Annotated in this window: 95 protein-coding genes, 1 tRNA gene and 9 pseudogenes (2 of these 105 cut by a window edge); 30 read left to right on the forward strand and 75 right to left on the reverse strand. The window is 69.3% G+C overall.

Annotated elements, in window-relative coordinates:
- From nadC to nadA, 3 genes are all read right to left on the reverse strand, one after another.
- A protein-coding gene (gene nadC, locus BJF85_RS11505; protein ID WP_083666246.1) for a carboxylating nicotinate-nucleotide diphosphorylase crosses the window boundary here: on the reverse strand, positions 1-672 show its 5' portion. 237 nt of this gene lie to the left of the window's left edge; 672 of the gene's 909 nt are visible here — the first part of the coding sequence; its start codon is at positions 670-672; its stop codon lies beyond the left edge, outside the window.
- Positions 669-2375 carry an L-aspartate oxidase gene (gene nadB / locus BJF85_RS11510; protein ID WP_255375570.1) on the reverse strand — a complete coding sequence of 569 codons (1707 nt, stop codon included), beginning with the start codon at positions 2373-2375 and terminating at the stop codon, positions 669-671. Before nadB ends, nadC begins: the two co-directional genes overlap by 4 nt.
- 83 nt (positions 2376-2458) lie before the next feature.
- Complete coding sequence (gene nadA, locus BJF85_RS11515) at positions 2459-3508, reverse strand: quinolinate synthase NadA (protein WP_083666248.1); 1050 nt, start codon at positions 3506-3508, stop codon at positions 2459-2461.
- Between the two features lie 107 nt (positions 3509-3615).
- Here nadA and BJF85_RS11520 point away from each other — a divergent pair, with 107 nt between their 5' ends.
- On the forward strand, positions 3616-4296 hold the full coding sequence (locus BJF85_RS11520; protein WP_075847249.1) for an NUDIX domain-containing protein: 681 nt from the start codon (positions 3616-3618) through the stop codon (positions 4294-4296).
- Positions 4297-4333: 37 nt separating this feature from the next.
- Positions 4334-5056 carry an LON peptidase substrate-binding domain-containing protein gene (locus BJF85_RS11525; RefSeq protein ID WP_255375571.1) on the forward strand — a complete coding sequence of 241 codons (723 nt, stop codon included), beginning with the start codon at positions 4334-4336 and terminating at the stop codon, positions 5054-5056.
- Between the two features lie 56 nt (positions 5057-5112).
- Here BJF85_RS11525 and BJF85_RS30035 read toward each other — a convergent pair whose 3' ends face one another.
- From BJF85_RS30035 to BJF85_RS11575, 9 genes are all read right to left on the reverse strand, one after another.
- A complete protein-coding gene (locus tag BJF85_RS30035) occupies positions 5113-5703 on the reverse strand; it encodes a DUF2567 domain-containing protein (RefSeq protein ID WP_075847253.1) in 591 nt (196 codons plus the stop codon).
- A 302-nt stretch (positions 5704-6005) separates the two neighbouring features.
- Positions 6006-8639, reverse strand: coding sequence for a SulP family inorganic anion transporter (locus BJF85_RS30040; RefSeq protein ID WP_255375572.1), 2634 nt, complete (start codon positions 8637-8639; stop codon positions 6006-6008).
- A 432-nt stretch (positions 8640-9071) separates the two neighbouring features.
- Positions 9072-10226 (reverse strand): glycosyltransferase family 4 protein, encoded by a 1155-nt coding sequence (locus BJF85_RS11545; protein WP_075847255.1) that lies wholly within the window; start codon positions 10224-10226, stop codon positions 9072-9074.
- Positions 10227-10268: 42 nt separating this feature from the next.
- Complete coding sequence (locus BJF85_RS11550) at positions 10269-11333, reverse strand: NlpC/P60 family protein (protein WP_139320602.1); 1065 nt, start codon at positions 11331-11333, stop codon at positions 10269-10271.
- Positions 11334-11852: 519 nt separating this feature from the next.
- Complete coding sequence (locus BJF85_RS28440) at positions 11853-12053, reverse strand: hypothetical protein (protein ID WP_075847259.1); 201 nt, start codon at positions 12051-12053, stop codon at positions 11853-11855.
- Positions 12054-12243: 190 nt separating this feature from the next.
- A complete protein-coding gene (locus tag BJF85_RS11560) occupies positions 12244-13662 on the reverse strand; it encodes an NAD(P)/FAD-dependent oxidoreductase (RefSeq protein WP_075847261.1) in 1419 nt (472 codons plus the stop codon).
- A gap of 125 nt (positions 13663-13787) precedes the next feature.
- Entirely contained in the window at positions 13788-15119 is a 1332-nt protein-coding gene (locus BJF85_RS11565) for an NAD(P)(+) transhydrogenase (Re/Si-specific) subunit beta (RefSeq protein WP_369822152.1), read from the reverse strand.
- 56 nt (positions 15120-15175) lie between these two features.
- Positions 15176-15514, reverse strand: coding sequence for an NAD(P) transhydrogenase subunit alpha (locus BJF85_RS11570; RefSeq protein ID WP_075847265.1), 339 nt, complete (start codon positions 15512-15514; stop codon positions 15176-15178).
- Entirely contained in the window at positions 15515-16642 is a 1128-nt protein-coding gene (locus tag BJF85_RS11575) for an NAD(P) transhydrogenase subunit alpha (RefSeq protein WP_075847267.1), read from the reverse strand. It abuts the gene before it with no gap.
- A gap of 145 nt (positions 16643-16787) precedes the next feature.
- Here BJF85_RS11575 and BJF85_RS11580 point away from each other — a divergent pair, with 145 nt between their 5' ends.
- On the forward strand, positions 16788-17204 hold the full coding sequence (locus tag BJF85_RS11580) for a secondary thiamine-phosphate synthase enzyme YjbQ (RefSeq protein ID WP_075847269.1): 417 nt from the start codon (positions 16788-16790) through the stop codon (positions 17202-17204).
- 1260 nt (positions 17205-18464) lie between these two features.
- Here the strand turns inward: BJF85_RS11580 and BJF85_RS11590 are convergent.
- Together BJF85_RS11590 and BJF85_RS11595 are read right to left on the reverse strand one after the other, a co-directional pair.
- Positions 18465-19526 (reverse strand): hypothetical protein, encoded by a 1062-nt coding sequence (locus BJF85_RS11590; protein ID WP_075847273.1) that lies wholly within the window; start codon positions 19524-19526, stop codon positions 18465-18467.
- A gap of 16 nt (positions 19527-19542) precedes the next feature.
- Positions 19543-21291 carry a proline--tRNA ligase gene (locus tag BJF85_RS11595; protein WP_075847275.1) on the reverse strand — a complete coding sequence of 583 codons (1749 nt, stop codon included), beginning with the start codon at positions 21289-21291 and terminating at the stop codon, positions 19543-19545.
- Positions 21292-21405: 114 nt separating this feature from the next.
- Between BJF85_RS11595 and yaaA the strand changes: the two genes are divergently transcribed.
- Positions 21406-22146: a peroxide stress protein YaaA gene (gene yaaA, locus BJF85_RS11600; protein ID WP_075847277.1), complete on the forward strand. Its 741-nt coding sequence runs from the start codon at positions 21406-21408 to the stop codon at positions 22144-22146.
- 57 nt (positions 22147-22203) lie between these two features.
- On the opposite strand, the gene BJF85_RS11605 is transcribed toward yaaA, so the two are convergent.
- Positions 22204-23355, reverse strand: a complete 1152-nt coding sequence (locus BJF85_RS11605) for an FAD-binding oxidoreductase (RefSeq protein WP_075847279.1) — start codon at positions 23353-23355, stop codon at positions 22204-22206.
- Positions 23356-23642: 287 nt separating this feature from the next.
- On the opposite strand from BJF85_RS11605, the pseudogene BJF85_RS11610 reads away from it, so the two are divergent.
- Positions 23643-25060 (forward strand): annotated as a pseudogene (locus tag BJF85_RS11610) (DEAD/DEAH box helicase).
- Between the two features lie 74 nt (positions 25061-25134).
- On the opposite strand, the gene BJF85_RS11615 reads toward BJF85_RS11610, so the two are convergent.
- A complete protein-coding gene (locus BJF85_RS11615; RefSeq protein WP_075847539.1) occupies positions 25135-25842 on the reverse strand; it encodes a PIG-L deacetylase family protein in 708 nt (235 codons plus the stop codon).
- An 84-nt stretch (positions 25843-25926) separates the two neighbouring features.
- On the opposite strand from BJF85_RS11615, the pseudogene BJF85_RS11620 reads away from it, so the two are divergent.
- Positions 25927-27104: pseudogene (locus tag BJF85_RS11620) on the forward strand (aminotransferase class I/II-fold pyridoxal phosphate-dependent enzyme).
- 33 nt (positions 27105-27137) lie between these two features.
- Here BJF85_RS11620 and BJF85_RS11625 read toward each other — a convergent pair.
- Complete coding sequence (locus BJF85_RS11625; protein WP_139320586.1) at positions 27138-28247, reverse strand: alkaline phosphatase family protein; 1110 nt, start codon at positions 28245-28247, stop codon at positions 27138-27140.
- A gap of 20 nt (positions 28248-28267) precedes the next feature.
- Positions 28268-28840 (reverse strand): TetR/AcrR family transcriptional regulator, encoded by a 573-nt coding sequence (locus BJF85_RS11630; protein WP_075847543.1) that lies wholly within the window; start codon positions 28838-28840, stop codon positions 28268-28270.
- 143 nt (positions 28841-28983) lie between these two features.
- On the opposite strand from BJF85_RS11630, the gene BJF85_RS11635 reads away from it, so the two are divergent.
- On the forward strand, positions 28984-29919 hold the full coding sequence (locus BJF85_RS11635; RefSeq protein WP_369822147.1) for an alpha/beta fold hydrolase: 936 nt from the start codon (positions 28984-28986) through the stop codon (positions 29917-29919).
- Positions 29916-30563, forward strand: coding sequence for a VC0807 family protein (locus tag BJF85_RS11640; RefSeq protein ID WP_075847283.1), 648 nt, complete (start codon positions 29916-29918; stop codon positions 30561-30563). The genes BJF85_RS11635 and BJF85_RS11640 overlap by 4 nt, the downstream gene beginning before the upstream one ends.
- 4 nt (positions 30564-30567) lie before the next feature.
- Here the strand turns inward: BJF85_RS11640 and dhaM are convergent.
- The 6 genes and pseudogenes from dhaM to nucS all read right to left on the reverse strand — a co-directional run bounded on the left by dhaM (position 30568) and on the right by nucS (position 36186).
- Positions 30568-31268 (reverse strand): annotated as a pseudogene (dhaM, locus tag BJF85_RS11645) (dihydroxyacetone kinase phosphoryl donor subunit DhaM).
- Positions 31269-31279: 11 nt separating this feature from the next.
- Positions 31280-31909 carry a dihydroxyacetone kinase subunit DhaL gene (dhaL, locus tag BJF85_RS11650; RefSeq protein ID WP_075847285.1) on the reverse strand — a complete coding sequence of 210 codons (630 nt, stop codon included), beginning with the start codon at positions 31907-31909 and terminating at the stop codon, positions 31280-31282.
- Entirely contained in the window at positions 31909-32910 is a 1002-nt protein-coding gene (gene dhaK, locus BJF85_RS11655) for a dihydroxyacetone kinase subunit DhaK (RefSeq protein WP_075847287.1), read from the reverse strand. The genes dhaL and dhaK overlap by 1 nt, the downstream gene beginning before the upstream one ends.
- 166 nt (positions 32911-33076) lie before the next feature.
- Positions 33077-33355, reverse strand: a complete 279-nt coding sequence (locus BJF85_RS11660) for a hypothetical protein (RefSeq protein WP_075847289.1) — start codon at positions 33353-33355, stop codon at positions 33077-33079.
- A gap of 9 nt (positions 33356-33364) precedes the next feature.
- Positions 33365-35062, reverse strand: a complete 1698-nt coding sequence (locus tag BJF85_RS11665; protein WP_075847291.1) for a sodium:solute symporter family protein — start codon at positions 35060-35062, stop codon at positions 33365-33367.
- Between the two features lie 464 nt (positions 35063-35526).
- Entirely contained in the window at positions 35527-36186 is a 660-nt protein-coding gene (gene nucS / locus BJF85_RS11670) for an endonuclease NucS (RefSeq protein ID WP_075847293.1), read from the reverse strand.
- Positions 36187-36221: 35 nt separating this feature from the next.
- Between nucS and BJF85_RS11675 the strand changes: the two genes are divergently transcribed.
- On the forward strand, positions 36222-36761 hold the full coding sequence (locus BJF85_RS11675; protein WP_075847296.1) for an NUDIX hydrolase: 540 nt from the start codon (positions 36222-36224) through the stop codon (positions 36759-36761).
- A gap of 24 nt (positions 36762-36785) precedes the next feature.
- Here the strand turns inward: BJF85_RS11675 and BJF85_RS11680 are convergent, their stop codons facing one another.
- The 5 genes from BJF85_RS11680 to ehuB are packed head-to-tail and all read right to left on the reverse strand — an operon-like array spanning position 36786 to position 40721.
- Positions 36786-37589: an enoyl-CoA hydratase-related protein gene (locus tag BJF85_RS11680; RefSeq protein ID WP_075847298.1), complete on the reverse strand. Its 804-nt coding sequence runs from the start codon at positions 37587-37589 to the stop codon at positions 36786-36788.
- 51 nt (positions 37590-37640) lie between these two features.
- Positions 37641-38420, reverse strand: a complete 780-nt coding sequence (gene ehuA / locus BJF85_RS11685) for an ectoine/hydroxyectoine ABC transporter ATP-binding protein EhuA (protein ID WP_075847300.1) — start codon at positions 38418-38420, stop codon at positions 37641-37643.
- A gap of 15 nt (positions 38421-38435) precedes the next feature.
- Positions 38436-39104: an ectoine/hydroxyectoine ABC transporter permease subunit EhuD gene (gene ehuD / locus BJF85_RS11690; protein ID WP_255375573.1), complete on the reverse strand. Its 669-nt coding sequence runs from the start codon at positions 39102-39104 to the stop codon at positions 38436-38438.
- Positions 39101-39793 carry an ectoine/hydroxyectoine ABC transporter permease subunit EhuC gene (gene ehuC / locus BJF85_RS11695; RefSeq protein ID WP_075847302.1) on the reverse strand — a complete coding sequence of 231 codons (693 nt, stop codon included), beginning with the start codon at positions 39791-39793 and terminating at the stop codon, positions 39101-39103. The genes ehuD and ehuC overlap by 4 nt, the downstream gene beginning before the upstream one ends.
- Before the next feature lie 10 nt (positions 39794-39803).
- A complete protein-coding gene (gene ehuB, locus BJF85_RS11700; RefSeq protein ID WP_075847547.1) occupies positions 39804-40721 on the reverse strand; it encodes an ectoine/hydroxyectoine ABC transporter substrate-binding protein EhuB in 918 nt (305 codons plus the stop codon).
- 376 nt (positions 40722-41097) lie between these two features.
- Here ehuB and BJF85_RS11705 point away from each other — a divergent pair, with 376 nt between their 5' ends.
- Positions 41098-41721 carry a LysE family translocator gene (locus tag BJF85_RS11705; protein WP_075847549.1) on the forward strand — a complete coding sequence of 208 codons (624 nt, stop codon included), beginning with the start codon at positions 41098-41100 and terminating at the stop codon, positions 41719-41721.
- Between the two features lie 31 nt (positions 41722-41752).
- Here BJF85_RS11705 and murA read toward each other — a convergent pair whose 3' ends face one another.
- Positions 41753-43024: a UDP-N-acetylglucosamine 1-carboxyvinyltransferase gene (gene murA / locus BJF85_RS11710; RefSeq protein ID WP_075847550.1), complete on the reverse strand. Its 1272-nt coding sequence runs from the start codon at positions 43022-43024 to the stop codon at positions 41753-41755.
- Between the two features lie 147 nt (positions 43025-43171).
- Here murA and BJF85_RS11715 point away from each other — a divergent pair.
- Positions 43172-43635, forward strand: a pseudogene (locus BJF85_RS11715) (cob(I)yrinic acid a,c-diamide adenosyltransferase); the annotation flags it as partial.
- A 224-nt stretch (positions 43636-43859) separates the two neighbouring features.
- On the opposite strand, the gene BJF85_RS11720 reads toward BJF85_RS11715, so the two are convergent.
- From BJF85_RS11720 to BJF85_RS11775, 12 genes are all read right to left on the reverse strand, one after another.
- Positions 43860-44294, reverse strand: a complete 435-nt coding sequence (locus BJF85_RS11720; RefSeq protein WP_075847304.1) for a DUF2550 domain-containing protein — start codon at positions 44292-44294, stop codon at positions 43860-43862.
- Positions 44295-44320: 26 nt separating this feature from the next.
- Complete coding sequence (locus BJF85_RS11725) at positions 44321-44686, reverse strand: F0F1 ATP synthase subunit epsilon (RefSeq protein WP_075847306.1); 366 nt, start codon at positions 44684-44686, stop codon at positions 44321-44323.
- A gap of 153 nt (positions 44687-44839) precedes the next feature.
- Positions 44840-46264, reverse strand: a complete 1425-nt coding sequence (atpD, locus tag BJF85_RS11730; RefSeq protein WP_075847308.1) for a F0F1 ATP synthase subunit beta — start codon at positions 46262-46264, stop codon at positions 44840-44842.
- A 3-nt stretch (positions 46265-46267) separates the two neighbouring features.
- Positions 46268-47215: a F0F1 ATP synthase subunit gamma gene (locus tag BJF85_RS11735; RefSeq protein ID WP_075847310.1), complete on the reverse strand. Its 948-nt coding sequence runs from the start codon at positions 47213-47215 to the stop codon at positions 46268-46270.
- A 12-nt stretch (positions 47216-47227) separates the two neighbouring features.
- Positions 47228-48868, reverse strand: a complete 1641-nt coding sequence (gene atpA, locus BJF85_RS11740; protein ID WP_075847312.1) for a F0F1 ATP synthase subunit alpha — start codon at positions 48866-48868, stop codon at positions 47228-47230.
- Between the two features lie 62 nt (positions 48869-48930).
- A complete protein-coding gene (locus tag BJF85_RS11745; protein ID WP_075847314.1) occupies positions 48931-49752 on the reverse strand; it encodes a F0F1 ATP synthase subunit delta in 822 nt (273 codons plus the stop codon).
- An 11-nt stretch (positions 49753-49763) separates the two neighbouring features.
- Entirely contained in the window at positions 49764-50300 is a 537-nt protein-coding gene (locus tag BJF85_RS11750; protein WP_075847552.1) for a F0F1 ATP synthase subunit B, read from the reverse strand.
- Between the two features lie 60 nt (positions 50301-50360).
- Positions 50361-50600 carry an ATP F0F1 synthase subunit C gene (locus BJF85_RS11755; RefSeq protein ID WP_075847554.1) on the reverse strand — a complete coding sequence of 80 codons (240 nt, stop codon included), beginning with the start codon at positions 50598-50600 and terminating at the stop codon, positions 50361-50363.
- Between the two features lie 120 nt (positions 50601-50720).
- A complete protein-coding gene (gene atpB, locus BJF85_RS11760) occupies positions 50721-51503 on the reverse strand; it encodes a F0F1 ATP synthase subunit A (RefSeq protein ID WP_075847316.1) in 783 nt (260 codons plus the stop codon).
- Positions 51504-51739: 236 nt separating this feature from the next.
- Positions 51740-52474 (reverse strand): hypothetical protein, encoded by a 735-nt coding sequence (locus tag BJF85_RS11765; RefSeq protein ID WP_075847318.1) that lies wholly within the window; start codon positions 52472-52474, stop codon positions 51740-51742.
- 50 nt (positions 52475-52524) lie between these two features.
- Positions 52525-53688: a glycosyltransferase family 4 protein gene (locus BJF85_RS11770; protein ID WP_075847320.1), complete on the reverse strand. Its 1164-nt coding sequence runs from the start codon at positions 53686-53688 to the stop codon at positions 52525-52527.
- 66 nt (positions 53689-53754) lie between these two features.
- Positions 53755-54405 (reverse strand): L-threonylcarbamoyladenylate synthase, encoded by a 651-nt coding sequence (locus BJF85_RS11775; RefSeq protein ID WP_075847322.1) that lies wholly within the window; start codon positions 54403-54405, stop codon positions 53755-53757.
- Between the two features lie 124 nt (positions 54406-54529).
- Between BJF85_RS11775 and BJF85_RS11780 the strand changes: the two genes are divergently transcribed.
- Complete coding sequence (locus BJF85_RS11780; RefSeq protein ID WP_075847324.1) at positions 54530-54895, forward strand: hypothetical protein; 366 nt, start codon at positions 54530-54532, stop codon at positions 54893-54895.
- Between the two features lie 16 nt (positions 54896-54911).
- Here BJF85_RS11780 and prmC read toward each other — a convergent pair whose 3' ends face one another.
- The 6 genes from prmC to BJF85_RS11805 form a co-directional block, all read right to left on the reverse strand.
- Positions 54912-55775 carry a peptide chain release factor N(5)-glutamine methyltransferase gene (gene prmC, locus BJF85_RS11785; protein ID WP_075847326.1) on the reverse strand — a complete coding sequence of 288 codons (864 nt, stop codon included), beginning with the start codon at positions 55773-55775 and terminating at the stop codon, positions 54912-54914.
- Between the two features lie 71 nt (positions 55776-55846).
- Complete coding sequence (gene prfA, locus BJF85_RS11790) at positions 55847-56917, reverse strand: peptide chain release factor 1 (RefSeq protein ID WP_075847328.1); 1071 nt, start codon at positions 56915-56917, stop codon at positions 55847-55849.
- An 89-nt stretch (positions 56918-57006) separates the two neighbouring features.
- Positions 57007-57234, reverse strand: coding sequence for a 50S ribosomal protein L31 (gene rpmE / locus BJF85_RS11795; protein WP_075847330.1), 228 nt, complete (start codon positions 57232-57234; stop codon positions 57007-57009).
- A gap of 188 nt (positions 57235-57422) precedes the next feature.
- Entirely contained in the window at positions 57423-58604 is a 1182-nt protein-coding gene (locus BJF85_RS11800; RefSeq protein WP_222844532.1) for a GntP family permease, read from the reverse strand.
- An 11-nt stretch (positions 58605-58615) separates the two neighbouring features.
- Positions 58616-58777 carry a hypothetical protein gene (locus BJF85_RS28925; protein WP_222844533.1) on the reverse strand — a complete coding sequence of 54 codons (162 nt, stop codon included), beginning with the start codon at positions 58775-58777 and terminating at the stop codon, positions 58616-58618.
- A gap of 68 nt (positions 58778-58845) precedes the next feature.
- The gene (locus tag BJF85_RS11805; protein ID WP_187346907.1) at positions 58846-60555 is read right to left on the reverse strand and encodes an IlvD/Edd family dehydratase; all 1710 of its coding nucleotides are present in this window, start codon (positions 60553-60555) and stop codon (positions 58846-58848) included.
- Between the two features lie 169 nt (positions 60556-60724).
- Between BJF85_RS11805 and BJF85_RS11810 the strand changes: the two genes are divergently transcribed.
- Positions 60725-61348 (forward strand): GntR family transcriptional regulator, encoded by a 624-nt coding sequence (locus BJF85_RS11810; protein ID WP_075847334.1) that lies wholly within the window; start codon positions 60725-60727, stop codon positions 61346-61348.
- 106 nt (positions 61349-61454) lie between these two features.
- Here BJF85_RS11810 and rho read toward each other — a convergent pair.
- The 6 genes and pseudogenes from rho to argS all read right to left on the reverse strand — a co-directional run bounded on the left by rho (position 61455) and on the right by argS (position 70372).
- Positions 61455-63501, reverse strand: a pseudogene (gene rho, locus BJF85_RS11815) (transcription termination factor Rho).
- Between the two features lie 372 nt (positions 63502-63873).
- Positions 63874-64812 (reverse strand): homoserine kinase, encoded by a 939-nt coding sequence (gene thrB, locus BJF85_RS11820; RefSeq protein ID WP_075847336.1) that lies wholly within the window; start codon positions 64810-64812, stop codon positions 63874-63876.
- Complete coding sequence (thrC, locus tag BJF85_RS11825) at positions 64809-65912, reverse strand: threonine synthase (protein WP_255375574.1); 1104 nt, start codon at positions 65910-65912, stop codon at positions 64809-64811. The genes thrB and thrC overlap by 4 nt, the downstream gene beginning before the upstream one ends.
- Positions 65909-67203 (reverse strand): annotated as a pseudogene (locus tag BJF85_RS11830) (homoserine dehydrogenase). Before BJF85_RS11830 ends, thrC begins: the two are co-directional and overlap by 4 nt.
- A 70-nt stretch (positions 67204-67273) precedes the next feature.
- A complete protein-coding gene (lysA, locus tag BJF85_RS11835) occupies positions 67274-68713 on the reverse strand; it encodes a diaminopimelate decarboxylase (RefSeq protein WP_075847338.1) in 1440 nt (479 codons plus the stop codon).
- Positions 68714-68716: 3 nt separating this feature from the next.
- A complete protein-coding gene (gene argS, locus BJF85_RS11840; RefSeq protein ID WP_075847340.1) occupies positions 68717-70372 on the reverse strand; it encodes an arginine--tRNA ligase in 1656 nt (551 codons plus the stop codon).
- A 188-nt stretch (positions 70373-70560) separates the two neighbouring features.
- On the opposite strand from argS, the gene BJF85_RS11845 reads away from it, so the two are divergent.
- On the forward strand, positions 70561-71370 hold the full coding sequence (locus BJF85_RS11845) for a DUF3105 domain-containing protein (protein WP_075847342.1): 810 nt from the start codon (positions 70561-70563) through the stop codon (positions 71368-71370).
- Positions 71371-71424: 54 nt separating this feature from the next.
- A complete protein-coding gene (locus BJF85_RS11850; RefSeq protein ID WP_075847344.1) occupies positions 71425-72306 on the forward strand; it encodes a DUF305 domain-containing protein in 882 nt (293 codons plus the stop codon).
- A gap of 9 nt (positions 72307-72315) precedes the next feature.
- Here BJF85_RS11850 and BJF85_RS11855 read toward each other — a convergent pair whose 3' ends face one another.
- Complete coding sequence (locus tag BJF85_RS11855) at positions 72316-73242, reverse strand: cation diffusion facilitator family transporter (RefSeq protein ID WP_075847346.1); 927 nt, start codon at positions 73240-73242, stop codon at positions 72316-72318.
- Between the two features lie 178 nt (positions 73243-73420).
- Between BJF85_RS11855 and BJF85_RS11860 the strand changes: the two genes are divergently transcribed.
- Positions 73421-73497 (forward strand) — tRNA-Arg (locus tag BJF85_RS11860).
- 8 nt (positions 73498-73505) lie between these two features.
- Here the strand turns inward: BJF85_RS11860 and BJF85_RS30045 are convergent.
- Complete coding sequence (locus BJF85_RS30045; protein WP_255375575.1) at positions 73506-74297, reverse strand: helix-turn-helix domain-containing protein; 792 nt, start codon at positions 74295-74297, stop codon at positions 73506-73508.
- Between the two features lie 84 nt (positions 74298-74381).
- Between BJF85_RS30045 and BJF85_RS11870 the strand changes: the two genes are divergently transcribed.
- Positions 74382-74924 carry a pyridoxamine 5'-phosphate oxidase family protein gene (locus BJF85_RS11870; RefSeq protein ID WP_075847348.1) on the forward strand — a complete coding sequence of 181 codons (543 nt, stop codon included), beginning with the start codon at positions 74382-74384 and terminating at the stop codon, positions 74922-74924.
- A 35-nt stretch (positions 74925-74959) separates the two neighbouring features.
- Here BJF85_RS11870 and BJF85_RS11875 read toward each other — a convergent pair whose 3' ends face one another.
- The 3 genes from BJF85_RS11875 to BJF85_RS11885 all read right to left on the reverse strand — a co-directional run bounded on the left by BJF85_RS11875 (position 74960) and on the right by BJF85_RS11885 (position 78165).
- Positions 74960-76231, reverse strand: coding sequence for a glycosyltransferase family 2 protein (locus BJF85_RS11875; RefSeq protein WP_158056903.1), 1272 nt, complete (start codon positions 76229-76231; stop codon positions 74960-74962).
- 2 nt (positions 76232-76233) lie between these two features.
- On the reverse strand, positions 76234-76566 hold the full coding sequence (locus BJF85_RS11880; protein ID WP_075847352.1) for a magnesium transporter: 333 nt from the start codon (positions 76564-76566) through the stop codon (positions 76234-76236).
- An 87-nt stretch (positions 76567-76653) separates the two neighbouring features.
- Positions 76654-78165 (reverse strand): acetyl-CoA hydrolase/transferase family protein, encoded by a 1512-nt coding sequence (locus BJF85_RS11885; protein WP_075847354.1) that lies wholly within the window; start codon positions 78163-78165, stop codon positions 76654-76656.
- Positions 78166-78704: 539 nt separating this feature from the next.
- On the opposite strand from BJF85_RS11885, the gene BJF85_RS11890 reads away from it, so the two are divergent.
- Entirely contained in the window at positions 78705-79559 is an 855-nt protein-coding gene (locus tag BJF85_RS11890) for a class I SAM-dependent methyltransferase (protein WP_075847356.1), read from the forward strand.
- 58 nt (positions 79560-79617) lie between these two features.
- Here the strand turns inward: BJF85_RS11890 and BJF85_RS11895 are convergent, their stop codons facing one another.
- Entirely contained in the window at positions 79618-80373 is a 756-nt protein-coding gene (locus BJF85_RS11895; RefSeq protein WP_139320588.1) for an IclR family transcriptional regulator C-terminal domain-containing protein, read from the reverse strand.
- 183 nt (positions 80374-80556) lie between these two features.
- Here BJF85_RS11895 and BJF85_RS28445 point away from each other — a divergent pair, with 183 nt between their 5' ends.
- Positions 80557-80715 carry a hypothetical protein gene (locus BJF85_RS28445; protein WP_187346903.1) on the forward strand — a complete coding sequence of 53 codons (159 nt, stop codon included), beginning with the start codon at positions 80557-80559 and terminating at the stop codon, positions 80713-80715.
- A gap of 15 nt (positions 80716-80730) precedes the next feature.
- Here the strand turns inward: BJF85_RS28445 and BJF85_RS11900 are convergent, their stop codons facing one another.
- The gene (locus BJF85_RS11900) at positions 80731-81870 is read right to left on the reverse strand and encodes an HNH endonuclease signature motif containing protein (RefSeq protein WP_139320590.1); all 1140 of its coding nucleotides are present in this window, start codon (positions 81868-81870) and stop codon (positions 80731-80733) included.
- A gap of 616 nt (positions 81871-82486) precedes the next feature.
- Between BJF85_RS11900 and BJF85_RS11905 the strand changes: the two genes are divergently transcribed.
- On the forward strand, positions 82487-82732 hold the full coding sequence (locus tag BJF85_RS11905; protein WP_139320591.1) for a hypothetical protein: 246 nt from the start codon (positions 82487-82489) through the stop codon (positions 82730-82732).
- A gap of 16 nt (positions 82733-82748) precedes the next feature.
- Here the strand turns inward: BJF85_RS11905 and BJF85_RS11910 are convergent, their stop codons facing one another.
- A complete protein-coding gene (locus BJF85_RS11910; RefSeq protein ID WP_075847364.1) occupies positions 82749-83087 on the reverse strand; it encodes a hypothetical protein in 339 nt (112 codons plus the stop codon).
- Positions 83088-83095: 8 nt separating this feature from the next.
- Positions 83096-84193 (reverse strand): WXG100 family type VII secretion target, encoded by a 1098-nt coding sequence (locus BJF85_RS11915; RefSeq protein ID WP_075847366.1) that lies wholly within the window; start codon positions 84191-84193, stop codon positions 83096-83098.
- 557 nt (positions 84194-84750) lie between these two features.
- Here BJF85_RS11915 and BJF85_RS27965 point away from each other — a divergent pair.
- On the forward strand, positions 84751-85161 hold the full coding sequence (locus tag BJF85_RS27965) for a CPBP family intramembrane glutamic endopeptidase (RefSeq protein ID WP_158056907.1): 411 nt from the start codon (positions 84751-84753) through the stop codon (positions 85159-85161).
- A 15-nt stretch (positions 85162-85176) separates the two neighbouring features.
- Here the strand turns inward: BJF85_RS27965 and BJF85_RS11925 are convergent, their stop codons facing one another.
- Complete coding sequence (locus tag BJF85_RS11925) at positions 85177-85923, reverse strand: LysR substrate-binding domain-containing protein (protein WP_083666308.1); 747 nt, start codon at positions 85921-85923, stop codon at positions 85177-85179.
- 140 nt (positions 85924-86063) lie between these two features.
- On the opposite strand from BJF85_RS11925, the gene BJF85_RS11930 reads away from it, so the two are divergent.
- Positions 86064-86459: a DUF5997 family protein gene (locus BJF85_RS11930; RefSeq protein ID WP_075847370.1), complete on the forward strand. Its 396-nt coding sequence runs from the start codon at positions 86064-86066 to the stop codon at positions 86457-86459.
- Between the two features lie 6 nt (positions 86460-86465).
- Here BJF85_RS11930 and BJF85_RS11935 read toward each other — a convergent pair.
- From BJF85_RS11935 to BJF85_RS11955, 4 genes and pseudogenes are all read right to left on the reverse strand, one after another.
- Positions 86466-86692: pseudogene (locus BJF85_RS11935) on the reverse strand (DUF6480 family protein).
- Between the two features lie 768 nt (positions 86693-87460).
- A pseudogene (locus tag BJF85_RS11945) lies at positions 87461-89770 on the reverse strand (molybdopterin oxidoreductase family protein); the annotation flags it as partial.
- Between the two features lie 174 nt (positions 89771-89944).
- Entirely contained in the window at positions 89945-90571 is a 627-nt protein-coding gene (locus BJF85_RS11950) for an MBL fold metallo-hydrolase (RefSeq protein WP_075847372.1), read from the reverse strand.
- Positions 90568-91652 (reverse strand): annotated as a pseudogene (locus tag BJF85_RS11955) (S-(hydroxymethyl)mycothiol dehydrogenase). The gene BJF85_RS11950 and the pseudogene BJF85_RS11955 overlap by 4 nt, the downstream one beginning before the upstream one ends.
- Positions 91653-91789: 137 nt before the next feature.
- On the opposite strand from BJF85_RS11955, the gene BJF85_RS11960 reads away from it, so the two are divergent.
- Positions 91790-93034 (forward strand): helix-turn-helix transcriptional regulator, encoded by a 1245-nt coding sequence (locus BJF85_RS11960; RefSeq protein WP_075847374.1) that lies wholly within the window; start codon positions 91790-91792, stop codon positions 93032-93034.
- Positions 93035-93138: 104 nt separating this feature from the next.
- On the opposite strand, the gene BJF85_RS11965 is transcribed toward BJF85_RS11960, so the two are convergent.
- Positions 93139-94719: an MFS transporter gene (locus BJF85_RS11965; protein ID WP_075847376.1), complete on the reverse strand. Its 1581-nt coding sequence runs from the start codon at positions 94717-94719 to the stop codon at positions 93139-93141.
- Between the two features lie 304 nt (positions 94720-95023).
- Between BJF85_RS11965 and BJF85_RS11970 the strand changes: the two genes are divergently transcribed.
- The 7 genes from BJF85_RS11970 to BJF85_RS11995 all read left to right on the forward strand — a co-directional run bounded on the left by BJF85_RS11970 (position 95024) and on the right by BJF85_RS11995 (position 102837).
- On the forward strand, positions 95024-95506 hold the full coding sequence (locus tag BJF85_RS11970; protein ID WP_222844534.1) for a TetR-like C-terminal domain-containing protein: 483 nt from the start codon (positions 95024-95026) through the stop codon (positions 95504-95506).
- Between the two features lie 274 nt (positions 95507-95780).
- Positions 95781-96458: an extracellular solute-binding protein gene (locus BJF85_RS11975; protein WP_158056909.1), complete on the forward strand. Its 678-nt coding sequence runs from the start codon at positions 95781-95783 to the stop codon at positions 96456-96458.
- 61 nt (positions 96459-96519) lie between these two features.
- Positions 96520-96789: a hypothetical protein gene (locus tag BJF85_RS27310; protein WP_139320595.1), complete on the forward strand. Its 270-nt coding sequence runs from the start codon at positions 96520-96522 to the stop codon at positions 96787-96789.
- Between the two features lie 74 nt (positions 96790-96863).
- On the forward strand, positions 96864-98405 hold the full coding sequence (locus BJF85_RS11980; RefSeq protein ID WP_083666267.1) for an iron ABC transporter permease: 1542 nt from the start codon (positions 96864-96866) through the stop codon (positions 98403-98405).
- Between the two features lie 24 nt (positions 98406-98429).
- Positions 98430-99545: an ABC transporter ATP-binding protein gene (locus BJF85_RS11985; protein WP_255375576.1), complete on the forward strand. Its 1116-nt coding sequence runs from the start codon at positions 98430-98432 to the stop codon at positions 99543-99545.
- 70 nt (positions 99546-99615) lie between these two features.
- Complete coding sequence (locus tag BJF85_RS11990; RefSeq protein ID WP_075847380.1) at positions 99616-101574, forward strand: aconitate hydratase; 1959 nt, start codon at positions 99616-99618, stop codon at positions 101572-101574.
- Between the two features lie 87 nt (positions 101575-101661).
- Positions 101662-102837: an AAA family ATPase gene (locus BJF85_RS11995; protein ID WP_075847382.1), complete on the forward strand. Its 1176-nt coding sequence runs from the start codon at positions 101662-101664 to the stop codon at positions 102835-102837.
- A 43-nt stretch (positions 102838-102880) separates the two neighbouring features.
- On the opposite strand, the gene BJF85_RS12000 is transcribed toward BJF85_RS11995, so the two are convergent.
- From BJF85_RS12000 to BJF85_RS12035, 6 genes are all read right to left on the reverse strand, one after another.
- Positions 102881-104011, reverse strand: a complete 1131-nt coding sequence (locus tag BJF85_RS12000; RefSeq protein ID WP_075847384.1) for a DNA cytosine methyltransferase — start codon at positions 104009-104011, stop codon at positions 102881-102883.
- 308 nt (positions 104012-104319) lie between these two features.
- Positions 104320-107052, reverse strand: a complete 2733-nt coding sequence (drmB, locus tag BJF85_RS12015) for a DrmB family protein (protein ID WP_222844535.1) — start codon at positions 107050-107052, stop codon at positions 104320-104322.
- A 40-nt stretch (positions 107053-107092) separates the two neighbouring features.
- Entirely contained in the window at positions 107093-110746 is a 3654-nt protein-coding gene (gene drmA / locus BJF85_RS12020) for a DISARM system helicase DrmA (RefSeq protein WP_075847390.1), read from the reverse strand.
- 143 nt (positions 110747-110889) lie between these two features.
- Positions 110890-111396 carry a TIGR02391 family protein gene (locus BJF85_RS12025; protein ID WP_222844537.1) on the reverse strand — a complete coding sequence of 169 codons (507 nt, stop codon included), beginning with the start codon at positions 111394-111396 and terminating at the stop codon, positions 110890-110892.
- The gene (locus tag BJF85_RS12030) at positions 111393-112091 is read right to left on the reverse strand and encodes a DUF5343 domain-containing protein (protein WP_139320596.1); all 699 of its coding nucleotides are present in this window, start codon (positions 112089-112091) and stop codon (positions 111393-111395) included. The genes BJF85_RS12025 and BJF85_RS12030 overlap by 4 nt, the downstream gene beginning before the upstream one ends.
- Positions 112092-112140: 49 nt before the next feature.
- Positions 112141-115343, reverse strand: partial view of a DNA methyltransferase gene (locus tag BJF85_RS12035; RefSeq protein ID WP_075847394.1) — the 3' portion only. Its footprint extends 829 nt past the window's final position; only the last 3203 of its 4032 coding nucleotides appear in the window; its start codon lies off the right edge, out of view — the gene reads right to left on this strand; its stop codon occupies positions 112141-112143.

Below are 115343 nucleotides of genomic sequence, written 5' to 3' on the forward strand. Positions count from 1 at the left end.
GGCGAGCTGGTCGAGGTCGTCGACCTCGACCTCACAGGGCAAACCTGCCGCATGCTTTCGCGCCAGGCGCAACGCCTCACCGACCGAACCGGCTGCCACCACGTGGTTGTCCTTGATCAGGACAGCGTCGCCGAGTCCCATCCGGTGGTTCACGCCCCCACCACAACGCACGGCGTACTTCTCCAGCAGCCGCAGACCCGGCAATGTCTTGCGGGAGTCCCGAATCCGGCAGCCCGTGCCGCTGACCGCGGCGACCCACGCTGCTGTGGCAGTGGCGATGCCAGACAGATGACACAGCAGGTTCAACGCCGTGCGTTCGGCGGTGAGCAGTCCGCGCACCGGTCCGCGCACGACCAACGCGGGCCGGTCCGCAACCAACCGCGCACCGTCGGCCGCGCGGTCGATGACGACGTACTCGTCCCCAAGAACCTCGTCGAAGACCGCCAACGCTGCAGGCACGCCCGCCAGCACACCCGCGCTCCGCGGAGTCAACGCGCCCGTCGCCGTAGCGTCTGCCCCGACGGTGGCCGCCGTCGTCGCGTCCGGGCCGTACCGCAAGTCCTCGGCGAGTGCGGTCGCGACGACTCTCCGCACGTCGTCGATGTCCGGACCATCGATGGAGTTGCTCTCGGCGAGTCCCTTGTCGCCCTTGTCGCCCTTGTCGCCGCTCATGCGACAGCTACCGCCTTTCGCCGGTCCTGCACGACAACCGGCTGGCCCGACGGGCTCAGCCGAATCGTCTGGCTGCGCCGCCACGACGTGTCATCGCGGTCGGGGAAATCGGAACGAACATGACAACCGCGGGACTCGGTCCGCGACGCGGCGGCGGCCAGCAGCGCGCGTGCGACCAATGTCAATGCCGCGTCCTCCACGCACCGGCGGGTCCAGGCTGCTGCGCACCCGGCGGCGCTGTCGTGCGCCAGGTCCAGCACCGAGCCCGCGACGGCGAGGCCCTCAGCATCTCGGCCGATACCGGCGTAGCGGCTCATCGCGCGCTGCAGGTCGTCGCGTCGGGCGACGAGCGGGACGCCCGCCGGCCCCCAAGCATCGACGGGAGCCACGCCTCGACCGTCCGCGCCCGTCGTAGTGCCCGCGGTGAGGTTCGAGGCAACATCCGAGGCGATGGCTTCAGCCGCTCGACGACCGACGACCATGCCCTCGAGCAGACTGTTGGAAGCCAACCGATTGGCCCCATGCAGGCCGGTCCGAGCGACCTCGCCCGCGGCGTACAAGCCGGTGACGGGTGTCCGGCCGTCGGTGTCCGCGACGACGCCGCCACAGGCGAAGTGGGCCGCAGGTGCCACCGGAATCGGGTCACGCGCGGGGTCCACACCGATGGCATCGCACGCCGCGTGCACCGTCGGGAACCGCTCGGCGAACCGGTCGATCGCGCTCGCGTCGAGGAACACATGGTCGTCGACGCCTCCAGGCGCGGCCGACAGATGGCGGGTGATCGCCGCCGAGACGACATCGCGGGGAGCCAGGTCCGCCATGGGGTGGACACCTGCCATCACGCGCGCGCCGGTCGCGTCCACGAGGACTGCACCCTCGCCGCGGACGGCTTCGGTGACAAGCGGACACCGACCGCGCGCACCCGGCGTGTACAACACCGTCGGGTGAAACTGCACGAACTCGATGTCGGCCACCGGAGCACCTGCACGCAACGCCAGGGCCAAGCCGTCGCCCGTGGCCAGCTCGGGGTTCGACGTTGCTCGATACAGCTGCCCGAGACCACCGGTCGCCAGAAGCACCGCCGAAGCCCGAATGATGCCCGGAACGCCCCCGTCGTCGAGGACTGTCACCCCGGTGACCCGGCCGGACGGACTGCGCACGGCATCGACGGCGACGTGTCCTTCGAGGACGGGAACGCGCTGGCCGGCTGCGGCATCGACGAGCGCGCGCTGGACCTCGGCGCCGGTGGCATCGCCGCCGGCGTGGATCACCCGGAACGCGCTGTGGCCGCCTTCGCGGGTGCGGGCCAGTCCGTGTGTGCCGAGGTCGAAGGACGCTCCCCGGCGTCGCAGGTCCGCGATGGCGGCCGCTCCCCCGGCAACCACCTCGGCTACCGCGGCCGGATCGCACAGTCCGGCTCCGGCGGCCTCCGTGTCGGCGGCGTGAGCTGCGACGCTGTCCGCGACAGCGGGGGCGGCGGGGGCGCCACCTGTCCCTGCGCTGCCGGTCGGGACTCCGGTGCCGGAGCTTTGATCGTCGAGCACGGCGTCGTCGAAGACGGCGGCGACGCCGCCCTGCGCCCACCGGGTGTTCCCGTCGCCGATCGCCGCTTTGGTGACGACGAGAACGCGCACGCCCAACTCACGCAGCCGCAGTGCCGCGGTCAGGCCGGCAGCACCACTGCCGAGGACGACCGCGTCCACGGCCGATTCCCAACGCGGCTGCAACCCAGATCCGGACCCGGTTTTCGCCTCATAGACGTTAACCGAATCCGGGGCACGCCGAGTCATTCGCCGCCGCCGGGCTGGCCGATCTCGATCATCCGCTGCACAGATGCCCTGCCCCGCTCGGCAGTGTCGGGGTCGACATGAACCTCGTCGGCACCCTCACGCAGGGAACGCAGCAGCGCGGCCGGGGTGATCATCTTCATGTACCGGCAGGATGCCCGGTCGTTGACCGCCCGGAAGTCGATGTCGGGTGCAGCCTTGCGCAGCTGGTGCAGCATGCCGACCTCGGTCGCCACGAGCACCGACTCGGCCTTGGTCTCGCGGGCGGCCGTGAGCATGTCGCCGGTGGAGAGGATCTTCACGCGCTCGGCCTCGACGGCGCCCTCGCCCGCCAGGTAGAGAGCCGATGTCGCGCAACCGCACTCCGGGTGGATGAACAGATCCGCACCCGGGTCGGCGGCGGCACGCTCCGCGAGCTCCGGACCGTTGATACCGGCGTGCACGTGGCATTCACCGGCCCAGATGTGCAGGTTCTCGCGACCGGTGACGCGCTTGACGTGGGCACCGAGGAACTGGTCGGGACAGAACAGCACCTCGCGGTCGGCGGGGATCGACGCCACGACGTCGACGGCGTTCGACGAGGTGCAGCAGATGTCGGTCTCGGCCTTCACCTCGGCGGTGGTGTTGACGTACGAGACGACCACGGCGTCGGGATGCTCGGCCTTCCACTCGCGCAGCTGCTCGCCGGTGACCGAGTCGGCGAGAGAGCAGCCGGCGCGCGCGTCCGGGATGAGGACGGTCTTGTCCGGGGACAGAATCTTCGCGGTCTCGGCCATGAAGTGGACGCCGCAGAAGACGATCGTCGACGCCTCGCTGGCTGCGGCGATGCGGCTGAGGGCGAGGGAGTCGCCGGTGTGATCGGCGATCTCCTGGATCTCGGGGAGCTGGTAGTTGTGCGCGAGGATGACGGCGTCGCGGGCGGCGGCGAGGCGGCGCACCTCCTCGACCCAGGCCTCGTCAGCTGCCACACCCCCGTACGGAACGTCGCCTTCGGGCGTGTCGATGACGCCGTGAGCGCCGTCGTGGACCACCGTGTCGAGCCTCGGCATGTCGGGCCTCCGATACGTGCCTTCAAGAGGTTTTCGTCTTACAATCGAAAACTGTGCGATCTCATATTAACAGCACGAGTCCACTGGCACACGAGGTTCTAGCCGCCGTGCTCCAGGTACGCCCCGGTGCGGACCGCAAGGAACCGCCGTCGCTGCAGGTCCTGCTGTGGAGACGTGCGCTCGATCCGCACATCGGACGTTGGTCACTCCCCGGCGGCAGACTCCGCGCCGACGAGGACGTGGCGACGTCGATCCGCCGCCAACTGGCCGAGAAGGTCGACATCCGGCAGCTCACGCACGTCGAGCAGCTGGCCGTGTTCAGTGACCCCCGGCGGGTGCCGGGTCCGCGCGTGGTCGCCACGGCGTTCCTCGGCCTGGTGCCCTCGGACGTCGATCCGGAGGTGCCGGAGGACACGGCATGGCATCCCGTCGCCGACCTGCCCCGGACGGCATTCGATCACGAGTCGATCGTGCTCGGCGCCCGCGACCGGCTGCGCGCCAAGCTCAGTTACACGAACATCGGGTTCGCGCTGGTCCCCCGTGATTTCACGATCTCGCTGCTGCGGGACCACTACTCGGCGACACTCGGGTACCGCGTGGCGGCGACGAATCTGCAGCGGGTGCTGTCGCGGCGCGGTGTGCTGGTCGACACGGGCCGAACGGCCCCGTCGGGGCGTTCCGGGGGCCGGCCTGCGGCGCTGTACTCGTTCGCGCAGCACGACGTGCAGATCACCGACCCGTTCGCCGCGTTCAAACCGCCCGGACAGCGGACTGCGGCGGGTTCGTGAACGGGCGGAGCGGCGCGCCCCGTCGTAACGTGAGGTGGTGGCCGACACGAGACCCGGGACCGAGCGGGAGACCTTGCCGTTGTTCCCGTTGCAGACGGTTCTCCTGCCGGGCACGCCCATACCCCTGCACATCTTCGAGCCGCGGTATCGGCAGCTCACGGTGGACCTCATCACGGGGTCGGTGCCGCACCGACTCTTCGGCATCGTGGCCATGCGCAGCCCCGCCGTGCAGGAGGTGGACGAGCTCGAGCACGTCCACCCGGTCGGCTGTGCGGCACGGTTGCGGGAGGCGAAACGTCTGCCTGACGGCCGCTACGACCTCGTGGCCAGCGGCACGCGCCGGTTCCGGCTGCACGATGTGGACGCGACGGCGGCGCCGTATCTCATGGGCACCGTGACGTGGCTAGACGACCGGCCGATTCCGGAGGAGGCCGACGACGTGGCCGCGCGACTGGCCGACCTGGCGCGGGCGGCGCATCGGCGGTACTGCGGCGCGGCGTGGCCCGACGACGGGTGGCGGTCGCCGCCGGACGACACCGACCCGGCCGAGCTGTCGTACCGGTTGGCCTCGGATTGCGTCCTGCCGCTGCACGACCAGCAGGCGTTGTTGGAGGAGCGGTTGCCGTTGCGGCGGTTGCGTACCGTGTGCCGCCTGCTCAACCGCGAGTCCGGGTTCCTGTCCCAGTTGCGGGCGATTCCGGCGTCGTTGTCCGAGATGGACGGGGGCGACGGTTCGGCGACGAAACCGAGCCTGAACTGACCGGACGAAGCGAGAGCACGAGCCGCCGGCCGCGCAGCCGCGGCGAGGTCGAGCGGTCAGCCGAGCCGGCGGCCGAGGTCGTCGCGGCTGTTCCAGATGGCCAGCATGCCGTAGGTGAGGGCGGTCGTGAACGGTTGCGCCAGGATGACCCAGCCGGTCTCGAGCACGGGCGCGGCTTCGACGACCTCGCCCACCGACGGTGCATCGGTGATGGCGTAGCTGCTGCCGGCGAACGACAGGCCCATCTGCATCGCGAGCCATGCGGACAGCGCCGAGCCGAGAACGGCGGCGATCAGCACCACGGGTCCGCGGCGTTCGCGCATGAGCCACACGACGATGCCGACGCCGATTCCGGCGGCGAGGCCGAGCAGCATGAACACGGCGAGCGCGTCGAAGCGGTGCCAGCTCTCCATCTGCAGGGGCAGCTCGCCGGTCTGGCCGCCGACGATCCGCATGCGTTGCGGCGGGGCCAGCCACGACCAGAGCAGGCCGAGGGGAATGCCGACGAGGGCGACGAAGGACACGACGCTGATGGCGGGGAGCAGGTCGGCCTTGACGACCACCTTGGGCCGCTCGACGCGGACCCCGGTGAACGCCAGCGCGGACCACTCGGGCTGTGCGGATTGCTCCGTCCGCTGCTGTGACAACCGACGTCCTCCTCGCCTACCACGTGCTGACGGTGACGAGCCTAGTCCGTCCGCTCCGGCGTCTGCTGCAGGCCGTCCGTCACCGGGTCGTGTGCGTGGGATGGTCGACGACCGTGCGCGGGCGGCACGTGCGGCCTCCGCCGGGGTCACCGGCAGGAGGCCGCCACGATGGCCGCGGCCGCGGCGGCGGGCTCGATCATCGTCTCCGCCACCGCCCGTCGCGCGGGCCGAGCCGTAGGCAGAGCCACGCGTCGGCCTCGCCGACGGCATGCTCGACCCTAGCCCGCCCGCGCCGACGGCCGTCACGGGGTCTCGACCACGTCGTGCGCGCCGGCCGGTTCGAAATGTCCGGTGTCCGGGTCCAGCAGGTAGACGCGCGCGTGACCGAGGTCGAAGTACATGCCGGTCAGGGTCAGTTCTCCGCGGTCGATCGCGTCGGCCACCAGCGGCGATTCGCGCAGGTGCTCGAGCTGCTGCAGGACGTTGTGCAGGGCCAGCGCGTCGCCCGGGTGGTCGGGTTCGGCTCCGCCGAGCAGCACCGGTTCACTCTCCCTGCTGCGCTGCAGACCGGCCCGACCGTGTTCGAGCCAGTCGGCCAGCGCGGTCAGTCCGTCGGGCGCCTTGCCCACGACCGCGCGCATCGCGCCGCACGAGGAGTGGCCGCACACGACGATCTCGTTGACCCCGAGCACGCTCACCGCGAACTCGACCGACGACCACACCGAGGCCCCACCGCCGGCGTCGGCGCTGTGCGGGGGCACGAGGTTGCCGACGTTGCGGACGGTGAACATGTCGCCGGGCCCACTGGTGGTGATCATGTTCGGCACGATGCGCGCGTCGGCGCACGTGATGAACAGTGTGTGCGGGTGCTGACCGGCGGCCAGTTTGCTCATCGTGCCGCGCACGAGCGGCGCCGTGCGGTTCTGGAACTCGGATGTGCCGCGGCGCAGCGGGGCCCGCTGGTCCGGGATCGCCACGTCGGCCGCCGGAACGTCGACGCGACCGTTCCCGTCCGCACCGTCGTTCGCCGAGCCCGAACCGGCACCGGAACCGTTGTCGGGGCCGTTGCGAGAACCGTTGCGAGAACCGTTGCCCGTGCCGTTGCGTTGTCCGATCCGGAATCGCTTGCTGGCCCGGATGCGCTTGACGGTGCGAAGTCGTCGCGCCGGGTTCTCACTCCGGGTGCCGCCACTGTCCGACGTGGAGCTCGTCGCCGGGCGTCCCGGCGACCCCACAGACTCCGACTCCGCAGACTCCGAGCCCACAGAACTCTCCGGGGACTCCGGAGTCCCCGACGCCGGCCCGGAGTTCGACTCCGCCGCTGCCGACTCGGAAAGGTAGCCGTCGCGGGCCATCCACTCCGACCACGGGGCGAGGAACCTCGGGACGGCGACGCCCGCACGGTCCTTGCGCACGATGGGGCTGCCGTTCTTGCCGCGGGCGAACCAGGGGTGTCCGACCTCGTCGACGATGACGGTGCCGCCGCTGCGTTCGTAGGACTGTTGCCAGGCGTGCAGGCAGTCGAACGAGGCATGATCGAGGTAGTCGACCACGAGCTCGAGCCGCACCGTGTGGCCGGCCGGAAGTCCATTGAGGACAGCCGAGAGTCGCGGCACGGACAGGAACGTGAGCGCACCCTCGACGACGATGTGGTAGCCGTCGCCGTCGTGTTCGGTGTGCACGCCCGACCACATGGTGCGGCTGAGCATGAGCACGAGCGACAGACCGATACCGATGAGCACGCCCGTCAGCAGGTCGATCGTGACGACACCGGCGACGGTGACGACGTACAGCGGCAGGTCGCCGTGCTTGCGCACCTCGCGGATGTGCGCGACGTTCACGAGTTTGGCGCCGACGTGCACGAGCAGGCCGGCCAGCGCGGCCAGCGGGATGCTCTCGATCAGCACCGCGAGCAGGGCGGTGAACAGCAGCACCCACACGCCGTGCAGGATCGCCGAGCCCCGGGTCTTCGCACCGGCGTTCACGTTGGTGGTGCTGCGCACGATCACGCCGGTGATGGGCAGGCCGCCGAGAGCACCGCTGGTCATGTTGCCGACACCCTGGCCGACGAGCTCACGGTCGAAGTTGCCGCGCTTGCCGGTGTGCATCTTGTCGACCGCGACCGCGGACAGCAGGGATTCGATGCTCGCGATCAGGGCGATGGTCAGCACCGCCACGGCGAACTCCATCCACACCGCCTCGGGCAGCTGCGGCATGAATTGCAGGTCGAGGACGTCGCCCGGCAACTGCACGCGCTCGGCGGACGAGCTCGTCACGGCGGCGAGCACCGTCACCAGCACGATCGCCGCGAGCGGCGCCGGCACCTTGCGCACGGACCGCGGAAGCTTCCCCCAGGCCAGGAGGATCGCCAGCACCAGCAGGCCGAGGAACGCGGCCGAGCCGTGCAGGTCGAGCAGCTGACCCGGCAGCTGCACGATGTTGGCGATGGCGGAGCTGTTGGAGTCTCCGCCGAGGATGACGTGCAGCTGTCCCAGCACGATCGTGATGCCGATGCCGGCCAACATGCCGTGCACGATCGCCGGGGAGATCGCCAATGCGGCCCGCGCGATGCGGCTCAGTCCGAAAAGGACCTGAAGCGCACCCGCGGCCAACGTGATCGCACAGGTGACGGCCCAGCCGAACTGGTTGATGGTCTCGGCCATCACGACGGTGAGGCCGGCTGCGGGGCCGCTGACCTGCAGGGGCGAGCCGCCGACGGCACCGGCGACGATGCCGCCGACGACGGCGGCGATCAGACCTGCGGCGATCGGTGCGCCCGAGGCGAGCGCGATGCCGAGGGACAGGGGTACGGCGACGAGGAACACCACGAGCGACGCCGGAACGTCGTGGCGCAGCACGGTTCGCCACCAGGGAACGGCATCGGCATCGCCGGGGTCCCCTTTCTGGTCGCTTTCCTGACCGGTTGTCAGCGTCATCGAAACGGCCTCCTCGAGGTCGGGAACGAATCCCACTCACGTTTTCGCGGTGGGAGCAATGGCGCTCGGTCGACGGCGACCGCGGAACCCCCGAGCCGACCCGCGACCGTCGTCGGACGCGGCGCGTCGGAGTCCGCGCGCTTGCAAGTACCAACACCAGGTACCAGAGGAAGACCCCGAATGTCCCGTTTCCGAAAGGAACTCTCATTCGGTGCTTACGTGAACGTCACTCCACAGAGGACTGACGGACGACAAGATCAACATCTACGGGTGGTCTGCTACTCACCCGAAAAAAGGATATTTGGGATGGCATGGTCACCGAATGCGCTCGCCGGCCCGTGAACACAATGACCACAACCGGATTGGGTGATTTCACCTCGAACGCCGCTCGGAAATCCCCCGTTCACCTTCGAGCGAGCACCGAGGAGGCGCCTACCGACGGGCCGGTGCCCGTCCGTCGAGCAACGCGGCGAGGCGGGCGGCGAGCACGTCCCACCGCCAGTGCTCTGTCACCCACGCGCGTCCCGCCTCGCCCATGGCGCGGGCGCGCACCGGGTCGGCCAACAGGGACGAGAGCGTGTCGACGAGCTGTTCGCGTTTCCTGCCGTCGACGACGTGTCCGGTCACCTCGTCGCGGACGGTTTCCGGGGCGCCGCCGGAGTTTCCGGCGACGACGGGCAGGCCCGTGGCGGACGCCTCGAGGTAGACGATGCCGAGGCCTTCGACGTCGAGTCCCTTCCCGCGGGTGCGCGCGGGCATGGCGAACACGTCGCCCGCGGTGTAGTGCGCGGGCAGTTCCTCGGCGGGCACGGAGCCGGTGAACACGACATCGTCGACGACGTCCTCGTGTTCGGCGAGTGCGGTGAGCTGGGGGCGGTAGGGGCCGCCGCCGACGATCAGCAGCGCGGCGTCGGGCACGCGGGTGCGGATCTCGGGGAGCGCGCGGATGAGCATGTCCTGGCCCTTGCGGGGCACGAGCCGGGACACGCACACGATGGTCGGCCGGTCGCCGAGGCCGTAGCGGGCGCGCAGTTCGGCGCGCGCGGCCGGGTCGGGGCGGAACGTCTCGGGGTCGACACCGGAGGGCAGGTGTTCGAGGCCGGCCAGCGGTCCGAAGGCGGAGGCGAACCGTTGGCGGGTGTAATCGCTGACGTAGGTGACGGCGTCGACGGTGTCGCCGATGCGGCGCAGGGCCTGGCGGGCGGCGGGCAGCATGGACCAGCCGACCTCGTGGCCGTGGGTGGAGGCGACGATGCGCCGGGCGCCGGCGGCGCGCAGCGGGGCGCCGAGGAGCGCGAGCGGGGCGGCGGCGCCGAACCAGACGGTGTCGCAGCCGCGGGAGCGGATCAGCTCGGCGGCGCGGCGGTACACGTCGGGGGTGGGGAGCATGAGCGACGTCGGGTGCCGCACGACGTCGGAGGGCTGGCGCGCGTCGAACTCACGGGACGATCCGGAGGCGCGCTCCCAGGTGGGTGCGTAGACGACGAGGTCGTCGGCGGGCAGGCGCGAGGTGAGGGCCTGCAGGTAGGACTGGATGCCGCCGGGCCGGGGCGGGAAGTCGTTGGTCACCAGGAGCGTTCGGCGCATGGTGCCACGCTATCCCGCCCCGGACGGGCGGCTCGTGGAGTGTCAGGCGACGCGCACGGCGCCGCTGTACTCGTCCTGCAGCGGCGACACCTTGACGACGTCACCGGTGGTCGGCGCGTGGACCATCTGGCCGTCGCCGACGTAGATGCCCACGTGGTACGCGGGCGAACCGGAGAACACGAGGTCGCCGGGTGCCAGCTGGTCACGGGACACCGGGGTGCCCGCACCGGACTGCTGCGAGGAGGCGGTCCTCGGGATCGAGACACCGGCCTGCTGGTAGGCCCACGACGTCAGACCGGAGCAGTCGAACGTGTCCGGTCCGGTGGCGCCGTAGACGTACGGGCTGCCCCGCTTGCCCAGTGCGGCGTTGACCGCGGTCTGGGCGGCGGCACCGGGGGCGGTGACCTCACCGGGGTCGGCACCGACGTCCTGCAGCGAGGCGCTCTCGGCCTCGTTGAGGAGACCGGCGGCTTCCTCCGCCTCGGCGATCTGCTCGTCGAGGCGGTCCTTGCGCTCCGAGATGTCGTTCTCGAGTTCCGCGGCCGCATCCTCGGCGGCCGATGCCTTGTTCCTGGCATCGGTGGCCTGCTTCTCGGCCGCGGCGGCCGAGTCGACAGCGCCGCGGAGCTTGCTGAGCGCCTTGTTGCGGTCGGCGGCGATGACGTCCAGTGCCGACGAGCGTTCGAGGAAGTCCTGTGCCGAGTCACCGGTGAGCAGCGCCGACATGCGGTTCATCTGCGATCCGCTGGCGAACGACGCGCCGGCGAACCGGTCGACGTCCACCCGGTAGCGCTCCTCGTCCGCCTCGGCGCGCTTCTTGGCCTGCTGCGCGCCGGTGAGCTGCCGGTTGGCCTGACGCAGTTCGTCCTGCTTGGCCTCGAGGTCCTCCTGCGCCCGCAGGTGTTCCTCGTTCAGCTTCTCCGCCCGCTCCGAGAGGTCGTAGTACCGCTGGAGCGCGTCGGACTCGGCCGGCTGCTGTGCTACGGGGGGTGTTTGGGGGGCGGGGTTGGGGGAGGCGGTCGCCGGTGACTGGAAGGTGACAACCGCGACGACGGCGGTGGCCGCCAGCGCGCTCGACATCACGCGCTTCACGGGTTGCGACTGCACGTCGCTCATGTCTCCTTTGCGGTCCAGCCGCCTACCGGTCGGTTCGGGCGAGGTCGGGGGTCCTCGCCACATCCCGTGTCGGGCGCAGCAGCGTGGGCCGGCATGGAGGGCATGGCCGTCTCTGTTGGCAGATACCACCGGTAGATCTTTGGCAGATACCACCACAGAGGCTCGGAGCGATTCCGATTCCATGCCGCGCGGCTGTGCACGACGTCCGGCGCAGCTCCCCGACATAAGCTGCTTCGGCGGCGACCTCGCGTCGCCGAACGTGTGGGACGGCTGCCTGACGCGAGATCTCGGCCAGGTTACGAAACCCGGTGGGCCACGTCCAGCAACAGCACGGTGTCATTCGCCGATCGCCGGGGCCTACACGTTCGGACCAGCGGTTCCTCTGACGCTGTGACCGGTCTTACACAGCGCATGCGAACTGGCCTGGACCGTTCACCCGATCGATTGGACCGCTCACCGCACAACCCACCGCCCGACGAACGTCGGGCGTGTCGTCCCCGGCGGACGGTGTCAGCCCGCCCGCTGTCCGTCGCCGCCGGATTCGTCCGCATCACTCGCCGAGTCGGTACTCGCCGGTTCGGTGCCCGACGGGCGGACGGGATCGGTGCCGACCGGGTCGAGGGGTTCGACGGGGACCAACCGCAGCCGGGGCCGGCCGTCGGCGGCCGACTCGAGCTCGGGCGGCGGTCCACCGAGTAACACGCTGACCATGCAGTCGTGACACCCGTGGCCCCGCACGCTGCACCGGTCGCAGTCGATGATCAGCTCGTCATCGCGCCCGACCTGCGCATCTGGTTCCCGCTGGTGATCGCTTCGCCCTGGTTGCATGCCCGCACGGTAGGACCGGGCACCGACATTTCCGCGACCACTGCCGTCCGTAGGCAACCCGATCGGGGAACCCTCACAGGCCGTACTCCTCGAGGAGCCGGAGCCACACCTCACTGATCGTCGGGAAGGCCGGAACGGCGTGCCACAACCGCCGCAGCGGCACCTCCCCGACCACGGCGATCGTCGCGGCGTGCAGGAGCTCGGCGACGTCCTGGCCGACGAACGTCACCCCGACCAGCACCTCACGCCGGGTGTCGACGACCGCGCGCATCCGGCCGGTGTAGCCCTCGGCGTGCAGCGCCGATCCGGCGACGGCGATGTCGAGTTCCACCGCCCGCTGCCCGGGCCATTCGGCCTCCCGTCTGCCGACGGCGGCCACCTCCGGATCGGTGAACACGACCTGGGGAACCGCGTGCCGGTCGGCGGTCGTCGCGTGGCGACTCCACGGGGCCGGGTCGACGTTCTCGTCGGTCGCCCTGGCGACGACCACATCGCCCACGATGCGCGCCGCGTACTTGCCCTGATGCGTCAGCGGCGCCCTGGCCGTCACGTCCCCCGCCGCGTACAGCCACCCGCCGTCCACATCGGATGCCAGTCCGTGGTCGTCGACCGACACCGGCCGGCCGGGTTCCAGACCGACCGACTCCAAACCCAACGCGTCGGTCGCGGGACGGCGCCCGGTGGCCAGCAGCAATCGGTCGGCGGTCACGGATCCCTCGGACAACGCCACCCGGACCGAACCATCCATTTCGGACACCGACTCGGCCCTCGTGTCGGGGTGCAGCCGCACGCCCGCTTCGCGCAGTCCGTCGGCCACGGCGTCGCCTGCGAACTCGGGGTAGCCGGGCAACGGCCGCGGACCGGTCATGATCAGGTGCACCTCCGCGCCCAATCGGGCCCATGCCTGCGCGAGCTCGGTGCCGACGACCCCGCCGCCGAGCACGGCCAACCGGTGCGGGACCGCCGACGCCGCGGTCGCCTCCCGGGACGTCCACACGAGTTCGTCCGGCAGTCCGTCGAGACCCGGCAACGGCGGACGGGTCGGGACGCTGCCGGTGCACACGATCACCGCATGCCGCGCGCGCAGAACCCGCTCGTCGCCCGCACCGTCCCCGACCGTCACCTCACGCTCTCCGGTGATCCGTGCGTGCCCGCGTACCGGCTCGATCCCGGCGCCGCGCACCCAGTCGAACTGTCCGCTGTCATCGCCGCGCCCGGTGAAGTCGTCGCGGCGGGCGAACACCGCGTCGACGTCGATCCTGCCGTCGTGGTCGACCCCCGGCATCCGCCCGATCGCCGCGAGCAGGCTGCCCGGCCGCAACAACGCCTTGCTCGGGATGCACGCCCAGTACGAGCATTCGCCGCCGAACCGTTCGTGTTCGACCAGCGCCACGTCGAGGCGTCCCCCGCCGCCGCGCACGACGCGGTCGGCCGCGTTCTCCCCCACCGGACCGCCGCCGATGACGACGACGTCGTACGCGTTCTCGGTCATGCCTCGAGCGCACACCACCGCACCGGGTCCCGCAACCCGGCGATTCTCCTTGTGATCGGCGCACGGTCGACGACCTGGGGACGGCGGAGGGCGTTCGTGGCAGGCAACACCGTCGCCGCGGCGGCCTACAGCACCTTGAGTTCCTCGACGATGCCGGCGACGGATTCCTTGGCGTCGCCGAAGAGCATGGCGGTCTTGGGGTCGGTGAACAGGGCGTTGTCGATGCCGGCGAAGCCGGACCCCATGGAGCGTTTCAGCACGATCACCGAGCGGCTGGACGTGACGTGCAGGATCGGCATGCCGTAGATCGGCGACGCCGGGTCGGTCTGCGCCGCGGGGTTGGTGACGTCGTTGGCCCCGATCACGAGGGACACGTCGACCTGGGGGAAGGCCGAGTTGCTCTCGTCCATCTCCTTGAGCGCCCCGTAGGGCACGTCGGCCTCGGCGAGCAGCACGTTCATGTGCCCGGGCATGCGCCCGGCGACCGGGTGCACGGCGTAGGCGACGTCGATGCCCTTGGCCTCCAGCAGGTCGGCCATCTCCCGCACGGCGTGCTGCGCCTGCGCGACGGCCATGCCGTAGCCCGGCACGACCATCACCCTGCCCGCGTAGGCGAGTTGGATCGCGGCGTCGGCGGCGCTCGTGCTGCGCACGGGGCGGTCGCCCGCACCACCGGCGCCGGGCGCGCCGGCCGCGGCGTCGCCGCCGAATCCGCCCGCGACGATCGCCGGGATCGACCTGTTCATCGCCTGCGCCATGAGATTCGTCAGGATCGAACCGGATGCGCCGACGATCATGCCGCCGACGATCAGCGCCGTGTTGTCGAGCGCCAGGCCCATCGCGGCGGCCGACAGCCCGGTCAGCGCGTTGAGCAGGGAGATCACGACGGGCATGTCGGCGCCGCCGATCGGCAGCACCACCATGACGCCGACGAGTGCGGCCGCCACGAGCACGACGACGATCAGCCATTCGGAGCGCATCCCCGAGGCGATGAGCACGGCGCAGGTGACGGCGGCGAGCAGTACGGCCAGGTTCAACGGCTGTTGCAGCCTGCCGACCGTGATGGGTTTGCCGGGCAGGATCTCCTGCAGTTTGCCGAACGCGACGTTCGAGCCCCAGAACGACACCGAACCGACGATCGCGGCGAACAACGACGCGATCGCGACGTACCGCGGTTCGCCCTCGTAGCCGTCGGTCACGCGGAACTCGACCCACGCGATGAGGGCGACGGCACCGCCGCCGACGCCGTTGAACAACGCCACCATCTGCGGCATCGCGGTCATCTTCACCCGACGCGCCGCGGGCACGCCGATCACCGCGCCGATACCGATGCCGAGCGCGATGAGCAGCCAGTTGCCCATACCGGGCAGCAGCAGCGTCGCCACGACCGCGATCGCCATGCCGGTCGCGGCGATCCAGTTGCCGCGGACGGCCGTGCGCGGGCCGGTCATGCCCATGAGGCCGTAGATGAACAGGGCGAACGCGACGATGTAGAGGACGGAGACGAGCGTGTTCACCGGCCGCCCTCCCCGCTCTGCTCGCTCTGCCCGTCGGAACGGCCCTCTGCGCGCTCCACGGGCTTGCGTTTGAACATGCCGAGCATGCGGTCGGTGACGAGGAACCCGCCGACGACGTTGATCATGCCGAAGGCGATGGCGACGACGAGCAGGATCTTGTTCAGCACCCCGTCGACGCCGTGGCCCAGCACGATGAGACCGCCCAGCAGCACGATGCCGTGGATGGCGTTGGTGCCGGACATCAGCGGCGTGTGCAGGGTGTTGGGCACCTTGGAGATCACGGTGTAGCCGACGAATCCGGCGAGCACCAGGATCGCGAGGCTCTCGATGGGCATCTACTCCTCCTCTCCCGGCAGGCCGGCGACGCAGGCGCCGGCGACGATCTCGTCGGCCGGGTCGATCGCGGGCCGGCCGTCGGTGTCGGTGAGCAGTTCGATCAGTTCGACGAGGTTGCGGGCGTACAACTCGCTGGCGTGCAACGGCATCTCGGCGGGCAGGTTCAGCGGGGAGCAGATGGTGACGGCGCCGACGACGACGTCCTCGCCGGGTTCGGTGAGTTCGCAGTTGCCGCCGGTGGCACCGGCGAGGTCGACGACGACGCTGCCGGGCCGCATGCCGCGCACCGCCTCGGCCGTCACGAGCGTCGGCGCCGTGCGTCCCGGCACGAGCGCCGTGGTGATGACGACATCGAATCCGCTGATCGCCTCGGTGAGCCTGCGTTGTTGTTCGGCGCGTTCGTCCTCGGTGAGTTCGCGGGCGTACCCGCCCTCGCCGACCGCCTCGATGCCCAGGTCGAGCCACTGCGCGCCGACCGAACGCACCTGTTCGGCGACGTCGGGCCGCACGTCGTAGCCGGTCGGTTGGGCGCCGAGCCGTTTCACCGTGGCCAGTGCCTGCAACCCGGCGACGCCCGCGCCGAGCACGAGGACCTTCGCCGGTGGCACGGTGCCGGCCGCGGTGGTGAGCATCGGGAAGAACCGTGGGCTCCGCTGCGCGGCCAGCAGCGCGGCGCGATAGCCGGAGACGTTGGCCTGCGACGAGAGGCCATCCATCGCCTGCGCCCGCGAGATCCGCGGGATCGCCTCGACGGCGAACGCGGTGATGCCGGCCGCCTGCAGCGTCTCGATGCGCTGCGGTGCGCCGAGCGGGTCGAGGAATCCGATGAGGACGGTGCCGCGCGGCAGGCGCGCGATGTCCTCATCGGACGGCGGGGTCACGGTCAGGACGAGATCGCACTCGGCCGCGGTCGCCGCGAGCTCGGCCCCTGCGGCGGTGTAGAGCTCGTCGGGCAGGCCCGCGCGCTGCCCGGCGCCGGGTTCGACGACGACCCGCAGCCCGCGCGTGACGAGCCGTTCCACGAGCTTCGGCACGAGCGCGACGCGCCGCTCGTCCGGCGCGGTCTCGGCGACGACACCGACCGACAGCGCCGGCGCCGCGTCTCCTGCCACGGACTCGGCTGCCATGGACGTCCTCCTCGTCGAGGAACCTGTCGATCACCATCATGGACCATCCTGTAACGGAGATCACCTCTTGTGCCCGCGGGCGCGATGGCGTAGAGGACGGTGCCGACGTGCGGTGGGGCAGGCTCGGGCTCCGTACGCTGGAGGCATGCATTCCACCGAGATCGAGATCCGGACCGGCGACCGTGCCGTGGTGCACGATCTGACGCGGGACGCGGAGCGGTTCCTCGCCGACGCGCCGAACGGCGGCGGGGACGGTCTGCTGCACGTGTGGGTGCCGCACGCGACCGCGGGACTGGCCGTGCTCGAGACGGGAGCCGGCAGCGACGACGACCTGCTCGCCGCGCTCGAGGACCTGCTCCCCCGAGACAGCCGGTGGCGGCACCGGCACGGCAGCCCCGGGCACGGCCGCGATCACGTGCTACCCGCGTTGATCCCGCCCTACGCGACCGTCCCCGTGCTGGACGGCCGGCTCGCGCTCGGCACGTGGCAGTCGATCTGTCTCGTCGACACCAACGTCGACAACCCGGTGCGCCGCGTCCGGTTCAGCCTCCTGCCCGGCTGATCCGACCGGCACGTCGCGCCGGCGGAGTCGGCCGACTCTGCGGCGTCGGCAGAGTCGGCGGCCCGTGGCCACAGCAGGCCGATGAGCCCGACGACGAGCATCCCGCCGAGGACCCACAGCGCGGTGCTGACGTGCGCGGTGTCGGGCGTGCCGACGATCAGACTGCGCAGTCCCTCGGTGGAGAACCGGAACGGCGTCCACGACCACAGCAACGTGCGGTAGGCCGAGTCGAGCATCTCCGGCACCTGGGCCGCGACCGACGGCGCGAGCAGGTACAGCGGTCCGAGCACCGCCATCGCCGGAATGCCCAGCCAGCGCAACAACATCCCCTGCACCGAGGCGAACGCCGTGGCCGTCAGGGCCAGGAAGCCCACCACCGACCAGTCGAGCACCAGCGACGAGTCCCAGAGCGCGAGGAACCCGACGAGCACGCCGGTCACGAGCGTCCCGGTCAGCACCAGGTGCACCAGGCGCGCGCCCACGCCGACCCGCAGCACGCCGCGGCGGACCTGCACCGCCAGCGCCGCCGAGCCGACCAGCCCGCCGATCCAGGCCAGCGCACTGATGCCGAGTGGGGCGACCCTGCCCGTGGTCCCCGTCGGGTGGATCGTCTCCGAGGCCACCTGCGGCGGCGCCATGCCGGGCTGCGCCCCGGCCTCCCCTGCCTGCTCCCCGCCGGCCTGCGCCCCGGCCTGCTGCGCCATGGCCGCCGCCACCTGTCCGCCTGCCGCGGTCAGCGCCTGCTCCGCCACCTGGGTGCCGGTCGGGTTGACGGCCCCGGACGTCACGACCGTCACCGACGGCCCCTCGGGACCCATGCCGAGTTCGAGCACGCCGTAGACGTCCTGATCCTCGAGCATCGCCCGGCCTGCGGCCTGCTCCGCGACGTGCCAGTCGAGCATGTCCCCGCCCGCGCCCGCGACGCGCTCGGCCACGGCCGCCAGCTGCGGCGGAGCCTGCTCCGGCGTCGTCACCGCCACCGGCACCGCCTGCGGCCCGGCGGTCGTCTGCGCGCCGAAGGTCAGGAAACCCAGCACGATCGCGACCAGCGCTCCGACCACCGCCGTGCCCGCGACGATCGCCTGCTGCCGTCCTCGAGTACCCATCAACCCCACCACCCTTATTCTTCGCCTGTTGAATTTTGAGGATACGCGCACGACAGGGTGGAATGTCAACGGGTGTTGAAATCCGGTTCGACGACTCGGTCCAGGATCGGTAATCGCTACGAACTCAGGGCACAGACACCCTGGTCAGGCACGCTCAGGACAGGTGGCGGAGGCTGCGCAGCATCTGGTCGAGTTGCTCGTCGGTCAGCCGGGCGGCGTCGCCGTACACGACGAGCGCCCCCATCTCCGTCTCCCCGGCCTCGCCGACGACGGCGACCGCGACCCGGGACCGATCCGGCACGCACGGACCGCTCGCCTCCGGCTGCACGTCGGCGACCGCGAGGGTCATCGAGCGGTCGGAACCGAAGCTGTCGGCCCCTCGGCCGCTGATGTCCACGTGCGGTGCCGTCCCGTTGTCTCCGTAGGCCCGGCCCGCGATGTCGTCCACCAGCGCGGTGGCGACGTCGTCCGTCGAGTCCTGGACCGCGGCGGCCACCTCGAAACTCGTCACGCCCGCCCCGTTCGTGTGGACGCCGTCGCAGCGTTGCCCGGCGAACGCGCTCGTGCTCAGCGCCCGGCCCTCGTCCTCGCCGGACGGGGACCAGCCGTGCACGCGCGTGGGCGCCGGCTCCCAGTCGGGCGGCACGTCGTAGGCGTACACACCCTCGGTCTGGACCACCGGCTGCCAGCCGTCCACCACCGGTTCGACGTCGGGCGCCGGTGTGGACTCGGTGTTCGGGGCCGACTCGGTGTCCGGGGTCGCCGTCACGTCCGGCCCGCCGGCAGAGTCTGCGGTGTCTGCGGTGTCGTCGTCGCCGCTGTAGCCCACCAGACCGGCGACGAACCCGCCGAGTACCGCCAGCACGACGAAGCAACCGGCCGCGACCGGACGAGCCGCCTTGCCCTGCGTGTCTGCCGTGGGCGCCGACGACGGCTGCTGCGGATACGCGGGATACGACTGCCCGGGCGGCTGCCAACCGGCCTGGTGTTGCGGCGACGGCTGCTGCCCCGGGTACTGCTGTCCCGGGTACTGAGGCGTGGGGTGTTGCGGCGCCGGCTGCTGTGCCGGCTCGGGCTGGACCGGCGTGGCCGGCCGGTAGGCGTCGTTCGGGTCGGCGGGTTCGTACCCACCGACGCCGTCGAGCGCGGCGTTGTCGCGGTAGCCGAACTCCTCGGCCCGCGCGTCCCCGCGTCGTCGCCGGCCGAACCCGAACATCCCCCTGGCCCGTCCGTCAGCCGCGGACGAGGCCGGTCACGTGGTCGACGACCTCGTCCGCCGGGACCTCGCTGCGCTCCCCCGTCGCGCGGTCCTTGACCTCGATGACGCCGGAGGCCAGGCCCTTGCCGACCACGACGATCGTGGGCACGCCGACCAGCTCGGCGTCGGCGAACTTCACACCCGGCGAGGCCTTGCGGTCGTCGAACAGCACCGACAGTCCGCGCTGCGACAGTTCCTCGGCGATCCGCTCGCCGCCTGCGAACACGGTGTCGTCCTTGCCGGCCACGACGAGGTGGACGTCGGCCGGCGCCACGGCACGCGGCCACACCAGGCCGAGCTCGTCGTGGTGCTGTTCGGCGATCGCCGCGACGAGGCGCGACACGCCGATGCCGTACGAGCCCATCGTGATCCGCACGGGCTTGGAGTCGGGGCCGAGTGCGTCCAGCTCGAACGCGTCGGCGTACTTGCGGCCCAACTGGAAGATGTGGCCGATCTCGATGCCGCGGGCGGCCACGAGCGTGCCCGACCCGTCGGGCGCCTCGTCGCCCTCGCGGACCTCGGCGGCCTCGATGGTGCCGTCGGGCGTGAAGTCGCGGCCGCAGACGAGGTCGACGACGTGGTGGTCGGCCTTGTCGGCACCGGTGACCCACGCCGTGCCGGTGACGATCCGCGGGTCGACGAGGTAGCGGACGCCGTTGGCCTGCAGCGCGCCCGGTCCGATGTAGCCCTTCACCAGGAACGGGTTCGCCGTGAAGTCCGACTCCTCGAGCAGGGCGACCTCGGCGGGCTCGAGGGAGGCCTCGAGGCGCTTCATGTCGACCTCGCGGTCGCCGGGCACGCCGACGGCCAGGAGCGTCCACTCCTTCTGGCCCGGGGTGCGCGTCTTGACGAGCACGTTCTTGAGCGTGTCGGCGGCGGTGAACTGCCGGCCCATGCCCGCGCCGTTGAGGAAGTCCACCAGCGACTCGATCGTCGGGGTGTCGGGCGTGTGGTGCACCTGCGCCTCGGCCAGGCCCTCGAGCGGGAGCGACGGCGGCACGGGCGTCACGACGGCCTCGACGTTGGCGGCGAAGTCCGACCCGGTGCTGCGCACGTAGGTGTCCTCACCGGACTCGGCCACCGCGAGGAACTCCTCCGAGGCCGAACCGCCCATCGCGCCCGACGTCGCGGCCACCACGACGTAGTCGAGGCCGAGCCGGTCGAAGATCTTGATGTAGGCCGCGCGGTGCTTCTGGTACGACGTCTCGAGACCGGCGTCGTCGAGGTCGAACGAGTACGAGTCCTTCATGACGAACTCGCGTCCGCGCAGCACGCCCGCGCGGGGGCGCGCCTCGTCCCGGTACTTGGTCTGCACCTGGTACAGGATCACCGGGTAGTCCTTGTACGAGCTGTACTCGCCCTTCACGGTGAGCGTGAACAGCTCCTCGTGCGTCGGGCCGAGCAGGTAGTCGGCGCCCTTGCGGTCCTTGAGCCGGAACAGGGTGTCGCCGTACTCGCTCCAGCGGCCGGTGGCCTCGTAGGGCTCCTTCGGCAGCAACGCGGGGAACTGGATCTCCTGCGCGCCGATGGCGTCCATCTCCTCGCGCACGACCCGCTCGATGTTGCGCAGCACGCGCAGGCCGAGCGGCAACCAGGAGTAGCCGCCCGGGGCGGCTCGGCGGACGTATCCCGCGCGCACCAGCAGACGATGGCTGGGCACCTCGGCGTCCGCCGGATCCTCACGCAGCGTGCGCAGGAACAGCGACGACATCCTGGTGATCACTTCTGGCTCCTCGTCGAGAGGGAAAAGAACTATGGACGAAGGGTAGTCGGCGGCCGCTCAGCTGCTCCAACCGGTTAACGGCCGGCGCGCGGAGCGCCGGTAGGCTCGGTCGGCGTGCTCGTCCTGTTGCCACCCTCCGAGACCAAGGCCCCCGGCGGTTCCGGCGCACCGCTCGACCTGGACGCCCTGTCGCTGCCCGAGCTGAACCCCGTGCGCCGCAAACTGGCCGACGCTCTGGTCGAACTCGCCGCCGACGTGCCCGCGAGCCTGGCCGCGCTCGGCCTGTCGGAGCGGCAGGCCGGTGAGGTCGACCGCAACGCGGCACTGTGGACCGCACCCACGATGCCGGCGCTGCAGCGCTACACGGGCGTGCTCTACGACGCCCTCGGCGCCGGTTCGTTCACCACCGCCGAGGCCGACCGGGCCGGTGCGCGGCTCGCCGTCGCGTCGGCGCTGTTCGGCGTCGTGCGGGCGGGCGACCCGATCCCCGCCTACCGGCTCTCCGGCGGCAGTTCCCTGCCCGGCCTGGGAACGCTGCGTTCGGTGTGGCGTCCGGTGCTCGAACCGGCGCTGGACACCGACGAGCTCGTCGTCGACCTGAGGTCCGGCGCGTACGCGACGCTGGCGCGCATTCCCGGCGCCGTCACGGTGCGCGTCGTCACCGAGGACGCCTCCGGCAAGCGCAAGACCGTGAGCCACCACAACAAGGCCTACAAGGGCAGGCTCGCCGCGGTGCTGGCGACCCAACGCAGCGAGCTATCCACTGTGGACCAGTTGCGCACGGTGGCCGAACGCGCCGGCATGACGATGGAGCAGGCGAGCGACACCGAGCTCGTCCTCGTCACCGATCACTGAACCGGGGCGTCGAACCGGGGAACTACGACGACCCCGCCGAGCTACGACCCCGCCGAGCTACGACGCCGGGGCGAACCGGTCGGCGCGCAGTTCGGCCGGGATCTCGTCCGGCGTCTCGCCGAGCGCGATCGCGGCGGCGAGACTCGCCGCGTACGGCCCGATCGTCAGCCCGCCCGCACCGAACCCGGTCAGCACCGTGACCTCGGGATGTCCGGGCAGCGTGCCGATCGCGGGCCTGCCGTCGGCGACCACGGGGCGGAAGCCGACCCTGGTCTCGAGCAACGTCGCCTGCGCCAGTCCGGGTGCGACGGCCAGCGCCTCGGCCAGGACCTCGCGTTGCCCGTCGACGGTCACGCGGTGGTCGAATCCCGAGCCCGTCTCGCGCGTCGCACCGGCCACGACCCGGGAATCGGGGAACGCCAACATGTAGTGCCCCGAACCGATCCGGGACAGGACGGGCCATGTGGCGGTGTCGGCGGGCCCGGTGTCACCGGCGGCGCGGTGGTCGAGGCCTTCGAGGCCGAAGTGGCTGATCTGGCCGCGTTGCGGCTCGATCGGCAGTCCCGCGCCGAGGGGTGCGAGCAGTTCGCCCGTCCAGGCGCCGGCGGCGAGGACCACACCGTCGGTCTCGATGCGCTCGCCACCGACGCGTACCCCGGCGACGTGTCCGCGCCGGACGTCGAGTTCGGCCCGGCCCTCGCGGATCCGCGCGCCCCGCGCCGCGGCCCCGGTGAGGAACGCCTCCCGCAGCCGCCGGCCGTCGACCCGGCCACCGCCCGCGATGTGCACGGCGCCGAACTCGGATGCCAGCAGCGGCATCCGCTCCCGGGCCCGCGCCGGATCGAGCAGCGTCACCTCGCCCATGTCCGGCCAGCGGCGGGCGCGCTCGACGGCGCGCGCGTGGAACTCCCGCAGCGCGCCGTCGTCGGCCGAGACGACCAGACCGCCCACGACGGCGAACGACGTCTCCCCCGCCTCCTCGGCCAGCTCTCCGACGAACCGCCGGTAGTAGGCCGCGCCGGCGGCATGGAAAGCCAGTTCGTCCCCTTCGAGCGTGCGCGAGCTCCACGGCGAGACGATTCCCGCGCCCGCCGCCGTCGCACGCCCGGCCGCCTCGGCGTCGACGACGAGCACCTCCGCGCCCCGCCCCGCGAGTTCCCACGCCGCGGCCGCCCCCGCGATGCCCGATCCGATGATCACGATCCGCATGGCTCGTCACTCTGCCGCATCCGGCCCGGCGTTCCGACACGGTGGCGGCGACCTGCGGGAAGAGCAGCCGGCCCGGTCGGGTACCCTTGGCTGGTGCGCCGCGAGCCGGAAGGCTCCTTCAGGCGGCGATCAGGCTCCATCCATCCGTTTCCACCATGTGGCGCGCCGATTCGACCGCGCGCCGGGTTCGTCCCTGTGAACGCCCAGTGCACGTCGTGTGCGACTTCCCGGGCCTCCTTGCGACGTGCCACGTCCGAGAGGCCCATGTGAGCACCGACCTGTCCAGCATGTCCACGACCACGACCCCCACCGACTCCACCCCGTTCGCCGACCTGAACCTGCCCCGGCCGCTCGTGCGCGCCCTGGCACAGGAAGGCAAGTCCGACGCCTTCGCCATCCAGGCGGCCACGCTGCCCGACGCGCTCGCCGGCCGCGACGTCCTCGGCAGGGCGCAGACCGGCTCGGGCAAGACGCTCGCGTTCGGCCTCGCGCTCCTGTCGCGGCTCGACGGCGGCAAGGCCCGCCCGAAGCGCCCGCGCGCGCTCGTGCTCGTGCCGACGCGCGAACTGGCGATGCAGGTCGCCGAGGTGCTGATGCCGCTGTCGAAGGCGCTCGGCCTGTGGTGCCGCACCGCCGTCGGCGGCATGGCCTTCACCCGCCAGGCCGACGCCCTCTCCCGCGGTGTCGACCTGCTCATCGCGACGCCGGGTCGGCTGTCTGACCACGTCCGCCAGGGCACCTGCGCGCTCGACGAGGTCGAGTTCGTCGCCCTCGACGAGGCCGACCAGATGGCCGACATGGGCTTCCTGCCGCAGGTCCGCGAGATCCTCGACCTCACCCCGCGCGACGGGCAGCGGCTGCTGTTCTCCGCCACGCTCGACGGTGACGTCTCCAAGCTCGTGCAGCGCTACCTGCACAACCCGGTGACGCACTCGGTCGCGCCCGTGACCGCGTCGGTGAAGAACATGGACCACTACCTGCTGCAGCTCGCGCAGCCGGACAAGATGTCGGTCATCACCGAGATCGCGCCCGCGAGGGCAGGACGATCATGTTCGTGCGCACCAAGCACCACGTCGACCGGCTCGCCACGAAGCTGCGCTCCCAGGGTGTGCCCGCGGGCGCGCTGCACGGTGGGAAGACGCAGGGGCAGCGCAACCGCGTCCTGGCCGACTTCAAGGAAGGCCGCACCACGGTGCTGGTGGCCACGGACGTCGCCGCGCGCGGCATCCACGTCGACGACGTCAGCCTCGTGCTGCACGTCGACCCGCCCGCCGACCACAAGGACTACCTGCACCGCGCGGGCCGCACCGCGCGGGCGGGCGCGTCCGGCACGGTCGTCACGCTGATCACGCGTGACCAGCGCCGGCAGACGCTGCGACTCACCGACAAGGCGGGCGTCAAGCCGAAGTCGCTGGTCGTGGCTCCGGGCGACGACGAGCTGGCCCGCATCACCGGTGCGCGGCAGCCGAGCGGCATCCCGCTCGTCGACAAGCAGCCCAAGCAGGACCGGCAGCGTCCGGGCCGTTCCCCGCGCGGTGGTCGTCCCGGCGACAACCCCCGTGGCGGTCAGGGCGGACCGCGCGGTCAGGGCGGCGGTCGACGCGACGGTGGCCGCGGTCGGGACGCCGGTGGCCGTGGCGGCCAGCCCGGCGGCCGTCCCCAGGGCGGCGGCCGCGGCAAGCCCCGCCGACGCATCGACGCCTGACCCACACTCGAAGCCCCCGAGGGCCCTTTGGTCGCGCTCAACGCGACTATGGGGCCTCGGGGGCTTTTCCGTGTCTACATGGGGATGAGTTCGAAGTCGCAGGCGAGGCCGCCGCCGAAACGGGCACCGGTCTGGGCGGCGAACTCGCGCAGGAAGCTCGGGTCGGACATCGGGCCGTCGCCGAGGCCTTCGAGGTAGGCGCGGTGTGCGCGCAGCGAGTCCATCGCCAGGTCGATCGTGTCGGTGATGTCCACGGCGTGCGTGGCCTGCGGTGAGGCGGACACGGCGACCCAGCGCACGCCGCCCCACGGTTCGAGACCCTCGTCGAGCAGGTCGCGGAACACCCACCGGTTCGCGGCGTCGCGCACGGCGTCCAGGGTCGCGAGGCCGACGTTGCGGTGATCGGCCATGTTCAGCCACGGCCCACCCGGCCACGTCTCCCGGTGGTTGGTCATGAGCACGAGCTCGGGCCGGTGCCTGCGGATCGCCGCGGCGATGTCCCGGCGCAGCGGCAGTCCGTACTCGATGACCCCGTCGGCGTGGTCGAGGAACTCGACCGTGTCGACGCCGACCACGCGCGCGGCCTCGATCTGCTCGCGTTCGCGCACGACTGCCGCCTCCTCGGGCGCCATCCCGTCGATGCCGGCCTCCCCGCGGGTCGCGAGAGTGTAGACCACCTGCTTGCCCTCACGGGTCCATCGGGCGACCGCGCCGGAGCCGCCGTACTCGAGGTCGTCCGGATGTGCCACCACCGCCAGTGCGCGTTGCCAGTCCTCCGGCATCGCCTCGAACCGTCCGGTGAGTTCTCCTGCCTCGGCCACCCCTCGCTCCTCTCCGGTCATCCCCGTGGTGCGAGACTGCCAGCTGTGAACGCACCCGGTCCAGCTCTGCCACCCGACGAGGTCTTCGACTGGCTCGAGGCCGAGGCGACCGCCCGCGGCGACGCCGGGCTCAGCCCCCGGCCGCGACAGCGCGCGGCGGGTCCCGCGCCGGGCCGGATCGATCTGGCCGGCGACGACTATCTCGGCCTGGCCCAGGACAAACGGGTCGCGGGGGCGACCGCGGCCGCGGCGCTGAAGTGGGGCGCGGGAGCGGCCGGTTCGCGCCTGCTCGGCGGGTCCCTCGAACTGCACACCGAGCTGGAGCACGAGCTCGCCCGGTTCGTCGGCGCGCAGGCCGCGGCGGTGTTCCCGTCGGCCTACACCGCGAATCTGGCCGCGGTGACCGCCCTGTCGGGTACGGAATCGGCGATCGTCAGCGACAAGTCGGTCCAGCCCTCGCTCGTCGACGGCTGCCGCCTGTCGCGCGGCGACATCGCCGCCGTCACCCACCTCGACGTGGACGCGGTCGCTACGCCCTGTCGACGCGGCGCAAGACGCGCGCCCTCGTGGTCACCGAGTCGGTGTTCGGCGTCGACGGCGACGCGGCCGAGCTGGCCGGTCTCGTCGAGACGTGCCGGTCGCACGGCGCGGCGCTGCTCGTCGACGACGCCCACGGCTTCGGTGTGGTCGGCGACGGCGGCCGCGGCGCGGTCCACGACGCGGGGCTCTCGTCCGCGCCGGACGTCGTCACCACCGTGAGCCTCGCCGGCGCGCTCGGCACGCAGGGCGGGGCCGTGGTGGGACCGCGCAGGGCGATCCGGCACATCGTCGACGTCGCCCGCGCCTACGGTTACGACTCGGCCCTCGCGCCGGGCAACGCAGCCGCCGCCCTCGCCGCGCTCGGCGCGTTGCGCGAGGAGCCCGAGCTGCCGGGCAAGGCCGTCGCCACCGCACTGTCGCTCGCGCAGGGCCTGCGCGCCGCGGGGTTGCGGACGAGCATGCCGGCGGCTGCGATCGTGTCGCTGCCGGCGCCCAGTGCCCAGGCCGCCGCCACGTGGGCGGACGCGTGCGCCGAGCACGGCGTGCACGTCGGCCGGGTCTGCCCGCCGATCGCCGCGGCCTCCGACGGCGTCACGCGCCTGCGCCTGGCCGCCCGCGCCACCCTCGGCGAGTCCGATGTGGACACCGCCGTCAAGGTGATCGCGGAGACCTCACCGCAGTAACCCGCCCGCTCGCCCGGCTGAGGTCGCCCCGGCTCAGGTGGTATGCGCGACCGCCAACGGGACGAACCGTTCGGCGCTCGTGAACGATCCGTGCTGGCCGACCAACGCCGTCTCCCGCGGTTCCGCCGACGCGCGCACGAGGCCGACCGTCCCGCGCGCCGCGGCGACGACATCGCCGATGCGCGGACGCACCCGGTCGTCCACCCGCGGTCCGAACCAGCCGTCGGCGATCGCCTCGTCGCGACCGGCGACCCAGGCCCGCTCGCCGAGCACCTCCCGCCATGCGGCGAGCACGTCGCGCTCGGCGCCCGGCTCGGTGTAGACGTGCCGCGCCCGCACCTCCCCGCCGAAGGCCCGGACCCCGGCGCTCAGCTCAGGTGCGGTGTCCAGGTCGAGGGTCTCGGAGATCCGCACCATGCCGTGGTCGGCAACGACGGCCAGCACCGCCTCGTCGGGCAGTCCATCCACAAGCGACTCGACGAGCCGGTCGACCTGGCGCAGTTGCAGCCGCCACGGTTCGGACCCCGGCCCGTACAGATGGCCGGCCAGGTCGAGATCGGCGTGGTAGCCGTAGACGAACGCCCGCGGCGCCCGCAGGCCGTCGAGCACCCCCGCCGCGAGATCGCCCAGCGCGTGCACCCCGACGTATCGGCCGCCGCGCAACGCCGCGCGCGTCAACGCCGAGCCGTCGAACTGCGCCGACGACACCACGCGCGTGGTCACCCCCGCCGCGGCGGCCCGTTCGAACGTCGTCGCCCGCGGCTGGACGTCCTCGGCGGCCAGCGTCTCCGACAGATCCTCGCCGTCGGGATGACTGCACCATCGCAGGGCGTTGACCACACCGGTGCCGGGGATCTCGAAGCTGTAGCCCGCCATCCCGTGCTCGCCCGACTCGACGCCGGTGCCGACGGCGGCCAGGCCCGCGGCGGTCGTCGCCGGATACCCCACCGACAGGCGCCGGGCCGACAGCGAACCCAGCACGGGCGCACAGTCGGCGTGCTCGCGGAGCAGGTCCCAGCCGAGCCCGTCGATCAACAACAGGCAGGCCCTCCTCGCCTCGGGCAGGTCCAGCGTCGGCGTGCACCCCGGTACGTCCAAGGCCGCCAGCATCGTCGGGGCGACCTGGCACAGGTGCGGATCCATGTCCGACAGCCTGGCCGACCTCAGCCCGCCGGCGCCAGCCTCGCCAGGTGCCGATCGATCAACGACTCGGCGTGTGCCGGACTCCGATGCCCCAACAGCACGGCGTCGCCGAGTCCGCCGACGAGCGCCAGCAGCGTCTCGGCCTCGGGTTCGGCGTCCAGCTCCGGATCGATGCCCCCGGCCTCCTGTGCTGCCGCGACGAGGGTCGTCAGCAGGGCGACCAGCTCGCCGTGGCCCTCGCGGAACCGCGTGCCGATCGCCGGATCCTTCAGCGCCCGCGGCAGGAAGGCGTTCGCGACGAGCGCCTCGGTGCGCGCCTCGGCGTCCACGGGCAGCATCGCCACGAGCACCTCGCGCAGCGCGGGCGGCCCGTCGGGTATGCGCCGTTCGACCTGCCTGCGCAGCGCCGTCGTCGCGTACCGCAGCATCTCGTCCTTCGTCGCGAAGTAGTGCTGCACGAGACCCTTGGAGATCCCCGCCTCGACGGCGACCTCGCCGAGGCTGACCGCCTCGAGGCCGCGATCGGCCGCGATCCGGCGCACCGCCTCGGCGATCATCCGGCGCCGCTCGTCGTGATCGACCACCTTCGGCACCCGCATCCGCCCTTCCGACGTCGACCGGCACAGCTGTCGCGATACGACCGGATTGCCAACCGCCTCGCGCATCTTTACAATCCGATTGTATCGCGAAACGGGGGTGGGGAATGTCGCGCAGGTCTCCGCGTACGGGCGGGTTCGTGTCCGCGCAGGCACGCGCCGAGTTCGACGCGGCCTACGACCGGGGGCTGCGCGCGCTGCCGGCGCCGGCCGGGACGTGGGACGTGCCGACCGGCTTCGGCACCGCGCGGGTGTACCGGTTCGGGTCCGGCAGCAACTCCGGCACCGACACCGGGGCGCCGTTGCTGCTGCTGCCCGGACGCGCCGGCACCGTCGTCATGTGGGAGCCGAACCTGCGCGCCCTCGCGGCCCGGCGGCCGGTGTACGCGCTGGACGTCATCGGCGAACCCGGACGCAGTGAGCAGACCGCGCCGATCCGCGACGGCACCGAGCACGCCGCCTGGCTCGTCGACGTACTGTCCGAACTGGACCTGCCACCGGTGCACCTGGTCGGCTACTCCTTCGGCGGCTGGCTCGCCGCGAACCTCGCCGTGAACCTCGCCGCCGGCCTGCCGACCCGCTCCGACGCACGGCTCGCGTCGCTGACCCTGCTCGACCCGGTGCAGACGTTCGCGCGGTTCCCGGCGGCCCTGATCGCGCGCAGCGCGCTCACCGTGGTGCCCGGGATCCGCGGCCGGGCACGCGAATCGTTCCTGCGCTGGATGTCCGGCGGCGCCGAGTCCGCGTCGGCCGAGGCCGACGATCCGGTGGTGCGGGTCATCGACGAGGGCATGCGGACCTACCGCATCGCCCTGCCGACACCGACCCTGCCGCCGGATGCCCGGCTGCGGGCGATCGACGTTCCCGTGCTGGCCCTGCTGGCGGGACGCAGCGTCATCCACGACGCCCGCCGGGCCGCCGAGCGGGCCCGGCGCCTGCTGCCCGCCGCCGAGGTGGAGGTGTGGCCCGCGGCCACGCACGCGATCGCCGGCGAGTTCCCGGACGCCGTCAGCACCCGCATCCTCGACTTCGTCGAGCGTGTCGAGAAACCCGAGAATCCGGAGCAGACGCCATGACCGGCGACAGCCAACGCGTACCCCCGCTCGTCCGGAGCATCGCCTGGGACGTCGGCGGGCCGCTCGCCGCCTACTACGGACTGCGCGCCGTCGGGGTGCCCGACCTGCAGGCACTGCTGGCCGGTGCGCTCCTCGCCGCCGCCCGCGTGGTGTGGAGCATCGTGCGGAGCCGGACGTTCAACGCCTTCGCCTGCCTGATGGCCGTGATCCTCGGCATCGGCCTGGCACTGACGTTCGTCTCGGGCGACAGCCGGTTCCTGCTCATGAAGGAATCGCTCGCCACCGGTGCCGCCGGCATCATCCTGCTGGCCAGCTGCGCCGGCCGCAGCCCGCTCATCCTGACCGTGGTCCGCGAGGGCGCGACACCGTCCAGACGCGACGAGATCGACCGGCTCTGCGCCGAGATCCCCACGTTCCGCCGCGCCTTCACGCGCATGACCGTCGTGTGGGGTGTCGCGCTGTTGACGGAGGCGGTGCTGCGCGTACCGCTGGTCTACCTGCTGCCGGTGGACGCGATGGTGGTGCTGTCGATCGTGCTCCTCGGTGCCGTCGTCACCGCGTTGTCGGTGTGGACGGCGTGGTACGCGGACCGGGTCCACAAGCGACACGCGCTCGAGGAGCATTCGGACCCGGCCCGCGACTGAGCCGCTACTCGTCGAAGTCGCGTCCGGCGAGTTCGACGATCCGCTGAACCGCCTCATCGGCCTGCGAGCCCGTGGCCGACACGACGATCGTGTCGCCCTTGCGGGCCGCCAGGGACATCAGCGAGAACACGCTCTTGCCGTCGGCCTCGGTCTCGCCGCTGGCGATGCGCACATCCGCGTCGAGGTCGGCGATCGTCCTCGTCAGCAGCGCCGCGGGCCGGGCGTGCAGACCGACCTCGTTGGTCAGCGTGATCTCCGCCCGCGCACCATCCGCACCGCCTGCGGTGTCGTCGGCTGCAGCGTCTGCGGATGCGTCCTCGGACCCGGCCGCACCGCCCGCCACGCGGGCGCGTCGGCGACGGCACCGCGGTCACCGCCGCCCTGCGCGGCCACGGCGGCCGCGACCGCGCCCTCGACGAGCGGGGCGTCGACCACGACCGCACTGCCGGGGTCGGCCAGCGATTCCACCGCCAGCTCCGCCGTCATCTGCGCGCTGCCGAGGTCGTACAGCAGCACGACCCCGGAACCCGAGTCGGCCTCCGTGACGGCGGCGAGCACGGCCTCGAAGTCCGTGCCGATGCCGCCGTCCGGCAGCCCGCCGGCGGCGCGCACGGTCACGTCGGGCGCCATCTGCGCCGCCACCTCGACGACGCCTGACGCCAACGTGGCGCTGTGCGACACGATCACCAGACCCACACCTGTCATACCGCCGCCTTTCACGACACAGTTTCCGCGAACGAGCGCAACAACAACGCCGTCGACGTGGCGCCGGGATCGGCGTGCCCCACACTCCGTTCACCCAGATACGATGCCCGTCCCTTCCTGGCGACGAGCGGCACGGTCGAGTCCGCGCCCTCCTTGGCCGCGTCGGCCGCGGCACCGAGCACCGCCGCGGCGTCCCCGCCGTCGGCGTGGGCCTGCCGGGCCGCCTCGACAGCCGGGGAGAGCGCGTCGACCATCGTGGCATCGCCGACCTCGGCCTTGCCGCGCGCGACGACACCCTCCAGAGCCGCCTCCAGCCCGGCGACGACCGCCTCGGCGTCCAGTTCGGACCGATCACCGAGCTTCGTCGCCGCGCGCAGGAACGCCGTGCCGTACAACGGTCCCGCGGCACCGCCCACCTTCGAGATCAGGGTCGTCGCGGCGATCTTCAGCACCGCGCCGGGCGTCTCCGGAACCCCGGAGTCCAGAGTGGAGAGGATCGCCGCGAACCCGCGGTCGAGGTTCTCGCCGTGGTCGGCGTCCCCGATGGCCCGGTCCAGGTCGATGAGCTCGGCCTTGTGGTCGGCGACGGTCGCCGCGCCCGCGCGGAGAACCTCCGCCACCCGCTTCGCGTCGCAGCCCATCAGATCCCCCACCGCAACCCGGGCGTGTGCACCGGGGCGTCCCAGAGTTCGGCGAGCTCGGCGTCGAGCTTCAACAGCGTCACACTGATCCCCTGCATCTCCAGACTCGTGATGTACGGGCCGACCAGCCGCCGCGTCACGCGGATGCCGCGGTCGGCCAGCAGCCGTTCGGCGATGCCGTGCGCCAGGTAGGTCTCGATCGGCGGGGTGCCGCCCATGGAGTTGGTGAACAGCAGCACGTCGTCGCCGGAGTTGAACGGCAGATCGCCGGTCACGGCGTCGAGCATGCGCTCCACCAGCGCGTCGGCGGACTCGGCCGGGATCCGCTCCCTGCCCGGTTCGCCGTGGATGCCGATGCCGAACTCGATCTCCTGGTCGCCGAGGTCGAAGCTCGGCTCGCCCGCGTGCGGCACGGTCGGCGACGAGAGTGCCACGCCGATCGAACGCACCTGGCCGACGATCCGGCGGGCCAGGCGCTCGACGTCGTCCAGCGAGTCGCCGCGCGCGGCCGCGGCACCGACGATCTTCTCCAGCAGCACCGTGCCGCCGACGCCGCGCCGACCCGCGGTGAACGTCGAATCGGCCACTGCGACGTCGTCGTCGATCACCACCGACCGGACGTCGAGGCCCTCGGCCGCGGCGAGTTCGGCCGCCGTCTCGAAGTTGAGCACGTCGCCGGTGTAGTTCTTGACCACCAGCAACGCCCCCGCCTCGCCCGTCGTCGCGGAGATCGCGGCCTGCACCGCGTCCGGCGTGGGCGAGGTGAACACCGGTCCGGGCACGGCGGCGTCGAGCATCCCCGCACCGACGAAACCGGTGTGCAGCGGTTCGTGCCCCGAACCGCCGCCCGAGATCACCGCGACCTTGTCGGCGACCGGGGCGTCGGCCCGCACGACGTGGTCGGGGTCGTAGGACACCCGCACGAGATCGGCATGCACGGCGGCCAGTCCACGGAGCGATTCGGCGACCACCGCCGCCGGCTCGTTGATGATCTTCTTCACGACTCGACCTACTTTCCCGTCATGGGGGCTGAGGCACCGGACGGAAGCACAGGGCTTCGGACAGGGCTCAGATACCGAGTTTGTTCGCTCGGGAGCAACGCTAACGACAGAAGCGGGCCGGGCGCTACGCGACATGTCGCGCAGGCCCGGCCCGGGTACGGATTCGTCAGCTCTGCTGGGCCGGAGCCTCCGTGTCGTCGGCGCCGTCGCCGGGTTCCGGGACCCGGAGCGGCCGCAGCTTCACCCACAACAGGAACAGTGCCGTGAAGATGAGCATGCCGATGCCGGCGATCAGGTTGATGTTCATGCCGTCGGCCTTGGCCAGGTCCTCGTCGGTGGTGAAACCGAGCCCGAGGACGGTCAGCACGATCCCGTACACACCGATCAACAGTGCGATGACCAGCCGGACGTCGAAGGCTCCGGGGCTTTTCTTCTCGCTGCCCATGGTCGTCTCCTAGAAGATGATGTTCAGGATGATCGTGGCCGCCAGGACGATGCCCGCCAGCAGGCCCGGGTTGCGGTACCAGCCCGCATCCTCGCCCACCGTCGAACGCTTCAACTGTTCCTTCGGGGTCAGCGAGTACACCAGGCCGACGAGCTGCGGCTCCGGCTTCGGCTGCGTGACCATGGTGACCACGACGCTGACGATGATGTCCACCGCGAACGCCACACCGGCACCGACGAACGAGGCGCCCTGGCCGGGCAGGTCCCACACGCCGGTCTCCGCGAGGACGAACACGCCCACGGCGGAGGCGGTACCGGCCACCAGACCCGTCCAACCGGCGGTCGGCGTCATCCGCTTCCAGAACATACCGAGGATGAACGTCGCGAACAGCGGTGCGTTGAAGAACGAGAACAGCTGTTGCAGGTAGTCCATCAGGTTCGCGTACGTGGACGCGATGAACGCCGTGCCGATCGCGAGGATCGTGGCGGCCGCGGTCACCACCCGGCCGGTCTTCAGGTAGTACTCGTCCGACCGGCCCTTCTTCAGGTACGCCTGCCAGATGTCGTAGGTGAACACGGTGTTGAACGAACTCAGGTTCGCCGCCATACCGGCCATGAACGACGCCAGCAGACCCGCGATCGCGATGCCGAGCATGCCGTTGGGGAGCAGATCTCGCATCAACAGCAGCAGCGCGTCGTTGAACGTCGCCCCGCTCGGCGCCGGTTCGCCCGCCATCAACGCGGCCTTGTTCTCGCCGGCGAGCTCGGTGACGCTGACGCCGGCGATCATGCCGGGGATGATCACGATGAACGGCACGAGCATCTTCGGGAACGCACCGATGATCGGCGTCCGCTGGGCCGCCGACATGCTCTTGGAGGCCATCGCGCGCTGGACCTCGACGAAGTTCGTCGTCCAGTAACCGAACGACAGCACGAAGCCGAGACCGAACACGATGCCCAGCACCGACAGGAAGTTGTCGCCGAAACCGGTCAGCTGGTTGCCGGGCCAGGAGCTGAGCTGCTCCTCACCGCCGGGGCCGGCCGCGACCTGCGCGACCAGGCCCTCCCAGCCGCCGACCTTGTGCAGGCCGACCAGTGTCAGCGGCAGCAGGGCCGCGACGATGACGAAGAACTGCAGCACCTCGTTGTAGATCGCCGCCGACAGCCCACCGAGGGCCGTGTAGCCGAGCACGATCACGGCCGCCAGGATGATCGACAGCCAGATCGGCCAGCCGAGCAGCAGGTTCACGACGCTGGCCAGCAGGAACAGGTTCGCGCCGGCGATCAGGATCTGCGCCGTCGCGAAGCTGATGCCGTTGACCAGGTGCGCCGGCTTGCCGAACCGGCGGAGCATGAACTCCGGAACGCTGCGCACCTTCGAGCCGTAGTAGAACGGCATCATCACGATCGCCAGGAACAGCATCGCCGGGATGGCGCCGATCCAGAAGTAATGGACTGTCGGCAAGCCGTACTGGGCACCGTTCGCCGACATGCCCATGACCTCGATCGCACCCAGGTTGGCTGCGACGAACGCGAGGCCGGTCACCCACGCGGGCAGCGACCTGCCGGACAGGAAGAAGTCCAGGCTCGAGGACACCTGTTTCCGCGCGAGGTAGCCGATACCGAGCACCAGGGCGAAGTAGAACGCGAGCAACACGTAGTCGATCGCGTTGGCGTCGAGCCGTAGATCCTGGGCTAGGACAGTCATCGGCCCACCTCCGGAATCAACAGTAGTCAACAGAAATGCTCACCAAGAGAGCTGCGCGCGAACATTACCGCACGCAGTCGCGCAGCTTAATCCCACTGGGCGAACTACTTTGCGTCGACGTTTCCGCACCCACCGTCATCGGCGGCGACGCGTCCATGGACCCCACGGGTGGGGGTTCCGAATGTCGGTCCGGCCCCGCCTCAAGGCCGGTGAACAGCATAGATGACAGCGACAGCGCGGAGGAACGCACCGATTCCGACCGATTCGGGCGAATAGTCGACGTTCATGCGGTTTGCGAATTCTCCACTGCCGGAACCCCCGGAGACGCGCACAGAGTGCACCACACCGCCCACACTCAACCACCGCGAGTCAACACGGACGAACAGGCGCCGGGCGCACGAAAAACGACACGAAGAGGCCCCGGCATGCAGGGGGCGCGTGCCGGCGTCAGGAGCGGCGGGGCGTCAGAAGAGGCGGAACTCGTCCGGTTCGATGCCGCGCAGGGCGTCGTAGTCCAGGGTGACGCACCGGATACCGCGATCCTCGGCCAGCGTGCGCGCCTGCGGACGGATCTGCTGCGCGGCGAACACGCCCTGCACGGGCGCCAACAGCGGATCGCGGTTGAGCAGCTCGAGATAGCGCGTCAGTTGCTCGACACCGTCGATCTCGCCGCGCCGCTTGATCTCCACGGCCACCGAGGCGCCCTCGGCGTCGCGCGCGAGGATGTCCACGGGGCCGATCGCGGTCGGATACTCGCGGCGGACCAGCGCGTAGCCGTCGCCGAGCGTCGTGATGTGCTCGGCCAACAGCTCCTGCAGGTGCGCCTCCACCCCGTCCTTCTGCAGGCCCGGTTCGGCACCCAGGTCGTGTGAGATCTCGTCGATGATCTGCTCGATGGTGACCACGAGCTTCTCGCCGGCCTTGTTCTCGACGATCCACAGGTTGCCGTCCTCGATGAGCCAACACGGCGGGCTCATCCAGTTCAGCGGCTTGTAGGCGCGGTCGTCGGAGTGCACGGACACCGAGCCGTCCGACTTGACCAACAGCAGCCGGGTGGCCATGGGCAGGTGGGCGGTGAGACGGCCGGCATAGTCGACCTGGCACCGGGCAATGACCAATCGCACCCGCCAGAGATTAGGGGACTTGGCACACTCGTTGTGTGGACCCCATTGAGCGCGTGTCGAGCCGCGAGGTGTACCGCAACAACTGGATGACCGTCCGCGAGGACGGCATCGTGCGCCCCGACGGCAGCCCCGGCATTTACGGCGTTGTCGACAAACCGAACTATGCGCTGGTCATCCCCTATGACGGCGAGCGGTTGCACCTCGTCGAGCAGTACCGCTACCCGCTCGGGATGCGCCGCTGGGAGTTCCCCCAGGGCACCGCGCCGGATCGGCAGGATCTCGATCCGGGTGAATTGGCCGCGCGTGAGCTCCGCGAGGAGACCGGTCTGCGCGCCGGCTCGATGACCGCGCTCGGCACCATCGACGTCGCGCCGGGACTCAGCAGCCAACGCGGCACCGCCTACCTCGCGACCGACCTCAGCGAGGGCGCCCACGAACGCGAGGTCGAGGAGCAGGACATGACCGCCGCCTGGTTCCCCCGTTCCGAGGTCGAGAAGATGATCCGCACCGGTGAGATCACCGACGCCCAGTCGCTCGCCGCCTACGCACTCCTGCTCCTCCACGAACGCGCATAAAGCTCCCGAGGCCCTTGGGAGCTTCTAATCGGGCCAGGAGGGGTGGCGTTTCTCGAGGAAGGCCGCCATGCCCTCGCGGGCGCCGGGCGACTGGGACGCCGCTGCCATGACCTCGACGGCGATGGCGTAGGCGTCGTCCTCGGGACGGTCCAGCTGCGCGTACAGCGTCTGTTTGCCGAGCGCCTTGCCGGCCCTGCTCCCCCGCGTCGCCCGGCCCAGCAGGTCGGTGACGGCGTCGTCCAGGTCCGCATCGGGCACCACCCGGTTGACCAGACCCCAGTCGAGCGCGGTCGCGGCGTCGATGGGATCGCCCGTGAGCGCCAGCTCCATCAACCGTTTCCGGCCGATCGACCGCGCCACGGGCACGGCGGGCGTGTGGCAGAACCAGCCGCCCTTGCCGCCCGGTAGGGCGAAGCCGGCGGACTCGGCGGCCACCGCGAGATCGCACGAGGCGACGAGCTGACAGCCCGCCGCTGTCGCCAGCCCGTGCACGCGCGCGAGGACGACCTGCGGCACCGAGTGGATCGTGTCCATCAGCTCCGTGCACACGCGCAGCAGGTCCCGCACGCCCGCCAGATCGCGGGCGGCGACGTCGCCGAAGTCATGTCCCGCGGAGAACACCGGACCGGCCCCGGCCAGCACGACACCCGTCGCGTCGGTGTCGGCGATCCGGCGCAGCGCGGCAGTCAGCTCCCGCAGGTGGTCCTCGGTCAGCGAGTTCCGCCGCGCCGCCCGGTTCATCATGACGGTGACCGTGTCCCCGTCCCGCGTCACCAGCACGTGCTCGAACTCCGGGAAACCTGCCGCACCGGCGCCGTTGTCGGTCATGCGCCCGACAGTAGCGCCGCTCACCCGGCGACGTCGACGCGCGCGAACCGCTCAGGTCTCGTCGATGACCGACCGGAGGAACGACTGGGTGCGCTCGTGCTCCGGCTCGTTGAACAGCTTCTCCGGCGAACCGTCCTCGATGATCTTGCCCTCGTTGAACATCAGCACGCGGTGCGAGACGTCGCGGGCGAACTTCATCGCGTGGGTCACGAGCAGCATCGTGGTGTCGGTCGTCTTCGCGATGTCGCGCAGGACGTCCAGCACCTCCGCCGCGATCTCCGGGTCGAGCGCCGAGGTGACCTCGTCGAGCAGCAGCACGTCCGGGTCCACGGCCAGCGCCCTGGCGATCGCGACACGCTGCTGCTGTCCGCCCGACAGCTGCGACGGGTGGGCGCCCAGCTTGTCGCCCAGCCCCACCATCTCGAGCAGCTCCTTGCCGCGCTCCTCGGCCTCGTCCTTCGACTTGCCGAGCACGTGGATCGGCGCCTCGGTGACGTTGCGCAGCACCTTCATGTTCGGGAACAGGTTGAAGTGCTGGAACACCATCGTGATGCGCTGACGCACCTTGCGGATGTGGTCCTCGGAGGCCGGGACCAGCTCGTCGCCGCGCTTCTCGTGGTACAGGTAGTCGCCGTCCACGCCGATCGTGCCGCGGTCGGGCCGCGTCAACGTCATCAGCATGCGCAGGATGGTCGTCTTGCCCGAGCCACTCGGACCGATCAGGGTGACGCGTTCACCCGAGGAGACCGAGAACGAGAGGTCGTCGAGCACCACGTTCTTCCCGAAGGCCTTGTGCACGCCCTCGAACGTGATGAAGTCTTCGCCAGCCACGAACTATTCCTCTCCTCAAACCCGGACCTGACCGAAGCGTCGCTCGACGATGCGAGCGAGCCAGGCCATCACCAGGGCAACAACCAGGTACACCAGACCGGCCGCGGCCACGGGTTCGGAGTACCGGAAGGTCTCCGAACCGATCGCGACCGCCGCCCCGAGCATCTCGACGACCGTGATCGCCAGCAACTGCGGCGTGTCCTTGAACATCGCGATCACGTAGTTCCCGAGCGCCGGCACGACCCGCGGGACGGCCTGCGGCAGGATCACCGCCGACCACGTACGACGCCGCGACAGGTTCAGCGCCCGTGCCGCCTCCCACTGTCCCTGCGGCACGCCGTCGATACCGGAGCGGTACACCTCGGAGGTGTACGTCGCGTAGTGCAGGCCGAGCGCGAACGCACCCGTCGCCAGCGGGGACACGCTGATGCCGATCAACGGCAGCACGTAGAAGAAGAAGAACAACTGCACCAGCAGCGGCGTGGAGCGGATGAACTCCACGAAGAACCCCACCGGCATGCTGACCCACCGGCTGTCGCTGCGCCGCAGGAGCGCGAACACCAGCCCGAGGACCAGCGCGATCACATAGCCGATCACCGTGGCCTGCAGCGCGATGACGAGGCCGTCGAGCATGGTGGGCATCGCGTCCCACACCTGGCTCCACTCGAACGCGTCGTTGTTCACGCTGCCACCGCCTTGCTGCTGCTACTGAAGATGCCCTTGGGCACCTGACGGCCCAGCCGTTTCGCGGCCATCCGCTCCAACAGGCGCATGATCGTCGTCAGCACCAGCGCGATGAGCCCGTACCCGACGAGCAGGCCGAGGAACACCAGCGTCGTCTCGCCCGTCGAGGCGCGCACCAACTGCGCCGCGAACGTCAGATCGGAGATGTAGACCAGCGACACCAGCGACGTCGCCTTCAACAGCTCGATGAGGTTGTTGGACAACGGCGGGATCATCGCCACGACCGCCTGCGGCAGCACGACCTTGCGCATCCGCTGCATGGGCGTGAAGTTCAGCGCCACCGCCGCCTCGAGCTGGCCCGGCGGCACCGACCGGACCGCACCGCGCACCACCTCCGCGGCGTAGGCACCGATGTTCAGCGCCAACGCCAGAATGCCGGCGAACAACGTGTTCAGCTGGAATCCGAACTGCGGCAGGATGAAGATCAGCGCGAACAGCAGCACCAGCGACGGGAAACCACGGAAGACCTCCGTGTAGACCATCGCGATGCCGCGGACGACTTTGCGGTCGCTCGAGCGAGCGAGCCCTGCGATGAAGGCGAAGACGAGACCCAGCAGCGCACCGAACACGGTGAGCATGAGGGTGACGACGAGGCCCTCCCAGACATAGGCCATCAGGCCGGCAGACATGAATGGCCTCCTACGACGCGGTTCCGGCGCACAGATCGGCAGCCGTCAGGTCGGTCATTTCCTCCCGGCCGAAGCCGAACGGCTCGGTCAGTTTCAAGATCTCGTCCGCCTCCTGCATCGCGGCGAGCTCGCGGTTGAAGGCCTCGACGATCGCCGTCTCCCCCTTTCGGAAACCGAATCCACCGGCACCGAACATCTCCTCGCCATTGACGACGGGGATGAACGACTCGCCGATCTCCAACGGCATTCCCTGCCGTTGCTGCAACGCCGAGTTCAACGACAGTCGGGTCAACATCAGACAGTCGGACCGTCCCGCCGCGACACCGTCGATACCGGACGCCTGATCCGGATAGACGATGATGCGGTTGCCCGGAAGTCCGATATCGGCGGCATAGCCCTCTTCGACCGAACCGGTCAGCACACCGATCCGCGCTCCCGCATCGGCGATGCTCTGCAGATCCGAGAGATCCTGCGGGTTGCCCTGGGGCAACAGCAATGCGGCGGGCGCGTTGTAGTCGGGATTGGTGAACTCGATCTCGGCGCACCGCTCGGGTGTGATGTACATGCCGGCCGAGATGACGTCGAACAGACCGGCCTTCAACCCCGGGATCAGGGAGCTGAAGTCGGCGAGTTTCGGTTCGAACGACTCGATGCCGAGGCGGCGGAAGATCTCCTTGCCCACCTCGGGAGCCTCGCCGGTCAGCTCGCCCGCACCGTCGATGAATCCGAAGGGCCGTTCGTTGGCGAAGCCTATTCGCACGGTGCCGGAACTGCGCAGACTTTCCAGCAGGTCTCCACCGCCACTGTCGGCGGACACGTTGATCGAGGTACAGCCGGCGGTCAGCGCACCACCGCCCACGGCGACACCGAGGGTGAGTCCGGAAGCTCCGCGGAGAAAACCGCGCCTGCTCAGCCTGGAGTTGTTCACGTGCTCGTAGCTCCCGTCTGGACATCGGCGTCGGCAGACGATGCCGGGTTCCCCGTCCCGGACCACCGCCATCGCGATTTGGCCGCTCACCCTAGGCACGTCACCCGAATGTGCGCAATCGATCGAGCATTCTTCGCCGATGGATACCACTCGAAGGAGACCCTCGGATACCACGATGACGTGGGAAAACAACATTCCGGACACGCACGTAAAATCCATGAGTCGATCGGCGTGTTCCGACGAAGGTGGGCACGGCCGCAATTCCCGCCTGCGTGCCGGTCCACTCCGGCCCGCTCCTGCGCCACGGTGTGCGTGTGGTGTGCGTGTGCCCACGCCCGCGCATGTCCTGCGGTCGGGTGACATACCGTGGACGTTCGTGACATGGAGTTCGTACAGCAGCTACCTGGTCCTGACGATCCTGGTGGTCATCGCCCCCGGACCGGACACGCTCGTGACCCTGCGGAACGCCTTCTCGGGCGGGTTCCGGGGCGGGTTGGTGGCCACGACCGGCATCGCGATCGGCAACCTGTTCCAGGGCTCGCTCGTCGCGCTCGGTCTCGGCGCCCTCATCGTGCAGTCCCAGCCGGTGTTCACCACGATCCGTTGGGCGGGCGTGCTGTACCTGTGCTACCTGGGCATCCAGTCGCTGCGCTCGGCGTGGCGCGGCGACTACGCCGCGATGGACGCCGAGGGGGCCGCCGCGAGCGGGTTCCGACGGTTCCGCGAGGGCTTCCTGTCCAACGTCACCAATCCGAAGGTGCTCGCGTTGTACCTGTCGGTGCTGCCCCAGTTCCTCGACCCGGTGCGCAGCACGACGTTCGACGCGCTGCTGCTCGCCTACACGGTGGCGGTGCTGGGTGCGCTGTGGCTGGTGCTGCTGCTGGTGTTCGTGCACCGCGTGCGCGCCTGGTTGCGGCGGCGCCGCGTGCGCAGGGCACTCGACATCGCCACCGGCGGCACGTTGATCGGCTTCGGCGTCTCGCTCGCCGCGGGCGGCTGAGCGACGCCCGCGGGCCTGTCCGCCCCCGGGCCTATCCGGCCGTCGGGGTGCCCACGCGGTCGATGCGGGCGCCGAGCCGGTTGAGGTTCTCGACGAAGTGCGGGTAGCCGCGGTCGATGTGGAAGACGTCCCACACCTCGGTGATCCCGTCGGCGCACAGGCCGGCCAGCACGAGGCCCGCCCCGGCGCGGATGTCGGAGGCCCACACCGGCGCGCTCGACAGCTTCTCCACGCCGCGGACCACGGCGTGGTGGCCGTCGGTGCGGGCGTCCGCGCCGAGCCGCACCATCTCCTCGATGAACCGGAACCGTGCCTCGTAGACGTTCTCGGTGATCATCGAGGTGCCCTCGGACACCGTCGACAGGGCGACCGCGAACGGCTGCAGGTCGGTGGCGAAACCCGGGTAGGGCAACGTCACGAAATCGACCGACTGGGGCCGTTCCGGCTGGTTGACCCGGAAACCCTTGCCGTCGTACGTCGTGATCTCCGCACCGGCCAGGCGCAGTTTCTCGAGGACGAGCTCGAGGTGGTGCGGGTCGACACCGGTGATGGTCACGTCACCGCGCGTCATCGCCGCGGCGAACGCCCAGGTGGCGCCGACGATGCGGTCGCCGATGACGCGGTGCTCGGTGGGCTTGAGCTCCGGCACGCCCTCGACGGTCAACGTCGACGTGCCGGCACCCTGGATCTTGGCGCCCATCTCGGTGAGCATCGCGACGATGTCGGCGATCTCCGGCTCGCGGGCCGCGTTGTCGATCACCGTCGTGCCCTCGGCCAGCACCGCGGCCATGAGGATGTTCTCGGTCGCGCCCACGCTGGGGAAGTCGAGCCAGATCTGCGCGCCGTGCAGCCCGTCGGCCTCGGCGACCACACAGCCGTGCTCGATGGCGCTGGTCGCGCCCAGCTTGCGCAAACCGTTCTGGTGCATGTCCAGCGGACGCGAACCGATCGCGTCCCCACCGGGCAGCGCCACGACGGCCTTCTTCAGCTTGCCGACCAACGGCCCGAGCACGCACACCGACGCCCGCAGCCGGCTCATCGCCGCCGAGTCGGCGCGGTGCGACAGTTCGGCGGGCGTCGTGATGCGCACGACGTCGTCGTCGATCTCGACCTCGCACCCGACGCTGCGCAGGACGTCCGCCATCAGCGGGACGTCCAGGATCCGCGGGCAGTTCGTGATGGTCGTGGTGCCCTCCGCGAGCAACGCGGCCGCCATCAGCTTCAACACGCTGTTCTTCGCGCCGACGACCTCGACCTCGCCCGTCAGCCGCGCACCACCGTGCACCTCGAAGTGCTCGCTCATGCCGGACATCTTGCCTTTTCCGGCCACCCGCGCTGCGCCAGGGGCATGCTTACGGAAAGGGTGGTCACAATCGGCGCAGGAAACGAAACGGACGATCTCCGCCGGACGATGGTCCCGCGCACCCACGGCTGCCGTAACCTCGGGCCCATGTCTGTACGGATCAACCGCGTGTACACCAAGGTCGGCGACAGCGGCAGCACGGCGCTCGGGGACGGTTCCCGGGTGCCGAAGACCGATCCCCGGCTCGGCGCCTACGCCGACGTCGACGAGACGAACTCCGTCATCGGCGTCGCGATCGCCCTCGGCGCGCTGCCCGACGAGATCGCGGACGTGCTGCGCAGTGTGCAGAACGATCTGTTCGACGTCGGTGCGGACCTCTGCTCGCCGATCACGCCCGATCCGGAGTTCCCCCCGCTGCGGGTCACCGAGCCGTACATCGAACGTCTCGAGGCTGGTGCGACGAGTTCAACGAGCGGCTCGGCAAGCTCACGTCGTTCATCCTGCCCGGCGGCACGGCCGGCGCGGCGTTGCTGCACCAGGCGCGCACCGTGGCCCGGCGGGCCGAACGCTCCGGGTGGGTCCTGGTCGAGGCCGATGCCGACCGCACGAACACCCTGGCTGTGAAGTACCTGAACCGGCTCTCGGACCTGCTGTTCATCCTCGCCCGACTCGCCAACCCCGACGGCGACGTCCTCTGGAAGCCCGGCGGCGACCGGTAACCGCCGTGTCAGCGTTCCGCGTCGCCGTCTTGTGCCAACACGGCGACGCGGAATGCCAACACGGCGTCGTGGGGTGCCAACACGGCGTCGTGGGGTGCTGACACGGCGGCGTGGGGTTACGAGGCTCGGCGGATGCGGCGGCCCGGTGGGGCCGATTCGAGCCAGGAGAGAAAGCCCGTGAGAGCGTCTGGGCCCATGGCGACCTCGATGGGCTCACCGCTCGCGGGTTGACAGCGCAGCACGGTGGAACCGGCGGGAACGGCGTAGGACTCGTTGCCGACCGGGTCGCGGCGGTCGGCGATCTCGAGGCCCTCACGGGCGAAGACGCGGTCCGGACCGGTGCGCAGGCTCCACACGCGATACCAGAGGAACTCCTCGCCGTGGTAGCGCGCGATACCCAGATGCCAGCCCGCACGCTCGCGGTCGGGATTCCAGCGCAGTGCGACACTCACGCCGCCGCGCCGCCGCATGCCCACCCATCGCAGGCCGTACCAGGCCGCGATGACGAGCAGCACCAGCAGGACGGCCGAGACGATGATCGCTGTCTGCATGCCGTACCCCTGCTGGCCGTCTTACGTCAGACCGTCTGGCCCGCTGCGCGGAGTTTCGCGGTCGCTCTCTCGCGCTCGACCTCGTCGCCCTCGGTCAGCGCCGCGCGAGCCGCGGCGACGTCGACCTCGTGGCCGAGCTCTGCGGTCTCGGCGAGGATGCTGACCCGCTCGGCGGTCACCGACAGGAAGCCGCCGTGCACGGCGGCCGTGACGGTCTCGCCGTCCGTGGTCGCCACCTTCACGACGCCGCCCTCGACCAACTGGCCGAGCATCGGCTCGTGGCTCGGCATGATGCCGATCTCGCCCTCGGTGGTCTGCGCGACGACGAACGAGGCCTGGCCGGACCACAGCCGTCGCTCGACGGCGACCAGCTCGACGGACATCTCAGCCACGTTGGGTCTCCTTCTCCATCAGCGCTGGCGCCAGTGTAACCGCCACGCTGGGCTTGCCGGGATTGGTCGTTCCGGGGGTGCGTTACTCCGGCGACGGGACCGGATGCCGCCGGCATCCCGGTCCCGTCGCCGTCGATCAGTCCTGAGCGGAGATCACTTACCGGTGATCTCGCTGTACTTCTTCTGCAGGTCCTCGAGGCCACCGATACCCAGGAACGCCTGCTCCGGGTAGTGGTCGAACTCGCCCTTGGCGATCTTGTCGAACGCCTCGACGGTCTCGGCGACCGGCACGGTCGAACCGGGCTGACCGGTGAAGACCTCGGCCACGAGCATGTTCTGCGACAGGAAGCGCTCGATGCGACGCGCACGCTGCACCGTCAGCTTGTCCTCTTCGGACAGTTCGTCCATACCGAGGATCGCGATGATGTCCTGCAGCTCCTTGTACTTCTGCAGGATCCGGATGACCTCCTGGGCCACGCGGTAGTGCTCGTCGCCGACGATCGCCGGGTCGAGGATCGTTGAGCTCGACGCCAGCGGGTCGACCGCCGGGAAGATGCCCTTCTGGAACACACCACGCGAGAGCTCGGTGGTGGCGTCGAGGTGGGCGAACGTGGCGGCCGGGGCCGGGTCGGTGTAGTCGTCCGCCGGCACGTAGACCGCCTGCATCGAGGTGATCGAACGACCCTTGGTCGAGGTGATCCGCTCCTGCAGCACGCCCATCTCGTCGGCCAACGTCGGCTGGTAACCCACGGCCGACGGCATACGACCCAGGAGCGTCGAGACCTCCTGGCCGGCCTGCGTGAACCGGAAGATGTTGTCGACGAACAGCAGCACGTCCTGGTGCTGGACGTCGCGGAAGTACTCCGCCATCGTCAGCGCGGACAGCGCGACGCGCATACGGGTACCCGGCGGCTCGTCCATCTGACCGAAGACCAGCGCCGTGTTGTCGATGACGCCGTCCTCGGACATCTCCAGGAACAGGTCGGTGCCCTCACGCGTGCGCTCACCGACACCGGCGAACACCGAGGTACCACCGAAGTTCTGGGCGACACGGGTGATCATTTCCTTGATCAGCACCGTCTTGCCCACGCCGGCACCGCCGAAGAGGCCGATCTTGCCACCCTGCACGTACGGGGTGAGCAGGTCGATGACCTTCAGACCGGTCTGCAGGACCTGGGTGCGGCCTTCGAGCTGGTCGAACGCCGGCGGGTTGCGGTGGATGCTCCAGCGCTCGAGGTCCGCGCCGTAGCCCGGCTCGTCGAGGCACTCGCCCAGCGCGTTGTAGACGTGGCCCTTGATCTTGTCGCCGACGGGCACGGAGATGGCCGCGCCGGTGTCGGTGACCTCGGCGCCGCGGACGAGACCGTCCTGCGGGGCCAGCGAGATCGTCCGGACCAGGTTGTCGCCGAGGTGCTGGGCGACCTCAAGGGTCACGGTTTTGCTGAGTTCGGCAAAGTCGATGTCGACCTTGAGCGCGTTGTTCAGCTCGGGGACGTGGCCGCGCGGGAATTCCACGTCGACGACCGGACCGGTCACCGAGACGATGCGCCCCTTGACGGCTGTTTCAGTGCTAGTCATAGCTCAGTCATCACTTCCTACAGCGGCGAGCGCATCCACTCCGCCGACGATTTCGCTGATCTCCTGGGTGATCTGGGCCTGGCGGGCCTGGTTCGCCAGCCGGGTGTAGGTCTGCGCGAGCTCGCTCGCGTTGTCCGACGCCGACTTCATGGCGTTGCGCTGCGCCGCCAGTTCGGACGCCGCCGATTCCAGCAACGCCGCGAAGATTCGCGTGTTGATGTACTTCGGCAGGAGCGCGCCCAGCAGTGCCTCGGGGTTCGGCTCGAACTCGTAGGCGGGCGTGATCTCGCCGTCGTTCGACGCGGTGGCCTGACCGGCGTCCTCGTCGTCGGCGTACTCCACCTCGAGGGGAGCCATCCGCTTGGCCACCGGCGTCTGGGTCAGCATCGAGCGGAACTCGGTGTAGACGATGTGGAGTTCGTCCACCGGCTCGCCCGAGCCCGTCGACGCGTCCTCGTCACCCGCGAGGAACGCGTCCACCAGGGTCTGCCCGACCTCGGCCGCGTTCTCGTAGCGCGGCTGCTGGGAGAACCCGGTCCAGCTGTCGGCCAGCTCGCGCTCGCGGAACCTGTAGTAGTTCACACCCTTGCCGCCGATGACGTAGAGCTGCGGCTCCTTGCCCTGCTCGCGCAGCAGCGAGAGCAGTTCCTCGGTGGCCCGCAGGACGTTGGCGTTGTAGCCACCGCACAGCCCCTTGTCACTGGTCACGACGAGCACCGCGACGCGGCGCGGCTGCTCTCGCTCGACCAGCAGCGAGTGGTCCAGGCTGGTCGAGGCGCTCGCCAGCGCGGAGAGCACCTTGGTGATCTCCGCGGCGTACGGACGGGCGGCCTCGACCCTCGCCTGCGCCTTGCTGATGCGCGACGTGGCGATGAGCTCCATCGCCTTGGTGATCTTGCCGATGTTCTTGGTTGACCGGATCTTGGACCGGAGCTCACGAAGCTGTGCCATGGCTACCGCCCACTACTTCTTCGGGGCCGGACGGTTCACCTTCACGGATTCCTGCCCGACCTCCTCGGCGTCCATGGCCTCGGCCGCGATCTCGTTGAGCTGCTTGCCCTCCGAGGTGGTGAAGCCCTTCTTGAACTCCGTGGCGGCGGCGGCGACCTTGTCGGCCAGCTCGTCGCTCCACTTGCCCGTCTCGCGGATCTCCTTGAGGACGTCCTCGTGCTTGTGCCGCATGTTCTCCAGCAGCTCGCTGTTGAACCGCGCGGTGTCCTCGATCGGCACCTCGTCGAAGTGGCCGTTGGTGCCGAGGTAGACGGTGACGACCTGCTGCTCGACCGGGACCGGCGAGTACTGCGGCTGCTTGAGCAGCTCGTACAGGCGGGAACCGCGGTCCAGCTGGGCCTTCGAGGCGGCGTCGAGGTCCGAGGCGAAGGCGGAGAACGCCTTGAGCTCCTCGTACTGCGACAGGTCGATACGCAACGTACCGGAGACCTTCTTCATGGCCTTGGTCTGCGCGTCACCACCGACTCGCGACACCGACGTGGTCACGTCGACCGCGGGGCGCTGGCCCGAGTTGAACAGGTCCGACTGGAAGAAGCACTGACCGTCGGTGATCGAGATGACGTTCGTCGGGACGTAGGCCGAGATGTCGTTGGCCTTCGTCTCGATGACCGGCAGACCCGTCAGCGAGCCGCCGCCGAGCTTGTCGGACAGCTTGGCGCACCGCTCGAGCAGGCGGGAGTGCAAGTAGAAGACGTCACCGGGGAACGCCTCGCGGCCCGGCGGGCGGCGCAGCAGCAGCGAGATCGCTCGGTAGGCCTCGGCCTGCTTGGTGAGGTCGTCGAAGACGATCAGGACGTGCTTGCCCTGGTACATCCAGTGCTGGCCGAGGGCCGAGCCGGAGTACGGGGCCAGCCACTTGAAACCGGCCGGGTCGGACGCCGGGGCGGCGACGATCGTCGTGTACTCGAGTGCGCCCGCGTCCTCGAGGGACTTGCGGACACCGGCGATCGTCGAGCCCTTCTGGCCGATCGCGACGTAGATGCAGCGGACCTGCTTGCTCGGGTCGCCGCTGTCCCAGTTGGCCTTCTGGTTGATGATCGTGTCGACGCAGACGGCGGTCTTGCCGGTCTTGCGGTCGCCGATGATCAGCTGGCGCTGGCCGCGGCCGATCGGCGTCATGGCGTCGATGGCCGTGATGCCCGTCGCGAGCGGCTCGTCGACCGGCTGGCGCTCGACCACCGAGGCTGCCTGCAGCTCCAGGGCACGGCGCTCGTCGGACTCGATGTCACCGAGGCCGTCGATCGGCTTGCCGAGCGGGTCGATGACGCGGCCGAGGAACTTCTCGCCGACCGGCACCGACAGGATCTGCCCGGTGCGCTTGACTTCCTGGCCCTCTTCGATCTTCTCGAAGTCGCCGAGGAGCACGACACCGATCTGGCGCGCCTCGAGGTTCTGGGCCACGCCGTACACGCCGCCGGGGAACTCCAGCAGCTCGTTGGCCATGGTCGAAGGCAGGCCCTCGACGTGGGCGACACCGTCACCGGTGTCGACGACGACGCCGACCTCTTCCCGGCTTACCTCCGGGGAGTAACTCGAGACGTAGTTCTCGATCGCACTGCGGATCTCATCCGAGGAGATCGTCAGCTCCGTCATGTCGTTCCCGCTCTCACTTCGTGTCTTGCCACTGTGCAAAGTTTGTGTGTGCCTGCGCGCCGTCAGCTGGCGAGCTGCCTGCGCAGCGCTTCGATGCGTCCCGCGACGCTCCCGTCGATGATCTCGTCACCGACGCGGATGACAAGTCCGGCGCCGACCTCGGGGTCGAGCTGGACGTGCAACGCCATGTCGCGCCCGTAGATCTGCTGAAGCCGCGCGCTCAGCTGCTCGCGCTGGCCCCCGGTCAGCTCCGTCGCGCTCCGGATATGGGCGACCGACCGCGAACGGTAGGCCGCGGCCTGCTCGACCAGCGCGTCGATGCCGGACACGACACCGCGACCACGCGGCCGTGCCGCCACCTGCTCGACCAGCACGAGCGTCACCGCGTCGACCTTCTGGCCGAAGAGGCTCCGCACGAGACCACGCCGCCCCGCGGCGGACCCGACCTGGTCGGACAGTGCCCGCTCCAGCTCGGGCTCGGCCTCCACGATACGGGCGAGGTTGAACAATTCACCCTCGACCGTGTCGAGCTTGCCGGCCTTGTCGGCGCTGACCAACAGCGCCTTGCGCGCCACGGTCTCCAGGCCGTCCAGCAGCTCACGCGGGCTGGACCAGCGGCTGCCCACCACGGTGTCGAGCACGCCGAGGGCGGGTTCGGACACCTTGCCTTGCAGCAACGACCTGACGAGCCGCTTGCGGGCCTCGGGGTCGGACGAGCCGTCACCGACGGACCGTCGCAACCCGACCTCCTTGGTGAACAGATCCACCACGGAGAGCAGCTCTTCCCCGACGGCGGACGGGTTTGTGCCCGCGTCGCGGAGCACCTCGTCGAGACGGGTCTCGGCGAAGCCAAGAGCGTCTCGGCTCGCAGCATGCAGCGTCATGTGCGCTACTCCTAGTTCCTGGCGCCGTTGGCACCGGCGTCGAGTTCGGCGAGGAACCGGTCGACGGTGCCGCGCCTGCGGGCCTCGTCCTCCAGCGACTCCCCGACGATCCGGCTGGCCAGCGCCACCGAGTTCTGGCCGAGTTCGGCACGCAGCTCAGCGACGATCTGCGCGCGCTGCGCCTGCAGCTGCGCCTCGCCCTGAGCAACGATCCGGCTCGACTCCGCCTCGGCCTCGGCGCGCAGCTCGGCCTTGATCTGCTCGGCCTCCAGCCGTGCGTCATCGCGGATCTTGGCGGCCTCGGTCCGAGCCTCGGCGAGCTGAGCCTTGTACTGCTCGAGCGCCTGCTCGGCCTCTGCCTGTGCCTTCTCCGCCTTCTCGATGCCGCCCTCGATCTTCGCGGCGCGCTCCTCGTACAGCTTCTCGAAGCGCGGCACCACGAACTTGCGCAGCACCCACAGCAGAAGGAGGAACGCGATCAGGCCGATGATCACCTCGGCCATGTGCGGCATTACCGGGTTGTACTCGTCTCCAGCCGCCAAAATCATCGTCGTCTCCACTTCGTCCTGTCGTTATTCCGACTGGGCTCGGGTCGGCAAGTGCCGACGTCAGCCCGCGAGGAAGAAGAGAACGAAGCCCAGCAGCGCCAGGACCTCGACGAGGGCGAAGGTGGTGAAGCCGATGTTCATCAGCTTGCCCTGGGCCTCCGGCTGACGGGCGGTGCCGCTGATGACGGCGGAGAAGATCATGCCGACACCGATACCACCACCGATGGCACCGAGGCCGTAGCCCACAACGGCGAGGCCGGCGTTGATGTCGGTCTCTGCGGCCTGCTGGGCGAGAACAATCGAGCTCACGTGTTTTCCCTTTCCAACTTCGTCCGTGTTCGGTAACGGATGTCTTGTCTGTGGGTTCGGACGGACACCATCGTCTCGCGTGAGCCGTCCGGGATCTGTGGGTGTCGGTTCCTAGTGTTCCTCGGCCAGTGCCGCGCCGATGTAGTTGGCGGACAGCAGGGCGAAGATGAAGGCCTGGATCGACATGATCAGTACCTCGATGAAGGTGATCGCGAGCGCCCCGCCGAAGGAGAAGACGGAGAAGATCTTCGTGATCCCGTCACCGTGGAGGAGCAGGAACTCCGCCGAGAGGCCGAACAGGATGATCAACAGGTGACCCGCGAACATCGCCGCGAAGACTCGGATGGCGAGTGTCAGCGGGTTCATGATGAACTTCGTGAAGAACTCGATCGGCGTCAGCAGGATGTACACCGGCTTCGGCGCACCCGGCGGCACCAGCTGGTGCTTCAGGTAGCCGAGGAAGCCGTGCCGACGGATGCCCGCGTAGTGGTACACGGGGTAGACCACGAGCACCGAGAGCGCGAGCGGGAAGCCGATGTTCGACATCGTCGGATACTGCAGCACCGGAACGATGCCGAACAGGTTGTTCACGAGGACGAAGCTGAACAGAGCCAGAATCAGCGGCACAAATCGCAGGAAGTCCCTCGACCCGATCTGCTCGCGCGCAATGTTGTTCCGCCCGAAGTCGTAGACGGTCTCGACGAGAAACTGCCCCTTGCTCGGCACCACGCTCAGCTTCCTGCTGGACAGCAGGAAGAAACCGACGATCAGGATCACCGACAGCACAACGAGCAGCATGGGCTTGGTGACCCCGCCGAAAATGGGTGGCAGATTAAACGCGTCTGCCGTCGGCGGCACGAATTCGTCACCCGCCGCTAGTACCAGCGCGCCCAACTGGGCTCCTTCCGGTTCTCCCGGCCGGCGTTCACTCCGCCGGGGGAATCGTTGCAACTGGACATAACGTACCGGATCCAGGTCCGGCGCTATGTGGGGTCCCCTTGCCTTGCAGGAGGATCCTTGGCGCGGACAGTATCAGGCACGTTTCGGGCGTAGCCGTACGGGCATACTTCTGCGAAACAAAGCGGCTCCTGCCTGGCACTACTGCATGTCGTAGCCACGAGTGGAACGATTCAGCTGGACTGGCTGCGGTCGGACCCCGAAGATGCGGCGCTCGTCACATCGGACGAGTGGTCCTCACCCTCGGTGGCCGACTTGTCCCGATCGTCCTCGCTGTCGTGATCACCGTCGTGCTCACCGTCGCCGTCGGTGAGATCGCCGTCGAGATCGCGTTCAAGGTCGTCGGTGTGGTCGTCCTCGGGAACGGGGGGCGGGACCACGAGGGTCGGCGTCTTCGTCTTCTGGAAGGCGATCACCTCGCCCGCCGCCCAGGCGACGACGACCACGAGCATGCCGAACGCGAGACCGGGCCTGCTGAACCCGTCGACATCGCGCAGCAACATCATCACCGCGAGCAGTCCGGTCATCTTGAGCGCGTAGCCGCCGAGCGCGAAACCCATCAGCGACGCGGGCCCGCGGGTGGCCGCCATCCGCATCATCGTGAGCGTGATGAGTGCCGATCCCTGACCGAGCACGACACCGAACGCCGCGCCCACGAGACCCTCCTGACCGTCCACGAGGGTCAGGACACCGGCGACGAGGAGACTGGGCGGCAGCGACAGCATCAGGCCCCAGCGCTGCATCGCGTCGGCGAGCCGGTGCACCGAGCGCGCGTGCTCCGCCCGCACCGCCGCCTGGTGCTCGGCCTCGCGGGCCGCGCGGCGCTCGGCGGCTGTGTCGCCGGCTGTGTCACCGGAGCCGGCAGCACCGTCGTCGACGGCCTGGTGGTCAGCGGTCTCTGCGTTCATGCGGGCCCTAGCGGTCGGCGGGTCGGTGCGGCCCACCGGCGCTGTCGGGTTCAGCGACGCGACGAGGGGCCCTCGCGTTGTCGTTTCAGTCTAGGGACCCCGGAGACCAGTGCCGCGAGGAGCAGTCCGGTGCAGGTCAGCCAGAACACGACGCCGGTGTCGAAGAGGGTCACGGCGACGGCGCCGAAGGCGAGCAGTCCTGCCCACAGGTAGATCAGCAGTACGGCGCGCCGTTGCGAGTGGCCGATCTCGAGGAGCCGGTGGTGCAGGTGCATCTTGTCGGCGGCGAACGGGCTCTCGCCGCGCCGGGTGCGCCGGATGACGGCCATGACGAGGTCGAGCAGCGGCAGGAACAGCACCGCGGCGACGACGAACAGCGGGGACAGCAGCGCGACGACGTCGGTGGCGTCGAACGACGTGTAGTTGATCTTGCCGGACGCGGACGTGCTGGCGGCGGCGAGCATCAGGCCGATCATCATCGACCCGGAGTCGCCCATGAATATTCGCGCGGGTTGGAAGTTGTGTGGCAGGAAGCCCAGACACGCGCCCGCGAGCGTCGCGGCGATCAGCGCCGGCGGGTAGGCGCTGACGTCACCGCCGGACGAGTCGAGCAGGCCCAGCGAGAACGCACAGGTCGCCGCCGCTGCGATGAGGCCGAGGCCGCCGGCGAGCCCGTCGAGCCCGTCGACGAAGTTCATCGCGTTGACCATGACCACGACCAGCAACACGGCGAGCAGTCCGCCCTGGTTGCGGTCGAGGATGAGCACCTGGCCCAGTGCCTCGCCGTCACCGCCCCACGGCACCCAGAACGAGACCCACTGCAGGCCGAACAGTACGAGCACGCCGGCGCACATGACCTGGCCGGCGAGTTTCGTCCACGCGTCGAGCTCGAATCGGTCGTCGAGCGCACCGATCAGGACGATCACGCCGCCGCCGATCAGCACCGCGACGGGGTCGTAGGAGTACTCGAACGCGCGCCGCAGCACCGGTAGCTGGTGCGCGAGCGCCATGCCGCCGACGACGCCGAGGTACATCGCCAGGCCGCCCATGCGCGGGATCGGCACGACGTGCACGTCGCGTTGCCGCGGTACGGCGACGGCACCGGTGCGCATGGCGAACTTGCGCACGAGCGCGGTGAGCAGGAACGTGACGGCCGCGGACACGAGCGCGACCAGAATGTACTCGCGGATCGGCAGGCCCGCCGTGGGTGTCACGGGCGCTCCGTCCTGGCCAGTCGGGGCGGGATCACGGCGCGCAACGCTATCGCCACGCCCGGGTGATCATTCCTTCGCCCCGAGCTCGACGCCCAGGACCTCGGACACGGCCTCCGCACTCACCGCACCTTCACGCAGCAGGACGGGCGCGGAGCCGGTCAGATCGACGATGGTGGACGGAACGGGCGCGCCGCTCGGCCCGCCGTCGAGGTACACCGACACCGAGTCCTGCAGCTGCTGTTCGGCGTCCTGGGCGTTGGCCGCGGGCGGACGGCCGGAGACGTTGGCGCTGGACACGGCCATCGGGCCGACCTCGCGGAGGAGTTCGAGCGCGACGGGGTGCAGCGGCATGCGCAGCATGACGGTGCCGCGGGTGGTGCCGAGGTCCCAGTGCAGGCTCGGTGCGTGCGGCAGCACGATGGACAGGTCGCCGGGCCAGAACGCCTCGATGAGCGCCCGCGCGTGCTGCGGGACGCCGAGCACGAGACCATCCACTGTGGACCAGGAGCCGACGAGCACGCCGACGGGCATGTCGGGGCCGCGGTGCTTGGCCTGGAGGAGTGCACGCACGGCGGCGCCGTCGAAGGCGTCCGCGCCGATGCCGTACACGGTGTCGGTCGGCAACACCACGAGCCGTCCGGAGCGGACCGCCGCGACGGCCGCCTTGAGACCGTCGGCGCGGGAGTCCGGATCGCTGCAGTCGTAGACCACGCTCATGGAAGCTCAGCGTAGTCCCGGCACCGCGGCGGCCCGGCCGGAGGTCACCGGGTGTGTCTGACGAGGAACGTCGCATCACGTCGCGGCGTCGAATCCCGTGACGGAGATCGATCGAGGGGGACCCATGACGAGTGAACCGACCGGCCACGACGGACACACGCACGACCCGCCGCCCCACGCCCCGGCTACCGAGCCCCCGCTACGGGTGTGGTGGTTCGGCAGGTCGCTGCTGGTGTTGCTGCCCGCCCTGTTCGTGCCGGTCCTCGGCGACGTGCTGTTCTGGACCGGCGGCGGTATGGCGTGGATCCTCTCGCCCGCGCTCGTGGTGAGCTACCTCGTGTCGGCCGTGCTCCTGTGGCTGATCGCGCGCTTCGACCGGACGCCGATCCGTGTGATGGTGATCTGCGGAACGGCCATCTACCTGTTCATCGCATTCGCGCTGGGGATGATCTGGATGGAGATGCTGAACCGCGCGTTCGGTCTCGCATGACGTCCGGCGCCCGCGCTCACCCGCGCAGAGCGGTGGCGAAGCGGGGACGGCCGGCGAGGTCCTGGTGTCCGCGCACATCGGTGAGGACCTTGCGGCCGCGCAGCAGTTCGGGCACGGCACCGCCCTGGGTGTCGTCGTGTTCGATGGCGACGCCGCCGCCGGGCCGCAGCAGCCGGGCGGCCATGCCGACGATGTGCCGGATGACGGCGAGTCCGCCGCCGGGGGCGAACACGGCCTGGGGCGGGTCGTGGTCGGCGACCTCGCGGGGCACCTCGGTGCCCTCGGGCACGTACGGCGGGTTGCAGACGACGAGGTCGACGAGGCCGTCGAGTTCGGCGAACACGGTCTGGTCGGTGACGTCACCGGAGTACAGCCGGACGGGCGTGTCGCCCGCGGCGGCGCGGATGTCGGCGTTGTGCCGTGCCCAGGCCAGCGCGGTGGCGTCGTTGTCGACGGCGTAGACGACGGCGTCGGGGCGGGCGTGGGCCATGGCCAGTGCCAGCGCGCCGGATCCCGTGCACAGGTCGACCACGACGGGGTATTCGCGCCCCTTGAGCAGTTTGAGACCCCATTCGAGCAGCAGCTCGGTCTCCGGCCGCGGGACGAACACCCCGGGCCCGACGTTGACGGTGACGTCGCCGAGCGCGGCCCAGCCGGTGAGATGCTGCAACGGCACGCGCTTGACGCGCTGGTCGACGAGCCGGCGCATCGATTCGACGACGGTGGCGTCGACGAGCGGGGTCAGCGGCAGGCGACCACGGTCGATCCCGAGCACGTGTGCGGCGATGAGATCCGCATCGTTGCGCGGGGATGCCACACCTGCCTGTTCGAGGATGCGTGTCGCTTCCAGGATCGCCAGGCGGAGAGGCTGTCTGTTCACCCTTATACCCTGGCACATCGATCACCCGGCGGGCGGGACATACCCCGCGTGCGCCGGGCCGAACCCACGCCTCACGGCTGGGATTCGGCGATCCGCTCCTCGCGGTCGGCGGCCTGCAACGCGTCGAGGACGCCGGCGAGTTCGCCGTCGAGCACCTGATCGAGGTTGTAGGCCTTGTAGTTGACCCGGTGGTCGGAGATGCGGTTCTCGGGGAAGTTGTAGGTGCGCACACGCTCGGAGCGGTCGACGGTGCGGACCTGCGAGCGGCGGGCGTCGGCGGCCTTGGCGGCTGCCTCCTCCTCGGCCATCGCCTGCAGCCGGGCCTGCAGCACCTGGATGGCGCGCGCCCGGTTCTGGATCTGCGACTTCTCGTTCTGGCAGGACACGACGATGCCGGTGGGCAGGTGCGTCACGCGCACCGCCGAGTCGGTGGTGTTGACGCTCTGCCCACCGGGCCCGGAGCTGCGGAAGACGTCGATGCGCAGGTCGTTCTGGTCGATCTCGACCTCGACGTCCTCGGGTTCGGGGTAGATCAGCACGCCGGCGGCCGAGGTGTGGATGCGCCCCTGCGACTCGGTCGCGGGCACGCGCTGGACTCGGTGCACGCCGCCCTCGAACTTGAGCCGCGACCACACGCCGTCGGCGGTGGGTTCCTTGGTCTTGATCGAGACGGTGACGTCCTTGTAGCCACCCAGGTCCGACTCGGTCGAGCCGAGGACCTCGGCCTTCCACCCGTGGCGTTCGGCGTAGCGCAGATACATGCGCAGCAGGTCGCCGGCGAACAGCGCCGATTCCTCGCCGCCCTCACCGGACTTGATCTCCATGACGACGTCGGCGCCGTCGTGCGGGTCCCGCGGCAGCAACAGCTCGGTGAGCTTGGACTCGAGCGCGGGGATGCGCTGTTCGAGTTCGGCGGCCTCCTCGGCGAACGCGGCGTCGTCGGAGGCGAGCTCCTTCGCGGCGGCCAGGTCGGACCGTGCGCCCTCGAGCTCGCCGACGGTCTTCACGACCGGGGCCAGCTCGGCGTAGCGCCTGCCCAGTTTGCGCGCACGCGTCTGGTCGGCGTGGACGGACGGGTCGCCGAGCGCCGTTTCGAGCTCGGCGTACTCGTCGAGCAGTCCCTGGAGGGACGCTGATTCCACTGCACTGCTCCTTGTTCGATCACCGGCCGCCGAAACAGCGAACGGCGCCCGCCTCCGCTGCGAGAGCGGACGCGGGCGCGTCGGTGAAGCTACTTGGCGTCGGCCTTGTTGCCGCGCTTGCCGTAGCGCGCCTCGAAGCGGGCGACGCGGCCACCGGTGTCCAGAATCTTCTGCTTACCGGTGTAGAACGGGTGGCACGCCGAGCAGATCTCGACGTAGATGTGACCGCTCTCACGGGTGCTCCGCGTGCTGAAGGTGTTGCCACAGCCGCACACGACCTCGGTCACGACATAGTTCGGGTGAATACCGCTCTTCATGGTGTCCTCTCTCTGTGGCTCCGGGTCCTCCCGCGGCGTACGCCGTCCCGCGCACATGCGCGGGCGAAGGTGAACCGGAGCCGGACGTCAGCGGACCAATTCTGCCAGACGGCCCTACACGCCCTTCAACGCACCACCCCCACCAGCCATTCCCACCCGCTGAAGGTGCCCTCGGGAGCTTCTGGGTGTCAGCCGACGAAGGCGCTCAGGGTGAGGGCGACGGCACAACCGGTGAGGCCGACGATCGTCTTCATCGTCGTCCACGACTTGAGGGTGTCGGCCACGGACATCCCGAAGTAGCGGTTCGCCATCCAGAAGCCCGAGTCGTTGACGTGCGACCACGCGGCCGCGCCGCTGGCGATCGCGATGCAGGTCAGCGCGACCACCGCGTCGCTGGCGCCCATCGTCGTGGCGACCGGTGCGGTCAACGTGGCGCCGGTGATCATCGCGACCGTGCCGGAGCCCTGCGAGATGCGGATGATCGACGCGGTGATGAACCCGAACAGCACGATCGGCATGTTCATCGCGCCCATCCAGTCGGCGAGCACGTCGCCGATGCCCGATTCGACCAGCAGGCCGCCGAAGACGCTGCCGGCACCCGTGATGAGGATGATGACGCCGGCCGGGCCGAGTGCCGACGTCGTCATCTTCTGCAGGTCCTCCCTGCTGGAGCCGCGCCGGATGCCGAAGAAGTACAGCGTGTACAGGCAGGTCAGCAGCAGTGCGATCACCGGGTGGCCGATGAAGGCGATGACGGTGCGTGCGGCGTTGTCCTCGGGCAGGACGGCCTCGCTGGTCGTCCCGGCGAGGATCAGCACGAGCGGCAGCAGCAGCGCGCCGACGACGGAGCCGAATCGCGGCAGGACGTTCGGGTCCTGCTCACCGTCGCCGCGGGAGGCGTCGAGCTCCTCGGGCACCGGCACGAAGATCTTCTTCGAGATCCACCGTCCGAAGATCGGGCCGGCCACCGCCATCGCGGGCAGACCGCACACGACACCGAACAGGATCACCAGGCCGAGGTCGGCATTCATGATGCCGGCGGTCGCGATCGGACCGGGCGTCGGCGGGATGAACGTGTGAGTCACGCTGACGCCTGCGCAGAGCGGAATGCCGTAGTACAGCAGGGATTTGCCGGTGCGCTTGGCGATGACGTACAGCATCGGCACGAGGATCACGATCGCGACGTCGATGAACACCGCGATCGACACGAGGAAGCCGGCGAACCCGAGCCCCCACGCCACGTTCCGCTCGGAGAAGCGGTTGATCAATGTGGACGCGAGCTGCTCGGCCGCGCCCGCCCGTTGGAGGACGTGGCCGAACACCGCGCCGAGGCCGATCACGAGGGCGACCTGGCCGAGTCCCCCTCCCATCTCGTCGACGATCAGGTCGAGAGATCGCCCGGGTTCGTGCCGGTCGCGAGCCCGAAGCCGATGCTCGTGATCAGCAGTGCGATGAAGGGCTGCAGCTTGACCCAGATGACCAGGCCGAGCAGAAGGGCTATCGACAGGGCCGCCGCTACGAGGGTCCACGTCGTCGAGGTCATGACATCACCGTTGAGTGTCGATGGGGCGGGAAAGGGGGAAGAAGGGACAGGAGCAGGAGCGGGCGTGCTCAGCGGGTTCGGGGAACGGACCCCCGCTTCGACTCGGCCTGCAGGAAGCGGAAGTCGGCGCCGTGCTCGGCCTGGGTGACCTCGTCGACGAACAGTTTCCGGTAGCCACGCGCCGGGGTCTCCGGTCGCGTCGCCGGCTGGTCCTCGGCCCGCCGCGTGAGCTCGTCGTCGCTCACCTCGAGCGCGAGCACGCGGTCGGCGACGCTGAGTCGGATGGTGTCGCCGTCGCGGACGTACGCGAGCGGACCACCGACGGCCGACTCCGGCGACACGTGCAGCACGATCGTGCCGCGCGCGGTACCGGACATCCGGCCGTCGGAGATGCGGACCATGTCCTTGACGCCCTGGCGGGCGAGTTTCTTCGGGATCGGGATGTAGCCGGCCTCCGGCATGCCGGGGGCGCCGGTGGGCCCGATGTTCTTGAGCACGAGGACGTCGTCGGCGCGCACGTCGAGGTCGTCGGAGTCGATGCGCGTGGCCATGTCGGCCGAGTTCTCGAACACCACGGCGCGTCCGGTGTGCTCGAGCAGCTCGGCCGTGGCGGCGGCCTGCTTGATGATCGCGCCGGCGGGCGCGAGGTTGCCGCGCAGGACGGCGATGCTGCCCGCCGGGTAGATCGGGTTCTCGCGCGGCCGGACCACCTCCTGGTCGAACGAGGTGTCGATCGCGTCGAGCTCCTCGCCGAGGGTCCGGCCGGTGATCGTGAGCGCGTCGAGGTCGAGCAGGTCGCGCAGCCGGTCCAGAAGCATGGGGATGCCGCCGGCGCGGTGCAGGTCCTCCATGTAGTCGGTGCCGGCCGGTTTGAGGTTGACCAGCACCGGGGTCTCGCGCCCGAGCTGGTCGAACGTGTCGAGGTCGAGGTCGAAGCCGAGGCGGCCGGCGACCGCGGCGAGGTGCACGATCCCGTTGGTCGACCCGCCGAGCGCCAGCAGCACACGCAGGGCGTTCTCGAACGACGACTCGGTGAGGATCTTGTCGACGGTGAGCCGTTCGCGGGCGATCCCGACGGCGCGGGTGCCGGTCTGCTCGGCGATCCGCATTCGGTCGGCGGTCACGGCGGGCGGGGTGGCGCTGCCGGGCAGGGCGATGCCCATCGCCTCGGCGATACCGGCCATGGTGCTGGCCGTGCCCATCACCGAGCACGTGCCGACGCTGCCGACGAGGTTCGAGTTGACCTCGGAGATCTCCGCGTCGTCGATCTCGTTGCCGCGGTAGAGGCCCCAGAAGGCGCGACAGTCGGTGCAGGCGCCGACACGCTCACCCCGGTGTCCGCCCGTCAGCATGGACCCGGTGACGAGTTGGATCGCCGGGATGCCGGCCGACGCCGCGCCCATGAGCTGCGCGGGAACGGTCTTGTCGCAGCCGCCGATGAGCACGACCGCGTCCAGCGGCAGCGCCTTGATCATCTCCTCGGTGTCCATCGACATGAGGTTGCGCAGGTACATGCTCGTCGGGTTCGAGAAGCTCTCGTGGAGCGAGATGGTCGGGAAGTCGACCGGGAGTCCGCCCGCGAGCATGACGCCGCGCTTCACGGCCTCGATGAGCTGCGGCATGTTGCCGTGGCAGGGGTTGAAGCCGCTGCCGGTGTTCACGATGCCGACGACGGTGCGATCGAGCGCGTCGTCGGTGTAGCCGGCCCCCTTGATGAAGGCCTTGCGCAGGAACAACGAGAACCCGGGGTCCCCGTAGTTCGGCAGGCCTCGTGTCATGCCCTCGGTGGGGTCCTCGGCTCCGTGCACGCCGTCCGCCATTATCGACCTCATTATCAATAATCTTGCCGATGAAAACGGCGACATCTAACCACGGTTGTGGAAGGGCGCGCAATCCTCGTGCGAAACTGGCTCACCCGCGCCCGGACGTCACGGAGGTAGCAGCGAGTTGTCCCTGCCCGAGCAACTGGAGGAGGAAATCGTCCTCGGGCTGCGCTTCCCCAGGGAGCGGCTCGTCGAGGACGAACTGATGCGCGCGTTCTCCGCCAAGCGCCACGTCGTGCGCAGCGCGCTGCAGGAGCTCGAGAGCCGGGGGCTGGTGGAACGCAAACCGAACGTGGGCGCGTTCGTGAAGGCCTACACGGCCAAGGAGGTCCGCGACCTGTACGCGGTGCGCGAGCTGCTGGAGGTCCACTGTGCCCGGTTGATCGCCGTGCCGGTGCCCGCCGAGCGGCTCGACGAGCTCGTCGAGATCCAACGCCGGCACGACGCCGGGGTCGAGACAGGACAGCTGCACGAGGTGATGAAGGCGAACACCGCGTTCCACCGCACGCTGTTCGGCTTGTCGGACAACACGGTGCTCGTCGACGCGATCCAGCGGCACGCCCAGATGGCGCACGCGATCCGCTCGGTGACCGTGACGTCGCCGGAGTATCTGGCGCGCAGCCGCAACGAGCACTGGGCGATGATCGAGGCGCTGCGCGCCGGCGACCCGGAGACCCTGGCCGAGACCTGCCGGGAGCACCTGCTCCCCTCCCGCGACGCCTACCTCAACCGCCTCACCGCCCCCTGAAGGTGCCCTTGGGAGCTTCTAGGTGCACATACGCGTGTGGCCCCCGCCGGAGCGGGGGCCACACGTCTGCGATCCGCGGGAGGCGGTCGTCGCCGCCGGGTCCTCGCTACTGCTCTTCGGTACCCGGGGTGCTCTTCGAGATCTGCATGAGGAACTCGATGTTGGTCTTCGACTTCTTCAGCCGGTCGATGAGCAGGTCGATCGCCTGCTGCGAGTCGAGTGCGTGCAGCACCCGGTGCAGCTTGTGGGTCACGGCCAGCTCGTCCGGCGAGAGGAGCAGCTCCTCCTTGCGCGTACCGGACGGGTTGACGTCGACCGCCGGGAACACGCGGCGCTCGGCGATCTTGCGGTCGAGCTTGAGCTCGGCGTTACCCGTGCCCTTGAACTCCTCGAAGATCACCGTGTCGCCGGTGGAGCCCGTCTCCACCATCGCCGTCGCGAAGATGGTCAGCGAGCCGCCGTCCTCGATGTTGCGCGCCGCGCCGAGGAAACGCTTCGGCGGGAACAGCGCCGTCGAGTCGACACCACCGGAGAGGATCCGGCCGGACGCCGGGGCCGCCAGGTTGTAGGCGCGGCCGAGGCGGGTGATCGAGTCGAGCAGCACGACCACGTCGTGCCCCATCTCGACGAGCCGCTTCGCCCGCTCGATGGACAGCTCGGCGACCGTCGTGTGGTCCGACGGCGGACGGTCGAACGTCGAGGCGATGACCTCGCCGTTCACCGACCGCTGCATGTCGGTGACCTCTTCGGGCCGCTCGTCCACGAGCACGACCATCAGGTGGCACTCGGGGTTGTTCGTGGAGATCGCGTTCGCGATGTCCTGCATGATCGTCGTCTTACCGGCCTTCGGCGGCGAGACGATCAGGGCGCGCTGCCCCTTGCCGACCGGCATCACCAGGTCGATGACGCGGGTGGTCAGCTTGTTCGGCTGCGTCTCGAGACGCAGCCGCTCGTTCGGGTACAGCGGGGTCAGCTTGGTGAACTCGGGGCGCTTCTTGGCGACCTCCGACTCCTGGCCGTTGACCGAGTCGACCCGCACGAGCGGGTTGAACTTCTGCCGCTGCTGCTCGCCGTCGCGCGGCTGGCGCACGGCACCGGTGATCGCGTCGCCGCGGCGCAGGCCGTGCTTGCGCACGAGCGACAGCGACACGTAGACGTCGTTCGGGCCGGGCAGGTAGCCGGAGGTGCGGACGAACGCGTAGTTGTCCAGCACGTCGAGGATGCCGGCCACGGGCAGCAGGACGTCGTCCTCGCGGATCTCCGTGTCGCCCTCGCCGCGGCCACCGCCGCGCGCCGACGGTCGCGGTAGCGCCGTCCGCGGCGACCGCCGCGCTCGTCGTCGTCCCCGCCTGCGTCGCGGTTGCCACCGTCGCGGTTACCGCCGTCGCGGTTGCCACCACGGTCGCCCCGGTCGCCCCGGTTGTTCTTGCGCTGGTCGCCGGACTCGTCGTCCGCACCCGAGCCGGCGGCGTTGTTGCCGGAGCCGTTGCTGCCGCCGTCGGAGTTGCGACCGGAACCGCCGCGACGCCGGCGACGTCCACCGCCCTCGTTCGACTGGCCGCCCTCGCCGGAGCCACCGGAGCCACCGGAGCCGTCGCCGTCGGACCGCTGCCGCGAGCCGCCCCGCTCGGACTTGTCGGTCTTCACGTCGTTCGCTTCGGCGGAGGTCTGGACCTTCTGGCCGCCGTCGGACTCGGCCGCGCCGCCCGCGCTGCCCTTGTCGTCGGCTGACCGGTCGGCCTTGCTCGTGTCGGCCTTGCTGGTGTCGGCCTTCGCGTTACCGGCCTTCGCGTTACCGGCCTTCGCGTTGCCGGCCTTCGCATCGTCGGCCTTCGGAGCGGCGGCGTCCGAGGTGGCGGATGTGCCGTCGGTGTCGAGCGGCAATGTCGCCTCCGCGGTGTCGCCCCCGCTTTTCTTCTTGGTCTTGCCCTGTCGTTCCCGAATGGCGGCGATCAGGTCCCCCTTGCGCATGCCTGTGGTGTCGCCGATACCGAGTTCGATGGCGAGGGCACGAAGATCGGCGATGACCATGCCGGACAGCCCACCAGGACGCCGCTTCGGCGTCGAGGCCGCCCGTTGGCCTGCGACTCCGCGTCGCCCGGCGCGTCAGCCTGGGTAGTCGCGTCGCCGCTCAAAAGTTCGGTGTTGCTCACACATGTCCTTCCTGACCGGTCCACGCCTTGTCGGTGAACCAGCGGACCGCCGCCCGCGTCCGAATTGCGAGACGACGTTTCGGCCTCTGCGTTGCAGTCGGCGCTGAGACGTGGGTGTCGCAGCGGCGAAGCCGCTTGCAAGAGGTGGGGCCGACCACCGTGATACCGGGTACCCCCCGTTGACCGGGTAGACCGTTGACGGATCGGTTGATCCGTGAGCAACGGAATATGCGACCGGGAGAAACGTTCCCGGGACCGCCACCGGGTGCGGATATCGAGCACGGTGACCGAACGCCTCCGAGCGTAGACCGCCCACCTTGCGGGTGCAACAACCACCCCTACCCGTGGCGTGCCTCACTATGCGCAAGTGCCTCAGGCGCTCACCGGGTCGCCGGTGACCTGCACCCCGTGCGGATCGATCGCCAGCTCGGTGACGTCATATCCGTCAACGTCGAGGTCGGCGGGCAGTATTCCCGCCCCGGTGCCGTGCGGCAGGGCCAGCACGGTCGGGCCGGCTCCCGACACCGCGGCGGCCACGCCACGGGCCCGCAGCTCGTCGACCAGGCGCATCGTGTCGGGGTAGGCGGGCCGGCGATACCCCTGGTGGAGGCGGTCGTCGGTCGCGTCGAGCAGCAGGTCGGGCCGCCGGGTCACGGCGTGCACGGCCAGGGCGGTGCGGCTGCCGGCGAACGCCGCGTCGGCGAGCGGCACCCGGTCGGGCAGCAGTCCACGGGTCTCGTGGGTCGACGACCGGGTCGGGGGCACGAGGACGACCGGGCGGATCGACGCGTGCGGGGTGAGGCGTTCGGCGTGGAACCGCTCCCCCGTCGCGGACTGCCCCGCCTCGGACTGCTCGGCGGGCCGGGTAGCCCAGGCCACGACGAAACCGCCGTACATGCTGGCGGCGACGTTGTCGGCGTGTCCCTCGAACTCGGCCGCCAGCTGCAGGGCGTCGGCGTCGAGCTCGCGGCCGGTGATCGTGTAGGCGGCGGTGATGCCCGTGACGATCGCGGCGGCCGACGAGCCGAGCCCACGCGAGTGCGGAATCGCGTTGTGGCAGCGCAGTTTCAGCCCGGGTGTCGGGACGCCGAGTCGCTCGCACGCGGCATACATCGCGCGCACGACGAGATGGTCGACGTCGCGGGACACGGCGTCGACGTCGCCCGCACCCGCGTCGACCACGTCGATGTCCACACCGGAATCGGTCGTCTCGAACTCGACGACGTCGTGCAGTGCCAGGGCCAGTCCGAGCGAGTCGAATCCGGACCCGAGGTTCGCCGTCGACGCGGGAACCCGGACCGCGAACCTCATGACAGGTCCAATGCGGACGCCACCGCCCGGGGGTCCACGGCGAGCGGTTCGACCTCGATGTTGCCGTCGAGAGCCGTGCCGGGGTCCTTCAGTCCGTGTCCGGTGACGGTGCAGACGACGGTGGCACCGCGGGGAATCCGGCCCTCGGCGGAACTGGCGAGCAGCCCGGCGACGCTCGTCGCCGACGCCGGTTCGACGAACACGCCTTCCTTGCTGGCCAGCAGCCGGTACGCGGCGAGGATCTTCTCGTCGGTCACGGCGTCGAAGTGGCCGCCGCTGGCGGTCTTGGCCGTCACGGCGCCCTCCCACGAGGCGGGACAGCCCACTCGGATGGCCGTCGCGACGGTCTCCGGGGACTTCACCGGCTCGCCGTGCACGAGCGGCGCCGCGCCGGCGGCCTGGAAGCCGAACATGCGCGGGGTCTGCTCGACGAGTCCGTCGGCGGCGTACTCGGTGTATCCGGCCCAGTAGGCCGTGATGTTGCCGGCGTTGCCCACCGGCAGGCAGTGGATGTCCGGTGCGTGGCCGAGCGCGTCGCAGATCTCCCACGCCGCGCTCTTCTGCCCGACGAGGCGCACCGGGTTGACCGAGTTCACGAGCGTCACCGGGTAGTCGGCGGCCGTCTTGCGCGCGAGCTCGAGGCAGTCGTCGAAGTTGCCGTCGATCTGCAGGATCCGCGCGCCGTGCAGGACGGCCTGCGCCATCTTGCCGAGCGCGATCTTGCCCTGCGGGACGAGCACCGCCGTGGCCAGTCCGGCGCGCGCCGCGTAGGCCGACGCCGAGGCCGACGTGTTGCCGGTCGATGCGCAGATGACGGCCTTCAGCCCGCTTGCGCGGGCGTGCGTCATGGCCACGGTCATGCCGCGGTCCTTGAACGACCCGGTCGGGTTGGCGCCCTCGACCTTCAGGAACACCGACGCGCCGGTCAGTTCGGACAGGTGCGGTGCGGGCAGCAGCGGCGTGTTGCCCTCGCCGAGGGTCACGATCTCGGCGCCCTCGGGGATCGGGATCCGCGAGGAGTACGCCTTGATGATCCCCGGCCAGCCCGCCGTTCCCGCGCCGACCGCGCCCACGCTTCCGGCCGTGCTCTCGCTGCTCACTCCGCCTCGCCTTCGACGCGCATCACGCTCACGACCTCCCGCACGACGTCCATCCGGTCGATCTCGTCCACAGTGGATCGCAACGCGGCGTCCGGGGCCTGATGCGTGACCACGACGAGACTGGCCGTGTTGCGACGATCCCGTTGGCGCACCGTGGAAATGCTCACGCCGTGCGCCGCGAACACCTGCGCCACCTGGGCGAGCACGCCCGGTTTGTCGGCCACGTCGAGGCTGACGTGGTACCGCGTCGGCGTCTGCCCCATGGGCCGCACCGGCAGCGCGGCGTGCGCCGACTCGCGCGGACCGCGGCCGCCGGCGACCTTGTTGCGCGCGGCCGAGACGAGGTCACCGAGCACAGCGCTGGCCGTCGGGGCGCCGCCGGCGCCCTGGCCGTAGAACATCAGCTGCCCCGCCGCCTCGGCCTCGACGTACACGGCGTTGAACGCGCCGCCGACGCCGGCGAGCTGGTGCGTACGCGGGATCATCACCGGGTGCACGCGCACCGACACCGACTCGGAACCGTCGTCCTCGGTCACGCGCTCGCAAATGGACAGCAGTTTGACCGTGCGCCCCAACGACTTCGCGGCCGTGATGTCGGAGGAGCTGATGCCCGCGATGCCCTCGCGGTACACGTCGCGGCCGTCACGCGCGTGTGGAACGCGAGCGAGGCGATGATCGCGGCCTTGGATGCCGCGTCGTAGCCGTCGACGTCCGCCGTCGGATCGGCCTCGGCGTAGCCGAGCCGGGTGGCCTCGTCGAGGGTCTCGGCGTAGCCGGCGCCCGTCGAGTCCATGGCGGACAGGATGAAGTTGGTGGTGCCGTTGACGATGCCCATCACGCGCGTGATGCGGTCACCGGCCAGCGACTCCCGCACCGGGCGCAGCAACGGGATCGCGCCGGCGACGGCGGCCTCGTAGTACAGGTCCGCACCGGATTCCTCGGCCGCGGCGGCGAGCTCGTCGCCGTACTCCGACAGCAGCGCCTTGTTGCCCGTCACGACCGACTTTCCCTTGCGCAGGGCCGAAACCAGCCAGCCGCGCACCGGGTCGATGCCACCGATCAGCTCGACGACGATATCCACATCGGAATCGACGAGCGCCGCGGCGTCGGAGGTCACGAGCTCCTGCGGCAGCTCCGGATGCTTGTCCGGACGGCGCACCGCGATCCCGGCCAGCTCGACGGGCGCGCCCACACGCGCGGCCAGCTCGCCCGGGTCGTCGAGCAGGATGCGCGTCACCTCGCTGCCCACGGTCCCGCAGCCGAGCAGAGCCACCTTCACGGGCTCGGTCATGACACCTCCCCGTCCTGCGGGACACCCGCACCCGGTCGGCTTACATGAGCAGGAAGAACACGATGGTTGCTCATGACACCTCCAACCGCAGCATGTCGTCGTTCGTCTCCCGCCTCAGCAGCAGCCGGTGGCTGCCGTTACGGACGGCGACCACCGCCGGCCGCGGCTGACGGTTGTAGTTGCTGGCCATCGAGTAGCAGTACGCACCCGTGGCGGCGACCGCCAGGAGATCGCCCGGTGCCAGGGTCTCCGGCAACCAGCAGTCGCGGACGACGATGTCGCCGGACTCACAGTGCTTTCCCACCACGCGGGACAGGACGGCCTCCACGGGCCCGGGCTGGCCGTCGTCCCCGGCGCGCGAGACCAGGCGCACGTCGTAGGCGGCCTCGTACAGCGCGGTGCGGATGTTGTCGCTCATGCCGCCGTCGACGCTGACGTAGCGCCGCACGGTGTCCTCGCCGAGCACGACATCCTTGGTGGTGCCCGTTTCGTACAGCGTGACCGTTCCGGGACCGGCGATCGCGCGTCCCGGCTCGCCCGCGATCCGCGGCACCGGGATGTCGGCGAAGGCGCATTCCTTGCGGACGATCTCGCGGATCTGCGTGACCAGCTGCGCGGGTGGGGGCGGATTGTCCTTCTCGGTGTAGGCGATGCCGAAGCCGCCGCCGAGGTCGACGGTCGTGAGGCTCTCGAGCGCGTCCGGGCCGTGCTCCTTGCGCAGCTCGACGAGCAGGCCGACCACGCGGCGCGCGGCGACCTCGAAGCCGTCGGCGTCGAAGATCTGCGAGCCGATGTGGCTGTGCAGGCCGACCAGCTGGAGCGACGGCGCGTTCAGCACCCGGCGCACGGCCTCGGCCGCGTCGCCGGAGGCCAACGAGAAGCCGAACTTCTGGTCCTCGTGCGCGGTGGCGATGAACTCGTGGGTGTGCGCCTCTACGCCGACGGTGACCCGCACGAGCACCTGCTGGACGATCTCCTTGCGCGCCGCGATGTCGGCGAGGCGGGCGATCTCGTGGTACGAGTCGAGCACGACCGTCCCGACGCCCAGTTCGACGGCGGCCTCGAGTTCGTCGACCGATTTGTTGTTGCCGTGGAAGGTGATCCGCTCGGGCGGGAACTCGGCGCGCCGGGCGACCTCGAGCTCGCCCCCGCTGCAGATGTCGAGGCTCAGCCCCTGCCCGGCGACCCAACGGGCCACCTCGGTGCACAGGAACGCCTTGCCTGCGTAGTGCACGAGTGCCGGGTCCTCGAAGGCGGCGGCGTACTCGGCGCAGCGGAACTTGAAGTCGGCCTCGTCGATGACGAACAGCGGCGTGCCGTAGGTGCGGGCGAGCTCCCGCACGTCCACGCCGGCGATACGGACCACACCGTCCGGACCGCGGAACGTGTTGCGGGGCCACACCTTGGCGTGCAGCCGGTCGATCTCAACCGAGTTGGAGGGCGGGAAGCCTGCCTGGTCGGCGTGCGGGTAGACCTCGGCGTGCCGGGGCCCCGCGGGGTGTGCACACATTCCTTACATCCGTTCCGGGGCGGATACCCCGAGCAGGGACAGTCCGTTGGCGATTACCTGGCGGGCGGCTTCGCACAGCGCCAGCCGCGCGAAGGTGAGGTCGCTCGGCGCCTCGTCACCCTGGGGTAGCACGCGCGCGACGTCGTAGAACTTGTGGTACGCCGACGCCAGCGCTTCCAGGTAGCGGGCGATGCGGTGCGGTTCCCGCAACTCCGCTGCCTTGGCCAGCACGCTCGGGAACTCGCCGATCGTGCGGATGAGATCCCCTTCGCGGGGATGCGACAGCAGACCGAGGTCGACCTCGGTCCTGCGTTCGATGCCCAGCTCGGCCGCGCCGCGCTGCAGGGACGCGAGCCGTGCGTGGGCGTACTGCACGTAGAACACCGGGTTCTCGTTGGTGTGCTTGCGCAGCAGGTCGAGGTCGATGTCGATGCCGGAGTCGACGGAGTAGCGCGTCAGCTCGTAGCGCGCGGCGTCGACGCCGACGGCCTCGACCAGGTCCTCGAGCGTGACCACGGTGCCGGCGCGCTTGCTCATGCGCACCGGCTTGCCGCCGCTGACGAGGTTGACCATCTGGCCGATGAGCACCTCGACGACGTTCGCGTCGTAACCGAGTGTCACGGCGGTGGCCTTGAGCCGGCCGATGTAGCCGTGGTGGTCGGCGCCGAGCATGTAGATGCACAGGTCGAATCCGCGGTCGACCTTGTCGCGCAGGTAGGCGATGTCGCCGGCGATGTAGGCGGGGTCGCCGTCGCTCTTGATGACGACCCGGTCCTTGTCGTCGCCCTGGTCGGTGGTGCGCATCCACCATGCGCCGTCCGACTCGTACAGCGCACCGGTGGCCTTGAGCTCCTCGACGACGCCGGCCACGGCGCCGCCGGCGTGCAGCGAGTCCTCGTGGAAGAAGACGTCGAAGTCGGTGCCGAAGTCGTGCAGGCTCTGCTTGATCTCCTCGAACATCAGGCCCACGCCGATCCGGCGGAACGTCTCACGGCACTCGTCCTCGGGCAGCGCCAGTGCGTCGGGCTCCTTGCGGAGCACGGCGGAGGCGATGTCGTCGATGTAGGCGCCGGCGTAGCCGTCCTCGGGGGCCGGCCGACCCTCCGCCGCGGCGAGCAGCGACGACACGTAGCGGTCGATCTGTGCGCCCGCATCGTTGAAGTAGTACTCGCGCGTGACCTCGGCGCCCTGGGCCGACAGCACGCGGCCGAGCGCGTCGCCGACGGCGGCCCAGCGGGTGCCGCCCAGGTGGATGGGGCCGGTGGGGTTGGCCGAGACGAACTCGAGGTTGATCTTGGTGCCGGCCAGCGAGTCCCCGCGGCCGAACCCCTCGCCCTCGGCGAGCACACGCGCGACGATCTCGCCCTGCGCGTCGGCGGCCAGGCGCAGGTTCAGGAAGCCGGGACCGGCGACCTCGGCGGCCTCGACGCCGTCGGTCGCGGCCAGCTCGGCGGCGAGGGCGTCGGCCAGCTCGCGCGGTGCCAGCCCTACTTTCTTCGCGACTTGCAGCGCCACGTTGGTCGCGTAGTCGCCGTGTTCCGGATTGCGCGGTCGCTCCACCGTCACCTGCTCAGGAAGCACGCCGGCGTCGAGGCCGCGGGCCTCGAGAACCGTGACGGCGGACGAACGCACGAGGTCAGCAAGGGCGGAGGGAGTCACTCGGCGAGTGTACGTTCGGGGGCGGCGACGCTGTGTCACCGGTTCGCCGTCACCGGAGCCTGCGGGGACGGCGGCGGAGACGGCCGACGACGCACGCGTCTTTTACACAGCCACCACCGGGCGTCGGATTTGGTATCCCTACACTGCCCACCCGGGGGTACTCGGTCCGTAAGGAGAAGTCTGGAGCCATGGCCAGCGGCAAGAAGGGCAAGAAGAAGCCGAACGCGGTCACGGCGGCGCGCGGGTCGGCTGTCGGGCAGAAGAACATCCCGTGGCTCACGATCCTGGCCGTCACGAGCATCCTTGCGCTGGCGGGTGCGGTCTTCGGCTACTACTACGTCGCATCGAGCGACTCCCGGGAACAGCGCAGTCGCGAGGAAGTGGCCTCGGAGCAGTTCTCCCCGAGCCAGGACCGGCCGGACCCGTCGGACGACATCGAGGGCGTGACGCAGCACCGCTACGCGGCGGGCGCGCACGTGCTGCCGAACGAGCGGGTCGCCTACGACCAGTCGCCGCCCTTCGGCGGACCGCACGACGGCTTCTGGGCCGCGTGCACGGGCACGGTGTACGACGAGCCGGTGCGCAACGAGAACATGGTGCACTCGTTGGAGCACGGCGCCGTCTGGGTCGCCTACAACCCGGACCAGGTGCAGGGCGAGGACCTCGAGGCGCTGCGGCTGCGGGTCGAGAACAAGCCGTACATGATGATGTCGCCGTATCCGGACCTCGACAGCAAGGTGTCGCTGCAGTCGTGGGGCCGTCAGCTCAAGACCGACGACGTGCGGGACGAGCGGATCGACCAGTTCATCGCGGCGCTGCTGCGCAACCCGAACACCTATCCCGAGGTCGGGGCGTCGTGCGACGCGCTGGGCCCGGGCCAGTTCGACCCGGACAACCCGCCGCCGTTCGACCCGAGCGAGCCCGGTGAGGACGCGAAGCCCATGGACTACCAGGGCACCGAGAACGCCGCAGACGAGTCCGTCGGCGGCGGGCAGTAACCTTCCGGCTACTCCCCCGTCCGTGCCTACCGTCCCAGGGATTCCGCAGCGCACATGACCGACAAGCCAGACGAACCACGCTCGGTCGAAGCCGGTTCGACCGAGGCCGGCGACCCCGACACCGAACACACCGACGACACCGCGGCCGCCGGGTCGCCGGAGGCGGACTCGCCGTCCGACGACGCACCGGAGCCCGACGGGTACGAGCGTCGCGAGTGGCCGCGGTACGTGATCTTCGGTGCGGCGGCGCTGGCGTTGCTGCTCGTGGGCGCGACGATCGGGTTGCTGGTGGCGCGCAGCACGGAGGCCGAGACGGCGACGCATCCGGGTCCGGTGGACGTCGGGTTCGCGCAGGACATGTCGGTGCACCACCTGCAGGCCGTGACGATGGCGAACTGGGCGCGCGACCACAGCACCGACCCCGCGGTCCGGCAGCTGGCGTTCGACATCGCGAGCACGCAGACCGAGCAGATCGGCCGCATGAAGGGCTGGCTGATGCTGTGGGGCAAGCCCGAGGAGCCGGCAGGCGAGTACATGACGTGGATGTCGGAGCCGATGGGCGGTCACAACCACGAGACGGAGCCGGAGTCGGAATCGGAGGAGAACTCCACGGCGACGTCCGAGTCGGAACCCGCGCCGTCGGGGCCGTCCGGCGGTCAGGTCGGCGGCAGCAGGGCGATGCCGGGCATGGCGACCGAGCAGGAGCTGTCGAAGATGCGCTCGCTGTCGGGCGAGCAGATGGACGTGACGTTCCTGCAGTTGATGCTGCGCCACCACGAGGGCGGGGTGTCCATGGCCGAGTACGGCCGCAACCACGCGCGCATCACGGCCGTCTCGACGTTGGCGACGAGCATGTTGGCCTCGCAGCGGCCGGAGGCCGACACGATGCGCAACATGCTGGCCGAACGCGGCGCCGAACCGCTGCCGTTCCCGTAGGAAGGCGCGTCACCAGCTGAGTTCCTCGCAGCGCCGCGCGTGCTCGCGGGGTTCGACCTGCAGGGTGGCGTGTTCGATGCCGTAGTCGGCCGAGAGCAGCTGCTGGGCGTCGGCCAGGACGCGGCCGGTGTCGACGTCGGCGCCGACGGTCAGGTGGGCGGAGGCGACCTCCATGCCCGAGGTGAGGGTCCACACGTGCAGGTCGTGGACGTCCTCGACGCCGTCGAGTTGCGCGAGGCGCGCGCTGATGCCGGCGACGTCGACGCCGCGGGGTGCGTGCTGGAACAGGATGCGCAGCGACCGGGCGGCCAGGACCGTGGTGCGCGGCAGGATCCACACGCCGATGGCGACGCCGGCGATGGGGTCGGCGTAGCGCCAGCCGGTGAAGATGGTGATGACGGCGCTGATGAGCACGGCGACCGAGCCGACGAGGTCGGCCAGCACCTCGAGGTACGCGCCGCGCAGGTTGAGGCTCTCCTTCGCGCCCGCGCGCAGGAGTTGGAACGCCACGATGTTGGCGATGAGGCCGGCCGTGCCGGCGAGCAGCACGGGCACGCCGGGCACCTCGGGGGCGTCGCCGACGCGCTTGATCGCCTCGTAGAGGACGTACCCGGCGACGCCGAACAGCAGGAGCGCGTTGCCGAGGGCGGCCAGCACCTCGGCGCGGTAGAGGCCGAACGTGCGGCTGAACGTGGGGCCGCTGCGGCGGGCGAGGACGATCGCGGCGAGCGCCATGGTCAGGCCGATGACGTCGGTGAGCATGTGCGCGGCGTCGGAGATGAGCGCCAGCGACGAGGTCGCGAAGCCGACGGCGAACTCGAGCACCATGAACCCGGCGGTGATGGCCAGGGCGGCGGCGAGCCGGCCCTGATACGCGCCGGACGCGGACAGGGCGGTGTGCCCATGCCCGTGACCGTGTCCATGACCGTGGCCCATCGCAACCTCTTCCGACATATAGCGACATGCGCATGAGTGCAATACACGTAACGTTAACGCGCGCCCCCATCGAAGCGGAACCACCCGCGGCACAGCTCACACGCGCACGAAGATCGGGGACCGCACGCACGGCGGGTGAGGCGATGCGATAGGCTTCTGGGGTCGCCGAGAGGCGTCGGGCCCTCGTAGCTCAGTGGATAGAGCACTGCCCTCCGGAGGCAGGTGTCGCAGGTTCGAATCCTGCCGAGGCGCCCAAGTGAAGATCAGCAGAAACGGCCCGTGGCCGGCAGCGATGCCGACCACGGGCCGTTTGCTGTTCGCGGTCTCCGCAGATCAGCGCCGCAGCATCCCGCCCTCCCGGCCGAGCCAACGACACGACGATGTCGGTGCGGCGCGCCATGCTTCGACCACCCGTCGACACCGTGCTGGACGCGGTCCGCGAGCCCGTCGGGACCGGCCGGCGCCCCACGCGGCGTGCAGTGGCAGGCATGCACCGAGTGACGCCACAACCATGACCACGGGACTCGAGCCTGAGACACCTGCCTCCGGTGGCGGCCGTCAGCGGCCGGCCAGGTCCGCGTCGGCTTGCCGGACAGCCTGCACGAAGGACGGTCCGCCCGGCGGGTGGCGGCGCGCCGAGGGGCCGAGGTGGGTTTCGCGGAGGTCGTCCATGAGTGCGTCCCACATGGGTGGGCCGCCGCGTTCGAGGACGTCGGCCGCAGGCTCAGCGCCTCGTCGGCCGGGAGGTGCCGGCGGCCCCAGATGCCGATCTGCACGAGGACGGGCACCAGTTCGATGGACTGCTCGGTGAGGCTGTAGATGGCCTTCTGCTTGTGACTCGGGTCGTCGCTCCTGGTCAGCAGCCCATGGTCGACCAACATTCTCAGCCGGTCCGCGAGGATGTTCGTCGAGATGCCCTCCTCGGAGGCCAGCAACTCCCGGTAGTGCCGTTTGCCGGCGAACACGATGTCGCGCAGCACGAGCAGCGTCCACCGGTCCCCGAGGACCTCCACCGACAGGTTGATCGGACAGCGCGAACGGTGCCGGTCGGACATGCACACCTCCTACCGCTTGCATTTTCGCACCAGTCAGACCTACCGTACAAGCACTTGCAAAACACAAGCAGTCGAGGAGGAGTCGTGACCACCATCGAACCGATCGTCCGAGCGATACCGCCCACCGGCCGGGGCACGGAGCTGGCCGCCCCGGCGAGCGCGCCGACCCTCGACTGGAGCGAGGCCGAGCAGGGGCTCAACACGGACACGTTCTGCTGGCTGGCAACCGTCCGACCAGGCGGCGCTCCGCACGTCGTGCCGGTGTTCGCCGTATGGTCGGGCTCGAGCGTGTTCGTGTCCTCCAAGGACAGCTCCCGCAAGAGCAGGAACCTCGCCGCGGACGGCCGGTGTGTCGTCACCACGCAGGCAGCCGGGGCGCATCTGGTCGTGGAGGGCACGGCGACGCGGGTGTCCGATCGCGACACCCTGCAACACGCGTCGGAGGTCTTCGAAACGGTCTACGGCTGGCCGACCACCGTCACCGGCGACGCGATCGACGCGCCCTACAGCGCTCCCACGTCGGGCGGACCTCCGTTCGGCATCCACGAGATCACCCCGACGACGGCCTTCGCCTTCCCCGCCGAGGGAAACTTCATGCCGACACGGTGGCAATTCCCCACGGGCTGACCGTCGACATAGGACCAAACAACCAGGCCGGCTCGTCAACCGTCCGAGGTGCTCTTGCCCGGGGCGTCGTCGCCGTCGACGGACTCCCTGGCGATCGACCACGTCGCATGCCGTTCGGGTGGGCCGCGGAAGAACGCCACGATCTGGGAGCGCAGCGCCGCCAACGCCGAGATGCTCCAGTAGGCGACCGGGTACAGGGCGCCGAGCAGCAACGCCCGGTGGTCGAACCGGCCGTACTTGTGCCGCAACGACACCGCCACACACAGCTGGACGGTCGCGACGATCGCGATGGCCGCGCCCCAGCCGAGGCCGAACGCGAAGAATCCCAGCGCATGTCCCAGGAACACGTTGAGCACCGACAGCACGAGGGACAGCGCGAAGCAGATCACCCACACCATGGACAGCACCGACTCGGCGGCCAGCAGCCACAGGTGCCGGTTTCGCCATCGCCAGACCTGCGGCAGGTACTTGTGCAGCACCTCGCCCTGCCCGCGGGCCCAGCGTTTCCGTTGTGACCACAGCGCTTTCAGCTTCTGCGGGACCTGCATGCCGACGAGCGCGTGCGGAGCCTGCGCCGTGGTCCACCCGGACAGCAGCAGTCGCCACGTGAGGTCGATGTCCTCGGTCGCCATCCGGCCGTCGTAACCGCCGACCGCCAGCACCCGGCCCTTGCGGAACATGCCGAGCACGCCGGCCACGGTGCCGACACGTCCGGTCAACGTCTGGGTCCGGCGGATCAACCCGATCACCGCGGCGGCCTCGAGCACCTGCAGTTCGGCCAGAATCGTGGCCCGGTTGGTGACGTGCGGCGCGCCGGTGACGGCCGCCAACTGCGGCGACGACTCCATCACCGCCGCCAGGTACCGCAACGCCTCGGGATGCAGGTGCGAGTCCGCGTCGGTCACCACCACGAGCGGATACTTCGCCAGTCCGAACCCGATGTTGAGTCGCTCCCCCTTGCCCTGGTTCACGGGGTCCTCGATCACCCGTGCCCGGCGGTCGCCTGCCACGACCTCGCGCGCGCGTTCGGCGGTGTCGTCGCTGGAGCCGTCGTCGAGCACCAGCACCTCGAACTCCGGATAGTTCGACGCGAGGGCTGCGCGCACCGACGTGGCGATGGTCGGCCCCTCGTTGTAGGCGGGGATCAGGATCGTGACACCGGGCCAGCCTTCCGGCGGCATCGTCGTGCCGATGCGTTCGTCGAGGACGCGGTGCCAGATGCCGCCCGCGATCCACATCGCGGCGGTCACCGGCGGGTACAGCGCGACGACACCCAACAGGATCTGCAACGCGGTCAGGAAGGTCATCGTCACGGCCGCCCGTCGCCGAAGCGGTACCGGTTCCGGTCCTCGGCCGCGGGTGCCGAGTAGCGCCGCGCCTGCCGGATCCGATCCCACCGCAGGAGCGGCAGCACGAGCATCCAGAACGCGAACGACCCGAGCGTCACCAGCAGGCCGAAGGCGATGACCTGCGTCCGCTGCACCAGCCACCCGACGGCCCACAACGTGATCACCCACGCGACCGGACCGACGACGAGAGCCGCGATCAGCTTGGCCCGGGTCTCCGTGCGCAGCGGTCTGAACGAATCGTCGCCGGCGTGCCAGTCGTCGCTGGTCCAGTACGGCTCATCCTGTGACGCCATGCGCCCATGTTGCCAAGACGGCGGGCCGACAGCCGGATGTGAAACGCCGGTTCACACCCAGGGCGGAACCGGTGGCCCCCGCCCGGCTCAGGCGTGCATCGTGCCGGTGTCGATGAATCGCTGGTGCCAGGACAGCGATTCGCCGAGCAGGTGCGGGGTGTGCTTGCCGTACGCCGAGGCCGTCGCGCGCTCCAGGTAGTCGCGCAGCATCGGCCGGAAGTCGGGGTGGGCGCAGCGTTCGATGATCAGCTCGGCGCGCCGCCGGGGCGAGAGTCCGCGCAGGTCGGCGAGGCCCTGTTCGGTGACGATCACGTCGACGTCGTGCTCGGTGTGGTCGACGTGCGAGACCATCGGCACGATCGCCGACACGGCCCCGCCCTTGGCGACGGACGGGGTCACGAAGATCGACACATAGGCGTTGCGGGCGAAGTCGCCGGAGCCGCCGATGCCGTTCTGGATGCGGCTGCCCATCAGGTGCGTGGAGTTGATGTTGCCGTACATGTCGGCCTCGACGATGCCGTTCATCGCCAGACAGCCCAGCCTGCGCACGACCTCGGGGTGATTGCTGATCTCCTGGGGGCGCAACAGGATCCGGTCGCGGAAGTCGGCGGCACGACCGTTGAACCGGTCGACGGCCGACGAGCTCAGGGAGAACGCGGTCGCCGACGCCATCCGCAGCTTGCCCGATTCGATGAGGTCGAGCATGCCGTCCTGAATGACCTCGGTGTAGGCGGTCATGCCGTCGAACGGGCCCTCGCGCAGTCCGGCGAGCACGGCGTTCGCCACATTGCCGACGCCGGACTGCAGCGGCAGCAGTTCCACGGGCAGGCGCCCGGCGAGCACCTCAAGGTCGAAGAAGTCGAGGACGTGCCCGGCGATCCGCCGGGACGTCTCGTCGACCGGGGTGAACGCCGAGTTGCGGTCGGGCGCCTCGGTGGGCACGACGGCGATCACCTTGTCGGCGGGGCACTCGAGGTAGGGCACGCCGATGCGGTCCTCGGGCCTGGTGATCGGCACGGGTGTGCGGTGCGGCGGCAGCGCGGTGCCGTAGTAGACGTCGTGCATGCCTTCGAGGTGCTCGCTCTGCCACGAGTTGACCTCGAGGATCACGCGGTCGGCCTGGTCGAGCCAGGTCTTGTTGTTGCCGATGGACGACGACGGGACGAGTTTGCCGTCCTCGGTGATGCCGCTGACCTCGACGACCGCCACGTCGAGGCTGCCGAACACGCCCTGCCACACGCGCTGAGCGACGTGCGAGAGGTGGATGTCGGTGTAGTCCATCCGCCCGTCGTTGATCTTGGCGCGGGTGACGGAGTCCGACTGGTACGGCAGGCGCATCTCGATGCCCTCGACCTCGGCGAGCGCGCCGTCGAGTTCGGGGGCGGTGGAGGCGCCGGTCCACAGGCCGACCTTCATGGGTTCGCCGCGTTCGCCGGCCGTGGCGACGCGTTTGGCCAGCGCCCCCGGCACGTCCTTCGGGTAGCCGGCGCCGGTGAAACCGCTCATGCCGACGTTGTCGCCGCTGTCGATGAGGTCTGCCGCCGCGGCGGCGTCCATCACCTTCGCCGCGAGTGCCCGATTCCGAATGCGCCCGGTCATCTGCCGTCCTTCCGCCACGTCGAGGTCGAACGAGCCACCGCGCGGGTGGCCTGATCAGTCGCCGAGATTAGGCACATCCGTGCTCCCGCTTCGCTGTGACATGGACCACTGCCCGGTTCTACGGACTCGACTGCTGCACACGAATCCGCAGGTCACAGCCGCTGTCCACACCGCGGCCGCGACCGGCCGAGTGCCGGGTGTCCGGTTCGCTGAGCGACCGCCGTGGTCGCGCCGCGAACGTCGGGCCGAGTCGGCGGCTGTTCGCCCGGTGACACCCGGGGTTCGCTGGGCGAACAGGGCGACGATCAGTTTTCGGGCGTGCCGACGGGCCGCGCCGGGGTGTGGTGAACCCGCTGGTCGTGACCGCTTTGCCGCGTCCGGGAAGGGCGCGCCTACGGGCGCGGGACGCGCGCTGCGGGGCGCTCGGCGGCCTTGCCCCGATTCTGCGTGCGATTAACGTTGTCGGCGACGTCGAAATTGAAGAATCGGCACATCCGCCGACGCGCGCGTTCGTTTTCGAGCAATCAGGGAAAGGGACAATGTCTAAAGACCTTCAGGTCGACAGCACGAGTGATTTCTTCCGGGTGCACGAGCAGGAGTTCGGGGACGACCCGATCGCGGTGCGGGAGAGCGACCACTACGCCCAGGAGTACGTGGGCGGCATCGTCGACAAGTGGGACGACCTGATCGACTGGCCGCGGCGCGCCGAGGGTGAGGGGCGCTTCTTCGTCGACCAGCTGAAGACGCGCGGTGCGAAGCGGGTGTTGGATGCGGCGACGGGCACGGGGTTCCACTCGGTGCAGTTGGCGGAGGCCGGGTTCGACACGGTCAGCGCCGACGGCAGTCCGCAGATGTTGGCGAAGGCGTTCCGTAACGGGTTGGCGAACGGCGGCCATCTGTTGGAGCTGGTGCACGCGGATTGGCGGACGTTGAAGCGGGATGTGCACGGCGAGTTCGATGCGGTGATCTGCCTGGGCAACTCGTTCACGCACCTGTTCTCGGAGCACGATCGGCGGAAGGCGTTGGCCGAGTTCTACTCGGTGCTCAAGCACGACGGCGTGTTGATCATCGATCAGCGGAATTACGATGCGCTGCTCGACGGCAAGACGACGGGTAAGAGCAGCTATTACTACTGCGGTGAAGAGGTCAACGCGGTGCCGGATCACGTCGACGAGGGGTTGGCTCGGTACAAGTACAGCTTCGACGACGGCGGCGAGTACTTCTTGAACATGTTCCCGTTGCGTCGGGACTATCTGCGCGGGTTGCTGCGGGATGTCGGGTTCCAGCAGATCAACACGTTCGGCGATTTCCAGGAGACGGCCGCCGACGACCGGGAGCCGGATTTCTATATCCACGTGGCCGAGAAGGGCTATCTGGCCGAGCTGGCCGACTGACCGTTCGGGCGGCGTGTCGCGCCGGACGGGCGTGGTTGGGACCGCGGCGCGGGTGGGTTCACCTGCGCCGCGGTCCGAGCTGCAGGTCGGCTTCGATGCGGGCCGCGGTGCGGGCGAGGAGGGGGACGATCTCGCGGCGGACGCCTTCTTCGGTGGAGGAGTGCACGTCGAGGGAGACGTTGGCGGCGGCGCACACACGGCCGTCGGTGTCGTGCACGGGGACGGCGACGCCGCGGAGGCCTTCTTCGAGTTCGTCGTCGGTGATGACGTAGCCCTGTTTGCGGATCTCGGCCAGTTCGGCCAGCAGGTCTTTGCGGGTGGTGACGGTGTGTTGGGTGAGGGCGGGTAGTTCGGTGGTGCGCAGGCCTGCTTCGAGGCGTTCGGGGGCGATGGCGGCGAGGAGCACTTTGCCCATGGAGGTGGCGTGGGCGGGCAGGCGGGTGCCGACGGGGATTTCGACGCTGAGCAGTTTGGGGCTGGGCACCTGGGCGACGTAGCGGATTTCGGTGTCTTCGAGGACGGCCAGGGCGGTCATTTCGCGTACTTCGGCGGTGAGCCGGCGCAGGTGGGGTTCGGCGATCTGTGGGAGCGAGCGGCTCGATAGATAGGCGTGGCCGAATTCGAGGACCTGCGGGGTGAGGGCGAAGCGGCGGTTCTCGTGGCGGACGTAGCCGAGTTCGATGAGGGCGAGCAGGATGCGCCGCGCTCCTGCCCTGTCGAGGCCGCTGGCGCGGGCGACCTCGGTGAGGGTCAGCTCGGGCTGGTCGGCCGAGAAGGCCCGGAGCACGGCAAAGGTCCGTCCCACCGAACGCACGCAGCACCCACCTTCGATTCGCGTGACCAGGGATTTTAGCGCAGGCACCCTGGGTGACCGACCAGGCCGAGCGCAGCGTCGGGACGAGGACCGTGCAGAATGCGCGTGGACGCGGAACCTGTCGATCGTGGGGCACCCTGGATGAGCAGCATTTACTCAGATGACTCGCGGAGAGCCGCCACCATGATCAACACGGTGTGTCAGGCGTGCAGCGGCGACGGTTACACGCCGCAGCCGCTGTTCTCGGTGGTCGACAACGAGCCGCACACCGCCGTCCGCCCTCGCCCGTGCCGCTGGTGCGGCAAGACGGGCACGCGGCGCGGCATCCGCCCGCGCGACTGACTGCGTTTCGCCAGGTCAGAAGGGAGGCGGGGCGTTCGGATCGGTCGACTGCGGGGGCTTCGGCGGTATCTTCGGGGTCAGGATCGATGTGCGACGTCCGGTGTGCGTGCGGCCGAGCGGCGTGGTGACCGTGGTGGTCCCGTGGGTGGGGTCGTGGCGGGTTGTCCAGCCGGGTGTGTTCTTCATGCGGTGATGACGTCGGCACCGTGCGGCGAGGTTGGCCAGTGAGGTCGGCCCGTGGTCACGGACCCATTCTTGGACGTGGTCGGTGTCGCAATGGCGTGCGGGCCGTCGGCACCACGGGATGGTGCACTCCCGGTCGCGGACCCGGATGGCTTCGCGGAGGGTGGTAGTCGGGCGATACCGCGACCGACCCAGATCGACGGGGTCGCCGGTGGCGGGGTCGCAGATGACCTTGCGCAGTACGCTCTGGGGGTTGGTCATGATCTCTCGGCCGAGGGTGCCGGGGATGGGCCCGTAGCCGTCCAGCTCAACCCCGGTCTCGGAGTACGACAGGGCGGTGTCGACGGGCATGTGCAGGTACACCATCGCGGCCGCCTGAGGCACCTGTGCACCGGGATCGTTACCCAGCAACAGGTCGACGGCCACATCGGTGCGGAGCTGCTCCAACGTGCGGGACTCGCCCTTCTTCCGCAGCTGCCGAGCCATGGCATCCACCCGCGAGTAGCAGGCGGACACCACCTCGGACCGGGTTGAGACGATCAACTCCGATTGGACGTGGTCGCCGTGCTCGACCACCACCTTGCGGTCTGCCTCAGCCTTGCGGGCCCGCTCAACCCGACCCCCGGGATCAACCTTCTCCACCAGTCGTCCGACGATGCGTACGAGGTTGTGTGGCTGCCACGTCGTCCCGGCCGCAGACGACAGCTTCTCCGAAAGCTGGACATCCACCTCGCGGGCCTGCTCGTCCGACAACGGCGCGGTGACATCCAAGACCCGCGAGGCGGGGTAGTACTCGATCAACCCGCTCTTCATCGCGTCCAACAGCCGAGGCATCCGCGAAACCAGACTCGACGCATGAGCAATCCGAGCCTCAACAAACCGCACCGAAGCCCGATACTCCGGCACCAACGCCTCAGCCAACCAAGCCCGACCCTGTCGATCCCCAGGATCAGCAGCAGCTAACGCCACCATCTCCTCAGCATCCAACCAAGCCCGCCGAGAACGCAACGAAACCGCAATCGAGGCAACATCCCCAGAACCATTCACCCGTCTAATATTACAGAACAATCACACGAAACGAACCACCCACAAGAATGAACCACAAAACGCCACCCAACAAACCCCACGCCCCCAAGAACGCCAACCCCCGAAGCGAAGCAAGGGCCAAACCGCCACCCCAAAACACCAAACAGACCCCACCTCCGGAGTGTCATCCCGTCGACCTGGGCGAAGCCCGATCACGCTGACCCGAGGGGGCAACCCACAACCAAACCGGAAACCAACCTCGAAACCTTGCCCCCTCGGGTCAGCGTGATAGCCGGATGGCAGGTCGACGGGATGACACGGAGCAGGAGCGCAGCTGCCCCAACATCCCGGAGACCTGCCCGCCGGCGAGGCACCCCACACCGCCCCGAACCGCCAACACAGCGTCGCAGATTGCCAACACCACGACACAGAACGCTGACACGGCGCCCCAGAATGCCAACACGGCGACGCGAAACGCTGACACGACGCCGTGAAGCGCCCACCCCCGATCCCCCACTCAGCGGCTACACGTACCCCCACGCGGCCGGGCAGGATCACCCCTGTGTCCAGGCATCGTCACCATCGCACGCTGTGGCCGCCGTGCCGGTGTGAGTCGCGGTACGAGTCGATGTGGGCGCCGGACTGCCGCCGTAAGAGCTGTTGGGCGAGGTGGACGTTCACGGTCCTGGGCCCGGGCCTGGTCGTCCTCACTCTGACCCTGTTCCTGGCCCTGCACGCGGGCTCCGACCACCCGGAATGCACCCCGGGTTACGCGGAGAAGGTCCGAGGCGTCTGCACCCAGACGTAACCGCCGCCCCAGGGGCCTACCGCATGATGCTGCGCTGCGAGAAGTCCTCGTCGTCATCGTCGTCGGGCGGCGGCACGTCCTCGTCCGCCGGCGATTCGTCGCCGAGCACCTCGCCGACAGTGCTGTCGGTGGCGAGCAGTTCCTCGCGTTGCTCGTCCGACATGTTCTCCCACCGGGCGAAGCCTTCCTGGAACAGATCGCCGAACACGCCGCTCTCCATCAGGTCGCGCGGACGCGCGCCGTCGAGGATCGCGGCGGCCAGTTCGCTCAGTTCCCGGCGGTCCGACCGGGCGAGCTCGGCGTACTCGGCGAGAATGCGCTCGCGCGCCGCTTCGATGTGGTCCACCTGAATCATCGCTCCACTCAGAGGTTCTCGTACCGGTCGACGATCACCGGCAGGCCTTGGTCGTCGAGCATCAAGTTGTTGCCCGATCCCCGGAGTTCCTTGAGTTCCTCCAGCTCGACCTCGGTGAAGTCGACCTCCTTCAACTCGGCCGCTGCCAACGCGTCCGCCGCCTTGCCGGTCGCGTCGTCCAACGATGGTTTGACGGCCTCGTTGAAGTAGGACCGCATGTTGAAGCTGTTCTTGAGCAGGCTCAGCCCTGCGGTACCGATCGCGTCGACAACGACGCCCATGATCGGCTCGATCGCCTGGTAGTCGTCGACCGCGCTCCGGGCCGCGTCTCGGTAGTTCTCGGCCAATCTCTCGATGGGCTCGACCGTCCCATCGATGACCTGACTACGGATGTCGCGGAGCGCGAAGTTGAAGGCGCTGTAGGCGTTTCCGCTCCATACTGCTTCCAGCTGTTCCACGTGCGCGATGAAGTTCGTCATGATGTCCCGGATGCATTCGGCGAGATTGTCCAGAGCTTCGGCGCAGTTCAGGAACGCTTCCCAGTCCCCGGCGAACCGCTTTCCCAACCAGTCCATCGGGTCGTCGGCGAACCAGGTGATGATCCACCGCACCTGGTACTGGACACTGAAGTGGTCGAGGATGTTGTTGGGTTCGGGTTGGATGTACACGTCGTCGGCGTCCGCGTTCGGCGCGACCAGACGTTCCTCGGGTTCGGCCACGGTCGGGAACCCGGCACTGGGTTCGATCGTCTCGGAGTCGCTGGCGCGGGCCCGGTCCAGCTCGTCGGAATCCGGCTGGAACAGGCGCTCGAGCTCGAGAAGTTTCTCCCGCGAATCGTCCTCCTGCTCCAGGTACAGACCCTGGATCTGACCCAGGTACCCGTGCAGTGTGTCGGTGAAGTATTCGTGGAGATGGTCGAGCTGACTTTCGATCTTCCCCATCGCGTCACTGTGTGCGGTGGAAAAGATGTTGAGGATTCCTTCGCCGGTGAATCCGAAATCCCCGTGTGTCGTGATATACGTCTTCGCCGAGTGCAGATCCTCGCCGAGATGCTCCAACACCGTCGCGAACGCCGTGAACCCGACGTTCTCGAACTCGTACCCCAAGTGGCCTCCGATGCGCCGACTCGATCGAGGTCCCCTGGGGCGACCCATCGAGCGCTCAGCCAGGCGACGTTGCCGTGAAGTTCCTGATGTTGATCATAGGGATCCCCCGGTCGGGTTATCAACCGATTTGCCCGGACTGCCCGCATCGCCCCTGTTCCTCCCTGCGCATGGGCTTGGTCACCGAGAGCAGCGAGTGGCGGCCGACACTGATCGGCCACGTCGTGTTCACGTATTCTCGACGGGGTGCTGACCGACCCCACCCCGACCGACACCACCCTGTCCGCCCCCGCCCCGGCGGGAACGGCCGCGCCGGAAGCGACCGCGCGGGCCGCTGCGTCCACGGCGAAACGTGCCCGTCTCGCGGTCGAGTTCGCGGTGCTGTTCTTCGGGGCGATCGTCGCGTTCGCGGCGGTGGGGGACAACGTTCCACCGATCCCGTTCCTCGTCGTGCTCGGTATCGGTTGTGTCGTGTATCTGTTGCGCGCCAAGGATTTCGATCGTCGCAACCTGTGGCGCGCGGGGGCGGTGAGCCGCGAGTTGCCGTCGATTCTCGGGCCGTGGGCGGCGGCTGTGTGGCGGCGATCGCCGGGGTCGCGGTGTTCATGCCGGACGACCTGTTCGTCCTGCCCCGCACCGAACCGGCGCTGTGGGCGATGATCGCGATCGGCTATCCGGTGCTGAGCGTGTACCCGCAGGGGCTGATCTTCCGCGCATTCCTGTTCCACCGGTACGGCCCGGTGTTCGGCACGGGCGTCGGCATGATCGTGGCGAGCGCGGCCGCGTTCGGGTTCGCGCACATCATCTTCGGGAACCTGTTCGCGATCCTCGCGACCACGGCCGGCGGCCTGCTGTTCTCGTGGCGCTACGCGCGCAGCCGATCCCTGCTGGTGGCGTCGATCGAACACGGCCTCTACGGCGTCCTGTTGTTCACCGTCGGACTCGGCACGTTCGTCTACCACGGAGCGTGACGCGCCCCGCCGAACTCACCGCCGCCGACGCGGCTTGCCGGGTTTGCCACCCCTGCCCGGTTTCCCCGGCCGACCGGGACGACCCCGCTGCTGCGCCCCCTTCGGCGACTGCCTCCCAGCAGACGTGCCCGCAGATTTCCCACTCGAAGCAGCCTTCCCGGACCCAGCCTTCGCCCCGGCTGACTTCGCCCCGTCCTCTCCCCCGGCGGGCCCGCGTCCGCGGGTGCTGTTGACGGTGCGGCCGCGGACGATGCCGATGAACTCCTCGACGAGGTCGGTGGTCTCACCCTCGATCCACGACAGCGCCACCTGCGACTGCGGCACGGGTGCATCGTCGGTGCCGATGAGGGGCCGGTAGGTGAGGCTCTTGCGGTGGTGCAGCCGGGCGAGGGACTGCGGCACGATCAGCACGCCGACGCCGGCGGCGACGAGTTCGATCGCCCCGGCGGTGGTGTCGGGTCGTGCGACGGCGGGCCGGCCGGGCAGCCGGTCCCAGTCCAGCGTGTCGTCGTGGGGGTGCAGGACGACGTCGTCGTCGAGGTCGTCGACGGTCAGTTCGTCGGCGACGGTGAGCACGTGTTCCTTCTCGACGACGACCACGCTCGTCTCGGTGTACAGCGGGATGGCGTGCAGACCGGAGCGGTCGATGGGCAGGCGCAGCAGCACGACATCGACGTGGCGGTCGCGCACGAGGTCGGCGGCGTCGGCGGCGGGCACGGCGACGAGTTCGAGACGGACGTCGGGGACACGTTCGCCCCACATGCGCACCCACTTGTCGGGGATGACCCCGGGGACGTAGGCGAGCCGGAACACGGGCGGTTCTGCGGGCTCGGCGGGGGTGCTCACCGGGTCAGATTACCGGGCGTGGTCGCCGCTCACGCACCTGCGGATACCCTGGGGGCATGACGTCGCGCAAGACCTCCCAGACCATGAAGCCCGCCACCGCGGCGAAGAAGCTGGGGGTCTACCTCGAGGCCACCCCTGCCGAGTTCCAGGAGGGCGTGGTGTCGCGCGACGAGCTCAACGCGTTGCAGGCCGAGCCGCCGGAGTGGTTGCGGGAGCTGCGGCGCAACGGCCCGCACCCGCGTCCGGTGGTCGCCGCGAAGCTCGGCGTCTCGATGAGCGGCCTCGCCCGCGCCGGGCTCACGGATCCGCTCACCACCGAGCAGATCAACGCGATCAAGGACGAGAACCCGGACTGGCTCCAGCGCGAACGCGCCACCTACGCCGAGGTGAAGCGCGAAGAGGCCGCCAAGAAGCAAGCCGCAGCTGCGGAGAAGAAGACCGGCCGTTCCTGACCCCGGTCACCAGATCTGGACGATCATCACGACGAAGATCCCCACGACGAGGAGAACGGCCAGACCCGTCAGGCGACCGTCGCGATCGGAAGCACGCGCGGTGGTTCCGGCTCCCGGTGGGACAGTCCCGACGTCTGCCCCGACTCCGGCGGGGTGTCGCCGGGCCGGACGCTGCCGCCCGGCTCGAGACCCGGGGTCTCATCAGGCGACGGGTCCGGCGGTTGTGCCGTCATCGACGTTCCTCACCCTTCGATACCTTCGATGCCCGGTCTCGCCGACGCGTACCCGAGCCCGGCGCGGGCGAAACGAGAGCCACCGAGCCCCACATCGCGGAGAGCACCCGGCCACGGCCTCGGTCAGCTCACCAGGATCTGCGGTGACAGCTCCTTGAGCCGCGCGTTCGCCCAGCGCATCTGCCGCAGGCACTGCGGGTGACAACGCCGCGCCAGGTCGAGGAGTTCGCCGTCCTCGGCGGCCTGCGCGCCCTGCGCCAGCAGCTCCCAGTCCACCGACACCCCGGCCGCCTTCCGGTGGACCTTGCGCAGATCCGCCAGCAGCAGAAGACCCATTTCGGGCCGGGTGGCGAACCGGTCCCCCGCCGCGCGCCAGAAGCGGGCGACCTGTTGCGAGCCGTAGGTCGGCTCGGCGCGCATGCGCAGCCCGTACCGACTGCGACCGTGGCGAGTTCGCCCACGTGCTGGCGGGACCAACGCGCGAGATCGCCCGCCAGGTGACTCACGCCCGCCTCGGCGCGGTGGCGCTGCGCGACGTGCAGCAGGCACACGGCCAGATTCCGCTCGGAACGATGTAACTCCCGTAACGCCAACGCCAGTTTCATGCCCGATTCTCCCTGTGGTGTCCGGCGACGCCGACGCCTTCGGCCGGATCGAGTGACTCGTCGACCTCGGCAGCCGGTCCCCCACGGTCGGTGGGACGCCGCCGGTCACCGGCGCCGATGCCGTGGTCGTCGGCGCGGGTGCCGGTATGCCCTCGCCCGCCCCGACGCGCCGCACGGCGACGGCCGCGGTCTTGAAGATCGGCTGTTTGGACGCCGGATCCCAGTCGGTGACGGTGAGTTCGTTCGCCGCGCGGCCGTCGTCGGCGTCCTGGTCCCAGTATCCGTAGTGGAACGGAAGGAACACCGTGCCGTCCCGGATTCCGCTGACCCGAAGCCGCGCGCGCAACCGTCCTCGCGGGTTGGCGAGTTCGAGCAGATCGCCCTCCGCCGCGCCGAGCTGTTCCGCGTCACCGCGGGAGAGTTCGGCCCACACCTCGGGAGCGGCATCGTTGAGCTGCGCGGCGCGACCGGTCTTGGTGCGGGTGTGGAACTGGTACAGCGTTCTGCCCGTGATGAGCACGAACGGCAGCTCAGCCGTCGGCGTCTCGTGGGGCGGGACATAGCCCGCGGCCTTGAGCACCGCCTTTCCCGACGGGTTCATCGCGCGGTACTCGGTCGGTTCGAGCGGCGCGCCGGTGAGCAGATCCTTGCCGTAGTCCTCGCAGACGTCGGGTGCGGCCCAGAAACCGCCCTCGGTGTACAGCCGCTCGGTGCCCTCCGGACGGTCCGATGTGCACGGCCACTGGATCCCGCCCTCGGTGCGCAGACGTTCGTAGGTGATGCCCGTGTAGTCGCACGGCCTGCCCGCGCTGCACCGTTTCCACGCCTCGAACGCCGACTCGGGATCGTGCCAGTTCGGGAGCGGGTCGCCGTCGGCGTCACGGAAGTCCATGCGCCGCGCGTAGTCGAGGAAGATGTCCAGATCGGACCGAGCCGCTCCCGGCGGGTCGACCGCCTTCTCCGACAGATGCACGGTGCGGTCGGAGTTCGTGAACGTGCCGGTCTTCTCGCCCCAGGTCGCCGCGGGCAGCACGACGTCGGCGAGTTCGGCCGTCTCCGTCCGGAACAGATCCTGCACCACCAGGAACAGCCGGTCGTCGCCGAGGACGGAGCGGATGCGCCGCAGCTCCGGAAGCGACACGGCCGGATTCGTCGCCGTCACCCACAGAAAACGCAGCGAGCCCTGCTCGGCGTAGCGGATCATCTGCATGGCATGCGTGGGCGGTGCGTAGTGCGGGATGTGCATGACGTCGACGTTCCACAGCTCGGCGAGCTCGGCCACGTGGGCGTCGTTGCTCCAGTTGCGAAAGCCGGACAGATCGCCGTTCGCGCCGCACTCACGCGTGTTCTGCGCCGTCGGCTGGCCGTTCATCTGCAGGACGCCGGCGCCCGGTCTACCGAGCATGCCGAGTACCAGGTGCACGTTGTTGACCTGCACGGCCGCGGCGGTGGCCTGGTTCGACTGGTAGAAGCCCTCCAGCACGGTGGACAACAGCCGGTCGGCCGAGGCCACGAGTTGCGCGGCCTCGCGGATGTCGTCGGCGTCGACCCCGCTGATCCGGCCCGCTTCCTCGGGCGGGTAGTCGCGCACCCGGTCGGCCAGTTCGGCGAATCCGACGGTGTGGGCGTCGACGTAGTCGCGGTCGACCAGATCACGCGTGATGAGCTCGTGCAGTATTCCGTTCATCAGCGCCAGATTCGTCCCCGGCAGGGGCGCGAGGTGCACTGTCGCCGCCTCCGACACCGGCGTGCGGCGCGGATCCACACAGAGGATCCGGGGCGGCTCGGGCCCGGCCAGCCGGTCGAGGATCCGGCTCCACAGCACCGTCTGCGTCTCCGCCATGTTGTGCCCGTAGAGCGCGATGACGTCGGCGTGGTCGATGTCGCCGTACGAGCCGGGCTGTCCGTCGGAGCCGAACGATTCCTTGAGTGCCTGCGCGGCGGTGGCGGTGCACAACCGGGTGTTGCCGTCGACGTGGTTGGTGCCGATGGCACCGCGTCCGATGACGGCCTGCGTGTAGTACTCCTCCAGGAACAGCTGTCCGCTGGTGTAGAAGCCCATCCCGCCGGGTCCCTGCCGGTCGAGCACCCGCCGACTGGTCCGGACGATCTCGTCCATCGCGGTGTCCCAGTCGGTCTCGACCAGCCGGCCTTCGCGGCGGACCAGCGGTGCGCGCAGGCGGTCCGGCGAGGCGTTCGCCCGCCACGCGAACAGATCCTTGGGGTCGAGCCGGCCGTGGTTGACGCGGTCGTCGCCGCGGCCTCGGACACCGACGATGCGCCCGCCGGAGACTGCGATGTCGAGGGCGTCACCGTTGGAGTGCAGGATCGAGGCCGACGGCACCCACCGTTCGACGTCCTCGGCACGCATGCCGTCCTCGAGCGCGGCGTCGACCCGCACGGGCCAGCTCGCACCGCGGCCGTACGGAGTGCGACGTCCCCACGGTTCGGCGATGCGGTCTCGGCGGCTCATGTACCTCCTCCGGTGCGCCCGCGGTGGCAGCTCGGTGCCGGCTGCCGCCGGCGCATCGGGCGTACCCCGAGGCCGGGCCCGCTAACCGCGAAACGCTTCGCTCCGGAGAAGAACCGGCGGGTGGGCGCACGTGCGCCCACCCGCCGTCACTCGGTGCGGCTCGGTAGCTGCGGCTCAGTGGCCGCGGGCGATCCACTCCTCCAGATGCGGCGCCTCGGTGCCGATCGTGGTGCCGTCGCCGTGTCCGGTGTGGACACGCGTGTCGGCGGGCAGGGTGAAGAGCCGGTCGCGGATCGAGCCGATGATCGTCGGGAAGTCCGAGAACGACCGGCCGGTCGCGCCGGGTCCGCCCGAGAACAGGGTGTCCCCGGAGAACAGGGCCTTGGCCTCGGGCAGGTGCAGGCACGTCGACCCCGGCGAGTGGCCCGGCGTGTGCAGGAACTCGATGTCGGTGCCGGCCACCGACAGGCGGGCCCCGTCCTCGAGTTCGCTGAACGGCACGCCCGGGTGGGTCATCTCCCACAGCGGCCGGTCGGCCGGGTGCAGCAGCACGGGTGCGTCGAATTCCGCGGCGAGCTGCGGGGCGTGGGTGACGTGGTCGTTGTGGCCGTGGGTGCAGACCACCGCCACGACGTTGCGACCCGCGACCGCATCGGTGATCGCCTTGGCGTCGTGGGCGGCGTCGACGATCACCACGTCGTTGTCGTCGCCGATGAGCCAGACGTTGTTGTCGACCTCCCAGCTGCCGCCGTCGAGTTCGAAGACGCCGCTGGTGACGACGTTGTCGATGCGTGCGCTCACAGGATCACCACCGACCGCAGCACCTCGCCGGCGTGCATGGTGTGGAAGGCCTTCTCGACGTCGTCGAGGGTGATGCGTTCGGTCACGAATTTCTCCAGTGGGAGCCTGCCCTGTTCGTGCAGGTCGATGAGGGTCGGGAAGTCGCGTTCGGGGAGGCAGTCGCCGTACCAGGAGGACTTGAGCGACCCGCCCCGCGCGAAGAAGTCGATCAGCGGCATGTCGAGGCGCATGTCCGGGGTCGGCACGCCGACGAGCACGACCGTACCCGCGAGGTCGCGAGCGTAGAAGGCCTGCTTCCACGTCTCGGGCCTGCCGACGGCGTCGATGACGACGTCGCGCCGAAGCCGCCGGTCAGCTCCTGGATGGCTTCCACGGCGTCGACCTCGGTCGCGTTGACCGTGTGCGTGGCGCCCAGGTCGCGTGCCCAGTCGAGCTTCTTCGGGTCGCGGTCGACGGCGATGATCGGCGACGCACCGGCCAGGCGCGCACCGGCGATCGAGGCGTCGCCGACGCCGCCGCAGCCGATGACGGCCACGGAGTCGCCGCGGGTCACCCCGCCGGTGTTGACGGCCGCGCCGATGCCCGCCATGACGCCGCAGCCCAGCAGGCCGGCGACGGCGGGGTCGGTGTTCGGGTCGACCTTGGTGCACTGTCCGGCGTGCACGAGCGTCTTGTCGGCGAACGCGCCGATACCGAGCGCCGGGCTGAGCTCGGTGCCGTCGGTCAGCGTCATGGGCTGGGACGCGTTGAAGGTGTCGAAGCAGTACTGCGGGCGGCCGCGTTTGCACGCCCGGCACTGCCCGCACACGGCACGCCAGTTGAGCACGACGAAGTCGCCGGGTTGCACCGATTCCACGCCCTCGCCGACGCGCTCGACCGTGCCGGCGGCCTCGTGGCCGAGCAGGAACGGGAACTCGTCGTTGATTCCACCGTCGCGATAGGTCAGATCGGTGTGGCACACGCCGCACGCGGCGATCGATACGACGACGTCACCGGGCCCTGGGTCCGGGATGACGATGTCGGTGAGCTCGACCGGAGCCCCTTCGGAGCGGGCGATCACGCCGCGGACTGTTTGTGGCATCGGGTCGTTCCTCCGCGTTGAGGGACAAAGACATGCGCATCACCGCATGTCGCATCGAGCGTAGTGCGCTGCGACACAGGTATGACCTATCCGAAGGGACAGCATTACCTAGACTTCCGGACAGCTAGGGTGGCGGTATGCCGGATTCCGTGACCGCCCTGACCGGACTGCGTGAGGTCCTCGACGGGCCTCTCCACGACATCGCACGCCGCCTGTCGCACTTCACGGCGAGCCGGTGGTCGCACACCGCGCTGGTCGTCTTCACCCGGGAATGCACGGGCCGTCCACGCAAGACGGCCGGCGACGTCGAGATGCTCAACCGGGTGACGATCAGCGAACTCGAGCACGTCAAGCAGTCCCTCGAGCCGGGGAACACGACGTGCGCGACGTTCACCCTCGCGGGCGAGCGACGCAGGCTGTGGGCGGTGCGCGACCAGTCGGACATGCTGCTGGTGCTGGTGCCGAGGTCGCCGAGCCGGTCGTTGCCGGAGGCGGACCTGCTGGCCGCGTTGTTCGGCATCGTGGCGACGTCGATCCGCCAGCAGGTGGCCCAGGCCAGCCCGGACTACCTGGCCGAGTCGCGGGCGGCGGCGCTCGAACGCGAACGCACGATCACCGAGCTGGCGACCGCGCACGAATCGACGCTCGTCGGGTTGTTGACGACGTTGCGGTCGTCCGATCTGGACGACACGCGCGCCCGCACGGCGGCGCGCGACGCGGCGTCGGCGGCGCTGGTGACGTTGCGGACGGCGCAGCAGTCCGACCAGGCCCTGTCCAGCGAGGCTGCGCCGACGGCGTTCGCGGCGCTGGCGGGCGAGGTCCGGCAGATGCTGCGCCACCACGCGGCACCCATCGAGTTCGCCGCCCCCGCAGCCACGGGCCGGACCCTGCCGGGCGACATCGCCCACGCCGCACGGGCGATGACGCACACCGCGGTCCTGGCGCTCACGGCCGATCCGGACCTGACCCGGCTGCGGATCGCGTGGACACACGACGAGACGACGCTGCTCGTCGACGTCCGCGACCAGAGCTCCGGGGAACTCGACACCACCGCGCTGCGCGGACAGCTCCAGGGGCGCGCCCGCACGCTCGGTGCCACGGTCGGCGTCGACGCGACGCCCGGGTGGGGCAACCGGGTCACGGTCGACGTGCCGCTCGATCCGCCCGCCGACGCCGGCGGCGCGACCCGCCTGACCGACCTCAACCGGCGCGAACGCGAGGTGCTGGACCTGCTGGCGCAGGGCAAGCGCAACAAGGCCATCGCCGCCGACCTGGGTGTCACGGAGAGCACCGTGAAGTTCCACGTGACGCGGGTCCTGCAGAAACTCGACGTCAGCACCCGCGGCGAGGCCGCCGCCCTGGCCCTGACGACAACCACCTGACCCGCCGTGTCAGCACCCCACGTCGCCGTGTCAGCAGTTCACGTCGCTGTGTTGGCACTTCGGGGCGCCGTGTTGGCACTTCGGGGACGCCACGCCGCGGACCCTCACGGCGCCGGGACCTCCGACTCGACCTTGGCCCGGGCGTCCTGGTCGACGGACTTCCTGGCGAGGACGACGGTGACGAGGGTGGCGGCCACGGCGACGAGGACGGCGGCGATGCCGGCGTAGGTCTGCAGTCCCAGTGACACGGCGTCGCGGACGGCGCCGAGCAGGGCCGGCGCGGAATGCGTGTCGGCGGCGGCGACGCCGTCGTGCACGCTGCCGAGCGCCGAGTCGGCGGCCTCGTCGGGGACGCGGGTGTCGTCGGTGAGCACCGCGCGGTAGACGACCATGCCGACTGCGCCGGCGATGGCGATACCCAGTGCGGTGCCGAGTTCGCCGCCGACCTCCTGCGCGGCGGCGACGGATCCGGTGTGCTCGGTCGGCGCGCCGGAGATGATCATGTCGCTCATGAGCGCCACGCCGGCGCCGTGTCCGAGTCCGAGCACGCACATCGTGGCGATCAGCGCCGCGAACGACGCTCCCGGGCCGCCGACGAGTGCCACCGCGGCGATGCCGACGGCCGCGATGGCCAGGCTGGCCGAAACGATGACGGTCGGGCGGATGCGTTTCGCCAGTCCGGGGGCGAGCATGGCGCCGGCGATGTTGACGGCGATGTAGGGCACCGTCCACAGTCCGGCCTGCAGCGGGGTCAGGCCGACGACCCATTGCAGGTACTGGGTGAACAGGTAGAACAGGCCGACCGCACCGATGCTGACGATCAGCAGCGCGCCGAGCGACACGCCGATCCGACGCCGGGCGAGCAGCGACAGGTCGAGCAGCGGCACGGGCAGTCGTCGTTGGCGGCGAACGAAAGCCGCGAGCACGGCGAGTCCACATGCGACGATCACGATGTCGAGCCACACCGTGCCACCGCCGCTCTCCTGCCCGGCGGTGATCTCCTGGACGCCGTAGATCACGGCGAGCATGCCGGCGACGGACAGGCCGACGCTGGGCAGATCGGGGCGCGCGGGGTGCCGTTCGGCGCGTTCGGGGATGAGGCGCGGGCCGACGAGCACGAGCAGCGCCATGGGCGGGACGTTGATCAGGAACACCGAGCCCCACCAGGCGACCTCGAGCAGCGCGCCGCCGAGGAGCGGTCCGATGGCGCCGCCGACGGAGAAGGCGCTGAACATGATCGCGATGGCGAGGCGTCGTTGGGTGTCGTCGCGGAACATGACGCGCAGCAACGAGAACAGCGACGGCATCAGCGTGGCGCCGGCCACGCCGAGCGCCGCGCGAGCCGCGATGAGCACACCGGCGGACGGCGAGAACGCCGCGACGAGCGAGAGCACGCCGAACGCGGCGGCGCCCGTGAGCATGAGCCGGCGCGGTCCGATGCGGTCGCCGAGGCGGCCCATCGTGATGAGGAAGCCGGCGATGAGGAAGCCGTAGATGTGCACGATCCACAGCGCCTGCGAGGCGCTCGGGTCGAGGTCGGCGCTGAGGCTGGGCAGCGCGAGGAACAGGACGGTCAGGTCGGTCGACAGCGCCAGCATCGGCAGGACCAACACGAGTAGTCCGATCCACTCCCGCGTCGTCGCACGGGGACCGGACGGGGCCGCTTCGGATGTCGTCTCGCTCATGGCCACCTCCTCTTCCGTTACGATACGGTTTGTAACGTTTCCTCCGCAAGAGCCGGTCGCGGTGAGCGGATCGGAGGTGGACCGTGGGCGCGTACCCTGGGCGCATGCTGGAGTCGTCGGAGCGGGGAGACGAACCGCGCCCGGGTGGGCGCCCCCGTGATCGGAGCATCGATGAGGCGGTCATCGCCGCCACGTCGGCGATCCTCGACGCCGACGGCTACGCGGGCGTGTCGGTGGAGCGGGTGGCGAAGCGGGCGGCACGTCGCGGCCGGCGATCTACCGCCGGTGGAGCGGCCGTGCCCCGTTGGTACTGGCGGCGATCGCGGAGCGGCTGGACGTGCCGGAGCCGCCGGACACGGGTTGCATCCTGTGCGATCTGGGCGAGGGCTTCAACTGTTTCCTGTTGATGTACCGGACGATCCGCCCGGACGCGCTGGCCGCGTTGTACACCGAGTGCCTCGCGGACGAGGAGCTGCGGCAGCGGTACGTGGAGGCGATCGTGGCACCCGCACGGCGAGCGGTGAGCCAGGTGTTGGACCGGGCGATCGAGCGCGGCGACCTGCGCGCCGACACCGACCGGGAACTGTTGCTCGACCTTCTGGGATCACTGGTGCAGTACCGGGCGATGTTCGGCCACGAACACCTCAGCGACGCCGAGGCCGAGGGCGTCCTCGAACTCCTGCTGCGCGGCGCCGCGGTCGACTACGACGAACTGTTGGCCCACAGCAAGGCCCTCTCCGCGGGCCACGTCGAAGCCCCCCACCACGCGGACCCGAACGCCGGCTGACGCCGAGCCCGGCGCACCGGGACCGAGCACACCCGATCTTGAGCCGGACCCCGGACGCGTGACGCCGCGCCGTTCGTAGGTTCAGACCGTCCGCTCGTGACGGAAGAAGCGCCGCTGGTGTCAGCGTAGTTGCCCACACGGGACAAACCGGACCATCGTGCCTTAGGTGACGATATCACCGGGTCACTGTCAGCCTCGTGCGCAAAGGAGCGCAAACAATATGACGAGATCCGTGGCCTTTCGACTCAGCACGGGCGCTGTCGCAGCGGCACTCGTGTCCACCCTCGTCGCGTGCGGCGACCAGAACACAGACGCGGCAGACGGCGTCAATGCGGAAGAAGGTGGTTCCGACAGCCAGTTGACGATCTATTCCGGGCGCAGTGAAGGGCGCATCGGTGAGCTCGTCCCCCAATTGGAAGAGGCTATCGGCATTCCGGTGGAGGTTCGTTACGGGAGCAGCGCCGAGATGGCGGCACAACTCCTGGCCGAAGGCGATCGCACCGAGGCCGATCTGTTCTTTTCCCAGGATGCCGGGGCATTGGGCGCGCTGAGTGAGGCGGGAATGCTCGCCGAAATCCCGGACGAGGTCACGGAGGCGGCACCCGAGCGTTTCCTCGCGAACGACCGCACGTGGATCGGAACGTCGGCGAGGGCGCGGGTGATTGTCTACAACCCGGACGAGGTCGATGAAGCCGATGTTCCCGACACCATTGACGAGCTGGTCGACGAGAGGTGGCGGGGTGAGGTCGGTTATGACCCGACGAATGCGTCGTTCCAAGCGTTCGTGACGGGCCTGCGAATCATCGAGGGCGAACAGGGTGCTCGCGAGTGGCTGACCGAATTCGACGGGAACGATCCCCAAACGTTCGGAAGTAACGGGGCGATCCTCGATGCCGTGAACGACGGCGTGGTCGCGATGGGTCTGGTCAACCACACCTACGCTACCGGGTGATCGAGGAACGCGGCGCGGACGCGTCACCGCTGACCAGCACTACGCGCACCCGGACGATCCGTTGGCCCTGGTCAACATCGCCGGTGTCGGGGTATTGGCGGGATCGGATGTGCCCTCGGAGGCCGAGCGGGCCGTCGAATTCCTGTTGTCCGAGAGCACTCAGCAGTACTTCGCGGACGAACTGGCGGAGTTCCCGATGCGGGACGGCATCACGTCGGAAACGCATGACATGCCCGAACTCGAGGAGATATCGAGTCCGGATATCGACCTGTCGGACCTGTCCTCGCTGGATGAGACGCTCACGTTGTTGCAAGAGGTCGGGCTGTCCTGACCATGGGCACGCAGGTAGCGGCGCCGCCGCCTGGGCAGCGACCACACCGGTCCAGGCGGCGGCCGCTCGAGGTCATGCGCAACGCTCCCGGTCTGACCGTGGCGGGCCTCGGCGTCGCTACCCTCATGGTGGTCCCGGTGGCGTACCTGGTGCTGGGTGCCTTCGACCGCGGACCGGGTCTCGTGGTGTCGCAGGTGTTCCGGGAACGGACCCTCGACGTGCTCCTGCGTACGGTCACGTTGGCCACGGCGGTCACGGTCGCCTGCCTGCTCATCGGCGTGGCCGCCGCCTGGCTCGTGGTCCGCAGTGACTTGCCGTTTCGTGGCGTGTTCGCCGTGCTGTTCACGTTGCCGTTGGCCATCCCGTCCTATGTCGCGGGGTTCACGTGGATCTCCGAATGGCCGGGGCTGGCGGGGTTCTCCGGGGCATTCCTCGTGCTCACGCTGGTGTCGTACCCGTATGTCCTGCTTCCCGTGATGGCAGCTCTACGCTCGAGCGATCCCGGGCTCGAGGAAGTGTCGCGCTCGCTCGGCAAGGGCCCGGTCCGCACCTTCTTCCTGGTGACCCTTCGTCAGGCTCGGCCTGCCGCATTGGCCGGTGGGCTGCTGGTCGCCCTGTACGTGCTCGGCGATTTCGGTGGCGTGTCGATCATGCGGTACGAGACGTTCACGATGGGCATCTACACGAGTTACCGCGGGAGTTTCGACCGTACTCCTGCGGCGGTTCTCGGGTGTGTCCTCGTGCTGCTCGCTGTCGTGATCACGATCGCCGAGCGTCGTGCACGGGGTAGGGCAGCCGCGTTCGGGCAGGCGCGCGTGGGTGCGGGTGCCGCGCGCGAGCCGGACACCGTCCCGCTACGTCGTGCCAGGCCTGCCGCGCTTGTCGGGTCGGGAGCGCTGCTCGCGGCCGCTGTCGGTATGCCGATCTTCACCCTCACACGGTGGATGGTGACCGGTAGTTCCACCGAGGTGGACGTGGGACGGCTCGTCTCGGCCACGGTGACGACGTTGCAGGTCTCGGCTCTCGGTGCGGCGTTGACCGTGCTGCTGGCCCTGCCCGTCGGCGTGCTCGCGATCAGGTATCAGGGCCGGTTGTCCCGCGGCGTCGAGCTGGCCAGCTTCGCCGGGTACGCACTGCCGGGGATCACCGTCGGACTCGCGCTCGTGTTCCTGGGCATTCGGCTGCTGCCCGGGCTGTACCAGCAGATGCCGATGCTGGTGTTCGCGTACGGGGTGTTGTTCCTGCCGTTGGCCATCGGCGCGGTGCGCACCGGAATCGCCGCTGCGCCCGTGCGACTGGAGGAAGTGTCCCGGTCGTTGGGCAAGGGGCGGTTGATCACCAGGTTGCGGGTGACCTTGCCGCTGGCCGCGCCGGGCGTCGCGGCGGGTGCGGCGCTGGTGTTTCTGACCGCTGCCAAGGAATTGCCGGCGACGCTGCTGCTGCGCCCGACGGGGTCCAGCACGCTTGCCACCGAGCTGTGGACGCTGACCGACGTGGTCGCGTACGGGGCGGCCGCTCCCTACGGGGCTGCCTTGATCGTCATCGCGGCCGTGCCCTCGGTCGTGCTGGGTCACGTACTGCGTACTCGGGGAAGTGTCGTGGGGACGGAAAGGTAGACGAAGCAGATGACGGAGTTGGTGGTGACCGATCTGACGGCGGGGTACGGCGCGGACCCCGTACTCGGAGGCGTCGACCTGCATGTCGAGTCGGGTCAGCTCGCGGCTGTCCTCGGGCCGTCCGGCTGTGGAAAGACCACACTGCTGCGGGTGCTTGCCGGCTTCCATGAGGCCGACGGGGGCAGCGTGACGCTCGGCGCCAACACGGTCGCGGCAGCCGGCCGGCACGTCGCTCCCGAACGCAGGCGGGTGGGGATCGTTCCCCAGGAAGGTGCGTTGTTCCCCCATCTGTCCGTCGGGGCGAACGTGGCGTTCGGGCTGGGTGGCATGCGGCGGAACAAGGCTCGCGTCGCCGACCTGCTCGAGGTGGTCGGCCTGCGTGGCTACCAGAAGCGGATGCCGCACGAGCTCTCCGGCGGGCAGCAGCAGCGCGTGGCCGTCGCCCGCGCGCTCGCCCCCGAGCCCGACGTCGTACTGCTCGATGAACCGTTCAGTGCGCTCGATGCCGGTTTGCGGGCCGAGGTGCGTGCGGATGTGCGGGAGGCGTTGCGCGCGATGGGAGCGACGGCCGTGCTGGTCACCCATGATCAGGAAGAGGCCCTGAGCATGGCGGACCGGATCGCCGTCCTTCGGGACGGCACGATCGCCCAGGCGGGTACCGCGCAGGAGGTGTACGCGCATCCTGCTGATCTCGCGGTCGCGCTCTTCGTCGGCGAGGCCGTGTTGTTGGAGGTCGATACCTACGGTGACACCGCGCCCGGTTGGCTCGCCGGGGTACCTCTGGCGCCGGCGACGCAGGATCGTCGCGACGGTGCAGGTGTCGCCATGCTTCGGCCCGAGCAGCTGCGGTTGACGGCCGTGGCACGCAATAACGGCACCGGTGCGCACGCCGTCGTGGGTGATGTGACCTTCCACGGGCACGACGCGACGGTGCTGCTCGAGCCGCTGCACACGTCCGCGTCCGTGCTCAGTGACCAGGGTCGGCTGCGCGCCCGCGTGCAAGGCGCCATGCGGGTGCAACGTGGAGACCACGTGCGCATCGATGTCGACGGTGCCGCGCGGTTCTACCCGACCGACGGTGCGTCGTCCCGGACCACCGGTGGGCAGGGAGCCGCCCGCGGTCAACCCAGCCGTCGATGAGGACACGTTTCGGTCGGCCCTCCAGCGGCAATTCCACCCTGCGGACTCCACCCCGGGCGAAGGAGGACGCATGCCTCGCAACGTCGCGCAGAAGCTGATCGCCGACCACCTGGTGAGCGGCACGATGACTCCGGGTGAGGAGATCGCGATCACGATCGACCAGACGCTGACCCAGGACGCGACCGGCACGCTGGTCATGCAGGAGCTGGAGGCGCTGGACCTGGACCGCACGCGTGCCGAGGTGAGTGTCCAGTACGTCGACCACAACCTGTTGCAGGCCGACGAGCGCAACGCCGAGGATCATGCGTTCCTCCGTTCGGCGTGCCGCAGGTACGGCCTCTGGTACTCCAAGCCGGGCAACGGTGTCTCGCACCCGACGCACATGCAGCGGTTCGGTGTGCCGGGCGCGAGCATGGTCGGGTCCGACTCGCACACCCCGGCGGCCGGGTCGCTCGGCATGCTGGCGATCGGTGTCGGCGGACTGGACGTGGCGACGGCGATCGCGGGCGAGCCGCTGTACGTGCGGATGCCGGAGATCTGGGGTGTGCGGCTGACCGGTGAACTGCCGCCGTGGGTGTCGGCCAAGGACGTCATCCTGGAGATGCTGCGCAGGCACACGGTGTCGGGTGCGGTGAACCGGATCATCGAGTACCACGGGCCGGGTCTGGCGACGTTGTCGGCGATGGACCGGCACGTGATCGCGAACATGGGCGCCGAGCTGGGCGCCACGACGACGGTGTTCCCGTCCGACGAGGCGGTGCGGCGATTCCTGCGTACCGAGGGGCGGGAGCAGGACTTCGTGGAGATCACCGCCGACGACGGTGCCGAGTACGACGTCACCGACGAGATCGACCTGTCGACGTTGGTGCCGCTGATCGCGAAGCCGTCGGCGCCGGACAACGTCGTCGAGGTGCGTGAGGTTGCCGGGACGCCGTTGGGGCAGGCGATCATCGGCTCGTCGGCCAACCCGGGGCTGCGCGACTTCGCGATCGCCGCCGCGATGGTCCGCGGCAGGCAGACGGCGGGCGGTGTCAGTTTCGACATCAACCCGACGTCGCGGGAGATCTTCGCGGACCTGACGAAGATGGGCGCCACGTTCGACCTGGTGTCGGCGGGCGCGCGGATCCATCAGGCGGGCTGCATGGGCTGCATCGGTATGGGCCAGGCGCCCGCCGTGGGACACAACTCGCTGCGCACCTTCCCGCGGAACTTCCCCGGTCGTTCGGGAACGCGGGAGGATTCGGTGTGGTTGTGCTCGCCGGAAACGGCCGCCGCCAGCGCGCTCGAGGGTGTGATCACCGATCCGCGCGACCTGGGGATCGAGTACCCGACGTTGGAACTGCCCGACCGCGCCACGGTCAACCCGGACACGCTGGAGGAGCCTCCTCCGCCCGAGACGTCACGCCACGCGGACCTGACGAAGGGTCCGAACATCTCGGCACTGCCGGACTTCCCGCCGTTGCCGGACCGGGTCGAGGCGCCGGTGCTGCTGAAGGTGGGTGACGACGTGTCGACCGACGAGATCTCCCCCGCCGGGGCCGCCGCGTTGCCGTACCGGTCGAACATCCCGGCGCTGGCCGAGTTCACGTTCACGCGGATCGACCCGGACTATCCGACGCGGGCGCAGGAGACAGCCGGCGGTGCGGGGCACGTGATCGTCGGTGGCCGCAACTACGGTCAGGGTTCGTCGCGGGAGCACGCGGCGATCACGCCGCGCCATCTCGGTCTGCGCATGGTGATCGCGGTGTCGTTCGCGCGGATCCACTGGCAGAACCTGGCGAACTTCGGGATCCTGCCGCTGGAGTTCACCGACCCCGAGGACCATGACCGCATCGACGCCGACGACACGCTGGTGGTCGAGGACCTCCGCCGGCTGCTGGGTGAGCCGGACTCCCGCCTGTCGGTGTTCAACGCGGCGAAGGACCAGCGCTACGAGGTGCGGCACACCCTGTCGCAGCGGCAGCGTGAGGCCGTGCTCGCCGGTGGCCGGATCCCGTTGCTGGCACAGAGCTCGGCCGGGGTGTCGTAAGCGGCCGTGTCGTAAGCGGCGGTGTCGTGAGTGGCGGTGTCGTGAGCGGCGGCCGCGGCTGTCGGGGTTGCCGGTTACGGTGCGGGCATGCTGACGACGCTGGCTGTGGAGAACTACCGTTCGTTGCGCGACCTGGTGTTGCCGTTGTCGCGGTTGACGGTGGTGACGGGGGCGAACGGCAGCGGGAAGTCCAATCTGTACCGGGCGTTGCGGTTGTTGGCGGACACGTCGCGCAGTGGTGCGGTGGCGGCGCTGGCGCGCGAGGGTGGGTTGCCGTCGACGTTGTGGGCCGGGCCGGAGAAGGTCGGCCGCGCGGTGCGCGAGGGCCGGACGCCGCTGCAGGGCACGACGCGCAGCAAGCCGGTGGGGTTGCGACTGGGCTTCACGGGCGACGACTTCGGCTACGCGCTGGACCTGGGGATCCCGCCCCAGGACGAGAAGTCGGCGTTCAACCGCGACCCGGAGTTCAAACGCGAGTGCGTGTGGAGCGGTTCGGTGTTGCGGGACAAGGCGTTGTTGGCGGACCGTGCAGGTCCGATGGTGCGGACGCGGGAGCAGAGCGGTGCGTGGGGTGCGGAGGCGTATCGGATCGCGCCGACGGACAGCATGTTGACGTCGTTCGCGGACCCGCGCGTGTCACCGGAGGTGTTGGTGGTGCGCGAGCAGATCCGTTCGAGGCGGTTCTACGATCATTTCCGCACGGATGCGGAGGCGCCTGCGCGGCAGGTGCGGGTGGGCACGCGGACGCCGGTGCTGGACCATGACGGCGCCGACCTGCCGGCGGCGTTGCGGACGATCGAGGAGATCGGCGACTCCGATGCGTTGCACACGGCGATCGACAACGCGTTCCCGGGTTCGCGCCTGTCGGTACGGTCGGGCGACGACGGCCGGTTCGAGCTCGAGTTCCACCAGCACGGCTTGTTGCGCCCGTTGTCGGCGGCAGAATTGTCGGACGGAACGTTGCGGTACCTGCTGTGGGTGGCGGCGCTGTTGAGCTCGCGCCCGCCGCAGTTGTTGGTGTTGAACGAGCCGGAAACGAGCCTGCACCCGAGCCTCCTGCCGGCGCTGGCGACGTTGATCGCGACGGCGGCGGAACGCACCCAGGTCGTGGTGGTCACCCACGCCCGCGACCTGGTCCGCGCCGTCGAGGCCTCCACGGACGACGCGAGCCTGCTGGAGTTGGAAAAGGAGCTCGGAGCAACCGTCCTCGCCGACGCCCCAGGCATCCTCGACCGCCCACCCTGGCACTGGCCGAAGCGTTAGGGGCCGTCGATGGTCGCCAGCCGGACCGGCAGGATTCGTCGCGTCAATTCGTCGCCATGGCAGCAATATGCGTATCAAGCGCCGCCACAAAACGTTCGTCGCGCCACAAGGTACTGGCCTTCAAACGCGCGGTGAAACCGGTGGTCGCTCCGAGGCTGAGGGGCTCCGATGAGTACTGCCCCAGAAGCCCCGCCAAGGAAGTGCGTTGCCGTACGACGATTGGCCGCTCGCTCAGCTGCCATGACTCCCGTTTCCCTGCCACCGATGACGCAGCACCTGGCCAACGCCGACCCGGCTCGAGAGCAGACCTACCAACGTCTACAGGCACCCCGGGAGACATGAGGCGATGACCGATCCATTCAGCAACCGGCACTGTGACGGCATTTCCGACCATCTTCCACCGCTCACCGAGCGTACCGAGACCGTCAGTCCAACCTGCCCTAAATCCCTGCAACCGCTCCCCTACACGAATGCCCGGGCGGCAGATCGCCTTGCCTATGTCAGCATCCGGGATCCAAACACCGGGCGGTGAGGCGATGCCGCGCTTAGAGCCACCTTTCAGGGTCGGCGTGACTCCCTCACCCCATCCGATACCACGGTTACCTTCGGTCCAGTAGAAACCATACGCGCTGTGGTGCTTCCGTGCTGCTGGCCCGCCCGTCTCATCTGCGAAGAGAACCTCACGGGGATCCTCAGCCCGCGAGGCAATGAGGAACACCCTGCGGCGACGTTGCCGCACGCCGAAGTACTGAGAGTCCACCGTTCGATAAGCCCAGTTCCAACCGTTGTCGTCGAGCCAATCGGTGATGTGCCGGACCGGCTCCCCAGAGTGAAGGGTCAGCATGTTGGGAACGTTCTCCAGGACCAACCAGGTTGGAGGCACTTCAGCGACCAAGCGAAAGACTTCACGGATAAGCCCGGAGTCGTCGCCACTAATGCCAGCGGTACGACCGACCTGACTGAGATCGGTGCACGGGAAGCCTGCTGCCACGACGTCGCATGCGGGCAACGCTTCAACTTTACGGATATCGCCCACGACCGGTGCATCAAAACGACGCTGAAGTACGGATGCAGCTGGCTCCCAGTTCTCGCAGAGCAACGCAGCATCGATCCCGGACCTACCGAGTCCGAGTTCAAGACCGCCAATACCAGAGAAAAGTCCAACCGACTTCACGAAAGCATCCTCAAAGTGATTCGAAAGAAGGACAACAAACCCAGGTTGTTCCTATTTAACCCCAGGGAAAGCTGACCTAATGATTGCAACGAGCTCATGGGCAGTTGACTCATCCAACTGGAGGGATTGACTACTCTTCGGACCACTACGACGATGGTCCGACCCGAAGGTCGTCAGATGCAAGAGTCGCGTGCCATCCTTCGCTCTGATCACCTGATGAAAGCAGTCCACCTCGGTGGGATGCGCACTGACGTTCTGCGTGCCCTCCGAAAAGCTCCTCAGCCGCGCCATCTGCGTCCTCCTTCGTATCAGCTCAGGTCAACCAGGACACCGTACTGGTGCAACCGCACTAGGCGCTCGCGAAGGCCAGCCGCGATCGCACTGTCGCTGCTCAGCAAACCGCACTCAAGGCTTCGTTCGGCAGCGGCCTTGGAGAAGTTGGCGCTGGTGACTAAGGCTTCGCGGTCGTCGACAGTGATGAGTTTGGCGTGCTGGATGGCGTAGGTGTCGCCCCCGGGTTGCTCGAGAGTCCAGATCTGCGCCCCGACGAGCATACCGGCGACCATCTCCGCTGTCTCACGACGCTGTGCGGTGTCGACCACGACCGTGACGTCCACGCCACGGCTAAGAGCGTTTCTCAGCGCAACCAGGTGCGGTGAGCCCCAGCCGGCCGAATAGGTCGCGGCGTACACCGTACCTTCCGCCCGATTGATGAGGTCGAGGGCGGCCATGGTGGTCCGTCCTTCGGCTCCAGGTACGTCGCGGGGGTTGGTCCACACGATTCCTGGACGCGCGACCCTCGGTACCGCGGCTATTCCTTCGAGCGCTGCGACGCAGCGGTCGATGTCTGCATCGCCGCCCACCAGCTCTCGCAGCAGCGTCTTCACTTCGACCTGGTTGACGCGGTAAGCCTTCTTCGCCGCGAGGTTCGTGCGGCGCCGTTGCCGCAGATCGGCAGCGATGCGCCCGGCCTCTTCCGGGGTGAGCAGCTGCCCCAAGCGTGTGATCGCGGACACTTCAGCGCACCTCGACCAGGCCCTTGAGTAGCCCCGGGGTCTAACTTTGGGCTCCTCTACGAGCCCGAGCAGCATGCGCCGGTCTAGAAACCGGTTGGCCCGTTCACAGCTGGTTTCGCTCAGGAAGAGGCAAAAGTGGCATGCGGCTCCGTGGAGGAACTCCTCCTTTCCCTCGGGCACTCGGTGACCGCAGATCGGGTCCGACGAACAGCGTTGTCCACGACGGAGAGCCTTCCGGACCAAGTCCTCAAGCTTGTCCGGTTTAGCCAGCTCCACGAGTCCTCCGAGCGTTCCCTCACTGTCGGAAGCGGTGGTGCTGATCAGCAACCCCGCAGCCGGTAGGTGCTCGTCGTCGCCCTTCCACGCGTAGATCCGCTCGGTGAGACTCGCCGACCCATAGCCACTCGACATGGCCGCCTCGCGGATCAACAGGTGCGACAGCGTGTGGATCGCCCAGTAACGTGGTGGCGGGAACCGATCGTCGGGGTGGATTTTGCTCGCGGTCTCGCTGGTGCGGCGTCTGAAGTTGAGGCGATGCGCCTCCCGGAAACGGCGCCACACCTGCAACTGCTCGACCGATTCCTCCCACGGCGAGATCGCGGATTCGTCGAAACGCAGGAATACTCCCTCGCCCCGATCCTCGGTGGCCGGCACCCACGTCGGACGCCCGTTCCGTGTCAGCGGCGCGACGCGCTCTGCTGCGTCGTCCATCCGGTCGAGCGCATCAATGCGGGTGAAGCCGATGAAGGCATTGACCTTCTTCAGTTTCTCGACAGCGACGGCTTCGGCGACGACACCCGACAGCAGGTCCGGCACGTCGCGTCGTACAGCGCGGAAGTCGGCCATGCCGGAATGGCGGGTGTACTTCTGCTCGTCGGTGAGGACTGCCCATTCCGGGCCGAGAATTGTCCGCGGGTCGGTGCGTCGCTGCGGTGCCGTCACCGCATCCGGAACCGAGTCACCGCGCGCCAGCTGCACGCCCTGCCACAGCACGTCATCGGGTACGTCGTCGAAGACGTCAGTCTGTGCCATCGCACCAGCCATGCCTCGGAACATTTCCATGTGCGACGCCGACTTCGGCAGGTCCAACTGTGCTTTGGGAAGCGCCCGCAACTCCGGTACGAGCTCCTCCGGCGTCGCGGCTTCCTCTCGCGGGAGCGCCAACAGGCCCAGAGTGGAGGGGAACCACTGGTTGGCCGCGCCGAGCATCATCAACCGACCCTGGTGCCCACAGGGATAGAACGCGTCGAGATGCGCATGGCGACCGCGGCAATACGGGAGTTTGTCTTCCGCCACGCGCCCCGTCGCTTCCCGCATACCGCGCCGGGAGTCGCAGGACAGGCACATGACCTGGACGTCCGGACCGATGTTGCTCTTCCATTCCCGCATGCGCAGCTGCGGGAGCGCGTCGCCGCTGGGGCACGTGCGACCGCGATGCACCCAGGCGACGTAAGGGAATTCGTCGAGATGGCCAGCGACGCAGGCGATCAGGTAGCGCGCGGGCACGACGGCCTGGTCGGTACCGCCGCCCTTGCCCTGGAATCCCTTGCATTTCTTGTGCACGAACTTCGCTTGGTCGGGGCGGTAGCGGTTGGTGTTTTCGTAGGCGAACAGTTCGTGCGACACCGGCGCGAGGAGCCCGCATCCGGTGCAGCGCAGCCACTGCGGGAAGATCCGGCCGGGGATGCCGAGGTTGACGGCATCCCCGCCGGCGTGGCCCTTCTCCTCTGGAGCCCACGGCGGCTTGCGGAGCTCGCTGACCTGGCCACCGAGGTGGGAACGAACCAGTTCCAGCAGTCGCCGCTCAAGGATGACGTCGATGATCGGGCGGCGGGCATAGATCCGCTCCCAGGCTTCGAGGCCGTGTGGCATCACAGCCTGGTGGGGCAGGTCGATGGTGGCGCCGATGCCGTTGGTGTAGAGCATCGCCGAGGGGCGAATGGAGCCGACGCGTGCCCGGTTCTTGGGGTTGTTCTCCTCGACATCGCCCGTCGGGTCCAGCTCGGTGGCGCCAACGGTGACCAATTCGGGTACGACGACGAGCCGTCGTCCGTGGTCTGCTCACTCACTGAGAGACCTCCTCGGGGAACTTCCAGTCCGGTCGGTCCTGTGGCTCCTTGAAGGCGAGCCGGTCTGGGCTGGGGCTGACCAGCAAATTGATCTCGGGCTGGACCTCGCGCATGGAGTTGGCGACGACGAACACCCGGTCGGCTTGTTTGGGCAGCTTCGTTTCGGGGCTGATCAGCAGTGGCCAGCCGGGCTTGTTCTGTGGTGGCCGCTCGTAGAACAGCTGTCCATCGACCTCCGTGGCTTTGTCGTGCCAGCGGTCGAGTCGTTGCAGCAGCTTGAGTCGCATCCGGTCAGCGGCCTCGGGCGTATCGGCCGCCGGACCCGCCCGCTGCACCAGCTGCTCGACCAGTTTCTGCACCACCGACATCTCGCTGGGCACCTGCCCGGCGCCACCTTCCGGGGACAGCGACCGTTGGGTGACCCTGGCGACGCTGACGAGCACACCCATCAAGCCGCGCTCCATCGCGGTGTCGGAGTACGGCGTGACACTGAGTGCCTCGACCTGGGCGTAGAAGGTTTCGTGGTAGTGCCGGAACTGTTCGAAGTGCGCCATGTCGCGCGGCCGTGACCAGTTGGCCAGCGAGACCACCAGGCCCGGCTTGTCCTTGTCACGACCGACGCGCGAGGACGCCTGGATGTACTCCGCGGTGTTCTTCGGCTGGCCGACGACGAGCATCAGGCCCAACCGAGGCACATCGACACCGACTTGCAGCATGGAGGTGGCGAGGACGACATCGTACGGCTTCTCACCCCAGGCCGGCGGGTTCTTGCCGGATTCCTTGGCCTCGATGAAAGCCTTCCGATGCGCGGCACGTCCTTGCGTACTCCAGCGGCGACTGAAAGGCATGGAGAGCTTGTCGAGGGTCTTGGAGATGTCCTCGGCGGAGACGCGCGACGTGAGTTCGCCGATCGCGAGGCCTTCGCGGTCGGTGGTGCGTCGTGGGAATGGTTCGGTGTTGCCCGTGACGCGGATGGTGACGTCATCGTCGAGGTAGCGCCGCATGCCGGCAAGTTCGCGGGTGGCCGAGAAGTAGCCGACTGTCGTCAGGTAGGGGTCGGCAGCTTCGCCGTGGCTATCCAGCAGCTTCTGCCCGGCAAGCAGCAACACCTCGGCGAGCCGGATTTCGGCCAGGGTGAGCCGGATGCCATGGGCACAGATGCCGAGGTACTTCCGACCGGGATCTTCGTCGGAGACCGCTTTCTCCTTGGAGAAGTAGGTGTCGCGGACGTCGAGCACCTGGGGCGGGAAGACGTCGACGCCGCGGCCGTAGAGCGCTTCGACTTGGCGCTCGGCGTTGGCCACCGTCGCGGTGGAGGCGACGACGAGCGGGCGGACCGTCAACCCGCGATGCGTGTACGACGACAGCAGGTCAACGGCGTTTTCGAAGACCCCGACAGCGGTGCCGAGCGCACCGGTGATGAGGTGCAGCTCGTCCTGGATGATCAGGTCGGGTGGGCGGAGTCGGTCGACCTTCTGCATAACGACCTTGGGGATCTTGCCCTTGGCGTTGTGCGACTGTGCCTGCCCACAAGATCCCCGCGCGTCGGGGTGCCGGTAGCCATGGCGCGGACACCACTCGTCGACGTAGCCGAAGAGGCTGGCGGCCTCGCCTTCGCGGGCGAGACGGGCGAATTTGTCGACAGTGGCGAGCAGGAAGGTCGGCGGGTTGCGGTAGATCTCGTCATCGACAGTGGTGATGGGAAGTGCGCCGTCGGCAGCGCCGTCGATGGAGAACTCGCAATCGCCCCGCTTGTGATCGCCGCAGTAGACGCGCACGCGCTCGGCGTCAGGGTCGGCGACGACGTCGCGCTTGGGGTCGATCTTGGTCCCGCACCAGGGGCAACGCTGGAGTTGCAGCACGGTGAGGCCGTGGGCGCGCCAGGAGTTCTCGCCGCGGGCTTCGATGACCTGGCGTTCGGCGTCCTTGTAGCGCTTGGGGCTGACAGCGGACCCGACCCAGAGGCCGATGCTGAACGGCTGCTCGCCCCAGGTGGCACTGTCCGCCTGCCGGATCAGCTCGGCGGCGCAGACGAGCGCGGCGGCGCGCTGAAACTGCTGGGAGGTGAGGAGCCGCAGCGTGTAGCGCATGAGAACGGCGACCCCGTCGCCGCCATCCAGTACGCCGTCATCGGTCTCGACCTTGCCCTGCAACCGCCGGATCGCGAAGGTGTACGCAGCGAGCCCGAGGTAAGCCTCGGTTTTACCGCCGCCGGTCGGGAAGAACAGCAGCTCGACGTTGGCCGCATCGCCACTGCGGTAGGGATGCGCCGGATCGGTGAGTGCAGGCAGCTGGAGCAGCACGAACGCGAGCTGGAACGGCCGCCACGAAGCGACCGACGGGTCATCCGGCTCTCGTGCGATGAGGTCGGCCAAGACATCGTTGATCTTCTTGGACTCGTCCCCGGCCCGGACAGCGGCGACCTGGCTGTGGATGCGCTGGTCCCGCATCGCTCGGTTCATGAACCGGAACGCGCGCAGCGCCTGCGGGTTGTTCTTCAGCAGCTCGACGCCTTCGCGGAGCCGCTCTGCAACGATCTCGGCCTCCCCGATGGCGTCCTTCGCGGGCTCGTGCAGACGCTCCGGCAGCCCATCCGCGGTCGCGTGCTGGCCGGTGAGCCACTCGGAGTACCCGTCGATCAACGGCCCGAATGCTGCCTCGGCGCCGTCGGCCTTGAGCCCGGCGAGTGTCTTCATCGACGTGACCGTGTCGGCTGCACCGCCCGGCACGGTCTGCGCCACGTCAGCGGTAGGGAGCCATGTGGTCTCAACCGAACTGGCCTGCCGCGCTATGTCATCAGCGGTCCAGGTAACCGAACAGGTCCGACCGATCGCGTACTCCAGCCGATGCCGATACTGCAGGTCGAGACGCCGCCGTTCGTCATCGTCCTCGTCGTAGTCGTCCTTCGCCACGTCCCGCGTGGGCAAGAAGACAGCCTCCCCGCTGGTCGCCTCGACCTTCAGCTTGGTCTGGAACAGCCAATCCTTCGGCGGCGCGTCCATCCCGGTGATCCGGTCATTGGAAAGCGCGACCTCGACGATCGTGCGGTCCAGTAGAGGAAACAGCTCGACTCGCAGCGTGACGTCCTGGTCCAGCTCGATCGGTTCGAGGATCGCGTGCTGGTCGTGATCCCGAACGTCGATCTCGGCCCACCGCTCGAACGGCGTCCGCTGTGAGTAGAGGATCTTCCGCCCGTCATCGTTCTCCCGCCGCGTGCCCTCGTACCGCCCCCACGAAGCCGTCACCGCGAGTACGCCGCAGTCCCGCGGCACCTGGAACCGCAGCCCCATCGAGGACGGATGGGTCAGCAGCCCCTTGGGTCCCTCGTCGCGCTCCTCGTCGTCAACGGCCGTCCCGGCATCCTCATCTGTGTCGACCGGAACCCCTTGCTGCAGGAGATGCTCGTTGTCGACGTCGGAAATCGCCTCGCCGGTCACTCCCGGATCCCCGGCATCGTCCCCGATGGTCGAGCTTGTCGAGAGCTCCGCCCGCTCCGGGTCGACAGTGACAGGCGCGAGCGAACCAACCGCGTACCGCGCCCGGGGTGTGCCGACGATCTCCTCCTGCGCACCGTCCCGCGGCCCGAGCAGTTCCTGCTCGATGAGATCCACCAGATCGCCCCGTACCTGGGTCGATGGACTCGTCGCCATCCGTGTCGCTCCCGTCCTACGTTTCCCGTGGTCGCCAGTTTGCCGCAAACAACCGACACGCCTGCGAGCCGAGCCCCGGTCGAGGCCTATCGCCTTTGGATCGCCGTCACTTCCAGTTCGCTGCCAATGCCGTCACGGCTGGTCTACCGCAGGTCTGCTGCATCCAGCTTCCGCAACAAGATCGAGGCGAGCGCTAGGTAGTCGAGCGCTTCGTCCGGCGTGTCACCTAAATCAACCTCGTGACCCCTTGGGTTCCGAATCCCCGCCGAAGATCCCGCAAACATGTGCTTGTATCCCCGCTGCTCGTCAATCTCTGACTCCGTGGTCAGGTTGTTTAGCTTTATGAGCGCATTATCCTCATTGAATGCCGCCATCATGAGCGCGTATCCAGTCTTTCCACGCAACCCACTTGCGCGCTTCACCTCTTTCTCAACGAACTTGAACGCCTCGAATACCGCGGTCTCCCAGTGCCCATCGTCATAGAGTCTTCGCACCTTAGGCGGAAGATTCGGATGAATGTTACGCGTTTCAAACGGATGCGCCCGCACACCGCCGTCACCTTGCTCACCCTCGATCGAAATCTCGCCGCGACCCTGTTCGGCCGCGAGAGACTTCACGATCCGCGAGAACCTATCGAGCGAGTCACTCACGACATCAGATGCTTCCTGATGCTCGCGAAGATGGCATCATAGGTCGCGGCGTCCTCCCCCGGAGGCAGGTTGACCTCCACCCGAACTGTCATCCCAACACCGGCGGCACGGCTTGGTTCATGGTTGCGAGCCTCGGCTAACGAGCCATTCTCATACGCCCCGGGTGCTGCCACCTGATCCAAGGTCGCCGACTTCTTCGCTGATCGCTTCGCCTGTTGTTGACCTGCGCGGCCGGCGGACTTTCTGCCTGCAGAGGCCCGTGACGCCGGGAGCTCACCATGCCCCGCGAGTGCCGCCAATGTCAGGAAACTCGATGCCTGGCGCTTGCCGACTACTTCGGACGTCTTATCGACCACTCGAAACCAATGCGTGAGTCGGTCACGGTCCGCGTCAAGAGCATCGTCGCCCATCTCGTCGAAGAGTGGCGCGTATGTCGCGCGCAGAGCCTCCTCCAGCCCTGCCCGAAAGGCCGATTCGTCACCATAGAGGAACCCAGTGACACCGCCGTCCAACTCCCCACCCTCGCCGATCAGCCCCAGGAACCGAAGGACCGAAATGACGTACGACTCGTTCGCCGGCGCGATCTTGAACCTCTGTAGGTAACTGGCGTCAACCTTCGATGGCACACTCTTACGCAACTGCGCAAAGGCCTCGACCAGAGCCTTCTGCGCTGAAACATACGGATAATTCGGCAACGCGTTCCTCCTGTATGTCTGGGCGGCTGTGCCTTCTCGTTCTCGTCTCTCAAAACAGCTGCTCTTGGGCGGGGATGTGTTGACCTTCGGCGCGGGCGCGTTCGTGGTTCAGCTCCAGGAGGCGGTCGAGGATCTCGACGCGCGCGGCGGGCGAGACTGTCCAGCGTTGCATCTGGCGGTAGGCGTGGAAGCCGTGGTCCAAGGGAAGGTCGTCCCAGCCGTAGGCTTCCATCGTCGCCTCGTCGACCTCGACCTGGATCTCGCGCATCCGACCGACGTCCGCGTCACCCTGGACCTCCGGGTCGTTGACCAGGTTGTAGAGCTTCGTCAGGCCCAGCTCCCGGCGTAGCATGATCTCGCGTCGCTTCTCGTCGAGGATCCGTCCCAAAGTTTCCACGCAGTCCGTGTGCTCGGGGCAGGGGAAGGTCTCAAAGACGTCCGAGGGGGTGTAGCGCGGGTCATTTCGCATACCAGAGCCGTAGGTGATGGCCCAGATTTGGTGCAGGTTCGATGACAAGACTGCCTGGTCACTGTAGCTATCGGAGGCGAACACAACGCAGGCTTCGCTCGGTACCTGCTCCGTCGGAACACGGAGCGGCATCACGGTCTTGCTGACACGAGCGATGGCCAGCACAGCATCGAGTTCAGCGATGGCTTTGCGCAGCGCAGGCCGCTTCTCCGCGTATTGCCACCACCGGTCAGGCAACGGCTTCCGCAGGACGAACGAGCCGTCTGGCTTCAAGCGTCGGCGCTCTGGTTTCACTTGCTCCTTGACACGTTGGAACGGTAACAGATATTTTGCGGCTTCGGTCTCGGTGCGGTCGTTGAAATCGATGACCCATCGTGACGCTGAACTGTCGGGGCGGGAGTTGAGGTCGTCACCATTGAGATAGGGGAAGATCACCTCAGCGTTACGCGGGTCGGTGCCAATCCACTCTTGCGCTTCCTCGGATTCGACAACGAATCCCATGCCGAGCACGTAACACCCGATGTACGCGATCCCGGAGTTTTCGGCGAGTCGGACCGGGTTTCCCTCTGCCCGTCCGACAGGACCCAGCAGCGTACTGATACGGCGTACCTCGATATCGTCGGCCACTCGTGGCACGTTGTCGGTGACGGGGCCAAGCGTGCCCCAGACGGCGGCGTACTCAAGGTTGGCACTCGACGCCGGCCAGGAGCGGGACTGGATGGCGCGGGTGATGGTGAAGCCGTCGGCGACCATCGCGTCCAGGCCGACTTCGCGGGTGTCGCCCTGAGCGACCGTGTTCGTGGCGATCATGCCGAGGGTGCCGTTCCTATGCAGGAGTGAGGTGGCACGAAGGTAGAAGTAGGCAACCAAGTCCGCACTTCCACGTCGGCTAGCGGCGATCGTATTGATCAGCCAATCACGGAAATCGGTCCCCATCGCGCCGGTCAGCTTCTGGCCACCAAGGAATGGCGGATTGCCGATCACCGCGTCGAATCCACCGTGGTCAATGAACACATCAGGGGCCTCGATTACCCAGTGGGTTGGCTGCCAACGCGCGTAGTCGGTTTCGACCGTCGGGGTCAGGCCATGCTCAAGGATTGTGTCAAGCCTTGATCGGTCCTCTTTGGAATCGTCGCGCGGATAGGCCACAGAGAGAGCCCAGGACAGAGCAGTGTAGGCATCGTCAAGCTTCCTACCGGGTTTGCCGCCGTGGGGTAGTCCAGCGGTGATGATGCCGTCGGCGATGTCGCGGAGTTCTGTAGTGACCTCCTTGGCCTGTCGAAGCAGCCTGAGCTTGCCAGCCCGAGAGCGCATCGGGTCGTGCTCGACGACAGGGTTGGCGAGTTCCCGACGGAGTCGGGTCGCCTCGGCGAGCTTGCCGTCGACATCGACCAGCTCGGTGATGAGATCGTTCTCCTTCTCATCAGGGTAGATGTGCAGGCGCCTCAGTTGGTCGAGGTCAGTGATGCCGAGTAGCGAATTGCCGCAGAAGATCTTGTCGTCGACGAAGGAGAACGGCTTCGTCGGGTCGAGGGAGACCAGCCAGAGCGAGAGTTTGCACATCTCGACGGCCATCGGGTTGATGTCGGCGCCGTACAGACAGCGGGCGATGACTTCGCGGATGGCGCGTTGGTATGCCCGGTCCGGCTGCGCCTTCTCCTCGGCCGAGATCGCGTCCTCGGCGGTCCAGGCTTCGACGACCCGTTCGGCGAGGAACCGTGCCGCAGCAACGAGGAAGGCGCCGGAGCCCGCGGCGATGTCGGCGACCTTGAGGTCGAGGATCGCCGTACTCCCCTTCAACTGCCACCTGTCGCGGTCGTTCTCCTGCAGCGGTCCCGGTTCGTAGACCAACGGTTCCAACGCGTGCTGAACGACTTCCTCTGCGAGCGAGCGCGGCGTGTAGTGGGCGCCAGCGTGCTTGCGAGACGGAGTCTCGGTGACGACCAGACCGCCGACCGGGACCACGAGCGGGATGCCGCGCAGGTCACGACGGATCAGGGCACTCCAGTCGACGAGGAACTCGAGCAGTTCCTTGTCGTCCTCGACGATGGGATTGAGCTGGCGAGTGACCTCGGCGCGTTGCTCGTCGGTGAGCTCGGCCTCGTACGCCTTGGCGATCTTGGCCACGCTGGCAAGCTTCGCCGCCGGCTGGTCGTCCTTCACCCAGTCACGGAGTGCCTTTGCAAAGGACTTGCCGTCGGTGCTGTCGTCGTACAACTCCTGCAGGGTGGCGGCATCGATCTCGGGTTCTTCGCCGTCCTTGCCGTCGAGACCGAGGACGACCTCACCCTCGACGGTGGTGCACGTGTACCCGAGGAGTCCCTCGTAGATGTAGCCGATCTGCTCCACGTCGATGTCGCGGAACGAAATGCGGCGGGCCTCCTTGCCGAGGTTGGCGTACTGCACCGATTTCAGAACGTGCAGCATGACCCGGTCGCGTACCTTGATCCGCAGGCCCTTGTCATCGGTCGCCGACAGCCACGGGAACCGGTCGGGGTCGAGCAGGCTGCCGCCGTAGGCGGGCATGCGCATCTCGTCGTAGTTGACGCCGCCATGCAGCGCATCGCTCACGGCGAGCAGGCGGTGCCAGGTGTCGTAGGTCTCGTCGAGAAGCTCCTCGCCGTGGGCGGCACGCTTCTGCAGGTCGTCGATGACATCGCGGATCGCATAGGAGTCCCAGTAGAGCTTCTCAGTGGGGAGCATTCCGCGCTCTTCGGCGAAGAGCAGGAAGACTACGCGCATCATCACGGTGACGGCGGCTTGGTAAACGTCGTCGGGCTTCT

Source organism: Saccharomonospora sp. CUA-673 (assembly GCF_001942305.1).
Classification (GTDB): Bacteria; Actinomycetota; Actinomycetes; order Mycobacteriales; family Pseudonocardiaceae; genus Prauserella.

Bases quoted from the DNA above. Each gene is read 5' to 3' on its own strand.
- atpD (WP_075847308.1), bottom strand. From the start codon at position 46,264: ATGACTAGCACTGAAACAGCCGTCAAGGGGCGCATCGTCTCGGTGACC.
- dhaL (WP_075847285.1), bottom strand. From the start codon at position 31,909: ATGGGCTGCGACGCGAAGCGGGTGGCGGAGGTTCTCCGCGCGGGCGCG.
- BJF85_RS11880 (WP_075847352.1), bottom strand. From the start codon at position 76,566: ATGGCGTCACAGGATGAGCCGTACTGGACCAGCGACGACTGGCACGCC.
- BJF85_RS11775 (WP_075847322.1), bottom strand. From the start codon at position 54,405: ATGAGCGTGGTCTACGACTGCAGCGATCCGGACTCCCGCGCCGACGGT.
- rpmE (WP_075847330.1), bottom strand. From the start codon at position 57,234: ATGAAGAGCGGTATTCACCCGAACTATGTCGTGACCGAGGTCGTGTGC.
- BJF85_RS11990 (WP_075847380.1), top strand. From the start codon at position 99,616: ATGCCTCGCAACGTCGCGCAGAAGCTGATCGCCGACCACCTGGTGAGC.
- BJF85_RS11800 (WP_222844532.1), bottom strand. From the start codon at position 58,604: ATGGGAGGGGGACTCGGCCAGGTCGCCCTCGTGATCGGCCTCGGCGCG.
- BJF85_RS11930 (WP_075847370.1), top strand. From the start codon at position 86,064: ATGACGTCGCGCAAGACCTCCCAGACCATGAAGCCCGCCACCGCGGCG.
- BJF85_RS11960 (WP_075847374.1), top strand. From the start codon at position 91,790: ATGCCGGATTCCGTGACCGCCCTGACCGGACTGCGTGAGGTCCTCGAC.
- BJF85_RS11850 (WP_075847344.1), top strand. From the start codon at position 71,425: ATGACCGACAAGCCAGACGAACCACGCTCGGTCGAAGCCGGTTCGACC.
- BJF85_RS11570 (WP_075847265.1), bottom strand. From the start codon at position 15,514: ATGCCCATCGAGAGCCTCGCGATCCTGGTGCTCGCCGGATTCGTCGGC.
- BJF85_RS11780 (WP_075847324.1), top strand. From the start codon at position 54,530: ATGACGAGTGAACCGACCGGCCACGACGGACACACGCACGACCCGCCG.
- murA (WP_075847550.1), bottom strand. From the start codon at position 43,024: ATGAGCGAGCACTTCGAGGTGCACGGTGGTGCGCGGCTGACGGGCGAG.
- BJF85_RS11625 (WP_139320586.1), bottom strand. From the start codon at position 28,247: ATGGATCCGCACCTGTGCCAGGTCGCCCCGACGATGCTGGCGGCCTTG.
- BJF85_RS28925 (WP_222844533.1), bottom strand. From the start codon at position 58,777: ATGACCTCGACGACGTGGACCCTCGTAGCGGCGGCCCTGTCGATAGCC.
- BJF85_RS30040 (WP_255375572.1), bottom strand. From the start codon at position 8,639: ATGACGCTGACAACCGGTCAGGAAAGCGACCAGAAAGGGGACCCCGGC.
- BJF85_RS11590 (WP_075847273.1), bottom strand. From the start codon at position 19,526: ATGTTCGGGTTCGGCCGGCGACGACGCGGGGACGCGCGGGCCGAGGAG.
- BJF85_RS11750 (WP_075847552.1), bottom strand. From the start codon at position 50,300: ATGATTTTGGCGGCTGGAGACGAGTACAACCCGGTAATGCCGCACATG.
- lysA (WP_075847338.1), bottom strand. From the start codon at position 68,713: ATGTGTGCACACCCCGCGGGGCCCCGGCACGCCGAGGTCTACCCGCAC.
- BJF85_RS11720 (WP_075847304.1), bottom strand. From the start codon at position 44,294: ATGCAGACAGCGATCATCGTCTCGGCCGTCCTGCTGGTGCTGCTCGTC.
- BJF85_RS11925 (WP_083666308.1), bottom strand. From the start codon at position 85,923: ATGTGGGGCGAACGTGTCCCCGACGTCCGTCTCGAACTCGTCGCCGTG.
- BJF85_RS30045 (WP_255375575.1), bottom strand. From the start codon at position 74,297: ATGTCCGACCGGCACCGTTCGCGCTGTCCGATCAACCTGTCGGTGGAG.
- BJF85_RS28445 (WP_187346903.1), top strand. From the start codon at position 80,557: ATGATCAACACGGTGTGTCAGGCGTGCAGCGGCGACGGTTACACGCCG.
- BJF85_RS11765 (WP_075847318.1), bottom strand. From the start codon at position 52,474: ATGAACGCAGAGACCGCTGACCACCAGGCCGTCGACGACGGTGCTGCC.
- atpA (WP_075847312.1), bottom strand. From the start codon at position 48,868: ATGACGGAGCTGACGATCTCCTCGGATGAGATCCGCAGTGCGATCGAG.
- BJF85_RS11745 (WP_075847314.1), bottom strand. From the start codon at position 49,752: ATGACGCTGCATGCTGCGAGCCGAGACGCTCTTGGCTTCGCCGAGACC.
- BJF85_RS11615 (WP_075847539.1), bottom strand. From the start codon at position 25,842: ATGCCGGAGGACTGGCAACGCGCACTGGCGGTGGTGGCACATCCGGAC.
- BJF85_RS11565 (WP_369822152.1), bottom strand. From the start codon at position 15,119: ATGGGCATGACCGGCCCGCGCACGGCCGTCCGCGGCAACTGGATCGCC.
- BJF85_RS11885 (WP_075847354.1), bottom strand. From the start codon at position 78,165: ATGACCGGGCGCATTCGGAATCGGGCACTCGCGGCGAAGGTGATGGAC.
- BJF85_RS11900 (WP_139320590.1), bottom strand. From the start codon at position 81,870: ATGGTGGCGTTAGCTGCTGCTGATCCTGGGGATCGACAGGGTCGGGCT.
- BJF85_RS11735 (WP_075847310.1), bottom strand. From the start codon at position 47,215: ATGGCACAGCTTCGTGAGCTCCGGTCCAAGATCCGGTCAACCAAGAAC.
- BJF85_RS11805 (WP_187346907.1), bottom strand. From the start codon at position 60,555: ATGACACGAGGCCTGCCGAACTACGGGGACCCCGGGTTCTCGTTGTTC.
- BJF85_RS11910 (WP_075847364.1), bottom strand. From the start codon at position 83,087: ATGATTCAGGTGGACCACATCGAAGCGGCGCGCGAGCGCATTCTCGCC.
- BJF85_RS11855 (WP_075847346.1), bottom strand. From the start codon at position 73,242: ATGGGCCACGGTCATGGACACGGTCACGGGCATGGGCACACCGCCCTG.
- BJF85_RS11660 (WP_075847289.1), bottom strand. From the start codon at position 33,355: ATGGGCAGCGAGAAGAAAAGCCCCGGAGCCTTCGACGTCCGGCTGGTC.
- ehuC (WP_075847302.1), bottom strand. From the start codon at position 39,793: ATGTCTGCCGGCCTGATGGCCTATGTCTGGGAGGGCCTCGTCGTCACC.
- BJF85_RS11575 (WP_075847267.1), bottom strand. From the start codon at position 16,642: ATGGCAGCCGAGTCCGTGGCAGGAGACGCGGCGCCGGCGCTGTCGGTC.
- BJF85_RS11875 (WP_158056903.1), bottom strand. From the start codon at position 76,231: ATGACCTTCCTGACCGCGTTGCAGATCCTGTTGGGTGTCGTCGCGCTG.
- BJF85_RS11965 (WP_075847376.1), bottom strand. From the start codon at position 94,719: ATGAGCGAGACGACATCCGAAGCGGCCCCGTCCGGTCCCCGTGCGACG.
- BJF85_RS11680 (WP_075847298.1), bottom strand. From the start codon at position 37,589: ATGACCGACAACGGCGCCGGTGCGGCAGGTTTCCCGGAGTTCGAGCAC.
- BJF85_RS11545 (WP_075847255.1), bottom strand. From the start codon at position 10,226: ATGCGCCGAACGCTCCTGGTGACCAACGACTTCCCGCCCCGGCCCGGC.
- BJF85_RS11560 (WP_075847261.1), bottom strand. From the start codon at position 13,662: ATGACCGAGAACGCGTACGACGTCGTCGTCATCGGCGGCGGTCCGGTG.
- BJF85_RS28440 (WP_075847259.1), bottom strand. From the start codon at position 12,053: ATGGTCAGCGTGTTACTCGGTGGACCGCCGCCCGAGCTCGAGTCGGCC.
- BJF85_RS11640 (WP_075847283.1), top strand. From the start codon at position 29,916: ATGACCGGCGACAGCCAACGCGTACCCCCGCTCGTCCGGAGCATCGCC.
- BJF85_RS11980 (WP_083666267.1), top strand. From the start codon at position 96,864: ATGCGCAACGCTCCCGGTCTGACCGTGGCGGGCCTCGGCGTCGCTACC.
- BJF85_RS11580 (WP_075847269.1), top strand. From the start codon at position 16,788: ATGCATTCCACCGAGATCGAGATCCGGACCGGCGACCGTGCCGTGGTG.
- drmA (WP_075847390.1), bottom strand. From the start codon at position 110,746: ATGGCGACGAGTCCATCGACCCAGGTACGGGGCGATCTGGTGGATCTC.
- BJF85_RS11845 (WP_075847342.1), top strand. From the start codon at position 70,561: ATGGCCAGCGGCAAGAAGGGCAAGAAGAAGCCGAACGCGGTCACGGCG.
- BJF85_RS11995 (WP_075847382.1), top strand. From the start codon at position 101,662: ATGCTGACGACGCTGGCTGTGGAGAACTACCGTTCGTTGCGCGACCTG.
- BJF85_RS11605 (WP_075847279.1), bottom strand. From the start codon at position 23,355: ATGCGGATCGTGATCATCGGATCGGGCATCGCGGGGGCGGCCGCGGCG.
- BJF85_RS11890 (WP_075847356.1), top strand. From the start codon at position 78,705: ATGTCTAAAGACCTTCAGGTCGACAGCACGAGTGATTTCTTCCGGGTG.
- BJF85_RS11665 (WP_075847291.1), bottom strand. From the start codon at position 35,062: ATGACTGTCCTAGCCCAGGATCTACGGCTCGACGCCAACGCGATCGAC.
- nadA (WP_083666248.1), bottom strand. From the start codon at position 3,508: ATGCCGAGGCTCGACACGGTGGTCCACGACGGCGCTCACGGCGTCATC.
- thrB (WP_075847336.1), bottom strand. From the start codon at position 64,812: ATGAGGTTCGCGGTCCGGGTTCCCGCGTCGACGGCGAACCTCGGGTCC.